Source organism: Rhizobium sp. PL01 (assembly GCF_033447125.1).
Lineage (GTDB): Bacteria > Pseudomonadota > Alphaproteobacteria > Rhizobiales > Rhizobiaceae > Pararhizobium.
This window is the reverse complement of sequence record NZ_JAWQUM010000002.1, coordinates 112,465-226,298: the sequence shown is the minus strand read 5'-3', so window position 1 is coordinate 226,298 and position 113,834 is coordinate 112,465. Positions and strand designations below refer to the sequence as shown.

The following is a 113,834-nucleotide window of genomic DNA, read 5'->3' as shown; positions in this document are numbered from 1 at the left end:
CCCGCCTTCGATCGCAATCGATCCATTGTCGAGCGCCACATTGGCCGAACCTCGCTCGAAACGGGCCGAACTGACATCGATATTCTTCTTTACTGCCTGGTTCAGGCTTTTGCCATCGGCACCCGTCGGCGTAGAGACGATCGATTGCAGTCTCGCCTCGTTGACCAGAGAGAACTTGCGGATATCGACATTTCCCCGCCAGGAACTGCCACCCCGATCGCGCAGTTTCAGATTGAGCAAGCCGCCGCGCATATTGCTGTAGATATTGGCAAATCGCGCCAGCGACCCGGCATCTCCACTGGTCAATTCCAGAACGTTGTCGGCACCGTTTTTCGTCAATTTGGCAACCACGGCCTGACCGCTATCGGTCACTGCCGACAGATCGATGTCGTCGATCTGCTTGCCTCTCGCCGCGTAGCTCAGATTGACGTTGGACATTGTTTCGGAATGGAAGCCGGTCACCTGTTGAAGGTTTGCATTGATAGCGATCCGCTTGCCATCGCCATTATCGTCACCTGACCCGCTGCGCAGACTTTCGATAACGGGGCGTAGATCAGCGGACGAGCCATTGACGCTGACGGCAAAGCCACTTTTCTGGCGCTTGACGTTGACACCATAATTATCGCCCTTGGAAAGTTGGACCGAGGAGAACTCTCCAGAATTCAAACCTGACTTGTCGAGCACAAGCGCACCCGTTGCACCGAAACCATCGCCCGTCAGCTTCAGATCATTAATATAAGCCATGCCGTCCGTCTGCTCGACGGAAAACGTCGCCTTGGCACCAATCCCTGATCCTTTCGACCAGCCGATCCAGGGAAGCGAAATTGAAGCACTGCCGAGATCCGCCGAAACCGCCTGTCGATTATTATCATCGATGTTGATATCCAGCGACACGGGGCCGCTGATAAAGGTCGCAATTCCCGGAGCGAACTTGGCAAGCATCGCGTCATTGAGCGTCCCGGAAATCTCGCGCTTTCTTTTGACCGGGCTGTCGGCACCAACAGGCTCGATGAGAGAAATGTCCATGGACCCGCCTTCGATGTTGGCCTTGGCGTCCAGGACTGCCTGTTGCGGGTCGATCCTGAGGCTGCCCCTTATGTCGGAAATCGCCTTTTCACCGATTGGTTTGTTGACGGTGACGCCATTAAGCAGCAACTCCGCCTGCCACTGCGGCGGCGGCGGTTTCTGGGCGGCTACGAGACCAAACCGCGCACCCACTTGCGCCGTTACGTCGCCGGTAAAATCTTCCGGCTTGAAAGTTGTCCGTTGCAGGGCAAGAAGGGGCCGGTAGCTGACAAGCTCTGCAATCGCGTCCGCCTGCCCACCGACATCGAGTTTCATTTCGGCAATCAACGGTTTTTCGTAGGTATTGGGGATAATAAGATGACCACCGTTCACCGTGGCTGAGCGCCCCGAGGGAAAATACGCCGTTCCGCGTTCGATCTCCACATCCATGCGCTCGCCCTTCAGCTTGAAAGCGCCGGCGGCATCGCGCAAGGGCGGAATATCACCAACCAAATTGACCCGGGCATCGGCAATGTTGAATGCGACGCTCAATTCCTCGGCATTCAGATCGATGGGGCCAACGGTGCGCGTGATGCGCCCCATTGGCAGGAACACTTCGATCTTGCCATCCGTGACCGTGCCGCCGAAAACGTTATTGATCACCCATCGCCGTGCCGTCTTGCCGATCCACCAGGGCCAGAGCTGTTTCACCGCAGCAGACTGTAGCTTGCTGCTTACAAGGGCGAAGCTGATCTGGGGCGAGGCTTCCCCGAAAGTCATAGACAACGAACCGGCAGCGGTGCCGAGCCTGCTCGCCACCGTCAGTTCGTCAAAAACCAGCTGGCGGCTTTCCGATAAATAGCGCCCCTGAGCCTTGGCGTCGAATATCAGCGGCGCCTCGGAAACATCGATCGGCGACGAACTGGCGGCTTGCGCCAGAAGGTCGATCGAAAAGCCCTTCTTTCCAGCCACCACAGCTGGGTCTAGATCCGCGATCACACCGGTAAACGGGAAAGTCGACCGGCCAACGCGCACGATCGACGGCAGGATCTCGATCCTGTCACGGGCAAAATCATAGCTGACATTGAGTTCGGAAGGTTTGAGCTCTGATGTGAAGCCGCCCGCATCGAAGATACCGTCGTTGGATCGGCCGCTCAACTGCAGCGTCGGTGGCGTGTTTTCAGCGGCCCGCGTTGCATTGATGGTCAGATCGGCGCTGCTCTTGATCCCGAATGCAAGTTCCGTTGCGGTGTCGTTACGATGCAGGAAGGCAGACAGCGGCAAGCCTAAGGCGGAACCGTTGAGCGTCGTGAGACGCCCGCTCTGACGGTCAGCGCGAAGATGAAGTTGCGAAGATTGTCCATCGATGGAAAAGGCGCCATCAATCTGCATAGAGCCGTCGGCAGCGCGCTTAAAATCCAGGGTTTCCACCACGACAGGTACGATGCGCTGGCGAGGACCGGCAATGGACAATTTCAGGTCTGCGATGCGCATCGTTTCCGTATTACTGCGGCCGATCAGCTGGGAGATACGGTCGATCTGGTCGAAAACGACTTCCAGTCCTCCGGCAACATCGGTGATGCGAATGGCTGCCAGATCGATCGGCTTGCCTTGGGGCAGCAGCGACGGATCAAGTGTCGCTCCCTCAGCCTCTATCCGTGAAACCGCGACCCGGCCGGTCATCAAGGCCAACGGGTGGAGTTCGATAAAGACAGAATTGGTGGTGACCAGGCGTTTGTCGGAGACGTTTTCAACCAGTGTTACGTCCTGCGCTTTGAGCGCCAACGCACCATTCGAGGTCATGCGCAAGACGGTGCTTCCGACCTCGGCATGGTATCCGTCGCCGATTGCAGCGTTCAGCGCCGTCTGCGCCCGCGCATTCAGCGGCTCGTCGAGAAACCCGCCTTCAATGGCAGCAAGGACGGTTGCACCGAAAAGAAGGAAAATCGCGGTGAGGACAATCGTCGTTGTGAACACAAGCCGTGCAATCCCGCGCTTGTTTGGCGCGTGAACGATACACGGATCATGAGCCTGCGCTGATGGCAGGGAATGCAGGACAACAATGTCTTCCTTGCGAAACGATACCTTTTCGCCGCGGATTTCATTCATCAGCGCCGGCGGCCTCCGAAAGTGTGAAAAGAATCATGCGGTATTGTTCAATCTGCTGCGATTCCATCTCTCGATATCAGACGGTCCTATGCCTATGATTCCGAACGCACGACGTACGTGGTTGATTTATCTCATGTTCTCGCCCGAAAACGCCAATGGCGCATTGAAGCGCCTTGGGAGTTCGCGTTCATTGCACAGTAGTTAAAGAACGGTCCCGGGGCAAACAATGTCTGCCACTCAACCCATCTTCCCTGTGCGCGAAACACCCCTTGGTTCTTCCGGCGCTGGACGGGCCGGGTTCCGATTGGATATGCCTCATGCGACAAACTTTTGCGGCACATGCCCCAGAATAAAGGAATAACCATGGCGAACCTGACCGAAGGCGCAATTGCACCGGACTTTACCCTGCCCCGTGACGGCGGCGGAACTGTCTCGCTGTCGGATTTCAAGGGACAATCTATCGTGCTGTTCTTCTACCCGAAGGATGACACCAGCAGCTGCACCACCGAATCCATTGCGTTTAGCGGGCTACTGACCGAGTTTTCTGCAGTTGGCACAGTGATCATCGGCATGTCGCCAGATTCGGTAAAGAAGCACGACAAGTTCGCCAAGAAGTACGATCTCTCGGTCATTCTCGCATCAGACGAGGATCTGGCGGTGCTGAACAGCTATGGCGTCTGGGTCGAAAAAAGCATGTACGGCCGGAAATATATGGGGGTCGAGCGGACAACGCTGCTTATCGGACCTGACGGCCTCATCCGGCGCATCTGGCCAAAGGTGAAGGTTGCCGGTCATGCCGAAGAGGTACTGGCGGCAGCGAAAAGTCTAGCGAACGGAAACGTGTGACGATGACAAGCCTTCCGGCGATACGCAGCCTTCGTGACGGGGCCGTCCGCGCAATCCGCGCTGCTGATCTCGACATCAAGACGCTGCTGACCCAGGAAACGGCACGCCGGTGGAGCGAACGGACCCTGTCGCTGCGCTCACCACTGGATATGGCCGTGCCTGACCGGCCCGGAAGGCCCGAGAAACCGGAGTTGATACCGCCGAGGCAGATGCCAAAACGGGCTTTGACCACCGATAGAGGCCGCATCGCCCTCCTTCACGCCATCGCCCATATCGAGCTCAATGCCGTCGATCTGGCGCTTGATATCGTCGCCCGATTTGCCACGGAACCCGTTCCGCATTCATTCTTCGACGGCTGGATGAAGGTGGCCTTCGAGGAGGCCAAGCACTTTCGCATGGTGCGTGATCGCCTGCGCCAGCTTGGTGCCGACTATGGCGACCTGCCGGCCCATGACGGGCTCTGGCAGGCAGCCCATGATACGCGCAACGACCTCACGGCGCGACTGGCAGTGGTACCGCTGATTCTCGAGGCGCGCGGCCTTGACGTAACGCCCGCCCTGCAGGCGAAGATGCGCGATGCCGGTGACCTGGAAAGCGCTGCAGTGCTCGACGTCATCTACGAGGATGAGAAGGGCCACGTGGCTGTCGGCGCCAAATGGTTCCGTTTCCTCTGCGCCCGGCAGAAGAAAGACCCGGCAGCGGCATTTCAGGCTCTGGTCAGGGCCAATTTTCGGGGACCGCTGAAAGCACCGTTCAACGACATCGCCCGCGCCGAAGCTGGCCTGACACCATCATTCTATCGATCGATGACGGCCTCGGTAAACACCTGAAAGGTCATCGCAAACCCCTCTCAGCAAGGCTTTATTAACCTTAACAGTATCTAATCAATCCCATCAAGACGGGCAGAATCGCACGCGTTGGGGGTGAGTTGGTGTCTACGGAAAACCAGGTTTTCGGCAAGCGCGCACAAAAGCACATCATCATTCTGGCAAGCGGCGATAAAGTTCGCCACATGACTGTCCAGCCCTGGATGGCAGCTCTTTCCGTCTGTTTCGTTTCTGTTTTTTCTATCGGCTATCTCGCCGCAACCTCCTATCTTGTGCTGCGCGATGACCTGATAGGCGGCACGATGGCCCGCCAGGCGCGTATGCAGTACGAATACGAAGACCGGATCGCAGCTTTGCGTGCGCAGGTCGACCGCGTCACCAGCCGTCAACTCCTCGATCAGCAAGTGGTGGAGGATAAGGTCGAGAAGTTACTGCAGCAGCAGATGGCACTGTCATCGCGCCATGGCCGTCTCGGAACATTGCTCGACCGCGCCGAAGAATCTGGAATCGCAGAAAAAGAAGTTCAGCCGTCCGAGACAACACCCTTGTCCTACGAAAAGCGCGCCGACGCCAGTGGTGGCCTCAAGGCCATCGAACGATTGATGGGCCTGGGCAATAAGGCACCTCAGCAGAAAATGGCGCTGGCCTATGCACCGCAATCCGCATCAGGCGGAAAGGAGGCCATGTCCGACCGGGCCGACCGGCTCTTTTCGAAGGTAACGTTGTCGCTCAAGGATATCGAGCAGGAACAGAAAACCCGCATCGATAGCCTGACCGCCGGCGCCTCGGAAGCCACCGATGCCATCATGACCATTCTTGCGCGCACCGGTGTGAAGGTCGCTGCCGACAAGGCTGTAGAAACAGCAACCGTTGCTGGAGACAGCGACGCGATTGGCGGCCCTTTTGTCGAGCCGGAAACGACAGAGGCCTTCGACAACTCCCTGATTGGGCTCGATACTGCGCTTGGCCGCCTCGAAAGCGTGCGCAGTCAGGCCAGAAAGCTGCCGTTCAACAATCCGTCCCCGGCCAGTGAGATTACCAGCAGCTTCGGCAATCGCCTCGATCCGTTCCTTGGCAGGTTGGCGCTGCATGCCGGGATCGATTTTCGCGCCCCGACCGGAACACGGATTCTGGCAACTGCACCGGGTACTGTAATCACCGCCGGCAAGACCGGCGGTTACGGCAATATGGTCGAGATCGACCATGGCAACGGGATCACCACCCGCTACGCTCACCTGTCGAGCGTTCTTGTCAATGTCGGTGACAGGATTACCACGGGCGAGGCCATTGCCCGTTCGGGGAGCACGGGGCGTTCGACAGGTCCTCACCTGCATTATGAAGTGCGGCTCAATGGTGAGGCCGTGGATCCGATGCGGTTTTTGACCGCAGGCATTAAGCTCAGCCACTACATCAATTGAACTTGATGGCCTTGGGCGTACTCTTGACGTAACGACAGGCATTTTTCTGCTATCCTGTTGTTGGCAGTCCATTATTGACTCTTTCGCCGTTCAAACCACCGGTTTTCTTGACTTTGTCTGCCTATGGGACTAAGAGCCCCAGCGACGGCAGTTAAAGTATGCGCCGATTGACCAGTGTTCGACCGAACCGGAACGGAAACAGATTTCCCTTTGACCACTTTTTCAGACCTTGGCCTGAGCCAAAAAGTTCTTACCGCAGTGACAGATGCGGGCTACACCATCCCCACACCGATCCAGGCAGGCGCAATTCCGCCGGCCTTGCAGCGGCGTGATATTCTGGGCATCGCCCAGACGGGCACGGGTAAGACGGCATCCTTCGTGCTGCCGATGCTGACGCTTCTGGAAAAGGGCCGCGCTCGCGCTCGTATGCCGCGCACGCTCATTCTTGAGCCGACGCGCGAACTGGCAGCTCAAGTCGCCGAGAATTTTGAAAAATACGGCAAGAACCACAAGCTCAATGTTGCACTGTTGATCGGCGGCGTGTCCTTCGATGAGCAGGACCGCAAGCTTGAGCGTGGCGCCGATGTGCTGATCTGCACGCCAGGCCGCCTGCTCGACCATTGCGAACGCGGCAAGCTTTTGATGACCGGCGTTGAAATCCTCGTCATCGACGAAGCAGACCGCATGCTCGACATGGGCTTCATCCCCGATATCGAGCGCATCGCCAAGCTGATCCCGTTCACCCGCCAGACACTGTTCTTCTCGGCCACCATGCCGCCGGAAATTCAGAAACTGGCAGACCGGTTTCTGCAGAACCCGGAGCGCGTCGAAGTGTCTACTCGCTCTTCCACGGCAACGACCGTGACGCAGCGATTGGTCGCGACACACAGCAAGGATTACGAAAAGCGCGCGGTGCTGCGCGATCTGATCCAGAAACAGGATGATCTGAAGAACGCGATCATCTTCTGCAATCGCAAGCTTGATGTTGCTGAACTCTACCGCTCGCTTTCGCGCCACGGTTTCTCGGTCGGCGCTCTGCATGGCGATATGGATCAGAGTTCGCGCACGAAAATGCTGGCGGGCTTCAAGGACAATGCCATCACGCTGCTGGTTGCCTCCGACGTCGCCGCCCGCGGTCTGGACATTCCGGATGTGAGCCATGTGTTCAATTTTGACGTGCCTATCCATGCGGAAGACTATGTCCACCGCATCGGCCGTACCGGCCGGGCCGGCCGCTCTGGCGCTGCCTTCACGCTGGTCTCCAAGCGCGATACCAAATTTACAGACGCTATCGAAAAGCTGATCGACAAGAAGATCGAATGGCTGAACGGCGACCTCTCCGCCCTGCCCGCTCCGATGGAAAGCCATGAGAGCAGCAAGCCCGATCGCGGCGGCCGTGACGGCAAGCGCGGTGGCCGGCGCAACGACCGGGATCGTGACCACGCTCCCCGCCCCGTCTCCAGTCACAAATCGGACATCAAATCAGACGATAGTCCGGCAGTCATAGCAGCCCCCCCCGAACCGGTAGTAGCAAAGGCAGAACCTGTGAGATCAGAACGCAAGGCAGAAACGAAACCGCAGAATGCCGGCCGTAACAGCAACCGTCCTGCTCCTCAGCCGAATCCTGCCAATGACGACAACCGCGATCGCCGCAATCGCTATCGCCGCGATCAGGACGACGGCCCGACGCCGGTCGGCTTCGGCGACGATATCCCGGCTTTCATGCTGATTGCCGGCAAGGCCTGAGCCTTCAAGCATCGCATGGCATATCCAGGCATAGATTTTCCCGGTGTGGGATCAGGGCTTGCCGTCTTTAATGACGGCAAGCTTTTGCTTTGCAAGCGTTTGAAAGCGCCGGAAGCCGGTCACTGGAGCATTGTCGGTGGCAAGGTCGAGCATATGGAACCGGCAGCCGACGCCGCCCGCCGTGAGGCGGAAGAAGAAAGCGGACTAAAAATCCATTCGGCCCAGTTTCTCTGCCTCAGCGAGCAACGGATCGAAGCCGACCGGCAGCACTGGATCTCGCTGATCTATGTCACCGACGATTTCTCCGGCGAACCGCAGTTGACGGAACCCGACAAACTCTCCGAAATCGGCTGGTATCCTCTCGATGATCTGCCGCAGCCACTGTCGCTGTTCGCCCAGGATGCGGTGCAGGCGTTGCGGGCGCTTGCTACTTCTTAGCCCTCAACGCGGCCTCATAGGCGAGGCGGACCCAGCGAGCCATCTCGTCTGGATCATCGAAGGCTTCTTCCGGGATGGACCAGTAGGGCATTTTCACCAGCTTTCCTTTGCCGTCGTAACTCCACTGTGAGCTGCCAGCCGCCTCGAACTCCCCGGCGCTCTCAGTGTCTGCCTTCAAAAGAATGTCTCCGCTCACCTCCAGCGCCAGAATCCGGCCCTCGAAATAGATACCCTTGCCGCCAAACATGCGTTTGACCGTCACCGGGCCAAGGGCCGAAAACATCTCCTCGATTGCCGCATTGTCCATTCTCATCAGCCTTTCAATATACCACCAGCAGCGATGATCGCTTCCGGTGTGTCGAGATCAAGATGCGCAGCCGGGCCGATATCGACATCGATCACCGGCAGCCCGCAGGTTTCGATGATATGCCGCGCACCGACATCGCCCTGCAACTGCCGGATCGCTTCGAATGTCGATCGCGGCAGGATGACCGGATTGCCGCGCTTCCCGGCCGACATGGCGCGGACGATCGTGAGGCCCTGCCCGGCCTTAAATGCGGAAATCAGCGCAGCAAGATCTTCAGCCGAAACCCACGGCATGTCCGCCAGCATGACCAGCAGCCCATCAAAATCATTGCCTGCGGCGTTCACCCCGGCAATCAATGACGAGGCCATGCCCATCGCATAATCGGTATTTTCAACGGTGATGACGTCAAGCCCAGCCAGTGCGGCACGAATTTCCGTCTGCCGGTGACCGGTAACTGCGAAAACGTGGCGGACGCCAGCTTGAAGTGCCGTCTGCGCACCGCGACGCACCAGCGGCACGCCCTCAAACTCCGCCAAAAGCTTGTGTTGCCCTGATTCCCCCATGCGGGAAGCCCGGCCGGCGGCAAGCAGCACGCCCGCGACGGCAACATCCTTGGGTTCGGAACCGGTCAGTGCACGCGGCAAGGGGCGCGTCGGTATCTCCATCAGCAGCCCACCGACACCGAGACCGGTAATATCATCCATCGTCGGCCATTCGTCGGCTAATATTCTGTTCAGGATCCAGTCGAAACCGTTCTCCTTCGGACTGCGGGCACAGCCGGGAGCACCGATCACCGGGATATCGCCAACCCGGCCGAGAACGAGCAGATTGCCGGGATCGACAGGCATGCCGACATGATCGACGGCACCGCCAGCAAGCCGTATCGCCGCAGGAATCACATCATCTGCGTCGGCTACGGCCGAAGCGCCAAACACGATAACCATTTCGTGCCGTTCTATTCCTTGTCGAATGGCGGCCGCCACAGCTTCAGCGGTATGCGGCACGCGTTGCTCCTGCACCAGGATGCTCGACGACAGCCGCAATCGCGCCTCAAGGTTTTGGCGCGTCTTGTCCATGACGCTGGGCTTCAGCGATGGCAGCATCGTTGCGATCAACTTGACGCGGCGTGCGGCGAACGGCTTGACGCTAAATGCATGCTCGCCCCGAAGAAGCACTGCAGCATCCTCGACAAACCGTCCTGAAACGGCAAGCGGGATAATCTTGATCGTCGCCACCATGTCGCCGGACCGCACCGGCACGTGATCGGCAAGACAGGCGAGCGTGATGGCCGGATCAATGCGGTTGAGCCGATCGACGATGGAGCGGTTCGCGCAGAAGAGGCCATCGACGGCAGAGTGAATATTGATCCGCCCGGTTGCCGCCTGCGAAAACGTCAGGTGGTCGCGCTCGATCGCTGCCGCTATCCGTGAGGCCGCCTCGTCCTCCATAAGATCGCCCGGCTCCAGGCGGGCGGCGATGATTTCGGAGAACCCCGCCGCCTGTAGCGCGGATATGTCGGCGGCGGAGACAACATGCCCTTTGGAAAGGCGTCCATTGGGCAGCTTGGCTGCATGAGCGAGAACCGCGCCTTGCGCATCGGCGACCGGAACCGGGCCAAACTTCATGCGGCAGGCCCTCGCCCAGCCGCCACATCTCGCGTCCGCAGCGTCTGGATGATTTCAGCAAGGATGGCGACAGCGATCTCTGCCGGATTGGACGCGCGGATATCAAGACCGATCGGCGCGCGGATACGGGCGATGCTCTTGTCGTCCACACCCAGCTTTGTCAGCCGCTCGACCCGGCGTGCATGGGTTTTGCGGCTTCCCAGCGCGCCGACATAGAAGCACCCGGATTCAAGCGCTTTTGCCAAGGGAAAATCATCGATCTTGGGATCGTGGCTGACCGCGATCAGCGCCGTATAGGCATCGAGTGGCGTATGCCGGAGCGCATCTTCCGGCCATTCGGCAAGGAGCTTTGTCTGTTTGAAACGTTCCGGCGTTGCAAAGGCGCTGCGTGGATCGATGATCGAAAGATCGAACCCGGCGATATCGGCCATGACGGCAAGCGCCTGTGAGATATGGACCGCGCCAATCGCGACAATCCGCGGTGGCGGCAAATAGACGTTGACGAACACAGCCTGTCCGTCGATCTCGACCATACCTGATTTTCCGGTGCGCAGTGCCGCCTCTATGGATGGCGCTACGGATGGATCATGCGCTTCGCCCTCCAGGAAAAGCCGGGCCTCTCCGGTGTCAAGCGGCGTGATCGTCACCGTTGCCAGCCGCGCGTCTCGCGCCGTGTTCAACTTGTGCAGATGCTCCAGCAACATCGCCTATCCCAGCCTTTCGACATAGATGCGGATACGGCCGCCGCACGACAAGCCAACCCGCCAGGCGGTCTCGTCGGCAACACCAAACTCGAGAACCCGTGCCGTACCGGACGTGATTACCTCGGCAGCCTCGACTATCACCGCCCCCTCGACGCAACCGCCCGAAACCGAGCCGTGAAAATTACCCTGAGAATCAATCACCAGATGGCTGCCGACCGGTCTCGGCGCCGAGCCCCAGGTTTCGATGACAGTCGCGATGGCAACGCCGCGTCCGCCGGCCTGCCACTCCTCGGCAACCGTCAGCGGATCGGGGTAAAGAGGTTGGCCCAGCATATGCTTCCTCCTGTTGCTCTATCGCCGGGATATGAAACGGCGTGGATCGGCATCGCGTGATGTTTTTCCGGAAAGAGCCTGCGCCAGATCGGACACCGCTTCAAGATTATGCACCGCGCGAAATTCGTCAACATGCGGCAGCATGGCACGAACGCCCCGCGCCCGCGCCTCGAAACCATCGAAACGCAGCAACGGGTTGAGCCAGATCAGACGGCGGCACGACCGGTGCAGCCGGTCCATCTCCGTTTCCAGTTCGCCGATATCGTCGCGCTCCAGCCCGTCGGTAATCAAAAGCACGATCGCGCCCTGCCCCAGCACCCGGCGCGACCAGAGACGATTGAATTCATGCAGGGTTTCGCCAATCCGCGTGCCGCCGGACCAGTCGCTGACGGCGCGGATGCAATCGTCCATCGCCACATCCGGGTCGCGGTTCTTCATTTGCCGGGTCACGTTGCTCAGCCGGGTGCCGAACAGGAACGTGTGAACCCGGCGGCGCTTTTCGGTCAGCACATGCAGGAAATGCAGGAAGATGCGGGTGTATTGGCTCATCGAGCCGGAAATGTCGGCAAGGACGACCAACGGCGGATGGATGGTCTTCTGTTCCCGAAACCGTGGAAGAATGAGATCACCGCCGGTTTTCATCGCATCGCGCATCGTCGCACGCGGATCGATGCGGCGCGGCCGGTGCGACGTGCGAAAGCGGCGCGTCTTGACTTCATCCATCGGCAGGACCAGTGCTGACAGAGCCTTTTTCGCCAGAGCAATCTCGGCTGCCGACATCTGGGCGAAATCCGCCCGGCGCAGCAATTCCGTACCGGACGCCGTAAACCGCGCATCGATCTCGATATCCGGTTCATCCCGCACCGGCCGTTGCGCATCGCGATCGGCAAACAGGGCATCGCTGATGCGGGCTTCGCCTGCGCGACGCGGAGCCTTCTCACGGGAATCGGGCGCCACCGGCGACATCATCGCGATCATCTTACCAATCAGGTCTCGCGACCTCCAGAACAGCCGGAACGCTTCGTCGAACAGCGCCTGATCTTCATGGCGCTTGACGAAAATCGATTGCAGCGTTGCATAGAATTCGTCGCGGGACCCGATGCCGATCAACGCAACGGCTTCGATCGCGTCGGCAACCGCCCCCGGACCTATTTTCAGCCCGGCTTTTCGCAAGGCACGGGCGAAGAAAACGATATTGTCGGAAAATCGCCCGTCGCCCTCAGGCAAGGGTGGTAAAATGGCGCCGTCATTCGTCCGGGCAGCCGCTACCATGGCATCACCCCGCCGCCAGAAGTTCGGCCTTGACGTCAGCGAGGATTTTGCGGCCGTCGCCACCATCGATCCGTGCGATGTCATCCTGGTATTTCAAGAGCGTACCGAGCGTATCGGAGATGGTTTCCGGATCGAGTGCCAGACGGTCAAGCTCGGTCAGCGCTGTCGCCCAGTCGATGGTTTCAGCAACACCCGGGTTTTTGAACAGATCAAGCGTTCGCAGTCTCTGAACATAACCGACGATTTCGCGGGACAGGCGCTCGTTGCAGCCCGGCACCTTTCGGCGGATAATCTCCAATTCTTGCGCAGCCTTTGGGTAGTCGACCCAGTGATAAAGGCAGCGGCGCTTCAATGCGTCATGGACTTCGCGGGTGCGATTGGTGGTGATGATGACGATGGGTGGCTCCTGCGCCCGGATTGTCCCGAGTTCCGGAATGGTCACCTGAAAATCAGACAGGACCTCAAGCAGAAAAGCCTCGAATGCCTCGTCGGTGCGGTCAAGTTCATCGATCAGGAACACCGGCGCCTTGCCGGCCTCGGCCGAGATGGCCTGCAGCACCGGGCGCCTGATCAGGTATTTCTCCGAAAAGATGTTGCTCTCGATTTTCTGGCGATCGGCTGTGCCAGCGGCTTCCGACAGCCTGATCTCCAGCATCTGCGCCGGATAGTTCCACTCGTAGACGGCCGAGGAAATATCGAGGCCTTCGTAACACTGAAGGCGGATCAGCGGCCGGTCGAGCGTCTTTGCCAGAACCTTGGCGATCTCCGTCTTGCCGACACCGGCCTCGCCCTCGAGAAACAGCGGACGCTTCATTCTGAGCGACAGGAACAGCACGGTCGAAAGTGCGGTTCCGGCGAGGTAATCGCCGGATTCCAGCATCTCCATGGTCTCGGCGATAGAGGCGGGCAATGCGCCATTCGCGTATGTCGTCATGTTTGCCCAGCTCCCTTGGGAGGAAATCTATAACGTGCGGTAGTCCCGGTCCAGATAGACGAGCGCCGGTTTCTGCTGACCGAGCGTGACGGCAACGACCTGGCCGAACAGGACGATATGCGTGGCGACCGTCTTGATATCGATCAGTCGGCAATCGAATGCTGCTACAGCCTCGTTCAGGATCGGCGCACCGGTCTTCAGCTCGCCCCAGGTGCCGTGAGAGAAACGCTCCGACGGATCGACATGATTCTTTCCGGAGAAGACATGAGCGAGGTCCAACTGCTCGGCACCGAGAAGATTGAGCGCGAAGCTGCCGCTTTCAGAAAAGATGTCGTTGCGCGGATTGGCGCCGTTGAGGCAGACGAGTAATGTCGCTGGATCGTCGGAGACCGAGCAGGCGGCCGTGATCGTCACGCCGCGCCGCACGCCCTCATGGGCCGCCGTGACGATATGCACATGCCCAGCCAGCCGGCTCATGGCATCACGGTAGGTCAGCGGGTCCAGTTGGGTCTTGTCCAACACGGCAGTCTCCAGATCGATGTAGGTTTTTAACACATAGAGATTGCGCCGAAATATGAAACCCATTGTCCGGTTTTTCTTCGTCATTTACGGCAATTGCCATCCCTCCGGCGCCTGTTCCGATCTTTTCCTTTGACCCCTGCGGCCACATCTTTAAAACATGGGCGTTCTCAACTGGATAAGCGCATGTTTCGTTCGATTTTTGCCAGCCTTGTTATTGCCGGATCGGTGCACGCCGCCCCCGCTTTGGCTGCGGGCCTGAAGATCGCCGTCGTCGCCCCGGCGGACGGGCCGTTTGCGCTGCTTGGACAACAGATGCTGGACGGTGCCCGCTTCCAGGCGGAGGATCGTGGCTCGGAAATCATCGCCATCCCGGAAACCTGCGAAGCGAAGGATGCCGAGAGCCTGACAAAGGCACTGCTCGCCAGTGGCGCCGAGGCAGCGATCGGCTTTCTGTGTACGGAAAGCCTGGAGGCGGCGTTGCCGGCATTGGCCGAGGCCGGTATTCCGGCGCTGACGCTGAGCGTGCGCTCCGATATCCTGATGGAAGACGCACTGAAAAAGAAATGGCCGTTCTTCCGGCTGGTACCAAGCGCCAAGGCCGAAGCGGCCAAGGTGACCGAAATCATTCTGTCGCGCTGGAAGAACGAGCCGTTGGGACTGATCGAGGACGGGACGATTCACGGGCGCGAACTGGTGGAAAGCGTGCGCGGCGCGCTGGCCAAAGTCGGCCTCACCCCAACCTTCTCCGATACCTATCGCCCCGCCCAGGAACAGCAGGTCAGCCTTGTCCGCCGACTTGCCAAGAGCGGCGCGACGCATGTGTTTACCGGTGGAGACCGCGCCGATACGGCCATCATCGCCCGCGACGCCGCGTCCGAACAGGTGGCGCTGACGCTGATGGGTGGTGAGGCGCTCGCTGCGGCAAACCTGCCGGTTCCTCTGGCAAATGGGGTTCTTGCCGTGTCTCTGCCCGATTATGCCACTCTGCCAGACGCCAAGGGTACGGTTGATGCCATGACGGCGGCAAAGCTGCTTCCCGAGGGCTATGTGCTTCCTGCATTTGCGGCTGTGACGCTGCTGGAGCAGGCGAAGGAGCAGGCAGGCAAGGATGGCGGCCCGGTGCTGGATGCACTTGCCAAGGGCCCTTACCAGACCGCTCTCGGCTCCCTTCGCTTCAACGCAAACCACGAGCTGGCAGAAAACCCCTATCGCCTGCTGGAATGGCAAAACAACCGGTTCATCACCGCTCCGGCAGTTTCTGGAAGCCCATGATGCGAACCGGGCCGCGCAATGCGATTACCGATGTCGGCGGCCTCAAGGTCGGCAATGCCGAGGATCATCGTCTGAAATCCGGCGTATCCGTCGTCGTCTGCGATCAACCGGCTATCGCCGCCGTCCAGGTTCTGGGTGGCGCCCCCGGTACGCGGGAGACCGATCTGCTGGAGCCGCACAACACGGTGCAGACAGTCGATGCCATCGTTCTGTCGGGCGGCTCGGCCTTTGGGCTCGATGCGGCCTCCGGCGCGCAGGCCGCCCTGCGCCAGATGGGTCGCGGCTTTCCCGTCGGCAACCTGCATATCCCGATCGTTCCAGGCGCCATCCTGTTCGACCTGATCAATGGTGGCGACAAGGACTGGGGAATTTATCCTCCTTATCGCGAGCTTGGATATGCAGCCGTGCAGGCAGCGGCCTTGGAGTTTTCGACCGGCAGCGCAGGAGCAGGAACGGGCGCTTTGACGGCCACGTTCAAGGGCGGGCTCGGCACGGCCTCGACCATCCTAGACAACGGCATTACCGTCGGCGCGCTGGTCGCCGTCAATGCACTCGGGTCCGCCACGATCGGCGACACACGGCATTTCTGGTCGACACCGTTCGAGGAAGATAGAGAATTCGGTGGCCTTGGGATGCCACATCCGTTTCCGAAAGACGCCCGCGATCTGCGGATCAAGTTCCGCGGCAATCAGAGCGAAACGAAAAATACCACGATCGCCGTCATCGCCACCGATGCGGTCCTGACCAAAGCTGAAGCAAAACGGCTGGCTATCGCAGCGCATGACGGTTTTTCCCGTGCACTCTGGCCATCGCACACGCCGCTTGACGGTGACCTGGTCTTTTCGCTGGCGACCGGAACGAGCGGCAAGACCATTTCGCTTGACGAATTCATCGAGCTTGGCGCTGCGGCGGCATCCACCATGGCCCGTGCAATCGCCCGTGGTGTGCATGATGCGACAGCTCAGGAAAACGATCTGCTTCCCATTTGGGCGAAGCAAATCTAGACTCTGCGCGATGGTGACGCGGCAAGATCTGTTGTTTGCCGCGAAAAGCGATGCTATTGCCCGCAAAACAGTTGGAGCCCCCTATCATGCCCCTGCCTATCCGCATCGCCCCCTCCATTCTCGCGGCTGACTACGCCAAACTCGGACAGGAAGTGCGCGACGTCGTTGCCGCCGGTGCCGACTGGATCCATCTCGACATCATGGACGGCCATTTCGTTCCGAATATCTCGTTTGGCCCCGACGTCATCAAATCGCTGCGGCCGCATACCGACGCCTATTTCGATTGCCATTTGATGATTGCACCGGCCGATCCCTATCTCGAAGCCTTTGCGAAAGCCGGCTGCGACAGCATCACCGTGCATGCGGAAGCAGGCCCTCATCTCGACCGTTCGGTTCAGGCGATCAGGGCGCTCGGCAAGAAAGCCGGTGTCTCGATCAATCCGGCAACGCCCGAGAGCGTTCTCGACTATCTGCTCGACAAGATCGATCTCGTTCTGGTGATGACGGTCAATCCGGGTTTCGGCGGCCAGAAGTTCATTCCGGCCATGGAAGAGAAGCTCCGCCGCATCAAGGCGATGATCGGCGACCGGCCGATCGACATTCAGGTCGATGGCGGCATCGCGCTGGATACGATCGCACTTCCGGCATCCGCCGGTGCCAATGTCTTCGTCGCCGGTTCGGCGATCTTCAGCGGCGGTCATGTCGATGCCTACCGCAAAACCATCGATACCTTGCGCAGCAACGCAGAAGGAGGCCGCGGATGAGATTGCCGGGCCGGATAGCGGCGACATTGCTTGCCTCGGCATTTTTTGCCGGCGCTGCCTGCGCTGGCGATTTCGCCTCGTTCCAACCGATCGGCTTTTCCGCGGATGGCAGCATCTTTGCCTTCGAGGAATACGGCGTTCAGGATGGCTCCGGATTTCCCTATTCGAACATCTTTTTCATAGATACCCGCAACGACACGTTTCTGGCCGGAACGCCGATCCGGCTGCGCATCGATGAAGAAAACACCAGCCTTGCCAAGGTGCGAGCGCAAACTGCCGCAAAAGCTGCTCCGTTTGTCGAAAAATTCGATCTTGGCGCCAATCCCGGCCTGATGGCCGCCTTCAATCCAGTGACGGAGGTCGATGGCGACGCCCATCGCCTGACCTACCGGCAATATGCCGTCCAACCGCCCGTCGGCGGCGATTTTACACTGTCGCTCGATGACATTCCCCTACCGCCGTCGGCACAATGCAAGGACGCCACGCCGCAATCGACCGGTTTTCGCCTCACCTTTCAGACAGAGGACGGCAAGGCATCCAACCGCGTCCTGCACGCCGACACGAAAATTCCAGACAGCCGAAAATGCCCCTTGGGTTATCGTATCGGCGGTGTGATGGTGTTCAATCCGCTGGAGGGCGAGCCGGTGCATGTCGCCCTCGTCCAGGTGCTGAGCCTCGGCTTCGAAGGCGCTGACGGCCGCTGGATCGCGGTTCCGGCTTCAATGACGCCATGAGTGCACCCAGGCACGGCGGAACGAACGAACAGCGAGGTCTGACGCAGAAAGTGGCACAGCGGCTCCGTGAGGCTGTGCCGGGGCTCTGGGAAACTCTGATTGGTGCGCCTTTGTGGGGTGTGATGATGGCCGTGTCGGCACTCGCAGCGCTCTATTTGCGCAACGGCGCCGAGACCTCGCACCTGTCCGGTATTCTTGTCCTGTTCTTCGCAGGTGGTCTGGTTTCCTGGCCATTCGCATTGCTGCTTGGCCGTTTCGGCGCCATCGGCAGGGGCCGGGAGACCCGCTTTGCGGCATTCTTCCTGTGTCTGACCGTCTGCACCATCGTTGCCACGGGTATTCTTTTTGCCCTCGATTACCGGATTTTCTATGCCCGCTGGCACGCACCCTTCGGCACCGGCACCTGGGTCTACCAATTCACGTTCACCTCTGCGAGCGCGATCTATCAGTTCATCGTCATGGGCATTCGTCTCTATTTGCCGCTCGGATTCGCCGCTCTCGCATTGACCAGCCTGTGGCTGGCCTACCGGATGCCTGAACAGCAACGTTGAGATTGCCGTCTATCTTTGCTAGAGGCTCAGCCAACTCCCATCGTGACGAAAGCTGAAAGCCCATGATCCCCCGTTACTCCCGGCCGGAAATGGTGGCCATCTGGTCGCCGGAAACCAAATTTCGCATCTGGTTCGAAATCGAAGCCTATGCCTGCGACGCGCTGGCTGAGCTCGGTGTCATCCCCAAGGACGCCGCCAGGACGATCTGGGAAAAAGGCGGCGCTGCCAATTTCGATGTCGCACGCATCGACGAGATCGAAGCCGTCACCAAGCATGACGTCATCGCCTTCCTGACGCATCTGGCCGAATTCATCGGTCCCGACAGCCGGTTCGTCCATCAGGGCATGACATCGTCCGATGTGCTCGACACAACGCTGAACATCCAGCTGGTGCGCGCGGCCGATCTGCTGTTGGCCGATCTCGACCGCGTGCTCACAGCCCTGAAGACCCGGGCCTTCGAACACAAGGATACGGTTCGCATCGGCCGCAGCCACGGCATCCATGCCGAGCCGACCACGATGGGCCTGACCTTTGCCCGCTTCTATGCCGAAATGAGCCGCAACCGCGCCCGTCTGGTCGCCGCCCGCGCAGAAATCGCCACCGGCGCAATCTCCGGCGCTGTCGGCACCTTTGCCAATATCGACCCGTACGTCGAGGAATATGTCTGCGAAAAGCTCGGCCTCGTCGCCGAACCGATCTCCACCCAGGTGATCCCGCGCGACCGTCATGCGATGTTCTTCGCAATACTCGGCGTCATCGGCTCTTCGATCGAAAACGTTGCCACCGAAATCCGTCACATGCAGCGCACTGAGGTTCTGGAAGCAGAAGAATTCTTCTCGCCGGGCCAGAAGGGCTCGTCGGCCATGCCGCACAAGCGCAACCCGGTCCTGACCGAAAACCTGACCGGCCTTGCACGTCTGGTGCGCATGTCGGTCGTTCCCGCGATGGAGAACGTTGCCCTCTGGCACGAGCGCGATATCAGCCATTCCAGCGTCGAGCGCACTATCGGCCCGGATACGACAATCACCCTCGACTTCGCCCTCAACCGTCTGGCAGGCGTCATCGAAAAGCTGGTGATCTACCCGGAAAACATGCTGAGGAACATGAACAAGTTCCGCGGCCTGGTGATGAGCCAGCGCGTGCTTCTGGCCCTCACCCAGGCTGGCGTATCGCGTGAGGACAGCTACCGTCTGGTACAGCGCAATGCCATGAAGGTTTGGGAAAAAGGTGCGGACTTCCTCGAGGAACTACTGGCTGACGCGGAAGTCCGTGCAGCCCTGCCGGAAGCGGAAATCCGCGAAAAGTTCGATCTTGGCTATCACACCAAGCATGTCGATACGATCTTCCGCCGCGTCTTCGGCTGATCGACCTCTGCAGAGAGCCAACGGCTCTCTGCATTTTTCCGGCTGAATTGTCCGATTTCGACCCAGTTCGTTCAATTGCAACTGAACTCCTCAAGCCTTTCGTCAGCCGTCTGTAGGAGACTACGAAGGAACGAAGGCGCAAGAATTGGGGGGAACATGCCGCACCAGCAGACAATCGAACGCAAAGCCACGCGCACGGCAACGAAATTCACCGGTGAGGTAACCTGCAAGGGTGGATCAAGCCGAGGGGTCGTCAAGGACCTGTCGCCAGCCGGGATTTGCTTTCAGCTCTATTTCGATATCGACGCCAAGACCGGCCAGGAAGTCTCGATCCAAAGCGACGAGTTCGGCCATTTGACCGGTATGGTCCAATGGTATCGCGGTGACAAGATCGGCATCCGCCTAGATGCGTCCTCCAACACATCGGCGCAGATTTCATCCTATTTCAAATATTTCCGCTAGGTCGCCCGTATCGAAGCAACAGACATGCCACCCTGCCGGCGGCATGTCTGTCAATCGCCGGGTAAAGCGGCGTTACTTGCCTTTCGTAACGACAACCATCTTGCGGTAGAGGTGCCATGTGGCATGTCCGAGGATCGGCATGATCACGGCGAGACCGACGAAAACCGGGATCGAGCCGATTACTAGACCGGCAGCGACGATCAGCCCCCAGACGGCAACCGGAACCGGATTGGCAAGCGTTGCACGCACCGATGTTTCGATCGCAGCAACAGCGCCGACATCCCGCTCAAGCAGCAGCGGAAACGACACGACCACCGTTGACAGCACGATCACCGCAAAGACGAAACCAACCGCATTGCCGACCAGGAACAGGGACCAGCCCTGTTCGGTGGCAAAAACCTGATGCGCCAATTGCGAAAGCGATGTCGCCGGCACGTCGCCGAACAGTTTCATGTAGAGAGCCTGCGCGACCACCAGCCAAACGACGAATAACACCACCAGCATGAAAGCCAGTCCGAGGATCGATGCCAGCGCCGGAGAACGGCGGACGGCAAAGACATGCCGCCATGACGTGTCCATGCCGATCTCCCGGCGTCTGCTGATCTCGTAGAGACCGATGGCCGCGACCGGGCCGAGCAGGGCAAAGCCGGACGCCAGGGGGTAGAGCAGCGGCAGCATGTTGACGCCCGAACTCCAGGTGGCCAGCACGACGCCGGCGATCGGATAGATCAGGCAGAGAAAGACATAGTGGGACGGCTTTGCGTTGAAATCCTGCCAACCGAGGCGCAGAGCATCGAAGACGTCGGCGACGCCGATCCTGCGAATGTCCGGATGTGCGAGCCCGGCGCCGGATCCTGCCATTACATGAAATGCTGTCATGACCAATTCTCCTCCTGGAACACGCGTCGTCACGTCATTCGAGAACAATCAGTATTTCAAGTTTCGAGGGGATTTTGGTATCCTTGACCGCGAATCCCATGTTCTCGATATCGGATACCTGCCGACAAGGGGCGTCGTGTTCAATCGCCCATGCAATCAGCATATACCAGATTTGCACGCCATACACTTGACTTCCGCTCTCCTCGACCTCAAATCGCCGTTATCATGAAAGCATCCGAAGCAGATATCCTGATCGTACCCGGCTACACCAATTCCGGACCGGACCATTGGCAAACCCGATGGCAGAACAAACTGGCCTCCGCGCGGCGCGTCGAGCAGGCCGAATGGGCAAAGCCCGTCCGGGAGGACTGGGTCAAACAGTTGATCGACGACGTCAATGCCGCAACAAAGCCTGTTGTCATCGTTGCGCACTCGCTCGGTGTTGCAACAGCGCTTCATGCGCTGCCGCATATCGAAAAGAAGATCGCCGGTGCCTTCCTCGTGGCACCACCGGAAGTGACCAATCAGAAAATCCGCCCGAAGCATCTGATGACGTTCGGTCCTTATCCGCGCGCGCCTCTGCCTTTCCCAAGCCTGGTCGTCGCAAGCCGCAACGATCCATTCGGAACCTATGAGCATGCCGAAGAGATGGCCAATGCCTGGGGCTCTCTGCTGGTGGACGCTGGTGAATCCGGACATATCAACAGCGAATCCGGTCACGGTCCCTGGCCGGAAGGCACGATGGTTTTTGCCCAGTTCCTCAACCGGCTCAAGCCTTGATACCTCTGCGTCGCATAAACTGCGCTTAACAACGCCCTCCTATTAATGGGACTTTTGTTTTAATAGGACTTTCATTGTCGTCGGTCATGATGCCCGAAAACCATTCGGGAACGACCGGCACGTGACAACCGCCAGCAAAAGCAGAAATCCGCGGCCAAAGCCGGCAGCGACCGGCGCGTTGCCGGACGCTGCGGCCGTTATGGATTGCGCGCCACTCGGGTATTGCTTGCTCGAGCAGGATGGCTGCATTCGCCAGGTCAATGCAGCATTCTCGAATGCTCTCTCGTTGTCGCCCGACGCGATCCTTGGCCATCTTATCCAGCACTTCGTGTATGGTGAGGACGCTGCTCTGCTGAGCGCCATGATGGCGGATATCGCAGCGGACGGAGCCCTGCCGAAGCAATGTGAGCTCCGTCTGGTACAACCGGACGGCTCAACCAGCTGGGTCATGGCCTCGCTTTCCCAAATGACCGGCCCTTCGCCGTGGACTATTCTGCAAACCCAGTCCATCGACCACCTTAAACAGTCCCTCACCACCCTGCAGAAGAGTGAAACCCGCTGGAAATACGCACTCGAAAGCGCGCACCAAGGGGTTTGGGATCACGACTTCAGCACGAACGAACTCTTTTACTCCATTCCCTGGAAAAATCTCCGTGGCATGGCGGCGGATGCGCCGGTTGACGGCTCCCTCGATATCTGGATCGAAAATGTCCACCCGGCGGACCGCGAGCATGTGCTTGAATGCATTCGCCGTCAGGATCAGGGCGAAGTCGAGTTCAATACATTCGAGTACCGCGAACGCCATGCTGACGGTCACTGGATCTGGATCGAAAGCCGCGGCGCCTCGATCGAGTGGACACCGGAGGGCAAGCCAAGCCGGATCATCGGCACCGACACCGATATTTCCGAACGCAAGAAAGCCGAGGCTCAGCTTGAAGAAATATCGCGACGGCTGAGACTGGCTCTCGACGTCTCGAAAGTCGGCGTTTTTGAAGCAAATCTCGATACCGGCAGCATCATACGCGACAAGCAGCTCCTGTCGATCTATGGGCTGGATCCGCAACTGCCGGGCATCTCAGCTTTCGAAGAGAGGTTGCACCCGCAAGATCGGGATGCAGCCCTCGCAAGGGTCGCAGCGGGCGTGGCCTCGACCGTTCCCTTCATGAATGCCTTTCGCATCATCCGGCCCGACGGGGAAATCCGCCACATCCGCTCCAGTTCCGTTACGTTCACCGACAATGAAGGTGCACACAAACTTATTGGCGCCAACTGGGATGTGACTGAGGACGTCACCTTGCGCGAAGATCTGGAAAGAGCCCGGCAATTGGCTGAGGCGCGCAATCTGGAACTTGAGGCGGCGCGGACACGGATCGAATACAATGCGCTGCACGACCATCTCACCGGCCTGCCGAACCGGCGCTTCCTGGACCAGCGCCTCGACGAATGGATTGCCCACGAAGTCGACTATTGTGCGATCCTTCATATCGATCTCGACCGGTTCAAGCAGATCAACGACACGCTCGGCCATCAGGCCGGGGATGCCATGCTGGTGCATACGGCAAACGTACTTTCCGCGATCATTGGAGAGCATGATTTCGTTGCCCGTATCGGCGGCGACGAGTTCCTGGTGTTGTGCGACGCCCGTCGGTCGCAGGATGATGTCATCTTGCTCACTGACCAGATTATCGAAGCCCTGCGTCAGCCAGTGGCCTATGATGGGCACCTGTGCCGGTTCGGCGCCAGCGTCGGCATCGCCTGGGCCGACGATGTTACCGCCGACGCCAAGCAGTCTTTGATGAACGCCGACATAGCCCTTTACCGAGCCAAGGGACTTGGCCGCAACCGCTATGAATTTTTCACCCAGCAACTGCAAACGCAGATCCATCATGCCAAGCACACCGCTGATGAAATCATCAAAGGGCTCGAAGACGGCGAATTCGTTCCCTTCTATCAACCGCAGTTTGACGCGCATACGCTCGATATCACCGGCGTCGAGACGCTGGCTCGCTGGAAGCACCCGCGGCACGGATTACTGGCGCCCGACTATTTTCTGAAGATTGCGGAAGATATCAACGCGCTGACGGCAATCGACCGGTGCATCGCCGAGCAGGCCTTGAGCGATTTTAGCCGTTGGGAAACGCATGGTCTTGGTATCCCGCGCATCTCCGTCAACGTCTCGTCACCACGGCTGCGAGAGCCTGGCCTGATCGACAGCCTGCGGCAGTTGAACATACCACGCGGAAAACTGTCATTCGAACTGCTGGAATCGATTTTCCTCGACGATCTCGACGAAGATTCCTCACAAATTCTCAATGATCTCAGCGCTCTCGGCATCGACATCGAAATCGACGACTTCGGAACAGGCCATGCCTCGATCATCGGCTTGATGAAGCTCAACCCCAGCCGCTTGAAAATCGATCGTGCTCTCATCCGGCCGATCACCGAATCTGGCGAGCAACGCAAGCTGGTCGGCTCGATCATCGACATCGGTCGCTCGTTGAGTATCAAGGTGGTGGCAGAAGGCGTCGAAACGCACCAGCATGCCGAAATCCTGCGCGATCTCGGCTGTGATACGCTACAGGGCTACGCGTTCGCGCGTCCGATGTCGTTCGTAGACCTCAGTCACTTCGTGACAGCGGCGAAATGGCGGGAGAAACCGGAGATGCATATGGCAGGCCCCGTATTGCCTTCCGCAAAACCGGGCAAGACTGTCCTGCTTGGCTAAGAGTGTTTGCAGTTCTGCGCAAAGTTCGCCATGAGCCATCTCGTTGTAAAACAAGTTGATTGCTTAAATCATGCGCAAGACAAGCGTGCGCTTAGCGATGGAAAATCAGGAAATTCGGTCCGTTTCTGACAGTAAAAATGAGATCTTCATATCGCTATTTTGCCTAATAAAGGCCTTACTTATGAAATCTCCTGCGCCTTGAAGTAAACACTCTTGAGTGCGTGGGATTCCCTTCCGCAAAAAGCCTTGCGGTCAATCTATCGGCTCACGTATCCGATTGAATCCTCCCTTCGCACTGTTGTCAAAGACTGGATCGCGATCTGATGAACTCAGCCATTCGAAAATTCATATTCCGTGATCTCCAGACGATCGAGGGCTATATCGATCCACCGGACGCGCTTGTCTTCCTTTCGCTTTTGCAAACCCAGACAGACGCAGACCTGGGCGGCGGCATCGCGGAAATTGGCGTATTTTATGGCCGCTCCTATTTTCTGCTGAGAAAAATCGCTGGAAACGACGAGAAGATATTGGCCATTGATCTTTTCGACATCAGCCAGACGACCAAAGACATGCCCTCTCAATACACCCGGTTTGTGGAAAACGGGCGCCGTCTCGGCATGCCCGTGAACGAAGACCTGATCATCAGAGGCGACAGCACCATGCTGGCACCGTCACAGTTGACCGCGAAGATCGGTAAAATCCGGTTTTTCAGCATAGATGGAGGGCACCGGCTTCAGCATGTCACCGCGGATAGCACACTGGCAATGGCGACCCTCGCGGATCATGGCGTCATCGCATTTGACGATACGTTCAATCCAGCCTGGCCGGAGGTCACCGTCGGTGTGGCCGATTTCCTGCGCACTAGCGGCGGCGCCTTTTCCGCGTTCTGCATGACCAAATACAAGACCTATGTCTGCCGCCGCGAATTCCACGAGTTCTACAGTGATCTGATCGCGAATTCAGCCGACCTCGCAGCTTTCGATCATGTGGAAACGGAATTTCTGGGCTCGAAGGTTGCCCGTCTTCACAATCCGATCAGCCGCCGGATGGTCTACGAACTGATGGTTCGATCAGGGATGGGCGCTTTTTCCGAGCGCGTTTATCGATAAACGAAACGCTAATAGCTGGACGGCCAATCGATATTGCAAAGACATCCGGAAACAGAAACAAAAAAGCCGCCCGTCAACGGGCGGCTCTCCGAAAGATTACAATATCTGATATCAGCCGTTCTGGATCTGTGTGACGGCATCAGACATAAGCTCGAGCATCTTCAAGCGAATCTCGTCATCTGTCAGGGTGATACCGGCTGCATCGAAGTCGGCGCGAAGCTTGCGGACGACGTCCTCGTGACCAGCCTCTTCGAAATCGGCAGCGACAACTTCCTTAGCGTACTCTGCCGGGTCGCTCTTGCCCAGAAGTCCCGCAGCCCAGAGACCGACGAGTTTGTTGCGGCGCGCTTCGGCCTTGAACTTCAGCTCTTCATCAAGAGCAAACTTCGATTCGAACGCCTTTTCGCGATCCTGCATATTGGTCATCTCCGATCTCCCAAAAAAACGTTTTGTGTTTAGCTTTTCGCCCATAAACCAAAAGGCTGCCAAAAGTGCAATGCGAAGTTTTCCGGCGTGGCGACTTTCGTGCTACCCTGGACCAAATTCAGGGGATCGGATCAGTCGCCGATTGTGAAATGGTTTCATTTCAGTTATGGACCGCCTTAGAAAATACCAAGTGCGCAGCCCAAGAGCGCTTTAAACATAGAGACATCATTCATGAACCGTCGCCGCCGTATCTACGAGGGCAAGGCCAAGATCCTTTACGAAGGTCCTGAGCCAGGCACTCTGATCCAGTTCTTCAAAGATGATGCTACAGCTTTCAACGCCAAGAAGCACGCGATCATCGACGGCAAGGGTGTGCTCAACAACCGGATTTCGGAATATATCTTTACGCATCTGAACCGTATCGGCATTCCCACGCATTTCATTCGCCGCCTCAACATGCGCGAACAGCTGATCAAGGAAGTGGAAATTATTCCGCTTGAGATCGTCGTGCGCAATGTTGCTGCCGGTTCGCTCTCCAAGCGCCTCGGCATCGAGGAAGGCGTGGTCCTGCCGCGCTCGATCATCGAATTCTACTATAAGGCCGATGCCCTCGACGACCCGATGGTCTCCGAAGAGCATATTACGGCATTTGGCTGGGCAAGCCCACAGGAACTCGATGACATCATGGCGCTCGCCATTCGCATCAACGACTTCCTCACCGGCCTGTTTCTCGGCGTCGGTATTCAGCTGGTCGATTTCAAGATCGAATGTGGCCGCCTGTTTGAAGGCGACATGATGCGCATCATTCTGGCCGATGAAATTTCGCCGGACAGCTGCCGTCTGTGGGACGTCGAGACCAAGGAAAAGATGGACAAGGACCGGTTCCGCCGCGACATGGGAGGCCTTGTCGAGGCTTACCAGGAAGTGGCCCGCCGTCTTGGCATCATGAACGAGAACGAAACACCTCGCGGCTCCGGCCCGGTATTGGTGAAATAAGCAGGAAAAGACGACAGTGATCAACGCACGCGTAACAGTGACGCTGAAGAACGGCGTTCTCGACCCCCAGGGCAAGGCAATCGAGGGCGCCCTTGGCGCTCTCGGCTTCGACGGCATTGGCCATGTCCGCCAGGGCAAGGTCTTCGATCTGCAGATCGACACAGCCGACAAGGCAAAGGCCGAAGCCGAAGTGAAGGCAATGTGCGAGAAACTTCTCGCCAACACGGTCATCGAGAATTACACTATCTCACTCGCCTGATGGTTGAATGAGGTGGCCAGATGGCCGAAGTCACGAATGAATTGATGTATGAACTGCTCAAGCGCATTCACACAGATGTTGGTTCGCTAAGAGAAGGCCAGCGTGACCTTCGGCACGATAATTTGTCCCTGCGTAGTCAGTTTCACACGATGCAGGGAGACATCAACAATCTACGCGGTTCGATCGCGCATATTGAAGATGGCCTCGACCGTATCGAAAACCGCCTCGAATTGCGCGAGCTTGCCGAGGCCCAATCCAGGTTTGAACCGCACCCATGAAATCCGCCGTCGTTCAGCTTCCAGGCCTTAACCGTGACCGCGACATGATCGCAGCGCTGACCAAGATTTCCGGCAAGGCACCGGTTACCATCTGGCAGACCGAAACGGACATCCCGGATGTCGATCTGATCGTCATCCCCGGTGGTTTCTCTTACGGTGATTACCTGCGCTGTGGCGCGATCGCGGCGCGCATGCCGGTGATGCAGGCGATCAAGGCCAAGGCAGAGGCCGGCGTCAAGGTGCTGGGCGTCTGCAACGGCTTCCAGATCCTGGTCGAAGCTGGCCTGTTGCCGGGCGCGCTGATGCGCAATGCCTCGCTGAAATTCGTCTGCAAGGAAATCAAGCTCGAAGTCGTCAACGCCAATACCGACTTCAGCCGCGCTTACGAACAGGGCCAGATCATTCGCTGCCCGGTTGCCCATCACGACGGCAATTATTTTGCCGATGCGGAAACACTCCAGAGCATCGAAGATAATGGCCAGGTGGTTTTCCGCTATGCCGCAGGCACCAATCCGAACGGATCGGTCAACGACATTGCCGGGATCGTCAATACCGCGGGCAACGTCCTTGGCATGATGCCGCACCCGGAAAACCTGATCGAAGCTGCACATGGCGGCTCGGACGGACGCGGTTTGTTCGCTTCAGCGCTCGATGTAATCGCTGCTTAACATTCGACCTGCTAGAAGGCACCCTAGAGACCGAATCATAAGGGGCTTTCATGCGCGCCGCAGCTTTCATCCGTTTCATGACCACTGCCGGCTCCGTTGCCCTTCTCGGACTTGTCGCCGGTTGCCAAACAAAAGCTCCTCCCGCGCCCACTCGCGATACGGCGGCATTACCCACCATGGAGCGGGTGGCCCTTGGCGCTAATGCCTGCTGGTTCAAATCCGGTGATGCCGCTTTCAAGGCCTACCGCCTCGCACCGGAGCTGAACTCCTTCTCCGGGCGCCCACGCATCCTGATCGTCAAGCGGAATTCACCCGAATCGCGGCCTCTCGCAGTGGTTCAGGCAGAAGGGCACCCTGCCCGCCTGCAGGCTTTCGGCCCGCTTTTCAGTGAGGCCGTGGGGTCAAGGATGACCACCGATATCAAGCGCTGGGCAAGTGGCGGCACGGGTTGCCGCTGAGGCGGCTGACCACGGTACCGCGCTGCGGACATGATCGGACGAAACTAGCCAAGACCGCAACGAATGGCTACGCTCGGGTCACCCGTGGCCAACAGGGCGCTGAGCTGGCCAAAGCCCATCGATCGCAGCGCCATTCAATCTGCTATAAGACGCCCCGACCAGCCTTGGCAGTGGCAGCAGGTTCACGCAGGCAGCGCTGCCCGTAAAAGCCCATCCTGTCCAATGAAAATGAGCGGTGGACTGATAGCGTATCGCTATTTCTCGCAGCTTTTCTTTCACGCGCTTTTGCATGACAATCAACTCAAGACTTCTCTCTTTGATTACGCGCAACCCAAGGACGTATTTTTGCGCGGCAAACCAGAGAATAGTACGCCGGCAGCTGTCACGAAGCCGCATTCATTTTCATGCTAGGCGCAGACCATCTGCCTAGCTCCTTTTCACCGAAGCGACCATCGACACCAAAGGCACACGCATGACCGTCGTCGTTTATCATAATAGTGCTTGCGGTACGTCCCGTTCGGTTCTCGCACTCATTCGCGAGGCAGGAATCGAACCCGCTATTATCGACTATATGGCAGCACCACCAAGCCACGAGGAGATGCTGGCCCTTCTGCTCGCGATGAACATGGCGCCACGCCAGTTGTTGCGGACAAAGGAACATCTGTACCTGTCGCTCAATCTGGATGACGAGAACAAGACGGACCGGCAGATCATCGACGCCATGCTGGCTCATCCCGAGTTGATGCAGAGGCCGATCGTTGTGACGGAACAAGGCGTAAAACTCTGTCGCCCGACAACGAAGGTCCTGGACCTCCTGTAGTCTGCGGCACATCCATCAGTTCCAGAACGGCTGCGCTGCCTCCCGGCGCGCTTCGGCAGGCGTAACACCGATATCGGCAAGCTGGTCATCCGTTAATTCGGAGAGGGCAATACGGCTCAGCCGCTTCTCTTCACGGCCGACAATCCAGACGACAATCCGAAAACAGACGGCCTTCAATCGTGAGACCGTGCCACGCGGTTGAATTGTACCTATCAGCGGGGAGCACGAGGCTCCGTTATTGGTGCAAATTGTACCCATTGTCATCATCCCATCGATTGCAACGGTTTCATTTCGGTATTGCATTGTCATAATTGACATGAAAACCGATGCAATGTAGAAATTGTCACCATGACAACATGGATGCCAGACCCAAGCCAAGGCCAAGGCCCGCTATATGCACGCATCGCTGATCAGATTGAGCAGGCGATTGCCGGCGGCATCTTGACGGTCGGTACGAAACTACCGCCGCAGCGCAACCTTGCCTTCGATATCGGTGTGACAATCGGGACAATCGGGCGGGCATATCATCTGGTGCGCGAACGAGGGCTTGTCAGTGGCGAAGTGGGGCGCGGGACCTACGTGCTCGACAATGCCGAATTGCGCCCCGCCGAGCAGCCTGATCCGATGAGCGCGGCCCTGGCCGGCACAAGACCGCTGAAAGCGCCGCCCGGAAAGCTCCGGTTCGATAGCACCGCCGCACCGGATATCGGCCAAGGCGCATCACTTGAAAAAGTGCTGATCGATATCAGCCGCGAACATCACTTCGATATTGCCAGCTACGCCCGCGATTTTCCGGCACATTGGTTCACGGCGGGAAGCCAGTGGCTCGCCAAGGGGAGTTTTCGGCCGCAGCCCGATCGCATCGTGCCGACGCTCGGTGCCCATGCCGGCGCCGTCGCGGTCATCGCCGCGGTCACGGCTCCGGGCGACAAAATCGCCTTCGAGAACATTACCTATTCCCAGATCAGCCGCAGCGCCGGGCTGATCGGACGCCGGACAATCCTCCTACGCACGGACGAGTACGGCCTCGATCCCGACGATTTCGAGCGCGTCTGTGCCCAGCAGCACCCGAAACTCGCCTTCCTCATGCCAACCGCGCAAAATCCGACAGTGGTTACATTGTCGCTGGAACGGCGCCAGGCGATCGCCGACATTGCCCGCCGCTATGGTGTATGGCTGCTGGAAGACGATCTTTATGGCGCCATGACCGGCGATATGTTGCCCCTTCTGGCGGAGTTGGCTCCGGAACGCACATTTCTTGTCGGCGGGCTGTCTAAATCGGTCGCTGCCGGCGTGCGCGGCGGCTGGGTCGCCTGCCCTCCGCATTTCAGCCAGCGTATTCGCATCGCCCACAAGATGGTCAGCGGCGGCATGCCGTTTCTGCTGGCCGAGCTCTGCGCCCGCCTGGTCTTGAGCGGAGAGGCCGCCATCTTGCGCTCCAGAAGCATCGATGAGATCCGGGCACGAGAGCAGATGGCGCGCGAAATCTTCGCTGGCATCGAGTTCAATTCGCACCCGCACGTACCGTTCCTCTGGCTAAAACTGTCCGAACCATGGTTCTCCGGCACCTTCAAGCACGCGGCCTTCGAGGAAGGCGTGCTGGTCGATGACGAGGACGAGTTCAAGGCCGGACGGACAGAAAGCGTCTATCACCGCGTCCGGATCGGCTTTTCCTCACCCGCCGACCGCAACGAAGTCCGGCGTGGTTTCCTGACACTCCGCCGCCTGCTGGACAGCGGCCGCACCGGCTATGACAGCTTCGCCTGAGCGAGCCCTCATATTATCGGCGAAAAGCACATGATCTCCTGTGCTTTTCCGGCATTTTCCTGTCGCATCCGCACGGAGCTTGAGCTAAAGAAACCCCGACGTGATCTCTTTGTTTTGACGCATCCCCCATCAGCAGACGGAGCCTTTGCCGTCCGGGATGCTCCAACGGACCGAATGGACCCTGATGACCATTTCCAATACCCGCCCCATCACCCCCGAGTTGATTGCCTCGCACGGCCTGAAGCCGGATGAGTATCAGCGCATTCTGGGCCTGATCGGCCGCGAGCCGACCTTTACGGAACTCGGCATCTTCTCGGCGATGTGGAACGAACACTGCTCCTACAAGTCCTCGAAGAAATGGCTGCGCACGCTCCCGACCACAGGTCCGCGCGTCATCCAGGGCCCGGGCGAAAATGCCGGCGTGGTCGATATCGATGATGGCGATTGCGTCGTCTTCAAGATGGAGAGCCACAACCACCCGTCCTACATCGAGCCGTATCAGGGCGCTGCAACCGGCGTTGGCGGCATCCTGCGCGACGTCTTCACCATGGGCGCCCGTCCGATTGCCGCGATGAACGCGCTGCGTTTCGGTTCACCGGATCATCCAAAAACCCGCCACCTCGTGTCTGGCGTCGTTGCCGGTGTCGGCGGTTACGGCAACTCCTTTGGCGTTCCGACTGTAGGCGGCGAAGTCGAGTTCGATGCCCGCTACAACGGTAACATCCTCGTCAACGCCTTTGCTGCTGGTCTGGCCAAGTCCGATGCCATCTTCCTGTCGGAAGCCAAGGGCGTCGGCTTGCCGGTTGTCTATCTCGGTGCCAAGACCGGCCGTGACGGCGTTGGCGGTGCGACCATGGCGTCGGCCGAGTTCGACGAGTCGATCGAGGAAAAGCGTCCGACCGTGCAGGTCGGCGACCCCTTCACTGAAAAATGCCTGCTCGAAGCCTGCCTTGAGCTGATGAAGACCGGTGCCGTCATCGCCATCCAGGACATGGGTGCCGCCGGCCTCACCTGCTCGGCCGTCGAAATGGGCGCCAAGGGCGGCCTCGGCATCGAACTGGAACTCGACAAGGTGCCGGTGCGCGAAGAGCGCATGACAGCCTATGAAATGATGCTGTCGGAAAGCCAGGAGCGCATGCTCATGGTGCTTGAGCCTGCCAAGGAAGAGGTCGCCAAGGCAATCTTCGTCAAGTGGGGTCTCGATTTCGCCATCGTTGGCAAGACCGCCGATGACCTGCGTTTCCGCGTCCTGCACCAGGGCGAGGAAGTCGCGAACCTGCCGATCAAGGAACTGGGCGACGAAGCACCGGAATATGACCGCCCGTGGACACCGGCCAAGATAGCAGCACCGCTCGCAGCCGGCGATATCCCACAGGCCGACGTCGCTGATGCAGTTTTGTCGCTGGTCGGCTCCGCCAACAATTCTTCGCGCCGCTGGGTTTACGAACAATACGACACGCTGATCCAGGGCAATTCGCTGCAGCTTCCCGGTGGTGATGCCGGTGTTGTGCGGGTCGAAGGCCATCCGACCAAGGCGCTCGCCTTCTCCTCCGATGTGACGCCGCGTTATGTCGAGGCGGACGCGTTCGAAGGCGGCAAGCAAGCCGTGGCCGAGTGCTGGCGCAACATTACGGCCACTGGCGCACTACCGCTGGCTGCGACCGACAATCTCAACTTCGGCAATCCGGAACGTCCGGAAATCATGAGCCAGCTTGTCCACGCCATCAAGGGCATCGGCGAAGCCTGCCGCGCGCTCGATTTCCCGATCGTCTCCGGCAACGTCTCGCTCTACAACGAGACCAACGGTCAGGGCATCCTGCCGACCCCGACCATCGGCGGCGTTGGCCTGCTGGGTGACTGGTCGCAGATGGCGCGCATCCGCTTTGCCGCCGAAGACGAAACGATCCTGCTCGTCGGCGCGCCGGAAGGTCTTGGAACGCATCTAGGCCAATCAGTTTACCTGCGTGACATCCATGGCCGCACCGACGGCCCTGCCCCGCATGTCGATCTCGCCCATGAGCGCAAGACCGGCGATTTCGTCCGTAACCTGATCACCGACGGCCTGACCACCGCAGTCCATGACTGCTCGTCCGGCGGACTGGCGCTCGCCGTTGCCGAAATGGCGATGGCATCGGGCATCGGCGCCAAGGTATCGGCCGTTGCCGGACGCGACCCGATCGAAGTCTTCTTCGGTGAAGACCAGGGACGCTACGTCGTGACCGTCAAGCCGGAACTCGCAGCCCTTGTTGCCGAGCGGGCAAAAACTGCCGGTGTCGCTGCCCCAGTCATCGGCAGTACCGGTGGTACGGAAGTTGTCCTGGGGGCAGCCAAGCCGCTTGCAATTCTGCAATTGCGCTCGGCACATGAATCATGGTTCCCTGCCTTCATGGACGGCGAAACTTTGATCGCCGCCGAGTAATTCAGGGAGTGCAGACCATGCCGATGGCACCTGGCGATATTGAAGACATGATCAAGTCGGGCATTCCCGGCGCAAAGGTGACAATCCGGGATCTGGCCGGCGACGGCGACCACTATGCAGCCGAAGTTGTCGCGGAAGCTTTCCGCGGCAAGAGCCGGGTGCAGCAGCATCAGATGGTTTACAATGCATTGAAGGGCAATATGGGTGGCGTTCTGCACGCCCTTGCCCTTCAGACATCCGCGCCGGAATAAGCCTGCAATGGCCAATCTGATGAAGGAACTGGTCAGCGGCGTCGTTGAAAGCGTGCTGAAGGAAATCCTGAAGAAGGCCGGTGGCTCGCCCGCGACGAAACGCCAGAAACGGCAGACGCGCTCGGCCACCACCGGCCGCTTCAAGAAGGCTCCGGCAACGAAGGCAAAGCCTGCTAAGAAGCAGGTCAGCCGGCGCAAGACGGCCGCCTCTCGTAGCAGCTCGCGATAGAACTGCGCAGCTTACTGTTGCAGTCGTGCAAGCCATCAATTTTTGTTGCATTCGGGTGATGAAAATCACCGGTACGCATGCTATCTAACAATAATCGACACCCCGGCCCTTGAAGCGGGATCAGGAAGGACTACGACATGAGCGGTATCAACGATTTCATCGCCAACGAAGTGAAGAGCAACGATGTCGTTGTTTTCATGAAGGGCACCCCGCAGTTCCCGCAGTGTGGGTTCTCCGGCCAAGTGGTTCAGATGCTGGATTATATCGGCGTCGACTACAAGGGCATCAACGTTCTCGCTGACGCTGACCTTCGCCAGGGCATCAAGGATTATTCCAACTGGCCGACCATTCCGCAGCTCTACATCAAGGGCGAATTCATCGGCGGTTGTGACATCGTGCGGGAAATGTTCCAGGCAGGCGAACTTCAGTCGCATTTCGAGGAACATGGCATCGCCGTCAAGGGCGCCGCTTAAGATCCAACGTCTGTTACCGTGGCACCGGAAAAAGGCGGGTCACCGCCTTTTTTGATTCTGCCCAGTCGCAATGACCGGCGAATATTGCGCAATCTTTATCGGCCGAAATCAATATTCACGCCTGTCACAAGCCAGTCGCGAATTTGGGAGTATGGACGCACAGGGCAGATTTCGCGCCTTGAACGAGGCCCCAGCCCTCTATCTTATTGATCGCCAGCACAGTGTTGCCGGTGCCCATCCAATTGCCGGATAGCCGGCTGACATTTTGAAAGCGCTTCGGAGCGGCGTTTTCGAACAGGTATTCGACTGCAGCTCCAGCTTTTTCATTCGCGTCCGTCCCGAACCGAAAACGTTTTGTTTTCACTCCTGGGCGCCCGGCGACCCGCCAGGAATATCCTTATGACAATCACGTCCGAAGCGCCGGGTATCCCGGCTTTGTCGAAACCGCAATTCGTTGCCCTGATGGCAATGCTGATGGCAATCAATGCGATTTCGATCGACATCATGCTGCCCGGCCTGCAGGAAATCGGTGCCAGCCTTGGCGTCGTCGATGAAAACACCCGACAATATGTCATCACCGCCTATCTGATCGGCATGGGCAGCGCGCAGCTGTTCTTCGGCCCGCTGTCGGACCGGTTCGGCCGCAAGCTGCCGCTGCTCGGCGGCCTTTCCATCTATGCGCTCTGTGCGCTTGCCATCGTTTTCGTTCCGTCGTTTAGCGGATTGCTGGCGTTGCGTTTCATGCAGGGCATCGGCGCGGCCGCCACGCGCGTCATCACGGTCTCGATCGTTCGCGACGTCTATGGCGGGCGGATGATGGCGGAAGTCATGTCGCTCGTGCTGATGGTCTTCATGATCGTGCCGGTCATTGCGCCGAGCATCGGTCAGCTGATCATGATCTTTGCCGAATGGCACATGATCTTCGTGGTCATCTGCCTGTTTGCGGTATCGGTGGGGACAGTGGTGATCCTGCGTCTTCCTGAAACACTGTCGGTCGAGCACCGCCGTCCATTCACGGCCACGGCAATCCTCGAAGGCTTCCGTATCGTTCTCACCAACCGCGTCTCGCTGTGCTATTCGCTGGCGGCGGCGTTTCTGTTCGGCTCCTTGTTCGGCTTCATCAATTCGGCACAGCAGATCCTTGTCGGCATCTACGGTCTCGGCCACTGGTTTCCGCTGGTGTTTGCTGCCTTTGCCAGCATGATGGCGGTCGCTTCGTTCACCAACTCGCGGCTGGTGAAGCGCTACGGCATGCGCCGGCTGTCGCACGGAGCCCTGATCGGTTTTGCTATCTGCAGCCTGATCTGGGCCGCAGCATCGATTTTCGGCACACTGCCCTTCTGGCTGTTCATCGTGCTCTATGGGGCTGCGATGTTCCAGTTCGGGTTGATAGGCTCGAATTTCAACGCCATGGCCATGGAACCGCTCGGCCACGTCGCCGGCACCGCGTCGTCGGTTCTGGGTTTTGCCCAGACGATCGGCGGCGCAACCATCGGCGCTCTGATCGGACAGGCCTTCAATGGTACAGTAACGCCACTCGCCATCGGCTTCCTGACCGTCTCCGTCATCGGCCTCGGCTTTGTTCTCATCGCCGAAAAAGGCAAGCTTTTTAGCCCACATAATCCCGCAGTTTAAACTCCCTGTCTCTCCCAAGACATTCATAGGTTCCTTCATGTCCGCCACTACCACTGAACACGTCGAAAATATCGGCTCTTCCCGAATAGGCCTCGGCTTCTTCGAATTCGTCATCACCATTGCCCTCATGACCGCAAGCGTGGCGATGGCGATCGACGTCATGCTACCGGCGCTGCCAAACATCGGTCAGTCGCTCGGCGTCCAGAATGCCAACGATACCCAGTGGGTCATCGGCGTGTTCATGTTCGGCTTTGGTTGCTCGCAGATCGTTTTCGGCAGCCTTTCAGACGCTTTCGGACGCCGCCGGGTGCTGCTCTGCGGTCTCGCTTTCTATGCCGTCTGCATGTTCGCCGCTGCCCTCTCCGGCAGCTTCGAGATGCTGCTCGTCATGCGCTTCATCCAGGGCATCGGTGCTGCTGCCGTGCGCATCACGACGATGGCGATCGTGCGCGACTGCTTCGGTGGCCGCGAGATGGCACGTGTGATGTCCTATGTGATGATCGTCTTCATGATCATCCCGATCGTCGCACCGTCCGTCGGCCAGGCGATCATCATCTATGCCGACTGGCACTGGATCTTCATCCTGCTCGGTATCGCCGGCACGGTCCTGTTTTTCTGGGCATTGGCCCGTATGCGCGAATCGCTGCCGGTAACGGAGCGCCTGCCGCTGTCGGTATCGGCTGTCATGTCCGGCTTCGGTACGGTGCTGACCAACCGCGTTACCTGCGGTTACATGATCGGCATGACGCTGTTCACCGCCGTCATCTGCGCCTATATCATGAGCGTTCAACAGATGTTCGGCGAAGTCTACGGTCTTGGCGACTGGCTGCCGCTTGCCTTTGCGGCAACGGCCGGCGGCATCGCCGTCGCCAACTTCGCCAACGGCTACTTCGTCCGCCGCTTCGGCATGCGCCGGATCTCGCATACCTCGATGATCCTGTTCACGCTGCTGTCGATTGTGGGCCTGCTGGTCGCCCTTGCCGGCACGCCGAGCTTCCTGTTCAGCTATGTGCTGTTCTCGATCCTGCTGATGTTCTTTGCCGTCATCGCCACCAATTTCACCGCCATCAGCCTCGAGCCGATGGGGCATCTCGCCGGTACGGCAACCGCCATCACCGGTTTCGTCTCGACAACCGGCGGCGCGCTGCTCGGCGGTCTCGTCGGCCAGATGTTCAATGGCACCGTGCAGCCGCTTTTCGCTGGCTTCGCCGTCTTTGGCGCGCTGACGATCGTGGCAACGATCTGGGCAGAGAAAGGAAAACTCTTCACCCATCCGGGCGACGACCACGCCACGCTAGAAGGTGCTGGCGGCCATATGTAAGCCGATAACCACAGGTGCAAACAAAAAGCCTCGCCGGGCAACCGGCGAGGCTTTTTTCTTGAGGCGGCGCCATGACCGCATTGGCGGTGTTAAACCCTCCGGCGCCGGATGCGATAAACGCTGGCTGGCGGCAGATTGAACGGCACCCAGCGCCGAAAGGATGCTTCAAGGCCAAGTGCGGCAAGGATTTGCACTGGGACGGGACAGCGCGGCCCGTAAGTAAACTGGAACAGGCAGGCATCCTCAGTCAAATGCCGGAAGACGGCGGCAAGAATGTCCTGAACAACCGGTTTCGGCATGGATAACAGTGGCAGGCCGCTGATCGCGGCTCCAATCGTGCCTGCCGCCGGCAGGCGCAAATGCCGCGCATCGTCCTCGACCAAGGTCGCCTTCGGAAACCGCTGGCGCAACAGCGTCGCGAATGCCGGGTTACGCTCCACCAGGAAAAGCCTTTCCTCATCAATGCCATCCTGCAGAAGCCTGCGGGTAAAGGTTCCAGTACCCGGTCCAAGCTCAAGGACACCACCAGGGGATGGCCCAACTTCGGCAGTCATGGCCGCGGCCAGTCTCTGGCTCGACGGTGCGATCGACGCGACCTCCAGCGGTTTTTGCAGCCACGAGCGGAAGAACAGCATCGTGTCCGATGCGGTATTGCTATTGGTCAAGGTGGGCTCCCATTTTCTGAACGGAAACCAGTATCGCTCAAGGCAGAGCCCGGCACATTAACCAGGGTTAAGCCGTCCGCTCAGACTCTGCCCGGACGCGCGTGGCGATGCGGCTAAGGCCTACCGGCGTGATACCGAGATAGCTCGCCAGATCCTTCTGCGGCACGCGCGCAATCAGGCCCGGCTCCTCGCGAACCAGCGAGCGATAATGCTCTTCACGATCAAGCGTCAGGAACTGGCGCTCGCGGCGTTCCTTGCGCTCACCAAAGATCATCAGCGCAGTCCGGATCATCCGCGACCATACGAGATCGCTATCTGCGAGGTCTCTGAGCACCACGAATGGAATTTTCTCCAGACGGCAGGTCTCAATCGCGATTGCCGAAAAGCTGGCGCACCCGGCCGGCGCAAGCGCAGAAAGGCTGGCGAAGAACTGCCCTTCGACAACGAACGATTTAATCCACTCCTCACCATCCGATCGCAGATAGGTGAATTTCAGGAGGCCGCTTTCGACAACATAGAGATAGGGATGCGGATCGTCCTGGTTGAAAACAATTTCACCCGGCTTCGCCAGACAAGGCTGTATCGAACCGGCCAAGCGCTCCACGTCTGCCAGCGGTTGACCGGCAATGCGCTCGAACAATGAAATCGCCGCTCGTCCCGGCATGTTAACCCCGGTTAATGCCATCACCTTCCCCCTGCTGCATGGTCAAAATTTCAAATAACGGGAATAGATAGCATGGCACGGTATGTCGTCACTGGGGCAAGTTCGGGTATCGGCCGGGAAATTGCTCTCCAACTGGCCCGTGGGGGACATGATGTCGTGGCTCTTGGCCGCGACATCATCCGACTTGACGAATTGATACTTCAGGGCATCGCGGTGCATGCCTTCGACCTCTGCGATCGGGCGGCCCTGGAAGCCTTTGCGATGGAAATGAAAGAGCAAGGCCCGATCGACGGATTGATCAATAATGCCGCCATCCAGCACAATGTCCGGTTCGACGACCCCGGCTATGGCATCGACCAGATCGCGGCCGAGGTCGAGGCCAATCTGGTTGCACCTCTGATCCTGTCGCGTTTATTGCTTCCAGATGTGCCCGGGCGAGCTTTTGTCATCGTCAATGTCGGCTCTGCCCTTGCCAGCTATCCCAAAAGAACATCTGCCATCTACAGCGCCACCAAGGCAGGCCTGCGGATGTTTTCCGATGCCATCAATGCACAATCTGCCGGCTCATCCGTGCGAGCCGTTGATATCGTTCTGCCGCTGGTCGATGCCCCGATGTCGGCGGGGCGTGGCCGCGGCAAGATCAGCGCGGCGGCAGCCGCTGCCGCCATCGTCGGTTCGCTTGCCTCCAGGCAAACACGTGTTCACGTCGGCAAAACGAAACTCTTGCGGTTGCTGCAGTTCATTGCGCCGCCCGTTGCCGCCGCAATTATCCGCAAGCTGTGAGCAGGAAATACCGAACTCTCCTGATTACCCGCATGGATTCGCGCGGTTCCATCCGCTGTCTAGACGGTAAACACTTCGCGGCGCAGCATCTCCCAGCAATCCTTGTCGGAAGCCAGAAGCAGGCCACCATCGACATGATGCGGTAGGTACGGCGAACCATCGAATCGCGCGGCATAGGCTCCTGATTCCTGCGCAATCAGCGTACCGGCAAGATGATCCCAGGGCATCAGCTTCTGGTACATCAGGAAGTGAAAGTGGCCGCCGGAAAAAGCGCGGTATTCGTGGGCTGCACAGCGATAGCTGGTGGCGATGCGGACCTTGGCCATGTTGCTCATGACGACACGGCGGTTTTCCGGGGAGTAGAAGCCGGTCGAAGCACAGCCGACAAGGCTTTCCAGCGGCACGGATGGAACCGTCGAAAGCTGCTCCTGCGAACCATCAGCCTTGCACAGCCAGGCGCCTGAGCCCTTTTCGGCAATCACCCAGTCATTGCCCAGCGGATCGTAGATAAGGCCCGCGACTGTTTCACCCTTGGAGACCACAGCGGCCATGACGCCAAACAACGGCAAACCCGCAGCATAGTTGAACGTGCCGTCGATCGGATCGACGACGATAGCGAGATCAACCCCTGCAAGCTTGCTGAGGAGCGCCGGATCGGCCGCAACCGATTCTTCGCCGATGAACAAAGCGTCCGGTGCAAGTTCCGCCATCCGCGCCTTTATCAGACGCTCCGCAGCCTCGTCCGCCTCGGTCACCAGGTCGATCGCCTCCGACTTCATCCGCACGTCGCCCGCGCCGAGATTACGAAATTTCGGCAGAATTTCCTTGAAGGCGGCTTCCTGCAGGATGTTGGCGATGGCAGCGATATCGATGGCAGATGTCATGCTTTGGGCTCCGCAAACAGGGATTGGAAATCAAACAGCTTCGGGTCGAGCAGATGTGACGGATTGACGTGGCCGAGCGCCCGCAGCATCGTGTCCTTGCGGCCCGGCATGCGGCGCTCGATATCTGACAGCATCGCCTTCATGGCATTGCGCTCAAGACCGTCCTGCGAACCACAGAGGTCGCACGGGATGATCGGGAATTCCATGGCTGCGGCGAATTTGGCAAGATCGTCTTCGGCGGCATAAGCCAGCGGCCGCAGCACCATCAGGTCGCCCTCGTCATTCAGGAGCTTCGCCGGCATCGTCGCCAGCCTACCGCCATGGAAGAAATTCATGAAGAAGGTTTCGAGGATGTCCTCGCGATGATGCCCAAGCACCAGCGCCTCACAGCCTTCCTCGCGAGCGATCCGGTAAAGATTGCCACGGCGCAGGCGCGAACAGAGTGCACAATAGGTGCCCCCCGCCGGGACCTTCTCCTTCACGATCGAATAGGTGTCGCGATACTCGATGCGGTGCTTGACGCCGAGCGACGAGAGATATTCCGGCAGGATGTGCTTGGGAAAGTTCGGTTGGCCCTGATCGAGATTGCAGGCGACGAGTTCCACCGGCAGCAGACCGCGCCATTGAAGGTCCATCAGAAGGGCCAGCAGACTATAGCTGTCCTTGCCACCGGACATGCCGACCAGCCAGCGCTTCTGCCCCTTCAGCATGCCGAAATCTTCGATCGCCTGGCGCACCTGCCGCAGCAAGCGCTTGCGCAGCTTGTTGAAGGATACGGAGGCCGGCATTTTTGCGAAGATCGGGTGCATCGCGTCATCGCCGGTGCGATCCGGACTGGACGAAAGATCTTCGGTGTTGGCGGCCGACGGCTGAATGGCAATATCCATGACAAAGTCCCGGATGAAAGGGCGCGCAGGCAAAAAACAGCGCGCGAAAACGATGCCCTGCACTTGCCCGTCTAAAGCAGCAAGATCAAGGAAAATGCGCCGGGTTTGCCGTGAAACTTCCGTAACGCCCCGCTCAGGCGCCGAATACGGACCATCCCGTGCGGTTGGCCAGCATTTCGAGCGCCAGCGAGCCCAGTAGCGAATTGCCGTTGTGATTGAGCCCCGGCGACCAGACGGCGACTGCAGCTTTGCCCGGCGCGACGCAAAGAATGCCGCCGCCGACGCCGCTCTTGCCCGGCAAGCCGACACGATACGCGAAATCACCTGAACCGTCGTAATGGCCGCAAGTGAGCATCAGCGCATTGATACGCCGCGCCCGCTGTTTTGAGACGACGGAATGTTTCGTCAGCGGATTTGTGCCGGACGCAGCCAGAAACAGCCCGGCCTTGGCCAGCTGGACACAGCTCATCGCCAGCGCACATTGATGGAAATAGACGCCGAGCACATGATCGACGGGGTGATCGAGCTTGCCGAAGGAACGCATGAAATTGGCGAGTGCAAAATTGCGGTAGCCGGTGGCTGCTTCCGACCGGGCGACTTCGGGATCGATGACGATATCGTCCTCATCGGCGAGATGCCGCACAAACCGCACGACTTCGCCGATCGCCTCCTTCGGCGTATGGCCGGCCAGCACCAGATCGGTAATCGCAATCGCACCGGCATTGATGAAGGGATTGCGCGGAATACCGTGCTCTTGCTCCAGCTGTACGATCGAATTGAAAGCGGAACCCGACGGTTCGCGGCCAACGCGCTTCCAGATATTTTCACCGTGTTTGCCGAGCGCCAGCGTCAGTGTGAAAACTTTGGAAATACTCTGAATGGAAAATGGCACCTGCGCATCGCCGGCCAGATGGACATCGCCATCAACGGTAACAATCGCCATGCCAAAACTCTTGGGATCGACGCGGGCGAGCTGTGGGATATAGTCAGCCACCTTGCCCTCGCCGAGCCGCGGCGCAAGCTCGCGGTGGATATCATCGACAATCGACTGCAGGTCCAACGGGCCGGGCATCAGTCATTCTCCGTAGAGTGCAGCGCAACAAAAAAGCCACTCATCTCTGAGTGGCTTTTCCGAAATTCGCAAGGCCGGAGCCTCAAGAAATTATCGCGAATAGAATTCGACGACGAGGTTCGGTTCCATGATGACCGGGTACGGAACGTCAGCCAGGGAAGGAATGCGTGCGAAGGTCGCAACCATCTTGTTGTGGTCGACTTCGATGTAGTCCGGAACGTCGCGTTCAGCGAGCGTAACGGCTTCGAGAACCGAAACGAGCTGCTTGGACTTTTCGCGAACTTCGATCACGTCGCCAGCCTTGCAGCGGTACGAACCGATGTTGACGCGAACGCCGTTGACCTTGACGTGGCCGTGGTTGACGAACTGACGGGCAGCAAAGACCGTCGGCACGAACTTGGCGCGGTACACGATCGCGTCGAGGCGCGATTCGAGCAGGCCGATCAGGTTCTCGGACGTGTCACCCTTGCGACGGTCAGCTTCGGCGAAGATCGCACGGAACTGCTTTTCGCGGATGTCGCCGTAGTAGCCCTTGAGCTTCTGCTTGGCGCGCAGCTGCACACCGAAGTCGGAAAGCTTGGACTTGCGGCGCTGACCGTGCTGGCCAGGACCGTATTCGCGGCGGTTTACCGGGGACTTAGGACGGCCCCAGATGTTCTCGCCCATACGGCGGTCGATTTTGTACTTGGACGATTCGCGCTTGCTCATCGCATTTCCTTTCAGAACGTTGCACCGGTTTGTTTCCAAACCGGATGAAGGAAACACACCCTCCTCTGAACTCGATTTTGCGAGCTCTGACAGGTTTCTCACATTAAGCTAACGGAGAAGCCACGGGACATGTCAAATAAAACACCGGGCATTTCGGCCCGGCGTTGTGGCGGCTTTAGTGGCTTCACCCGGCATTGTCAAACGAATTTGCGGTTTTTGGCCCAAGGTCACGGCTTATCGCTAGCGGCTCTTTTCTCCAGAGAGCCAAGCAGCTTGCGCAGCAGCACGGCCAGATCCCGCCGCTCCTTCTCACTCAAATCCGTCAGATACGCCATCTCGCTGGCCATATCGGCGCGAAATGCGGCCTCGGCAAGCCGTATCCCCTCTTCCGTCAGACCAACGACCATGCTGCGTCCGTCTGCCGCTGACCGCTCGCGCAGAATCAATCCTGACTTCTGCAGCCTATCCAGCCGATGTGTCAGCCCACCGGACGAGATCATCAGCGAGGTATAGAGTTCTGTCGGCGTCAGCCTGTAGGGCGGTCCTGACCGCCGTAGCGTCGATATGACGTCGAACTCGCCGCGATCAAGCCCGAAGGACGCAAATGTCGCTTCGATCGACGGGCGCACCAAATTGGCAAGCCGGTAGGCACGCCCGAGAATCGCCATCGGTTCCGTATCAAGGTCCGGCAATTCCTTATCCCACTGACCGCGTAGGCGGTCCACATGGTCAACGTTTTCCTTGTCTAGCGCCACGTCGCAGCTCCATCGCTACAAAAGTATCTTGACGAGAAGATAGTTTTGCTTATTATCTTCCCGTGAAGATATATCGACTTCGCACGCAATTCACCAGACCGCAAAACGGAGGCCAGCATGTTCCATGTCATTCCCCGCACTGAGCAAAATCAGCGGTCGAACAGAACCACGCTGTTCGAAGGAGCAGAGTACGACACCCCGATTTCCATTTTTCTGGTCGATAATGAACCCGGCCAGGGGCCGGCGCTGCATACACACCCCTATAGCGAGACATGGATCGTCAGATCAGGCCAAGCACAATTCACTGTCGGGGTTGAAACACTCGACGCAAAGGTCGGCGACATCATCGTGGTCACGGCCGAAACACCGCATCGCTTCGTCAATACCGGTCCGGAGAGGCTTGAACTCACCTGCATTCACGCCTCCGAGCGCATCATTCAGACCTGGGTTTGATATATTGGCTCAGGACGCGAGTGGCCTTTATTCAGCAGCGCTGCGGTTTCCGGCGTCATCGTAAACAGCATCGGCGGCACCCGGCGCCGTTTCGACCTGCAGATCGGGAAAAGCAACGATTCGCTTGCCGGAGTGATCACTGTGCACAACGATCAGGCCCTGCTCCTCGAAATAGCCGAGCAGACGGCGGGCGCGGCGGGCCGAATGCGTACCGTAGGCGCGCGCGATCATGGCGTCCGACGGGCATGGCAGGTTGCGAACGGCTGACTGCGCCACCAGCAGGAACACGCCCTGCAAATCATCCGTAACATTGCGCGACAGATTGAGCGCCGACGCCCAGATCTCGCTCGCAGCCGTCTCCGGATCGACACCGGAACGGCCAACCGCCATTTTCCGGCGGAAAGCACTCAGCGACAGTGGTGCACCAGGCACGCGGCGAATACGGCAGCGGACAAGAAAATCCTGAAACAGCTCGGCATCGGCGCGGAACGCCGCGTCTGGATGTTCGAGGATTTCCGCGAGCAGGCCATCAAGCAGCGCTTCGCGCTCCTGAACGGGCATTTCCGGCACCGGCGCTTTCGGCTCGGACAGCCCGATCGGCTCCGGCCGCGGCCGGGATAGTTCGGCAAGAATATCGGTCGCTGGGCGCGGCTGGGCGCTGGGACGGCGCATGAGCGGCCGGATCAGTTCTTCCGGGTCCGGTGTAAAAATCAGGTCTTCGACATCGGCGACCGCCTCCGGCAGCGGCGTCAACTTGGGGCTGGTCGAGCGGGCCGAGGTTTCAACATCGCCGATGGTCACCGGCAACGGACGGCGCGACAAAGCCGGGCCGAGTGCCACGAAGGAGCCGCGCTTCAGGTCGCGGAACATCTCGGCAGTACGGCGATCCATACCGAGTAGGTCGGCTGCGCGCGCCATGTCGATATCGAGGAAGGTGCGGCCCATCAGGAAGTTGGAGGCTTCGGCCGCGACGTTCTTGGCAAGTTTGGCCAGACGCTGCGTGGCGATGACACCGGCCAGCCCGCGTTTGCGGCCACGGCACATCAGGTTGGTCATGGCACCAAGCGAGATTTTTCGCGCTTCTTCCGAGACATCGCCGGCAACGGACGGCGCAAACATCTGCGCTTCATCGACAACCACCAGAACCGGATACCAGTAATCACGGTCGGCATCGAACATCGCATTGAGGAAAATGCCGGCGCTGCGCATCTGCTGCTCGACATCCAGTCCTTCCAGCGACAGCACGCAGGAGACGCGATGCTGGCGAATACGGCTGGCAATGCCGATCAGTTCGGCTTCCGTGCGCTCGCCTTCGATCACCACATGGCCGAATTTATCGGCAAGCGTAACGAAATCGCCTTCCGGATCGATGATGCACTGCTGCACCCATGGGGCGGACTGTTCCAGCAAACGGCGCAGCAGATGCGACTTTCCCGAGCCGGAATTACCCTGCACCAGAAGACGCGTCGCCAGAAGCTCCTCGATATCGAGCGGAACGGCTGCGCCGTCGGGCGCCGTCCCCATGTCGATGCCGACTTTCATATCCACCTCGTTCAAAATGCCATGCCGGATGCGCCGCCACGAACCCGCAAGCGTTGACCCCTACCACCAAACCGCCTGTTCCGCGCGCCAATCGCACCAAAACCCACAGCTAAGACGGCGGGATCTTCAGAAATAAAGCCTGTGCGTGACTGTGCTGTTTTCCAAAACCGGCGAAAAACCAAGGTGCTCGTAGAATTCATAGGCTTGTGGCGGGGCTCGGGTGTTCAAAAACCGGAAAAACCTATCCGCATCACGGGCAATGAACCGGATCAGCTGGCCGCCGACACCTGTGTTTCGATAGGCCGTTGCCACGTACAGATGACGGACTCGGCCAGCGGCGGCATTATTAGCAAACGGATCAATATTGCGGCCACAGATGCCGGTTAGCCGGCCGTTGTCGAAGGACCCAACCAAGATTTCTCCAGGGCGATCAAACCGGTTCAAGCCAGAGGTCCAGTTTTCCTGCAGACGATGCAGCATACGATGACCTTCAACCACGCTTTCTTGCAGCAAAAGCGCGAACCCATCCGTTTCTGGCGTGAGCGGTCTGATCTCCACCATCTCAGTTTGCTTGGGATACGGTCAGCCCGAACCCTTGCAGCAGCCGACGGGTGGTAAAATCCGGCTTGCCAGACGTGAAGATCGCCGGATCTACTCCGTTCAACGGCTCAAAACCATCCGGCAACGGCACAAGGCTGCGCGCTCGCCGGGCAATCGCTTCAGCCGGATCGAGCCAGTCGACCGGCCACGGCGCAAGACGGCGAAAGACATTGGCCATGAATGGATAATGCGTGCAGGCGAGCACGACAATATCCGTCTTCCTGCCGTCCTTCTCGACGAAACACTGCTCGATTTCGGAGAGCACCGCCGCATCGTCGATTTGCTCGCCACGGATATAGACTTCCGCCATCCGGGCAAGATTTTCCGAACCGACCAGCCGGACGTGACATTGTGTGGCAAAGGACTGGATGAGATCGCGGGTATAGGCGCGCTTGACGGTGCCTGGCGTCGCCAGCACCGAAACGAGGCCGGAGCGCGTCCGCTCTGCTGCCGGCTTGATCGCCGGAACGGTACCGACGAAGCGCATCTGCGGGAACGCTGCCCGCAGGTCGGCGCCGACCAGTGTGAAGGCCGTATTGCAGGCGATGATGCAGATTTCGGGATCGTGCTCGCTCAGCAATCTGGCAAACAACGAGATGACACGTTCCTTCAGCGCCCCCTCTTCCCAGCCGCCATAAGGAAAGCCGGCATCGTCGGCAACATAGATGAAGTGCCGCTCCGGCATCAGCACGCGCGCCTCGCGCAGGACAGTCAGCCCGCCGATGCCGCTGTCGAAAACGAGGATAGGCTTCAGCTCAGGTGTCGTCACCGGTGTCATCAACCTTGTTCGCGCGCGAATTTTCCGGTGCTCCGGCACCACGCGGCGCATCGCGGGTGAAACGGTCGAGAGATGAGATGACGCCGCGCACCAGCCGGATTTCGGATTCGGTAAAGCCGGGGCGGGTCAGGACAGCCCGCAAATTGTCCACCAATTTCGGCTTTTTGGCGACCGGCCGGAAGTATCCGCGCGCTTCCAGCGCCTCCTCGACATGATCGAACAAGCCCTGAAGCTGGTCCTTCGTCGAAGGGTTCTGCGGCAGCGCGTGAAAGGAGGTTTCCTCGCGCGATTCCATCGATGTCTTCAGCCATTCATAGGACATCAGGAGAACTGCCTGTGCCAGATTGAGCGAGGCAAAGGCCGGGTTGACCGGAAATGTGACGATCTCGTCGGCGAGCGCCACTTCCTCGTTAGTGAGGCCTGTGCGTTCCCGGCCGAACAGGATGCCGGTCGCCTCGCCCATGTTGAAGCGATTGCGTAGCGTCTCGGCAGCGATAAGCGGCGAACGCACCGGCTTGTAGCCATAACGGTCGCGCGCCGTCGTCGCATAAACGAAATTCAGATCGGCGATCGCTTCCGGCACTGTTTCGTAGAGCTTGGCGGCGTCGATGACATGATCGGCCCGGCTTGCGGCTGAGCGCGCCTTCTCGCTCGGCCAGCCGTCGCGCGGGGCGACCAGACGCAGTTCCGAAAGACCGAAATTGGCCATGGCGCGCGCCACCATGCCGATGTTCTCGCCAAGCTGCGGATGCACCAGAATGATCGCCGGTCCTTCGGTCAGAAGTACGCGCTCGCTGTTGGTTCCTGCCATTCCGGTGCTTTCGTCTCTGTTTTCAGGTCTTTGTTTCGCGCTTCCTTGCACAGATGCAGGGATTTTGAAAGCCGCAGCCCGCAACGGCCTATTGTGGATTGCTTGCGCCTTGGCTGGTGATCGCCTGCAACTCGCCTTTGAGTGAGCCTGAATCACCCGTGCGGACGATATCGTCGATAACCGGCTTGCCGCCTTCTTCGATGACCATGAAATGCAATTCGCTCGGTTTCCAGTCAGCTGCGCGCTCGCCGAAACAATGGGTATTGTCGAAGGTGACCTTCACATCGCTTTTACCATCCGCTTCCGGACCGGCGGTGACGGACAGATCCTTGATCGCACAACTGTCCTGGCCGCTGACGATGACATCATAGTCGAACGGCGAATCGCCCTCGTCATAGGCCGGAAACTTTGCCGCATCGTGATAGGCCTTGGCGAAATCCTGACTGTAGATCCGGCCAAGCCGTGCGTCGGAGAAGTAGTCCTCACCCGGCTGCGCTTCCTCCGCCCAGCCTTTGACGGCTTCCTGCATGATTTCGTTGACGGGTGCGGCGGGATCGGCCGCCTGCGCAGGCGAAAAGGCACAGCAGGCCAGAAGAGCAAATAGGAACCGTTTCATCCATCATCTCCTGATTTCAGATGCGCGACCGGCGCTCCAGCGCCAGAAATTGGGTCTGCTCATAATCAAATTCATCGCGACACGCGAGGCCGGAATGATGCGGCATACGGATCATCTTCAAGGGCCGTTCAATGTAGTAACCGGCTAATACCTTGCCGGAGATCGGCCGTGGCATCCTGACATTGTACGCAACCCGATGGAGGATACGATGGGCGGCAAGAAAATTCTAATGATCTGTGGCGACTTTACCGAGGACTACGAGACGATGGTGCCATTCCAGGCACTGCTTGCCGTCGGTCATACCGTTCACGCCGTCTGCCCAGGCAAGGCGGCCGGCCAGCAGATCGCCACGGCCATCCATGATTTCGAAGGCGACCAGACCTATTCGGAGAAACGCGGCCATAACTTTACCCTGAACGCGACTTTCGCCGACACCAAGGCCGAGACCTACGACGCGCTGGTCATTCCCGGCGGCCGTGCGCCTGAATATCTGCGTCTCGACGCAAACGTCATTGCTATGGTGCGTCACTTCTTCGACGCGGGAAAACCGGTGGCCGCAATCTGCCATGGCGCGCAGTTGCTGTCGGCAGCCGGCGTGCTCAAGGGCAGAACCTGCTCCGCCTACCCCGCCTGCCGCTTCGACGTCGAGCTTGCCGGTGGTCACTACGCGGACATTCCGGTCGATCAGGCTGTCACCGATGGCAATCTGGTCTCTGCCCCCGCCTGGCCTGCGCATCCCGCCTGGATCGGCCAGTTCCTGACGGTTCTCGGAACGGAGATCCGTCACAACGTGACGCTGACACGCTCCGCGGCCTGAGCGCGGACTTGCCAAACCGCACCGAAGCGTGAACACTTCAGGCCGGAGTTCTGGGAGGAATGGATGTGCAGGTTATTCATCGGCGCCGACCCGGCGCTCTGGCAAAGTGTGACCCGTTCGGTGCGGATCGACGGGGTGGCAACAAGCATCCGGCTTGAAAGCTTCTTCTGGTCCATCCTCGATGATATCGGCGACCGCGACGGCATGTCTGTCGGCCGCCTGATCGGGCGGCTCTATATCGAATCGCTCGGCGAAGGCCACGCACCGGAAAATTTCACATCTTTTCTACGGGTTTGCTGCGGCCGCTATCTGGCCTTGCAGCTCGATGGACTGGTGCCCACCGAGCGCCATACGCCAATTGCCGCGCTCGACGCGGAAAGCATCCTCGTTCGCGAGGAAAGAAGCTATGCCAAGCGCCGCGCCGCAGATTTTCCGCGCGCCGTCCGGGGCCATTGAAGGCAGGTTTTGCAATCGACAGGAAACGCACGCGGAATTGCGCGTGTATGCCTTTGCCTGTGGTGAACTGGATGCTATAGGGGCGCAAACCCGTTTCCAACCAACCCCATGCAGAGGTTTGCAACATGACAAAGATCAAGGTCGCCAATCCGGTCGTCGAGCTCGACGGCGATGAAATGACCCGCATCATCTGGCAGTTCATCAAGGAAAAGCTGATCCATCCTTATCTGGATATCGATCTGGAATATTACGACCTTGGCATGGAAAATCGCGATGCCACGAACGATCAGGTCACGATCGACAGCGCCAACGCCATCAAGAAGCACGGCGTCGGCGTCAAGTGCGCGACCATCACCCCGGACGAGCAGCGCGTCGAGGAATTCGGCCTGAAGAAAATGTGGAAGTCGCCGAACGGCACGATCCGCAACATTCTGGGCGGCGTCATCTTCCGCGAGCCGATCATCTGCAAGAACGTGCCGCGCCTGGTTCCCGGCTGGACAAAGCCGATCATCGTTGGCCGTCACGCCTTCGGTGACCAGTACCGCGCCACCGATTTCAAATTTCCGGGCAAGGGCAAGCTGACGATGAAGTTCGTTGGCGACGACGGCACGGAAATCGAACACGAAGTCTATGACGCACCGGCCGCCGGCGTTGCCATGGGCATGTACAATCTCGACGAATCGATCACCGATTTTGCCCGCGCATCGCTGAACTACGGCCTGCAGCGCGGCGTTCCGGTCTATCTGTCGACCAAGAACACCATCCTCAAGGTCTATGACGGCCGCTTCAAGGACATCTTCCAGGCTGTCTTCGAAGCCGAATTTGCCGACAAGTTCAAGGAAGCCAAGATCTGGTACGAACACCGCCTGATCGACGACATGGTCGCTTCGGCGCTCAAGTGGTCCGGCGGCTACGTCTGGGCCTGCAAGAACTATGATGGCGACGTCCAGTCCGACATCGTGGCCCAGGGCTTTGGCTCGCTCGGCCTGATGACCTCGGTTCTGATGACCCCGGATGGCCAGACGGTCGAAGCCGAAGCCGCCCACGGCACGGTGACGCGTCACTACCGCCAGCACCAGAAGGGCGAGGAAACCTCGACCAACTCGATCGCCTCGATCTTCGCCTGGACGCGTGGCCTTGCCCACCGCGCCAAGCTGGACGGTAACGCCGAGCTGACAAAATTCGCCGACACGCTGGAAAAGGTCTGCGTCGACACGGTCGAATCCGGCTTCATGACCAAGGACCTGGCGCTGCTCATCGGCCCGGATCAGCCTTGGCTTTCCACGACCGGTTTCCTCGACAAGATCGACGAGAACCTGCGCAAGGCAATGGCTGCTTAAACAAGCCACTGATATGAAAAGAGAAACCCGGCCATTGCGCCGGGTTTTTTATTGCCGCTATGGATGCGCTAGAGCCTCCGGCTGCGCTCTTTCTGCCCATTCACCGATCATCTCGACGATTTGGGTTGCAGGGATATCAAGCCCCGCCCCGCTCAGGCAGACACCGTGAAAACCAAGCCCACTATTGGCCGCGCGGGTGAACCGCACGGTTCTGGTGAATGGTAACGACTGCTCGGCCGAGGGCGACAGCATCAGTTCAATGATGGGTTGGCGCCGGTAGGTCACCATCCGTGCAGCCAGAATGTCCTGCCAGGCAATCGGCTCGGCAGAGACATCGCGAGCAAGTAGGCCCTCGCCCGAAAACTCGATCGCAGGACGCCTATCGAAAATTCTGATCAGGCCAACAACGGCGCAAAGTCCGAAGAACAGAATGCTGACGAGGCCGATAAACACCCCAAAGGCGCCTGCGCCCTGTTCGTCATAGCTGACCTTCATCATGAATGCGCCGAGCGCCACGAACGCCACAGCCCCCAGAAGCAGGAGGGCCATTTTTCGTCGTGATCGATGAACCACGATTGCAGTCGGCGTCACTGAACTCTCCGCAAAATCCATAACCAGAACGTCAATCTAGACTCGGAGGAGCCAATTACCATGCGCCGAAGGAGCTTTTTAGTTTGTATAGGGAGGCAATCGCATGACGGCCGTGTCCCCGGAGCACCCTTTGGCGGATTTTTATCGGAACTTTTTCAACCCCCAACCGTTCGCGAAGTGAACCCTTCCGCATGCTGCACTGCACGCACCCTCCTTCCAAAAGATTGTGACCGCAGGTTTATGAACAGTTCCTCCGAAAAAAATTCCAGCCACCTTCCCCGTATCGCCTTGGTATCGACGCATGGGTATGTCGCCGCAGAGCCACCGCTCGGTGCTGCCGACACCGGCGGCCAAGTCGTTTATGTCATTGAACTCGCCCGAAAACTGGCGCTTCTTGGCCATCAGGTCGATGTCTACACCCGGCGTTTCGAAGACCAGCCGGAGTTCGATGAAGTCGATGACCGCGTCCGCGTCATCCGCATCCCCTGCGGTGGCAACGAGTTCATTCCGAAGGAATATCTTCACAGGCACCTGATGGAGTGGTGCGAAAATGCTGCGCGCTTCATTCGCAAAAACAATTTTACCTACACGCTGATCAACAGCCACTATTGGGACGCAGGCATTGCCGGCCAGCGCCTCTCGGAAGCACTGGCCGTCCCCCATATCCATACGCCGCATTCGCTCGGCCTCTGGAAGAAACGCCAGATGGAGACGGACTACCCGGACAAGGCTGCCGAATTCGACAAGGAGTTCAATTTTTCCGAGCGCATCAAACACGAACTGATCATCTACCGTTCCTGCAGCATGGTGATTGCCACGACGCCGATCCAGGTTGAAATGCTCGTCAACGACTACAATCTGCCCCGCGACCGCGTGCACATGATCCCACCCGGCTATGACGATAACCGTTTCTTTCCGGTTTCCAGAGCGACACGCGAAATGGCGCGCCAGCGCTTCGGCTTCGAAGGCAAGGTCGTGATGGCCATGGGCCGTCTTGCCACCAACAAGGGCTATGACCTGCTGATCGACGGCTTTTCCGTGCTGGCCGAACGCGAACCGGAGGCAAGACTGTACCTGGCCGTTGGCGGCGAAAACATGGACCCGCAGGAGGAAGGCATTCTCAATGAGCTGAAACAGCGGGTCGCGTCACTCGGTCTGAACGACAAGGTGGTATTCTCCGGTTTCGTGGCCGACGACGATCTGCCCGATTTCTACCGCGCCGCCGATATTTTCGTGCTGTCGAGCCGCTATGAGCCCTTTGGGATGACGGCGATCGAAGCCATGGCAAGCGGCACGCCGACGGTCATTACCGTTCATGGTGGCCTGTTCCGCGCCGTCAGCTACGGCCGCCACGCGCTGTTTGCGGATCCGTTCGACAAATACGATCTCGGCATCACCATGATGAAGCCGTTGAAGCATGATCGGCTCTATGGCCGCCTGTCGCGCATGGGCGCGCACAAAGCGCGCAGCCTGTTCACCTGGACCGGTATCGCCCAGCAGCTGATCGGCGTGGTCGAGGGGCGGCCGATGCCTCAGGCGATGGATGACAACGAATGGGCAGAACCATGGACGGACGGAGATTGAGGCCCGTCCGGCTGTTCTGCAGCGATATAGACGGAACGCTCGCAGGAAACAGGGATGCGGAGGCGCGGTTTCGCGATGCGTGGCTCGGCCTCCCGTCGCGCAACCGGCCTTTGCTGGTTTTAAACAGCGGGCGGCTTCTCGAAGACCAGAAGACGTTTGTCGCCACCACGGCGCTGCCGAAGCCGGATATCTATATCGGCGGCGTCGGCACGATGCTCTATCACGAGAAGGAGCCGGCGAATGCCGCGCTCTATTCCCGCTCCATCGGTACAGGTTTCAACCGTGAACGGATTGCCGATGCGCTGTCGGGGGTTCCTAATATCACCATCCAGCCTGACATTTATCAGCACGCGCAAAAATCCAGCTGGTATCTGCACGACGCTGATGCGGTAACTCTGGTCAGCATCGAGGAAAGGCTGGCAAGCGCCGGGATTGCCGCCCGTCTGGTTTATTCCAGCAACCGCGATCTCGACATCCTGCCGGATGGCGTCGATAAGGGTGCGGCCCTCTCCTGGTTGTGCCGCCAGTTGGGATTGTCGCATGACGATGTCGTCGTGGCCGGTGATACCAACAATGATCGTAGCATGTTCGAATTGCCGGGCGTGCGCGGCATCATCGTCGGCAACGCGCTGTCCGAATTAAAGGCGATCGCCTCTGCCCACACGAATATTTATGCCGCCCGCGGCCCGATGGCGGATGGCGTGCTGGAAGGCTTGAACCATTGGGGCCTTTTCCAATGATTGAAACAGGCAATCGATGCCCATTTCATTAGCCGGATAATAAAAAAATAGTACCCGGCAATGCAATATCGCCGGGTATGGCTCAAAAACTACTTCAATGGCAGATAAATATCCGTCAAAAGCTCCGTTGGCGCAGCTTCACGCGGGTTGTTAACATACTCTTCGAACATCACGGTATCGCGGACTTCGCGGCCCGATTGAGGCAGCCATGCGCCATAGAGCCATTGATAGGCCTTGTGCATATCGGCATATGGCCCCTTGTGGCGAAGGACCGCATATTCGCCGCCATCGAGGTGTTTTCGCTCCAGGGGAGCTTCCGCGGGCACATTTTCGCCGTCTGTCATGCAGGCGAACGAACGAAGCTTGTCTTCCGGAACCAGATCAGGGTCATCCAGATAGAGACCGATCATCTTCATGCCCGGCCTGTAAAGCTGGCGCGCCTGCAGCGTGCCGCCCAGTGTCTCGAAAGCCCGGCCGATTTCCATATAGGAGCCGGTATGGCTAACCCCAACCAGCGCGCGCGGAGCCATCGTTTTCATCGCTACATCATACATTTCGCCAAATCCTTTGCCGTTTGTCGATTGAAAGACCGTATGGCTCCCCTCTCTCCGGTAACGGGCCGGCGGCATGCCGAACACCGATTTGAAAATCCGGGTGAAGGATTGGAGATTGGGATAGCCGGTCCGTCTTGCGATTTCCGTGACAGAAAGGGAGGTCCGCACCAGATCACCCGCCGCCCGGTGCAGCCTCAGCCGCTTGACGGTCGCCGCCAGCGTCTCGCCGTGCACGGCCCGGTAGACCCGGTGCCAGTGATGCGGCGAAAGGCAGGCAATATCGGAGAGCCGATCAAGATCGAGCTCCTCGTCCAGATGATCGTAAATATAGGCAGAGACGCGCCGCAGACGCTGCTCATATACCGCCCAGATGCTGTCTTCCCTCATGCCGATCCTCATACAAGCCGAACAACCAGACAGAACCACATCCGGATTTGACAAATCCTGCGGAGTTGGCGCGTTCGATATGAGCACGCAAAAAAGCGAGTGGCCAAAGAAAAACCGGGCCTTTCAGCCCGGTTTTCAAACATTAGCAATAAAATGGAAGCCGGATTATCCGGCGAGCGCTGCGCCGACCGCTTCGATCGCTTCCGCGGCTTTTGTACCATCGGGGCCGCCAGCCTGCGCCATGTCAGCACGGCCGCCACCGCCCTTGCCGCCAAGTGCTGCTGAGGCAATGCGAACGAGATCGACAGCGCTGAAGCGCGACGTCAGATCATCGGTCACCGCAACCACGGCGCTCGCCTTGCCATCTTCGGACACGCCGACGAAGGTGACGACGCCGGAGCCGAGGCTCGTCTTGCCGTCATCGGCCAGGCTCTTCAGATCCTTCGGCTCAACGCCGGTGACCACCTTGCCGAGGAATTTCACGCCGCCGATATCCTGAATCTGATCGGCAGAACCACCGGCATCACCACCACCGAGCGCCAGTTTTTTCTTGGCCTCGTTCAGTTCGCGCTCCAGCTTGCGGCGCTCATCCATCAGCGCCTCGACACGGGTCAGAACATCAGCTGGCTGAACCTTCAAGGTCGTTGCCAGCGTCTTGACCCGCTCGTCCTGCTCATTGAGATAGGCAAGCGCCGATACACCGGTCAGGGCTTCGAGGCGGCGAACGCCAGCACCGACAGCGCTTTCGCCGACGATGCGCACGAGGCCGATCTCGCCGGTGGCGCCAACATGGGTGCCGCCGCAGAGTTCGACGGAATAGGGGCGGTTGGCCTTGGAGCCATGGATACCCTGCCCCATCGACACGACGCGGACTTCATCACCGTATTTTTCGCCAAACAGCGCCATCGCACCCTCGGCAATCGCGTCATCGACGCTCATCAGCCGCGTGGTCACAGGGCTGTTCTGCACGATGATCTCATTGGCCATATCCTCGACGATCTTCAACTCTTCCGCCGACATCGGCTTTGGATGCGAGACGTCGAAACGCAGGCGTTCGGGTGCGACTAGCGACCCCTTCTGCGCCACATGGGTGCCGAGCACTTCGCGCAGAGCCTCGTGGAGAAGATGGGTTGCGGAGTGGTTGGCGCGCAGGCGCGAGCGGCGAGCGTGATCGACGTTCAGCGCGGCGGCATCACCCACCTTGAGCGTGCCGTCTTCAACGGTGCAGAAATGCACGAACAGGCCCTCGCCGCGCTTCTGCACGTCGGTCACCGACAGCTTGGCGTGATCGGTCGAGATGACACCGGTATCGCCCATCTGGCCGCCGGATTCGCCGTAGAATGGCGTCTGGTTGAGGACCAGCTGCACCGTGTCGCCCTTCGAGGCCGTTTCGATTGCCTTGCCATCACGCACGATCGCCTGAACGACACCCTCGGCCGTCTCGGTGTCGTAGCCAAGGAATTCGGTCGCGCCGAGCTTTTCCTTCAACTCGTACCAGATCGTTTCGGTTGCCTTGTCGCCGGAACCGGACCACGAGGCGCGGGCTTCCGCCTTCTGGCGTTGCATGGCAGCCGTGAAAGCGTCCGTATCGACGCCGATGCCACGGGCGCGCAAGGCGTCCTGCGTCAGATCGAGCGGAAAACCAAACGTATCGTAGAGCTTGAAGGCGGTGTCGCCGTTCAACTGATCGCCCTCGACGAGATCCGTCGTTGCGTCAGACAGCAATCCAAGACCGCGTTCCAGCGTCTTGCGGAAGCGGGTTTCTTCCAGCTTCAGCGTTTCCGAAATCAACGATTCCGCCCGGACGAGTTCGGGATAGGCGCGGCCCATCTGGCCGATGAGTGCTGGCAAAAGCCTCCACATCAACGGGTCTCGGGCACCAAGCAACTGGGCATGACGCATGGCGCGGCGCATGATGCGGCGCAGCACGTAGCCACGGCCTTCGTTCGAAGGTAGAACGCCATCAGCGATCAGGAAGGCGGACGCACGCAGATGGTCGGCGATGACGCGGTGGCTGGCACGGCGGTCGCCTTCAGCCTTGACGCCGGTCGCCTCTTCCGAGGCAGCGATCAGGGCACGGAACAGGTCGATGTCGTAATTATCATGCTTGCCCTGCAGCAACGCTGCAACGCGTTCGAGGCCCATGCCGGTATCGATCGACGGACGCGGCAGGTTGACCCGCTCTTCCTTCGTCACCTGCTCATACTGCATGAAGACGAGGTTCCAGATCTCGATGAAGCGGTCGCCATCCTCATCCTTCGAGCCGGGAGGGCCACCCCAGATATGATCGCCGTGATCGTAGAAGATTTCCGAGCACGGACCGCACGGGCCGGTATCGCCCATCGCCCAGAAATTATCGCTGGTCGGGATGCGGATGATCCGGTCGTCGCTGAGGCCGGCGATCTTCTTCCAGAGGTCAAAAGCCTCGTCGTCGGTGTGATAAACGGTCACCAGCAACCGCTTGGCATCAATGCCAAAATCCTTGGTGATCAGGTTCCAGGCAAGCTCGATCGCCTGCGCCTTGAAATAGTCGCCGAAGGAGAAATTGCCGAGCATCTCGAAGAAGGTATGATGGCGCGCGGTGTAACCGACATTGTCGAGGTCGTTGTGCTTGCCGCCGGCGCGCACGCATTTCTGCGCGCTCACAGCTGTCGAATAAGGGCGCTGCTCAAGACCGGTAAAGACGTTTTTGAATTGCACCATGCCGGCATTGGTGAACATCAGCGTCGGATCGTTGCGCGGAACCAGCGGGCTCGACGACACGACTTCATGGCCGTTCTTCTTGAAGTAGTCGAGGAACGTCGACCGGATTTCATTCACGCCGCTCATATTGCGCCCTTACCTCTTGCATCGGACCGTCCGCAGCCTGCTTGGCTGAACCGCGAACCGGAAAACTTTTGAAAATCAGGGATCACCGGACATCCGCCGATCCTCTCCCGCCCCACTGGAACACAGGCTTTTATCGTCCGGGCCAATCCCTGTCCAGACGGCAAAAGAAAACCGGCCGCTCCCTGAAGGAGCGGCCGGCTAACATGAGGTCGAAAATCAGGTGATCTTATGCCAGAGCGGCGTCGTCATCCTCGTCTCCAGCCTCCGGACCGCCGTTCTCAAGGAACTTTTCGGCAATCAGGCCGGCATTCTGGCGCAGCAACAGTTCGATTTCCTTGGCCGTATCGGGATTGTCGCGCAGAAACATCTTGGCATTCTCGCGGCCCTGACCGAGGCGCTGGCTGTTATAGGAGAACCATGCACCGGATTTCTCGACGATACCGGCCTTGACGCCGAGATCGACAAGCTCGCCGGTCTTGGAGACGCCTTCACCATACATGATGTCGAATTCGACCTGCTTGAAGGGAGGCGCCATCTTGTTCTTGACGACCTTGACCCGGGTCTGGTTGCCGACCACCTCTTCACGATCCTTGACAGCGCCGATACGGCGAATGTCCAGACGAACCGAGGCATAGAATTTCAGGGCGTTACCGCCCGTCGTGGTTTCCGGCGAGCCGAACATGACACCGATCTTCATGCGAATCTGGTTGATGAAGATGACCATGCAGTTCGACTTGGAAATCGAGGCCGTCAGTTTGCGCAGCGCCTGGCTCATCAAGCGCGCCTGAAGACCCGGCAGGCTGTCGCCCATTTCACCCTCAATTTCAGCACGCGGCACCAATGCTGCGACCGAATCGATGACGAGAACGTCGATCGCACCGGAGCGCACCAGCGTATCGGTAATTTCCAGCGCCTGTTCGCCGGTATCCGGCTGCGAGATCAAGAGGTTTTCGAGATCGACGCCGAGTTTGCGGGCATAGACCGGATCCAGCGCGTGTTCCGCATCGACGAAGGCGCAGATTCCGCCCTTCTTCTGGGCTTCTGCAATGGTCTGCAGCGCCAGCGTCGTCTTGCCCGAGCTTTCCGGTCCATAGATTTCGATGACACGCCCCTTGGGCAATCCACCGATACCGAGCGCGATATCCAGGCTCAGCGACCCAGTCGAAACGGTTTCAATTTCGACAATGCTGTCTTTTCCACCGAGCTTCATGATCGATCCCTTGCCGAACGAACGTTCGATCTGGGAGAGTGCCGCTTCAAGTGCCTTGCTTTTATCCACCGATTTGTCCTCTACAAGCCGCAAAGAGTTTTGTGCCATGTGATCCACCTTTAGGTTATGGAAGCTGTCGAGGCAATGAAGCTGCCGATGAAAGCTATGTACACTTTTTGTTCTCTTTCTGCAAGAGCCATCTATGGACTTGAATTGGCAACATAAATCGATGCGTGTTCTTTTCTTGTTCCATGAATTTCAGATTGGGTAGAAATGATTGAAACAAAAAGCGTATCAGCATCACAGCATAGCGAATCGCCAGGGATCGGCACACAGGAAAACGCATGACAGGCAGACAGATTTCCATCTTTGGCGGTGCGCATATCGACCGCCGGGCCCGAATCTTCGGCACCACCGTGCCGGGATCGAGCAATCCGGGCAGTTGGTTCGAAGAGGCCGGCGGCGGCGGTTTCAACGCGGCTCGCAATCTGGCGCGGCTCGGACTTGACGTTCGCATGATCAGCCCGCGCGGCGGCGATGCTGCCGGTGAAACGGTCGCTCAAGCCGCAAGTGAAGCCGGTGTTATCGATTGCCCCTTCATCTTCCTCGACCGCAAGACGCCAAGCTACACCGCCATTCTGGAAAACGACGGCAACCTGGTGATTGCGCTTGCCGACATGGAGCTTTACCGGCTGTTTTCCCCAAGGCGATTGCAGCAAAGGGCCATGCGGGAGATCGTCTCGTCCAGTGACCTGATCGTCATCGATGCGAACCTGCCTGAGGAGACGCTGGCCGGTCTGATTATCCGTGCGAACGCCGAATCAAAACCGATCGCCGCTATCGCCATTTCACCAGCAAAAGTCGCGCGTCTGGTAAAATGCCTGTCCGGGCTCGATTTCCTTTTCATGAACGAGGCGGAAGCGCGTGCGCTGACGGGCTGCGACAGCGCCGAGGCTGCGGAATGGCCTGTTCTGCTGCAGGCGGCCGGCCTTTCCGGTGGCGTCATTACGCGTGGCGGCAAGTCGGCGATTGCATTTCAGGACGGGCGAACGGTCATGGTGGCACCGCCGCAACTCGACGCGCTCTCCGACGTCACCGGCGCTGGCGATTCGCTTGCAGCCGGGTTTCTGTCGGCATTTGTGGAGGGTGAACCGATTGATGTATGTCTGCGCTCCGGCGTTGCCGCTGCCGGCATCACCGTACGTTCGCCGCTAGCCGTATCGGAAAAAATGTCGCGGGCGATGCTGGATGAAGCAATTCGACTTGTGCCGCCAGCCGAAATCCTGTCATGAACGCGCCTTAAAACGCCAAAAAGGATCCGCCATGACCAAGCCCTTCTCCCCCCTTCTGCCGATGGCATATTCCAGTGAAGTCGCGGCCGCCAAGGCCCGCGGCGCCGCAATCGTTGCCCTGGAATCAACGATCATCACCCATGGCATGCCCTTCCCCGGCAATCTCAACATGGCCCGCAGCGTCGAGGCGATCATCCGCGAGGAAGGCGCCGTACCGGCAACCATCGCCGTCATAGACGGTGTCTTGCATATCGGTCTGGAAGACGCACAGCTGGAGGCGCTGGCGCAGACGGAAGGTGCGATGAAACTGTCGCGTGCCGATCTCGCCTTTGCGATCGCCGAACGCCGCACCGGTGCCACGACAGTCGCTGCGACCATGATTGCCGCAGCCCGCGCCGGTATTCGCGTGTTTGCCACCGGCGGTATCGGCGGCGTGCATCGCAAGGCCGAAGAGAGCTTTGACATCTCCGCCGATCTCGACGAACTGGCACGCACCGGCGTCATCGTCGTGAGCGCCGGCGCAAAAGCTATTCTCGACATTCCCAAAACCCTGGAAGTTCTGGAAACGCGCGGCGTTCCGGTCGTCACCTATGACAGCGAAATCTTCCCGGCATTCTGGTCGCGCGATAGCGGCCTGAAGAGCCCGTTGATGCTCAACAGCCCGGCAGCCATTGCCAATTTCCAGAAGATGCGCGACCTGCTCGGCGTCGATGGCGGCATGCTGATCGCCAACCCGGTGCCGGAGGCCAGCGAAATCCCGCGCGACGAGATGGAAATCTATATCACCCGGGCGCTGGACAATGCCGAGCGCGACGAGATTTCGGGCAAGAAAGTCACGCCTTATCTGCTCGACAGCATTTTCGGCCTGACCGACGGCCGCAGCCTTGAGACCAATATCGCACTGGTCGAGAACAATGCCCGGCTCGCTGCCGAGATTGCCGTCGCCCTGCTCTGAATCAAGCAACCATTGGAAAAATCGGGGGCTGGCTGCCAGCCCCCGGAATGTCAGGCCTGCCGCGAACCCCGCGCAAGCCCATGTTCGATCAGCCGGTCGATGATGTCGGCATAGGCAATTCCGCTTACGGCCAAGGCCTTGGCATACATGCTGATATCGGTGAAACCGGGGATCGTGTTGACCTCGTTGACGACGGCGCTCATGTCGGGCCGCACGAAAAAGTCGATGCGGGCCATGCCGTCGCATCCGAGCGCCTTGAAAGCACCTTGCGCCATTGATCTCAGCTCTTGCGCAATGTCATCCGGCAATTGAGCCGGAATGCTGAGAATGGCGCCATCCGGGTCGGTATATTTGGCATCATAGCTGTAAAAGACGTGACCGCCGGCGGGCATGATTTCTCCCGGAACAGAGACGATGATCGTGCCGTCCGCCTGTTCAAGAATGCTGAACTCGATCTCCCGTCCCTGAATGAACTCCTCGACGAGGATTTTCTGATCGTGGCGGAAGCTCTCCACGAGCGCCGCTTGAAACTCGTCCGCCGTTCGGGCCTTGCTGACCCCAACCGACGAGCCCTGCCGGGCGGGCTTGACGAAAACCGTCGATCCCAACGCCGCAACGACTTCATCGAAAGACGGGGCATCGCCCTGATAGAAGGTCAGAGACCGTGCCACCGGCAATCCGGCTTCGTTCAGAAGGCGTTTTGCCACATCCTTGTCGATCGCCGTGGCCGACCCCAGAATTCCACATCCGGCAAACGGCACCATCGCAACCTCGGCAAGCCCCTGCACCGAGCCATCTTCGCCATGCGGCCCATGCAGAACCGGAAACACGACATCGACCGGCGGCAGCTCGCGGATATCTCCATCTTCCGGAATGATGAAAAGACGGCCCCGGCCGCCGGGCAGAAGGCAGACTTGTATATTCACGGCAGATAGCGAGTCGGGCAAGGCTTTATCGACGAGGTGATGGAGAAGCCATTTTCCCTGCCGGTCGATTAAAATGGGCACGACATCGTATTTTTCAGCATCGAGCGCCTTGAACACATTGCGCGCCGACAGAACGGACACATCGTGTTCGGCAGAACGGCCACCGAAGAGAACTGCAACTCTTAGCTTAGAATTCATTCGAGCGCTCACAAACCGAGGGATAGAGCGCTGCGCTTTGGCTGAAGGCGGTAAACCCTTTCAGATTGTAGCGCAGCGCATGACACCCTCAGTTGCAATCGCGAAACAGGCCTTTTTACGACGGCCAGCATTCGCCCGAAAATATCGCTGCAAGCGGTTAACCCCGCAGCTCTGCGCCGGTTAATGGCCACATTCAGAACCCGTGAGAATGGCGGATTCGCCTTCCTGGCGACGACCCAATCAGCTGTCGAGCATTTCCCGCACGGCAACAGCCAGTTGCTTCAGCGAGAACGGCTTCGGCAGGAAGCCGAATTTGGCGTCGGCCGGTAGGTTTCTGGCAAAGGCATCCTCGGCATAGCCGGAGACGAAGATGAATTTCAGGTCCGGATAGCTCTTGCGAATTTCCTTGAGCAGGGTCGGGCCATCCATTTCCGGCATGACGACGTCGGACACAACGATATCGACGGCGCCGTTCAGCTCTTCCATGACTTCAAGCGCTTCGACGCCGGAACCGGCCTCGTGCACCGTATAGCCACGGGTTTCCAGCATGCGCTTGCCGCCGCGGCGCACGGCCTCTTCGTCTTCCACAAGAAGAACCACCGCCGAATTTCCGGTCAGGTCCGTCGGTTCCGCCTTGACGGGAGCCTTTGCCGCGAGCGCGGCCGCAGCCTGCGCCTCGCCGGCTTCGCCCGGCAATGGTGCTTCTTCGATATAGCGCGGCAGCAGAATACGGAACGTCGTTCCCTTGCCAACTTCGGATATGGGATAGATGTAGCCGCCGGATTGCTTGATGATGCCGTAGACCATCGACAATCCAAGCCCGGTGCCCTTGCCGACTTCCTTGGTGGTGAAGAAAGGCTCGAAAATCTTGTCGAGGATTTCAGGCGGTATACCTGTCCCCTGATCGGCCACTTCCACCATAACATAATCGTCTTCCGGAAGCTCGCGCAGATTGAGCGCAGCAACTTCGGCAGACGGCAGGTTTCGGGTGCGCAGCGTGATGATGCCGCCATTGGGCATGGCATCGCGCGCGTTGACGGCCAGATTGAGCACGACCTGCTCGAACTGGCCGAGATCGGTGCGCACCGGCCAAAGATCGCGGCCGTAATCGACCTCAAGCTTGACGTTGGTTCCAGTCATCCGGTCGACCAGCATGCGCAGATCACCGACAACATCGGTCATAGACAGCACGGACGGCCGCATCGTCTGCTTGCGCGAGAAGGCGAGAAGCTGACGCACCAGCACCGCCGCACGGTTGGCGTTGCGCTTGATCTCCATCAGATCGGCAAAACTCGCATCCGCTGGCCTTGCAGACAAAAGCAGATGGTCGGAGGAAAGCAGGATCGCCGTCAGCACATTATTGAAGTCATGCGCGATACCGCCAGCCAGGGTGCCGACAGCATTCATCTTCTGCGTCTGCGCCATCTGGGTCTCGAGCGCCTTCTGCTCGGTGATCTCCACCGCATAGACAATCGCCGCCTCTTCCGGTGCCTGGTCGCTCTGGTCGATGACCGCGTTCACATAGAAGCGGAAATGCCGGGCTTCGTCGGTCGGATGAAGCGAATCGATCGGCGCGATGTCGCCCTGCCGGTCCTTGGCGGCGTCCAGCGCATCGCGCAGCCGCGTCTGGTCTGTACTGTGAACGAAGGCTTCCAGCAGTGCACCGTGCTCCATGTCATCCTGCGAGACGACGGCGGAGAACAGTTTGAGGAACGGCGCGTTGGTTCTCAAGATGCGGCCGTCGCCATCGACGGAGGCGATCGCCATCGGCGTATTGTTGAAGAAGCGGGTAAAGCGCATCGCGGCGATCGAAGCCGACTGATCGCTTTCGTCATCGTTGGAGCGGGCAAGAACGATCGTGCGGCTTTCACCAGGCGCACCGTCGCGAGCCGAGGAAACGCGGTGCACCATGCGCACGGCGAAGCTCTGGCCATTGGCCTTGCGCAGATCGAGATCGAGCGTCTTCGTCTTTTTCAGACCGGGCTCGGCCTGCACCGACTGGACCAGCGCCAGCCCCTCGCCTGCGACGAGATCAGCGATCGTCATCGATCCCGGCTGGAACTTGGTCAGATCCAGGCCAAGCCAATCGGCCAGCGTTGCGTTGACATAGAAAATCTCGCCCTTTTTGCCGGCCGAGAAGAAGCCGGCCGGCGCGTGATCGAGATAGTCGATCGCGTTCTGCAATTCCTTGAAAAAGCGCTCCTGATCGTCGCGCTCGGAGGTGATGTCGGAAATCTGCCAGATATAGAATGGGTTTCGGTCACCGTCTTCGAGCGGCAGGATGCGCGCTTTCAGACGAAACCAATGCGCGCCGGAGCCGGCCGAGCCACCGCTCGAGCGCAGCGGCTTCAGCAGACGGAACTCCTCATGCCCGGCCTTGCCCTCGTGCAGACCGTTGGTCAGCCGGTAGATTGCCTCCGTCGCTTCGCGGTTGCGTGAAAGGATCGTTTCGAGCGACTGGATTTCCGTCGCCTTGGTGGCGCCTGTCAGCGCGCCGTAGGCCGCATTGGCGTAGACAATCCGGCCCTTGCGGTCGGTCACCAGCGTGCCATCCTGATGACCGTCGAGGAATGCACGCGCCAGCTCGTCGGGACGCGATTGCGGCATCACCTCGATGAAGCCAATAACAGAGGACACCAGAAAAAAAATGCCGACCATGGCCAGCACGCCGAGAATGCCAAGAACGATCTGGTTTTCCAGTTGGTCCTTGAAAATGACGAAGGCGACGGCCGACGCGGTCAGCACGATGGCGAGCAGAATGATCCGCAAGACCGTTCCGGGCCGTGTTCCACGGTCTACAATCGGCATGTGATAGTCACCTGCCTGCCGCAATTTCGTCATAAGGCCCTCTTTTTAAACCGTGCCATGCGCGTCCGGAATGAACGTGCGGGTTCGGTCTCTATGCCCGGCTCAACGGGAGCCGTGGCGAATCTGCAAACCGCGCCGGCGGGCCGCGAAACACCAAGCAAGAATCATCTTTAACAGCCGCAGGGAAGAGCAGAAAGCATCTGTTTGAGCGCCATTGCTATGAATTCACAGAGAATGTCCCGCAGGGCCTCGCCGATGGTGGAAACAGCGCTAGATTGGCGCTAGGACAATCAGACTTGGACAATATCGATCACGGCTTGTATCAGCCTGAAAAAAGCCGTCAAATAGGCGCAGGATACGCGTTTGCGAAGGAGTACAGCATATGATCGAAGATATCGTTGGTAACAACGGTAGCCGTTTTATCATTGCGGCAGGTGCTGTGGCTCTCGGCTTGCTGTGCCTGGTGGCGGTACTCCGGTTCATGCGCAACAGGCCGTCCTCACCCTTCATCCGTGGCGGCAAGAACCGCCAGCCGCGGCTAGCCGTTCTGGATGCAGCCGCGATTGATACGCGCAGACGGCTGGTGCTGGTGCGGCGCGACGATGTCGAGCATCTGATCATGATCGGCGGACCGACGGATGTCGTCATTGAGAGCCGCATTGCATCGGCCACCCAGCCACAGCTGCAAACGGCGATTGCTCAGCCACCCGCTGATGCCGCTATTGCCGCACGCCCCGTGGTGGACCGTTCAATCGCGGAGCGCCCAATCCCGGAACGCCGTATTGCCCCCCAGGCCGACGTTAAACTGGCGCCGGTGTCGGCAATGGGCCAGGCTCTCTATGGTGAAAGTGCTGATATCTCCACGCCGCCAGCGCGGACTGCCCAGCCGGTGCAAACACGAGCCGATGCCGTAACACCGCGCCAAGCCCTCCCCGAACGAAACATTCCTGTTCAGGCTCAGGTTCGCCCGCAAACCGTCGCGTCCAGCACGCCACCGCCCGTATCGCTCGATACGGCCAGGTCGCCGGAAGATATTCTGGATGCTGCACGCTCGCGGGTGCTGGCAGCAAATCAATCCGTTACGGCAGAGCGGCCATTGCCCCAGGCAGTTCCCGTCGCTGCGGGAACGCAGACACAAACCATTCAAGGCCAGCCGGATGCTCAAGCTCGTAAAGACGAGAGCGCGCTTGAGTTCGAACGTATTCTGGATGCCCAGATCACCGGCGACCTCGGCAAGTTGAGCGCCAATCCCGTCCGCGTTGATAGCGAAGTGCGTGCGAACACCGCAGTGGCCACCCCGGCAATCCGCCAGGAGCCTCGCCTTGGTTCTGCGCAAGGCAGCCGCACAGAACCCTCACTGGAAGACGAAATGAACCGGATGCTGAACGAGATCACCGCAAACCGCAAGAACTGAGCCGCTTTGCAGCTATCAATCAGCATGATGCGTGCGGCATGAACACAATATCTACAAAAGCAAAAACGGCGCGATCATCTCGCGCCGTTTTTATGTTCATGACTGAAAAGAAAGATTACTCGTCGCGGTAGACTTTTTCCCGACGCTCGTGGCGCTCCTGTGCCTCGATCGACAGGGTGGCGATCGGCCTTGCGTCCAGACGCTTCAGCCCGATCGGTTCACCGGTTTCTTCACAGTATCCATATGTGCCCTCGTCAATTCTCTGAAGGGCCGCATCGATCTTCGAGATCAGTTTGCGCTGCCGGTCGCGTGCCCGAAGCTCAATGGCCCGGTCGGTTTCCGACGATGCTCTGTCTGCTAGATCTGGATGGTTAGCACTTTCTTCGGCGAGGTGCCCGAGCGTTTCGCGCGCCTCACGAAGGATGTCGTTTTTCCAGGCGTTCAGCTTTGCTCTAAAATATGAACGCTGGTTGGTATTCATGAATTCCTCGGTCTCAGACAAGACGAAGGAACTAAGATCGATCTTCTCACTCAACGCGATTCTCCTGAAGAACATCTCATGTGCGGCGGTGTATAGACCCATGCACGCGCCGTTTCAAGTCTTTGAAAAACAGCCCACCGTTTTTTAAGCCTTGCTTACTTGAGAGGCTAACAGGCTAATATTTCATCAAAATTACAGATTTTGGTTTTTTCTTCAAATTGTCTTGCTGCCGATAGCCAGCATTCATCAGCAAAGCTGCGGGTGAACGGCAACAATGGTTCGGGGATATCTTTTTCCCGAGCCCTCCGCAGCACAAGAAATAGGCAGATCTTTTTTCTTCATCTTTTACGCCAGAGTCTCCGGACGTTTCCCCCTCACCTCACCGCTCTGAAACGAGCAGGCAATCCTGGGCGTATCCTTTGAAAACAGATCGCCACCGCTTGATCTTTCTGTGATCCCGGCGGACAAAGCGCATACGGAACCGAACAATCGACGCCGCCGCCCGGATCGAAATCGTGCGGCAATGCCATCTCCAGGATATGCCCATGCCCACTGCGTCTGCTCCGGTTTTTCGTCTTTACCTTCTCCGCCATGCAAAGGCCGCCTGGACACTCCCGGGCCAGAAGGATTTCGACAGGGCGCTGGACGACACGGGCTTTGCCGATGCCGAGATCGTCGCAGATATGGCTGCAGACCAGGGGTTGCGGCCAGACCTCATTCTCTGCTCCACCGCTGTGCGCTGCCGGCAGACAGCGGATGCACTGCTCCGGACAATGTCGGAAGATCTGGATATCCGCTATATCGATGAACTCTATGCGGGCGGTGCCAGCGTCTATCGCGACATCATCAGCAGCCAGGATTTGGCCGTAGCGGCACTCATGGTGGTTGGACACAATCCGGTGATCGAGGAGATCCTCCGGCAGGTGCTCAGCGAAGACGCTGCGCTCAAGGCCGTCCCAGCCGGCTATCCTCCCGGATCGCTTGCCGTCATCGATTTCGATACACGCCCCTCGGATGGCGTCTTGCCGCTTGGGACATTGACCGCATGGCTCGATCCGGACAACCGCAGCCGGTGAGCACGGATCACCGACAGTTTGCTGCAACCTTTATTCGGCCGCCCCGGCGCACTATATCGCAAACGACATAGATGGCCGTGAAGCCATATCCCACGCATATTCGAGGCCAACACTTGCCAGCATTCATGACCCGCTTCACCGATGACGCACGGCTTGCGCTCGACACATTGACCGACCGCGCATCGGGTTTCGTCAACCCGACCTTGCGGCTTGGCGTTACGGGCCTTTCCCGTGCAGGTAAAACCGTGTTCATCTCGTCGCTGGTTCACAATCTCCTGAACGGTGGCCGACTGCCCGTCTTTGAGGCCGTTCGGTCCGGGCGAGTATCGAAAATCCGGCTGGAGCCGCAACCGGATGATGCGGTCCCGCGCTTCCAATACGAAGATCATATCGCAGCGCTTGTGCGCGACCGTCTGTGGCCGGATTCGACACGGGCCATCTCGCAATTGCGCATCACGCTCGACTACGAAAGCGCCAGTGGCTGGAACCGGATGTTTTCGCCCGGCAGACTGTCGATCGACATCGTCGACTATCCGGGTGAATGGCTGCTCGACCTGCCGCTGCTCAATCAGGACTTCCGCACCTTCAGCGAACGGACAACGGACCGCGCAAAAACCGGTATTCGCGCAGAACTGTCGGCCGACTGGTTGTCGCTGGCCTCGTCGCTGGATGTGACTGCGCCCGCCAGTGAGTCAAACGCCAGGGCACTTGCAGAGGTCTTCACCGGCTACCTCCGAGCCTGCAAGTCCGACGAGCGCTCCCTGTCGACGTTGCCGCCCGGCCGGTTCCTCATGCCCGGCGATCTCGAGGGATCACCGGCACTGACCTTCGCGCCGCTGCCGGCCCTGCCCGAAGGCCGTGCACCAAAAGGCTCGCTCTGGGCAATGATGGAACGGCGCTACGAGGCGTACAAGACCCATGTGGTCAAACCGTTCTTCCGAGAACACTTTGCCAGGCTCGACCGACAGATCGTGTTGATAGACGCTCTGCAGGCGATCAACCGCGGGCCGGAATCACTGCTGGATCTGGAGAGCGCGCTGGCCGACGTGCTGGCGAGCTTCCAGCCCGGAACCAATTCCTTCCTGTCGTCCTTTCTCACCAAGCGGATCGACAAGGTGCTGATCGCTGCCACCAAGGCGGACCATCTGCACCACGAGAGCCATGACCGGCTTGAGCGGATTACCGAGCGCCTTGTCCGGCGCGCCGTCGAGCGCATTGGCATGAGTGGCGCTGGCCTTGAGGTCATGGCCATCGCTTCGGTCAGAGCGACCCGCGAGGCGACCGTCGAGCACGACGGCCACACGCTGCCGGTCATCGTCGGAACACCAATTGCAGGCGAGACGATCAACGGCGAGACCTTTGACGGCGAACGAAAAACAGCCATATTTACCGGTGACTTACCGAAGAATCCGGATTCACTTTTTCAAGATCTTGAAACAAAACCGGAAGAAAGCCTTGTGCCCGACCTGAGCTTCGTTCGTTTCCGGCCACCACCGATCGAGGAGACCGGCGGCGGACTGAAACTCTCCGTCCCGCATATCCGGCTCGACCGGGCCATGCAGTTCCTGTTCGGAGACCGTCTCGCATGAGCGACACGCCCAAGACCCCGCAGCGGAAACCCGCCGTGTTCACGATCGATAATGATCCAACTACGCCTGCCGAAAGACCGGCCCCGGCAAAACGTTCACCGGCCAGTTTCGGCGACAACATCGTCATGACCGCCGATGCCGATGATCCGTTTGCGGCAACCACGAGCGCCCTGCCCGACGTGCCTGAAGCCGGGCCACGCAAACGGCGCTTCTCGTTCGCCAAGCTTGCCGCCGGCGCCCTCAGCGTTCTGGTGTCCCTAGCAGTGGGCTTGTGGATCGACAGTCTCGTGCGCGATCTCTTCACGCGGGCAGACTGGCTTGGCTATCTCGCCATCGCTGCCGTCGCGATCGGCCTGGTCGCCTTCCTGGTCATCATCATCAGGGAACTCTCCGGGCTGATGCGGCTGAATGCCGTACAGGCCCTGAAACAGGAGGCGGTCGATGCCAGCCTGTCACCAACGGCAAAGCCGGCACGGCAGGTGATGGCACATCTCGTCCATCTGCTGGCAGCCAAGCCACAGACGGCGCGTGGACGCCTGCGGTTGAAGGAAACTGAAACGGAGATCATCGACGGCCCCCATCTGTTGGACCTGACCGAGCGAGAGCTGCTGACGCCGCTTGATCGCGAAGCTAGGGGCCTCATCCTCAACGCATCCAAACGCGTCTCGATCGTCACCGCCGTCAGCCCGCGCGCGCTCGTTGATCTCGGCTACGTGATTTACGAATCGGCGCGCTTGATCCGGGCAATGGCTGACCTTTATGGCGGCCGGCCGGGAACATTGGGGCTGTTGCGGCTGATGCGCGATGTCATTGCGCATCTGGCGGTCACAGGATCGATTGCAGCTGGCGACAGCCTCATACAACAGGTGCTCGGCCATGGCCTTGCCTCGAAACTGTCGGCGAGGCTGGGCGAAGGCGTCATCAACGGTCTGATGACCGCGCGCATCGGTATCGCCGCGATGGATCTCTGCCGGCCGATGCCGTTCCGGGCGCTGAAGCGCCCCGGTATCGGCGATTTCATCGGTGACCTGACGCCCGGATCATCCAAGGCAAGCACGCCGGAGGGCGACGGCTAAATGCCGCCATACCAGTCGTAGCCGAGATCCTCCCAAAAACCGCCCTTGCCGCTGCCGAACGGCGCCAGCGATGAAACGAGCTCGATGCCCTTGATGTATTTTGCCATCTTGTAGCCGAGCTGCCGTTCGACCCGGACCCTGAGTGGGGCGCCGTTGGCAATCGCCAGCGGCTTGTCGTTATTGCCATAGGCGAGGATCGTCTGCGGATGACGCGCATCGATCAGGTCGATCGATTCGTAATAGGGCACAGCCCCCTGCAGCCCGAGGTTCATGGTATCGTAACAGTGGAAGACAACGTAGCGCGCTTCCGACTTCACCTGAGCTTCGTCGAGAATTTGGCGGAGCGGCACGCCGGTCCATTTGGAGATGCAGCTCCAGCCCTCGACGCAGTCATGGCGGGTGATCTGCGTGCGTGAAGGCATGTTGCGCAACTCGTCCAGACTGAAGCTCACCGGCTTTTCAACCAGCCCGCCCACTGCCAGCCGGTAGCCGGAAAACGCCGTGTCCTTCAGCGCAAGATAGTCGGCATCGGTCGGATCGGTGGAGCCATTCGGCCGCTGGCCCTGGCGGACTTCGCTTGCCGCAAACTCCGGTGCCAGCGTGTCGGCGCCGATCAGAGCGCGGTGAGCGCGGTAGGTCAGCCCGTTTGCCGAAGCCAGAAATTGGCGTACCGGGCTCTCTCCCGACAGGAAACTGTCGAATGCGTCGCAGCCCGAAAGCGGAATGGCGGAGGCTGCAACGCCAGCGATAGTCAGGAATTTTCGGCGGTTGATGATAAATCGGGTCATGCCGAATGCTCCTCGTTCTTTTTCCCATCTGTCCGATACCAGCCGGTGATGATCGACCGCATTTCGTTCAACGGCCCTGCGGCAAGAACCATGAAGATATGGATGACGAAAAAGGCCACCAGTGCCGCCATACAGAGGAAGTGGATGGTCCGCGCCGTCTGCCGGCCGCCGAAAATATCAAGCAGCCAAGGCCAGGCCGAATTCATACCCGGCGACATGGTCAGACCGGTCGCGATGATCAGGGGAAAGATGACGAGCAGCACGCCGGCATAGGCCAGTTTCTGCAGACCGTTGTAACGGCCGTCATGATGGAACCGGAAGCGCAGGTGGTCGGCGAGACTGCGCGGCAAAGCCCTGATATCGGCCATCGAGGGAAGAATATCGCGCTTGAGATGCCCGCTGATCAGGCTGCTGGCGAACCAGACAAGAAAAGCGGCAACGAAGAACCAGGCAAAGAAGAAATGCACGACGCGCCCTGCCGACAGATCCTGATAGGACGGCAACGTCGCCCATGCCGGAAAGCCGCGATAGGACGGATCATCCGTTGGCCCGCTCATTCCAAAGACACCGGTTGTATCGAAACTGCGGCCGAGAACCGTAGTATGACCGCTGACCGTGCCGTCGGCTGCCTGCATCGCGCGCATAGAGAGCACACTGTTTTCGAACTCGAAGCCGGATTGTTTGCCGATATAGAGCTCCGGATGTGCGTTGAAGATTTGCAGCCCGCTCAAAAGCAGGAAGAACAGCGCAATCGCCCATGTCCAATGGGTGATGCGCGTTGCGATGCGGTGCCGGTAGATAACGCGGCTGTCGGTCTTGCTTGATTCTGAGTGCGACTCGATTTCGTCCATTATGGTCATCTCGTGCCTCCCTTATATGCGTAACTACGTAACAAATGGCACGGCAGTTTCAAAAGCACATCCAGTCACCGGCTCACACGTGATGGTGAAGCAGCCGTGAAAACGCTTGTTTTCCAAGGGTTTCAGCAACCAGAAAAATCGCTGGTGAAACATTTCGTGAGTGCTCTTCATCATCGCTCAACACGCCAGGGAAACGCTCCATTAACCATTTAAGTGCAAATGTAGCCTCACATTCCTGACATCGACCATCAAGGATCGTTCATGTTCTCGCGCCCTTCTTTGATCGCTCGCGGCGTTGCCGCAGCCTCACTCGCAGCCCTGACCTGCGCCGCCTCCCCGGCCTTTTCGGGCGATGATAAGGCGTTCTTTGAGCAGGTCGCCGGCCAATGGAAAGGCCCGGGCGAAATTGTCGCCGGCAAGTACAAGGGCACGAAATTCACATGCGACCTGACAGGAGAGCCGTCAGAAGGCGCAGCCGCAGGCATTAAGCTCGACGGTACCTGCCGTGTCGGCGTTTTCAAGCAACCGATGTCGGCTTTGATCACGCAAAAGGGCAAAACTTACACCGGCAAGTTCCTGGACGGCGCCAACGGCAAGGGACTCGATATCGTGTCGGGGAACGTTGCCAGGGACAAGGTCGTGGTCGGCATCAATCGCAAGAAGCTGAACGGCGCCATGATCGCCCGCCTGCAGGATCCGTCTACGCTGAACATCACCATCTCGGTCAAGGTCGAAGACACGATGGTTCCGGTGATCGGCGTCAGCCTCAGCCGTCAGGTCGACAACATGGCTGTCGGCTCGATCGAATAAACTTCCCACAGGATACTTAGAGAGCCGGCTTGTCCGGCTCTTTTGCGTTCAGGATGAAGGCGTTACAGAAATATTCCGCCACCAGTGGCTGCACGTATCGGCAATCTCTATGCCCGTCACATCGGCGTCCTTCAGCCAATCCGCAACGGTGCGGCCGGCAATAGCAAGGTCTGGCGCGAAATCCGCCAGCGGTTTCAGGACAAAACCGCGTTCGGTCATGCGCGGATGCGGTATTTCCAGCGTCTGCGACTGCTGGGCGCGATTATCATAGGTCAGCACATCGATATCGATCGTGCGCGGACCCCAGCGCTCCACCCGCTCGCGTTTCATCTGGAGTTCGATCGACAGGCAGGCGTCGAGCAAGTCGTCCGGAGACAGCGTGGTCCTCACCGCAGCACAGGCATTGAAGAACCAGGCCTGATCGATCTTACCCCACGGCGGCGTGCGGTAAAGTTTTGAAACGTCAGTCACCGCACAATCCGCCCGCGCATCCAGAAGGACGAGCGCGCGCGCCATCAATGCTACCGGATCGCCGATATTGCCGCCGAGGCCAAGTGTCGCCAGATGCCCGTCCATGTCAGGCAAAATGCTCGACCGTCACTTCGACATAATCGAGCACTCCGGGAACCGGTGCATTGGGTTTGCGGATCGATATTTTCGCCCGGCGGATCTGCGGGAAAACCGAACAGAGCGTGGTTGCCACCTCCAGCGCCAGCGCTTCGATCAGATAACGCCGGCGGCCGGTAATGATCTTCTCAATTTCGGTGAAGGCAATGCCGTAATGCACCGTATCATTGATCGAATCATCGACCAGAGCCGTACCCTGGGTGACATCCAGCTCCGCATCGACAAAGAACCGCTGCCCCAGGAATTCCTCCTCGTCGTGAACGCCGTGGCGCGCGAAGAACGCACAGTTCTTCAGGGTGATCGTGTAGATCGCAGTCATGGTCGATTTTCCTTCCCAGGCCGTCCCGGCATATTTCTTTTTGAGGCCAGCATAGCATCCGCCACCAGAAGCGCATCCCTGTTGATTGCGACATCATGTACCCGGAAAACCGCCGCACCCGCCATTCTGAGCAACGCAGTGGTCGCCGCAGTGGCAGCGTCCCTTTCCTGCGCCTCGCGGCCGGTGATGGCCCCAAGAAAGCGTTTTCGTGAAGTACCGGCCAAAAGCGGCAACCCGAACCCGGACAATTCGTCAAACCGGGCCATCAACGCAATATTCTCATCGGTATCCTTGGCAAAGCCGAAGCCCGGATCAAGGACTATCCGCTGACGCTCGACACCAGCCGCAGCGGCAATCTCCAGGGACCGTTCGAGGAATTGATATTGATCGTCCACCACATCGGCGTGTTTTTCACGGTCGCGGCCGGTGTGCATGATGCACAGCCCTGCCCCGGTCGCAGCCGCAACATTGGCCAGATCGGGCTCGCGCTGCAGTCCATGCACGTCGTTGATGATGTGGGCACCCGCCGCGATCGCGAGGCTTGCAGTCCCGGCGCGGTAGGTATCCACAGAAATGATCGCATCGGTGCGGCTGGCAAGCGCCGAGATGACCGGCAGCACACGATCCTGCTCCTCGGCCGCCGTCACCACAGCAGCACCCGGGCGGGTCGATTCACCGCCAATGTCGAGGATTTCCGCGCCGTTTTCGATACAATGCAACGCCTGCGACACCGCCGCTTCGGTGTCGATGTAGCTACCGCCATCGGAAAACGAATCCGGCGTGACGTTGATGATCGCCATCAACCGTCCCTTGGGTCCGAGCGTCAATGTTCGGCCATGTGCTAACGCCCATTCGAAGGCCAGGAAAGGATCGATCATGATGGTTTCATTTCCTTTCTTGCATCTGGCAAGTCACTTGGCGAGCGCTGGACGGCATGCGGGAAGCACACACATTCGGTGGCCACAAATATCGCAAATGCATTGGCTTTTCCGGTTTGCCGGAGGCTGTTGCCCATTTGCTGTTGCGCTCCGGCTGGCTATGCCCCAAGCTCTAGGGAAGTTCAACTGCCGAGACCTGTAAACATATGCCGACTGGCCGCATTTCATTCGCCGCGCTTCTGATAGCAAGCATCCTGGCGAGCCCTTTTTCGACAGCCTATGCCGAAACCGTCGTGAATAAGAGCATCACGTATTTCTCGATCGGCGGCCGGACGGCGGAAGAGCTGGACAAGGCACTGTCGGAAAACGGGCCACTGATGAAAAGCAGCGGCTCGCGCCATCCCGGCGCCACCAAGATCAAGTTCGGCGGTACGGTGACATATGTGAAACACGGCAACCGCTGTGCCGTCGGCAGCGCCAAGGTCACACTCAGCACCCGGCTGATCCTGCCGCGCTGGAAAAACCGCGGCAAGGCGAACCGCGACCTCGCCCTCGTCTGGGATACGCTGTCGAGCGACATCAAGCGCCACGAGGAGCGTCACGCCGAAATTGCGCGCAACCATGCACGCAAGCTGGAAAAGGACTTCCTGTCGCTGAAACCCGAGGCCGATTGCGAGCGTATGCAGGCCCGCGTCGCCCGGCTGAGCGAAACGGCCATCCAGGATCATGATCGCGATCAGGCCCGTTTCGACAGGATGGAAGCCGCCAATTTCGACCGCCGGATGGTCCGGCTGCTGCAGTACCGGCTAGACACGCTGACCAAGAAGTAACCACGGCGCTGCTGCGGAATCAAAGCCCAAACAGTCCAGCGGTGAATCACGTGGCTTGCCTGAAGCTTGCGCGTCAACAGTATCTCATTGGTGATTTCTAGCGATACAACAAGGCCGCAAGATAAGGTACAGTGCAAGCATAGAGTGAAGAACAGGACAACAAACCGGCTTCACTCCCGTCCGGATTACTGCGCGCGCGCCGGTGTCAGCTGCGCCAAACCGGAAGTATTGTTTCGTGCTTGACTGTCTCGTCCCCGATCGATGTTCGACCGGCCAGAGCCACCCTGCAGATTGTGTTCTCCTGGCGTATCCTGATGCAGCAGATGTTCCCTCCCTCATCTGCATGCGATGCGCCCTCCTGGCCCCGCTCGTCGATCGCGACAGGCGGGGCTTTTTTTGGCGATCACAATGGAGTTACCCCTGAACTCAGGCCTGCCTCTCAGGAACATGAACGACCAGCCCGTCAAGGCCGTCGCTCATCTTGATCTGACAGGACAGGCGCGAGGTTGGTTTCACGTCATAAGCGAAATCCAGCATATCCTCTTCCATCGCTTCCGGTGCGCCCACCCTCGCTGACCATTCTTCATCCACATAGACATGACAGGTGGCACAGGCACAGGCGCCGCCGCATTCGGCCTCGACGCCAGGCACCGAATTGCGCACGGCGTTTTCCATGACGGTGGAACCTGCTTGAACTTCAAGATCGTGGCGCGTGCCGTCAAAGGCAATGATACTCAGTTTTGGCATTGTTTCTTCCGGATGCTTGGCATTGTTTCGGCTTACCGCAAGAACAGACACGCCGCCCCGAAACAGAGGCGGCGGCGGAACGCGGCGAATTCATCCGATTTCTTCCAACAAATCCCATCGCCAGTCAACTCGGCCAGTCAACTCGGCCAGTCAATTCGCATGGGTTTTGGCAGGGGCCGGCATTACCATGCCCCTTTGCCGCTCAGGTGTTTTCACCGGAATAGGCCGGTGAAAATTACCGGCATAGTTTCAGGATAAACAGTTCGGCCTCAAGCACGGCCGCGCCAAGTGCTGCAAGATTGGCAGCGTCCAGCGGCGCCGCTTCAACCGCAGCCGCCGTCTCGGCCACGCTGAAAGCGCCAACGGCAAGAGCAGCACCGCGCAGCCTGTGGGCTGTCGCCAACCGGGCGTCGGCGCTCTCGGATGAAAGCTCCTTCATCAATTGCCGGGTCTGGCGCGCAAACATTTGCAGCACTTCGATTTCGAGAAGCTTGTCACCCATGGTCTGCGCCGCCAGATGCACGAGATCGATGGGCCTCGACGCGGAAGGGCAAGCGCCCCCGAAATTGTCGGGTGCTTCGAATGCGATCTTGAGAGCCGCCATGTGCCAATGTCCTTGTTGTGTTTTTTTCTGACGCACCGGCTCGCAACCGGTCGTCCCGTTTTTACCCGGTTCGCGCTGCCATGACGCACCCGGATTGCCCGGATTTGTCTGGAAGTGCCTGACCCGTCTACTTATTATTTGGCTTCAAGATGGCGCGAACCGTATGATCCAGTACCCTTGAAAGCCGCTATTTCCATCGTCTCTGGGGCTGATTAAGCCGGAGCGGCGCTGCTATCTGATTAAAACACGGCACAATGAGGGCAGCTTTCGCTTGGCATGGTTAACGGCCATTAAACCGCCCGATTACAAGGGTTTTTGGCCAAAACACATCCAATTCTCATTAAGAACTTGTTAGGATTTTAACGAATGCCGGAGGGGCTTAATTGTAAGAAACCGGTGAATGTGTCACTACGGTACGTTGAGGGATATGTTTACGTCTTCGGGTGTAAACGGTCCTGACGGAAAACTGTATTGAATGAAGCACCTACGGGTCTCAATGCGTTATCCGTCGGTGCGTGGTTGAAATGGGTGCATGTCAGGGTTCTGCGTAAATGTAATGCGCGTATCCTCATGTCACCGTCCGAGTTTCGGAGGTGTTCCCAATGCAGGCGGTGTTGCGGCGGATCCTTCCGAAAGGACAGTTTGGTAACGAGGCGTATCCGCATGGCGACAAATAAAAGCAATGAGTCGATCGACGACAAGGCATTTCAGGCGTTGGAAGACGCTCTGAAAATCGATTTTGACGAGCTTAAGTCTGCCCTCAACGACAAGACGTCCCTGGATCACCCGGAGGAAAAAATGTCTGAAGCGGCCAAACAGGCTCCCGTGCCCAACCAGGCGAAGAACCAGAAGGCACAGCAGGAACAGGCCGCCAAGGCCGCCCGCGCCGCTGAAACCCAAAGAAGTCTGTCTCCAGAGCCCGCCCCAAAGGCCCCCTCGTTTGCCCCGGCAAACGACGATGGCCGCAAGACGCCTGCCGCCATCCTGCGATCGCTGGATGTGCGCTCCAGCCGTTCGGCAATGCGCATTGCCGCAGCCGTTTCGGCTCTGTGGGTCATCGGCGGCCTCGGTGTCGCCAATCTGCTCTATGGGCCTGAGATTTGGCAAATCCGCTCGCTGGCCGACCTGTCGGCCATGCCGGGCGCCATTGGCGTGGCGATCTTCATCATCCTGCCGGTGATGTTGTTCTTCTCCTTTGCCATCATGATTTCACGCGCGCAGGAATTGCGCAGCGCCGCCCGCTCCATGGCCGAAGTCGCCTTGCGTCTTGCCGAGCCGGAAACCGCCGCCTCCGAGCGCATCATGACGGTCGGCCAGGCCGTTCGCCGCGAAGTGTCGGCGATGAACGAAGGTATCGAGCGGACGATCGCGCGTGCCACCGAACTCGAAACGCTGGTTCATTCCGAAGTCAACGCGCTTGAGCGCAGCTATAGCGACAACGAACTGCGTGTGCGCACTCTGGTTCAGGAACTGGGTCTCGAGCGCGAATCCATCGTTGGCCATGCCGAACGCATCCGTTCGTCAATCTCTGGCGCCCATACCCAGCTCAAGGACGAGCTGGCGATTGCCGGCGACGATATTTCCAACCGCATCGCCACATCCGGCGAAGCATTTGCCTCGATGATCGAGACCCGCGCCGCTGCCCTGATGGAGCGCTCCAACAGCGCCACCCAGACGATCGGCGCCATGCTGTCGACCCGTACCGACGCCTTGGTCTCGGGCCTGACGACCGCCGGCGTTTCGCTCAGCAACGAATTCGATACCCGCCTGGACAATCTGAGCCAGACGCTGGCCAAGCGCGGCCAGCAGTTGCTCGGCCAGTTCGAGACCCGCGCTTCCTCTCTCGATGCCAATACCGAAAAGCTGAACGCAGCACTCAACGAACGCGCCCGCCAGCTCAACGAGACGCTGATTGCCCGCACGCGCGATCTCAACGAGAGCCTGAACATTGGCCAGCAGGCCATCACAGGCGGCCTCGACGACATCCTCAACACGCTGAATGCGACGCTCGACGAAAAGGGCGCGAACTTCCGCCAGAGCCTGAAGTCCAGTGCCGATGACATGATCATGGACATCGATCTGCGCACCGGCTTCTTCGACGAAAAGCTGCAGACGACCGTCGGCCATTTGGCAACGGCCTTTGATAGCCGCTTCCACGAATTTGCCTCGGCCTTCGACAGGCGCGCCGGTATGCTCGATTCCAAGCTGATGGAAAGTCTCGCCCGCATCAACCAGTCGGTGACCGGCGGCGCAGACTCCATTGGCGGTATCCTGGACGGCGGTATCGAGCGCTTCGAGTCTGCGCTGTCGGACCAGTCGCTGACATTGGCGACGACGCTCGGCACCACGCAGGACTTTATCGAGCAGACCATCACCGACAAGACAGCCGAACTCAGCGAAGCCATCGGCAACGCCCATGTCCGTATCGACGGCGTTTTGACGGAACGCTCCAGCACCCTGATGGGCGCGCTGACAGCGGCACAGGACCAGCTCGAAACCGGCTTTGGCCAACGCGCAATTTCGCTCGAGGCAGCCCTCACCGAAAGCCAGCAGCGGCTTGCCGACACGCTCGATGCCCGCACCAGCGCCATTGCCGCAAGCAACCAGCAGCTTGCGCAAAACCTGGATACGCACACAACCGGCTTTATCGACGGTCTGCAGGCGATCCACGGCCGTATCGAGGAAACCCTCACCAACCGCGCCGACGAGATCACCACGTCGATCGCAGCCAGTCAGCTGCGCCTCGACAACACGCTGTCGGAACGCACCGTCGAACTCTCCGGCCTGCTGGCAGCAAGCTCGGAATCCATCGACAGCGCCTTTGAAGGCACGGCGGAACGGATCGATACCATCCTGTCGCAGCGCACCGGCGCACTCGCCAACGTGCTGTCCTCATCGACGGCAGCGATCGACGGTGCATTTGATGGCACTGCAGAGCGCATCGACACCATCCTGTCGCAGCGTACCAGCGCCCTTGCCAGTGTTCTGTCCACATCGACGGCCGCAATCGACGGTGCATTCGACGGTACCGCAGAGCGGCTCGACACCATCTTGTCGCAACGCACAGGAGCGCTCGCAAACGTTCTGTCTACATCGACTGCAGCGATCGATGGTGCATTCGATGGCACAGCAGAGCGGCTCGACACCATCCTGTCGCAGCGTACAGACGCGCTCGCAAACGTTCTAAATGCATCGACGACCGCGATCGACGGCGCATTCGATGGCACCGCAGAGCGGCTCGACACCATTCTGTCACACCGCACTGGCGCGCTTGCAAACGTACTGACCTCCTCGGCTGGAGCAATCGAACAGGCCATCGGCGGTACCACCGAGCGCCTGGATAGCGTCATGACCGAACGCAGTCGTGCGCTCGGCGACACACTCACGGCCCAGACCGCGACGCTCGACACACTTCTCTCCGAACGTTCCGCCGAAATCTCGGGCACGATGGTTGCGCGCGCCAACGAAATGACGGAGACGCTGAGCAGCCGCACCGAAGAAATTGCCGACAGCCTGTCCTACCGCGCCAGCGCGATTGCCGAAACCATGGCCGACCGGGTTGGCGACATCGAACAGCAGCTTTCCGGCCGCGTCGCCGCGATCGCCGACAATCTCTCAGGGCGCGTCAGCGATATCGCCGGTACGATGACCAGCACCTCGGCGGAGATTGCCAGTGCCCTTTCCGGTCACGCATCCGATCTGGCCCTAGCCATGACTGGCCGGGCCTCCGATATCGAGCAGACATTGTCCGGCCGTGCCGATCAGCTGGCGACCTCGCTTGCATCCACGCATGACCAGATCCGGGCAACGCTCGACGATCGGATCAACGCGATCAATGTCGCTGTGGCTCACGGAACCGACCAGTTGTCCGACGTTCTGGCCGAACAGTCGATGTCGATTGCCACGACGCTTGCCACCAGCGCCAGCATGTTGGAAATGTCACTGGACGAACGCCAGGCGGAACTCGGAAGCACCATCGACAAGAGCGCGCTCGCTCTTGAGCAGCGCATGCTTGCCAGCACCAGCCACGTCGCCACCCAGCTTGGCGAAACTGCCGATCAGATCAGCCGCGCAGCCGACACTCTGACACACCGGATGGACACATCGCTGTCCAACATCAACAGCAGCGTCGACGAGACCGGCGCGCGCATCGAAAGCAGCCTTGGGGTTCTGGAAGGCCGCATCCGCGAAAGCGTTGGCGGCGTCAGCGAATTCGTTGACAATGCCGGCCAGCGGATTGCCGATACCCTGTCTGCCAAGGTGTCCGAACTGGACGAAGTCAGCGACCGCGCAGCCGCGCGCATTGCCAGCAGCCTTAATGGCCGCACCGACGAAATCGACCGGATCGGCAGCGTTGCCGCAGCACGGATTGCCGAAACACTATCGACCCATACGGCTGAATTCGATCAGATCAGCACGGCCGCTGCCGCCATGATTACCGACAGCCTGGCTGGCCGGACGGAAGAGATCGACCGCGTCGGCAATGAAGCTGCCGCACGCATCGCGTCGACCCTGTCGGGCCACACGGCAGAACTCGACCGCGTCAGCACCTTAGCCGCCGACCGGATTGCCGTTAGCCTGGCTGGCCGCACCGACGAGATCGACCGGATCAGTGGCGAAGCCGCAAACCGGATCACCGAGACGCTCACCACCCACACCGCCGAACTCGACCGCGTCACCGCCGCTGCCGCCACTCGGATCGAGGCCAGTATCGAAGGCGGCACAGGCCGGATTGAAGAACGCCTCGGCACGATGGACCGCGCCCTTTCGATCGGCCTCGACAATGTCAGCCGGACCATCGAGGGCAAGGCCGCCGGCCTCGTCACCAACCTGCGCGGTGCTGTCGGCGAAGCAGCCCAGGGCATTGATGCGGAAGCACTGCGCTCTGCCGAACTGCTGGCCAAGGCCGGCGATGATTTCGCCCAAGCGATGGCTGCACGCCAGGCCGACTTCCAGTCGGCCGTGGAACAGACGGCAGCGACTGCAGCCATGCGCAGCGCAGAACTGGCCCGTTCCGTCGGCGAAGCATCCGATGGCGCAGCCGCCCGGATTGCGCAGACACAGTCGCGTGTTGCCGAACAGGCATCGTCGCTCAGCCAGAGCCTCACCGAGGTCGAGAAGGCCCTGGAGGCCCGTGGCAACACGATCCGCACGACCCTCGACGACAGCACGCGCGAACTCAACTCGATGCTGGCCGGCCGCTCGGCCGAACTGTCACGCATCATCGACGAGCAGGCTCGCCCGATCATCGATCAGTATGCCGCAACCGGTAAGGAAGCTGCCGACCGCATCAGCGAAGTCGCCCGCGAAAGCGCCGACCGCCTGCGCGCCGAGAATGCCAACCTGCTCGACAGCCTGAGCGCACGTACCGGCGAAACGCTGAACGCGATTTCGAGCCGTGCCGAAGAAACGGCCAAGGCCATGAAGATGGTCGAGAACCGTCTGCAGTCGACGGCCATGGGCCTCATCGACCAATTGTCGGCAAGCAACAGCTCGATCGCCGGCGTCATCGAACAGGCCAGCGCCAATCTCGGCGCCATGGACGAGCAGCTGGAATCGACAACTGCACGGTTCTCCGAATCCGCCACGCGTGCCTCCGACATGCTGTCCACCTCGACCCGCCTTCTCGAAGGCAAGGTCGACAAGTTGGCCGACATCTCCGGCTCGACCCTGTCGCAGATCGGCGGCATCGTCGGACGCTTCGAAGACCATTCCAAGGTTCTCGGCCAGGCCTCCGATCTCCTCGCCGCCGCCCAGTCCAATCTGGTCAGTACGCTCGAAGAGCGCCAGGACGCCCTGCGCACACTCTCCATCGGTCTCGTCAGCCGCTCGGAAGAGATTGAAAAGACCATGCATGCGCTCGAAGGCTTCGTTGACGGCGCCTTCCAGCGAGCAGAAGACCGTTCGGCTCAGGTCGCAGGCAATCTGCGCTCCGGTATCCAGGCGTCGTTCAGCGATGTCGGCCGTATTCTGAGCGAAGCGGAACAGCGCGCGGCATCGGCGGCCGAGGCTATGCGCAATGCCGTCGTCAAGGCCGGCGACGAAGCCAGCATGTCGGTTGAATCGGTATTCGTGCGGGCAGAGGAACGCTCCAACGAGATCGCCAGTAACCTGCGTGCCGGTGTCCAGTCATCCTTCGCCAATGTCAGCAAGACCCTGTCGGAAGCCGAAGCCCGCGCCGCATCGGCCAGCGAAGCCATGCGCGCCGCTGTCACCAAGGCCGGTGAGGACGCCAGCCTCTCCGTCGAGGGTGCCTTCGTTCGCGCCGAGGAACGCTCGAAGGAAGTTGCTTCACGCCTGCGTGGCAGCGTTGGCGCCTCGCTTTCGGACATCGATCGCCTGATGACCGAAACCAGCAAGAAATCCGATGGTGCCGCCGAACATATGGGCTCGGCCATCCGCCAGGCCGTCGAAGACGCTGTCAGCCGCTTCAGCGGTGCCACCGACGAAATCCGGCGCTCAGCCCACGAGATCCGCAAGGAACTCGACATGACCCGCGAGGAACTGAAGCGCGGTGCCTTCGACCTGCCGGAAGAAGCCAAGGAAAACGCCTCGGTGATGCGCCGTGCGGTCGCCGAGCAGATCAAGGCGCTGCAGGAGCTGTCCGACATCATCGGCAAGTCTTCCGGCCAGCTCGAGATCGCCCAGCCGATCACCCGCCAGCAGACCGCAGCACAGCAAGCTGTGCAGCAGGCCGTGGCACCCGCCCCGGTCCGCGCTGTCACACAGCAGCAGCCAGCCGTCGAGCAACGCCGCCCTGAGCCAGCCCTTCGCGGTAGCCTCGGCATCGAGCAGCCGCGTCCCATCGCCCAGCAGCCAGCCGTCCAGCAGCCAGTTGCCCGCCAGCCGGAACCACAGGCAGCAACCCGCCAGCGGACCGAAGAAGGCAGCGGCTGGATGCGCGACCTGTTGCGTGGCGCATCGCGCGATGAAGAGCCAGCTGCAGTCGCAGCACCGGTTCAACAGCGTCCCGCCGAAGCACAGCCCGCTGCAGCAACCCGCTCCGGCGATACGCGTAACCCGCGCCACGTGATGGAATCGCTGAACTCCCTGTCGGTCGATATCGCCCGCGCCATCGACCATGATGCCTCGGTAGACCTCTGGCGCCGTTACCAGCGCGGCGAGCGCGACGTGTTCACACGCCGCCTTTACACGCTGAAGGGCCAGCAGACCTTTGACGAGATCAAACGCAAGTACGATCGCGAACCGGAATTCCGCACCGCAGTCGATCGCTACATCGCCGACTTTGAAAAGCTGCTCGGCGACGTCGCCCGCAACGATCGCGACAAGGTAATGACCCAGACCTACCTGACGTCGGATACCGGCAAGGTCTATACGATGCTCGCGCACGCGGCTGGACGGTTCAGCTGAAAGAGTTGACCATTATCTGAGATATCAGGGCCCTGGAGGAAACTCCGGGGCCTTCTTTTTAGCGACCATTGGGGATCATCGAATTTCACGGCACACGAATGAGGCGATTTAAACCAATAAACAAATCATCGACCGGCGATGACGGAACGAGCGTCCTTCGTCCATACCTTTGTCCTGGCCATCTATCCGACGAGAAGAAATCTGCGGTGTTGAACGGGATCGACGGGCGTTCGCGTCAATATTCATCTCTGTTGTGACTGCGCGGATCATCAACCAGCTTCTCGCGGTAGATATCCCCTTGCCGCGCCTTCGCACGCCAAGGACGGGCCTTTTGAAGCGCGATTTCGTAGGCAGGGTCGCTCCGATCCAGTGAAGCCACAGCCAGATCAGGCTTGGGCTTCTGGGCACATTGCACCATCCACTCGCCATCCGGGCCGATGATGCCGGAGGGACCTTTGCCGGCTTTCTGTGCCGGGGTCGCCGCACCGATCCAGAGGCAGTTCAGTTCAGCGTGGGCGCGCAACGCGATCTGAAAATAGGAGGGCAATCCATAGGATGAGAAAATCACGCCATCGACGCCCATCCGCTCATAATCGCTGAACACCTCGGGAAATTGCGATTCGATGCAGATTGCACATCCAAGACGGAAACCATCCACCTCCACGATAATGGGTGCAGTTCCCGGCGTGTACCAGCCGTCCAGTTCGCTATTGGACAGAAATCTCTTGTCATAGCGGCTCAACAAGGATCCGGAATCGGAGAGGATATAGAGGCAGTTGTGCGGTGAATGGCCGGCCGGGAGACGGTGTGCTCCACCGACCGCGGCGAAAATGCGAAGGTCGCCGCAAAGGACTGCAATGGCGCGAAGCTCGGCCTCTTGTGCTGCCCAATCAAAATGCGGCCATTCGGCCGGGCTATCCATCTGGAATTTCGAATAACCAGAGAGAGCACCTTCGCAAAAGCCGACGAGCCTTGCCCCTTGCGCCGCCGCCTTGGCGATCATGGCGCGTATAGCTGCCCCGTTGGTGGAAATATCGGTCGAGATAACAGTCTGCGCCATCGCCAGCTTCATCAGCACCTCCCCGTGTCCGAATCAAATCATCTCGCCGATGAGCAGTACTGACAATGAGCAGGTACAAAAAAGGCGGCCACATGGGCCGCCTCTTGTCGTCTGAAAGATTGAGAAGTTCTCAATGTTCCTTGTTGGCGTAAACGGACTTCTTCGTCAGGTAGATCAGGCCGGTGAAGATCAGCAGGAAGATCATGACCATGAAGCCGGTGCGCTTGCGCGCTTCCAGATGCGGCTCGGCAGCCCACATCAGGAACGCAGAGATATCGTGCGAATACTGCTCGACCGTCTGCGGCGAACCATCGTCATAGGTAACCTGATCGTCGGAGATCGGCTTGGCCATGGCGAGCGCCGCAGCATTGGCGAAGTACGGGTTGTAGTGCGTACCTTCCGAGATCTCGACGCCTTTCGGCGGCTCCTGGTAGCCGGTCAGCAGCGCGTGGATATAATCCGGGCCACCTTCCTGATACTGGGTGAACATGTCGAAGATGAACGTCGGGAAGCCCCGCTCGATACCGCGCGCCTTGGCGATCAGCGAGAAGTCCGGCGGTGCCGCACCATTGTTGGCGGCAGCAGCAGCCTCGGCATTCGGGAACGGCGACGGGAAATGATCCGAAGGCACGGCCTTGCGGGTGTACATTTCGCCTTCGGCGTTCGGGCCGTCCTGAACTTCGTAGTTGGCCGCAAAGGTCTTCACCTGCGCCGGTGAGTAGCCGAGGCCTTCCAGCGTGCGGAAGGACACAAGGTTCATCGAGTGGCAGGCGGAACAGACTTCGGTGTAGACCTTCAGGCCGCGCTGCAGCTGACCCTTGTCATAGTGGCCGAACGGTCCGGCAAAAGACCATTTTTCCTGTGCCGGCTTGTGGATCGGGAAGTGGGGCGTACCGCCGCCATGCTCTTCCTCAGCGGCAGCACCGGCAGGCTTGGCTTCGCCAGTCTCAGCGGCGAAAACGATGCCTGCACCAAGTGCAGCGACGACTGCGAGCGAAAGAATGCCTGTAACAAGCTTTTTCATTGTTTTGGGTTCCTTGATCTTCGCAGACATCACGCAGCAACCGGCTTTTTCGCAGCCCGTTTTTCCAGAACCGCCTCGGTAATGGAATTCGGGATACGCTTCGGCGTCTCGACCAGACCGAGGATCGGCATGATGACGAGGAAGAAACCGAAGTAATAGAGCGTGCCGAGCTGGGAATAGCCGACGTAGTTACCCTTCAGGTCGCCGGAGAAAATCAGTCCCAGCAAACCGGTGCCTTCGGCAGGGCGCGAGCCCAGCCAGCCGAGCAGGATGGCGTTGACCACGAAGAGCCAGAAGAACAGCTTGTACCAGGGACGATAGACAGCCGAGCGAACCTTCGACGTATCGAGCCAGGGCAGGAAGAACAGCACGATGATCGCACCGAACATCACCAGAACGCCGCCGAGCTTGGAGTCGATCGGGCCGACATTGAAGGTGATGGCACGCAGCATCGCGTAGAACGGCAGGTAGTACCATTCAGGAACGATATGAGCCGGTGTCTTCAGAGCATTGGCCGGAATGTAGTTGTCGGGATGGCCGAGGAAGTTCGGCATGTAGAAGACGAACCATGCGTAGAACAGCAGGAAGACCGATACGCCGAGCGCGTCCTTGAGGGTCGCGTAAGGTGTGAAAGGAACGGTATCCGTCTTGGTCTTGACTTCGACGCCCGTCGGGTTGGTCTGGCCAACAACATGCAGCGCCCAGATATGCAGGACAACAACGCCGGCGATCATGAAGGGCAGCAGGTAATGCAGCGCAAAGAATCGGTTGAGCGTCGGATTATCGACGGCAAAACCACCGAGCAGGAACTGCTGGATCCACTCGCCAACCACGGGGAAGGCGGTAAAGAAGCCAGTGATAACCGTGGCGCCCCAGAAGGACATCTGACCCCAGGGCAGAACATAGCCCATGAAGCCGGCAGCCATCATCAGAAGGTATATGACAACGCCGAGGATCCAGAGGATTTCGCGCGGTGCCTTGTACGAGCCGTAGTAGAGACCGCGGCCGATATGCAGGTAGACGGCGATGAAGAAGAACGACGCGCCGTTGGAATGCATGTAACGCAGCAGCCAGCCCTGGTTGACGTCACGCATGATCTTTTCGACGGAATTGAAGGCCACCGTCGTTTCGGCGGCATAATGCATGGCCAGAACGACGCCGGTCAGGATCTGGATGATCAGCATGACCGAAAGCATGGCGCCGAATGTGTAGGCGTAGTTTAGATTGCGCGGAACCGGATAGGAAACGAAGCTGTCATGCACGAGCCGCGGCAGCGGCAGGCGCGAATCCACCCATTTCTCGATACCGGACGTCGGCGTATAGGTTGAATGATCACCACTCATAATCAGTATTCCCCTCAACCGATCTTGATGACTGTGTCGGTAGCGAACGCAAAAGTCGGTACGGCGAGGTTCTGTGGTGCCGGGCCCTTACGAATACGGCCAGCCGTATCGTAGTGAGAGCCGTGGCACGGACAGAACCAGCCGCCAAAATCGCCAGCCTGGCCGAGCGGAACGCAACCGAGGTGCGTGCAGGAGCCAATCATGACGATCCAGTTTTCTTTTTCCTTGCCGGCGGAGCGATCAACGTCTGTCGCAGTCGCATCGGCAGGAAGGTTGGCGTTACGCGCAACCGGGTCTTTCAGGTCGGCCAGCGCAACAGCGTTGGCTTCCTCGACTTCCTTGTCGGTACGGTTGCGGATGAACACCGGCTTGCCGCGCCATTTCACTGTCAGGGACATGCCCGGCTGCAGGCTCGCAACATCGACTTCGATCGAAGCCAGCGCCAGCGTTGAAGCGTCCGGCCGCATCTGGTCGATGAACGGCCATGCCACGGCAGCTGCCCCGACTGCGCCTGCCATCCCGGTCGTCAAATACAGGAAATCGCGGCGAGTGGGCTCGCCCGAGGTTTCGCTTGATATCTCGTGTTCGCTCACGGCTAAACCATCCTCTCACGCAATGTTTTGCGGAAACCGCACTGTCCCCGGCGTCGATCCGCGCCCCGTGCTGACACTTGAGCGAAAGAACAGCGCCAAATCAATAAGCCTCTATGCACGATTCGAAGAAAACTTTCGCCTTCCCGCATCACACATTAAAACCGGGCGAACCCCACGCGTCTCACAAACGGCAGATTCCCCGGCATTCCGGCGCGTTCTATGCTTGATCGTTGGGGATGTCTAGCCTTGAGCACAAGAGGTGAGCCACATTGTCGCGGGAAAACCGAAGTCAATGTTCGCAAACCGAATTTCGCCGTCCGGCATCGTTAAAACGGAGCTTTTCCGCGCCGGTCACAGGCTGCTTGCTGCACTATTCGGCCGCAGCCTCTCGCGCGAGAAAACCGCCGGACTGGCGCAGCCAGAGATCGGCATAGAGACCACCGGCTGATATCAGCTGGTCATGGGTTCCATCTTCGACAATACGTCCCTGATCCATGACGATCAGACGGTCAAGCGCTGCGATGGTGGAGAGCCGATGGGCGATGGCAAGCACCGTCTTTCCATGCATCAGTCTGTCGAGATTGGACTGGATGGCGGCCTCAACTTCCGAATCAAGTGCCGAGGTCGCCTCGTCGAGCACGAGGATCGGGGCATCCTTCAGCATCACCCGCGCGATCGCCACCCGCTGGCGTTGTCCGCCCGACAATTTAACGCCGCGTTCGCCCACATGGGCGTCAAATCCCTTGCGGCCCCGCTGGTCCTGCAGGTTCTCGATGAAATCCAGCGCCTCGGCCTTTTCAGCCGCCTCACGCAGGCCGTCTTCATCCGCATCCGGCCGGCCAAACAGGATGTTGTCGCGGATCGACCTGTGCAGCAGCGATGTATCCTGGCTGACGACACCGATCTGCATGCGCAGCGATTCCTGGCGGACCGTCGAAATATCCTGCCCGTCGATCAGAATGCGGCCGGATTCCAGATCGTAAAAGCGCAGCAGCAGATTGACGAGCGTCGTCTTGCCCGCCCCGGACCGGCCGACGATGCCGATTTTCTCACCCGGCTTGACGATCAGAGACAGATTATCGATGACGCCCTGCCCCTTGCCATAATGGAAGTGGATATTTTCAAAGCGGATCGCCGGGCTGTTGACGACGAGGCTAGGCGCATTCGGCTGGTCGACCAGCTGCACCGGCTGCGAGATCATCTCGGCGGCATTCTGGATCGTACCGATATTGCGCATGATGCCGTTGAATTGCACCATCATCCGGCTGAGCAGAAAATTCAGCCGCAGGATCAACGCCATCGTAAACGCAACCGCACCGGAGCTGATCGCCCCCGAAAGCCAGAGATTGACGCTGAGCCCTGCCATGGTGACGATCATGATCCCCGACAGAAACGCCATCGACGCACGCACGCCGGTGATGAACCGGGTGAAGCGGATGATGCTGTCCTGGAAGATATCGAAACCCTGCCGCATATAGCGGTCGTTTTCCTCATCGCGGGCAAACAGCTTGAGTGTCTGCATATTGCTGTAGGCATCGACCATGCGGCCGCTCAGCATCGACGAGGCTTCCGCCGTTTCCCTTGAATGCTTGCGTATCCGCGGGACGAAATAGCGCGCCAGGAAGGCAAAGCCGATCAGCCAGAGAAGAACGACGACGGCCAGAGACAGATCGAGCTGGCCGACCAGCACCAGCGTCGAGACCGAATAGATGCCGACGAACCAGACACTTTCCATCAGCGACGTGACGACATCGCCAACCGCCTGCCCGCCCGACCAGACCTTGGTGACGATGCGGCCAGAAAAGTCATTTTGGAAGAAGGACAGCGATTGCCGCGAGACGTGCAGATAGGATTGCCAGCGGACCAGATTGTAAAAGCCCGGCGTGATCACCTGCTGATCGACCAGCGACATCACCAGCGACACGATGAAGCGGACGATGCCGATCAAAACGAGCATGCCGAACAGTTCGGCGCCGTGGGCCGCCAAAAGCCCACTCCAGCCATCGCTTGGCTTGATGGTGGCAAGAATATCGACAACGCGGCCGACGAACCAGAACAACGTCGCCTCGATCGCCGCCGTCAAGCCACCGAGAACGAGCATGGCGATGAACGGCGCCTTGGCCTGCCTGATGTAAAACCAGACGTATGGGACGAGCCGTTCAGGCGGCTGCAGCCCGTCGCCAACAGCGAAAGGCTGTATCCAGTTTTCGAAATAGGCAAACATGGCGCGCAAGAACATATGTCCGATATAGGCGGATTCGCGCTCGGGACAATCGGCAATCGCCCGCGAATGCCGATGATTTCGATTACAATTCCGTCATGTTTCCACGTGAGGACTTCAGGTTCGGTTGGTCAGTTGTCGGCGTGCTCGGTGGAAGGATAGAGGCAAAATTCGACTTCGTAACCGAATGCTGAAACCAGCGCCATGGTCGAGGGTTTGAGGCCAAGGCTCAAGTCCGTCGTCGTCGCACTGTCAAAATAGACAGCGATGCGAACACCATGGCCATGCCCGAGAGCCCGCAACGCGGAAAGCTGAGCCGCATAGGCATCGACATGGACCGCTAAGAAGCTGCTCGCATCCGGCTTGTCGGCGATCAGCTGTGGCGGCTCGGCCAGAAAGCCGCCATTCTTTCCATAGCGGTATTGCCAGTCCGGATTGGCTGCGGTGAAGACATCGAAAGCCTGCGTGCGCTCACCCTTGATCAGGATGTCGAATTCAAAACCGATATCGCTCACGTCGATCATCCCGGGAGATAGCATACAAGGCTGAGAGGCGGCCTATTCGGCCGCCTCCTCCTTCTGGTTTGTACCGTTGGCATCATCGGCAATGAAGCCACCGGACTGTCTCGACCAGAGGTCAGAATACAGGCCGCTGCGGCTGATCAGCTCGGCATGGCTGCCGGTCTCGATGATCTTGCCTGCTTCGAGAATGACCAGACGGTCCATCTCCGTCAGCGTCGACAGGCGGTGGGCGATCGCGATCACCGTCTTGCCCGTCATCAGGGCAAACAGGTTTTCCTGGATCGCGGCTTCCACTTCCGAATCAAGTGCCGAGGTTGCCTCGTCGAGGATCAGGATCGGTGCGTCCTTCAGGAAGACGCGGGCAATCGCTATCCGCTGGCGCTGGCCACCGGAAAGCTTGACGCCCCGCTCGCCAACCTGCGCATCGAGCCCCCTGCGGCCCTGGTTATCCTCGAGCATCTCGATGAAGTCCCAGGCATTGGCCCGCTTGGCGGCTGCGATGATGTCGGCATCGTCGGCTTCCGGGTGACCATAGGCGATGTTGTCGCGGATCGAGCGGTGCAACAGGGAGGTATCCTGCGTCACCACACCGATCTGTGCGCGCAGGCTGTTCTGCGTTGCCGCAGAAATGTCCTGCCCGTCGATCCGGATCGTGCCCGATTCGAGATCGTAGAACCGCAACAGCACGTTCATCAGCGTCGTCTTGCCAGCACCGGAACGTCCGACCAGACCGATCTTTTCACCCGGCTTGATGTCGAGCGAAAGGTTTTCGATCACACCCTTGTTCTTGCCGTAGTGGAAGCCGATATTTTCGAACGCGATGGCACCCTGCGGCGCTTTCAGCACCGTGGCATCGTCATTGTCAACGATGTCATGCGCCTTGGTCATCATGCTCATGCCGTCATAGACCGTGCCGATGTTTTCAAACAGCGCCGAGACTTCCCACATGATCCACTGCGACATGCCGTTGACGCGCATGGCGAGCGCTACCGCGATGGCGATCGAGCCGACGGACATGCCGCTGGTCATCCAGAAATAGATGCCAAGCGCTGAGATCGCGAACAGCGCGATGCAGTTGTTGGTGTAGACGAGCACATGGAACAGCGTCACCTTGCGCATCTGCCGATGCACGGTCTGCAGGAACGCATCCATGCTTTCCTTGGCATAGACCTCTTCCCGGCCGGCGTGCGAGAACAGCTTCACCGTGGCGATATTGGTGTAACTGTCGACCACACGCCCCGTCATCATCGAGCGAGCATCCGCCTGATCCTTGGAGATCTTGCGCAGACGCGGCACGAAATAGGTGACGATGCAGACATAGATGATGATCCAGACAACCAGCGGTGCCAAAAGCCGCCAGTCGGCGGCTGCGACCACCACGAGCATCGAGATGAAATAGGCAACGACATAGACGAAGACATCGAGGATCTTCATCACTGTTTCGCGCACGGCAAGCGAGGTCTGCATCACCTTGGTGGCAACACGGCCGGCAAACTCGTTGGCGAAGAAGGTCATGCCCTGACGCAGCAGATAACGATGCATCTGCCAGCGCGCGATCATCGGATAATTGCCGAGAAGCACCTGGTGCATGATGATCGAATCGATCGCGACGACCGTCGGCAGGCCGATCAGGATGAGCGCGCCCATCCAGAACAGCTTCGTACCTTCGCTTTGCAGGAACGTGTCCTGCTTGGCAGACGACAGCCAGTCGACGACATTGCCGAGGAACTGGAATAGCGCCACCTCGCCGACGGCGATCAGCATGGTGCAGACCGACATGGTCAACAGCCAGGGGGCCGCCGGCTTGGTATAGTGCCAGCAAAACGCAAACAGCCCTTCCGGCGGAACCTTGGGTTCCTCGACAGGATAGGGATTGAGGCGGGATTCAAACCAGCCGAACATAATAAGCTCCTTCAGGAAACCAGTGAAGGAAGGCGGGAGATCCCGCATTCATCGATCAGACATTAAAAACCGGAAAACAGCTCAATCTTGCACACGAGACGTGTTCGTCCGGAAAGCGGGCGGTCGTGCGCAATGGTACTGTAAAAAGAAAAGCGCGAAACCGGTCAGCCCAAGCGGACTGGAGGCACAGCCTGGAGGCTGGTGGTCATTCGAATATCCATGTAAGCCTCCTGTGGTTCGCGTTGCAGATGTTGCAGACATAGATTGATTTGCGCCAATACGCCAGATTGCTGCTGGCGTTTTTTTCATCATTTTTGTCTCAACGAGGATTCTGTTGCCATTACGGCACAGATTGATTACGGGCATTGATGGACCCCATAAGACTTGTTGATATGTCGCACCATTCGCTCCGCATCGCCCTCTACCAGCCCGATATTCCCGGCAATACCGGGACGATCCTTCGTCTTGCCGCGTGCCTGGGCCTTGCCGTCGATATCATCGAGCCCGCCGGGTTCGACCTCTCGGACAAGAACCTCAAACGCGCCGGTATGGATTACATCGCTTCGGTGACACTCACCCGCCACGTCAACTGGGAGCGTTTTGAGGAGGCCCGGCTTGAACAAGGGCGCAGATTGGTCCTCGCCTCTACCAAGGCCGCCGAACCCTACACGCGTTTTTCCTTCCAGCCGAACGACACCCTGCTGTTCGGCCGTGAAAGCGCCGGTGTCCCGGACCACGTCCATGACAAGGCGGACGGGCGCATCATCGTCCCGATGGTCGAGGGGCAACGGTCGTTGAACGTTGCCATGTCGGTGGCGATGATCGCCGGCGAGGCGATCCGGCAAGTTAACGGCTAAAGCCTGGCGCAAGACCTCATGCGGCAACCCCGCCATAGGCGTTTTCGGCCCGGGCAGTCTTCAGCGCCCTCGCCCACCATTTCAACCGCCGCAGCATCACGATCAGGCCAGCCTTGGCTTCGACCGCCTTGAACGGATTTCCGGCGGCATCGAACTGCGCCCAGACATTGGAAAAACTGACGGTGTCGCGGATCGTCACCGTGTGCAATTCGGCAAACACCTGCCGCAATTGCTCGACGGCCCGTAGTCCGCCCGACACGCCACCATAAGAGATGAAACCGACAGGCTTTGCATGCCATGGCTCGTAGCAGCTGTCGATCAGCTCCTTGAGGGCAGCCGGATAACCGTGATTGTACTCCGGCGTGACGACGATAAAGGCGTCGGCCTCGGCAATCCGTTCCTCCAGCAATCCCGCGTTTAACGCACAATCCCCGGCCGATCCCTTGAACTCGAGCGGATCGATGAGACTAACCCGGAAACCGCTTTCGGCCCATAACTCCGTCAAGACCCAGTTGACGACCGTGTCACAGAAGCGCCCTTGCCGCGCACTGCCATAGACGACGGCGATGGTCATTTTCTCGTTCATGTCTGCGAAAGCTCCGTTGTCGATACGATGGAGCTCATGGTATAGAACCTCAACTAAAGTTGAGGTCAATAGACATGCCGGAAAAAAATCGAACCGATCTCCCGCGCCGCGAACTGACTGTCGGCGAGGTCGCCGCGCGCAGCGGCGTCGCGGTGTCGACACTGCATTTCTATGAGACAAAAGGCCTGATCAAGAGCATGCGCAGCCGAGGCAATCAGCGCCGTTATCCCCGCAGCGTGTTGCGGCGAATCGCCGTCATCAAGATCGCCCAACGCACGGGAATTCCGCTCGCCGACATCCAAAGGGAGCTTTCAGCCCTTCCAAACGACAGGCAATTGCTGGCGAGCGACTGGGCGCACCTGTCGGAACACTGGAAGGCCGATCTGAACGAGCGCATCGCCAAGCTCACGGCTTTGCGCGACCAGTTGACCTCCTGCATCGGTTGCGGCTGCCTCTCCATGCGGGACTGTCCGCTGCGCAATCCATGCGACGCGCTATCGGAAAAGGGTGCTGGCGCCTATCTGATCGAGCATGCTGGCGAGGAGCAGGACTAACCAGTCAGCCGTTACGGCAGCTTGACAGATTGAAACGTCAATCAGCGCTCGGCAGACGCCGCATGGTGAATTCGATCTGGTCGCCGTCAAGTTGGCGCCAGCTCTCCACTTCGGTCCAGTAGGCGGCTTTCGGCCAGGCCTCGAACCATTCCTGCGCCTTCTGGCGGGCATCGGTGCGGTCGAGCCGGAAGGTCTCGCGCACGAACAATCCGTCATTGCGTTGCGGATTGCCATTTCGGTGCCGGGCGATCTGACGTTTCAGGCCGTCAAGCGGTGGTCCTGCCGGAAGTCTTGCCATGTGCTCACCTTTCGCCAGTGGAGCCTCTCATGATCAAGATAGGGAGATATTCCTGCTTTTGCGAGTCGGAATCTCCGAATGGGAGTCTGCGGCAGACTGACCTGTCGATGCCTGCGCCGTTGCAGCTGTGGCAAAAATATGAACTGTCGGCCAATATGCGAATCGGCGCGCTTTTGGGCGCTCGAGGCCCCGCCAAACAGGATTACTTTCATGGAACGACCCAACCTGCCGCAGGGATTGCCCGCGGATATCGAAGACAAGAAGGCAAAAGCCACCGCCTGGTTTCAATCCCTTCGCGATAACATTTGCGCAGCGTTCGAGACCATCGAGGACGAACTGGCAGGCCCGCTATCCGACCGCGAACCGGGGCGTTTCGTTGGCAAGGACTGGTTGCGCGACAAGGGAGCTGGCGGTGGCGGGCGCATGTCGATGATGGAGGGCCGCGTCTTCGAAAAGGTCGGCGTTCACACATCGACAGTCTACGGCGAATTCTCGCCGGAATTCCGCAGCCAGATCCCCGGCGCCGAAGAAGACCCAACATTCTGGGCCTCCGGCATCTCGCTGATCGCACACCCGGTCAATCCGAACGTTCCGGCTGTTCATATGAACACCCGCATGGTCGTCACCACCAGCCACTGGTTCGGCGGCGGTGCCGACTTGACCCCCGTTCTGGACAGCCGCCGGCTCCAGACCGATCCGGATACGATGCTGTTTCACAAGGGCATGGAGATCGCCTGCAAGCGGCACCCGGTTGCCGACCATGCCCGCTTCAAGCAATGGTGCGACGACTATTTCTTTCTGAAGCACCGCAACGAACCGCGTGGCACAGGCGGCATCTTCTACGACTGGCTGCATTCTGAGGCGGAAAAGGGCGGCTGGGAGGCCGACTTCGCCTTTACCCAGGACGTCGGCAAGGCTTTTAGCCTGATCTATCCGAAGATCGTCCGCGCCAATTTCAACAAGGCTTGGAGCGAGGAAGACCGCGACGAACAGCTGGTGCGCCGTGGCCGCTATGTCGAATTCAACCTGCTCTACGATCGCGGCACGATCTTTGGATTGAAAACCGGCGGAAACGTCGATTCGATCCTCTCGTCGCTGCCACCCGTTGTCCGCTGGCCCTGAAACCAGATTGCACGAACGAAAAATCCGGCCGCGTAAACGGCCGGATTTTTGTTGTCTGCAGAGTCCCTGTCAGTCGCAGATCTGGACGCGGCGGATGTGCAGATTGCCCCAGCGGTCCCAGCGCTTCACCTTCTTGGTGTAGCAGGACGGCTCGTAATATCCGCCGCCGTAGTAGTCGCCGCCATAATAGCCAGTGTTGTAGAACCCGATGGAAAACCCGCCGTGGCGATGGCCGTGATGGCCATGTCCACCGGCCTGTGACGGTGCGGCAAACGAGACGGCGGCAATGACTGCGACGGCGCCGGAAATGATAAACTTTCGCATGATACTGTCTCCTCTGTTGGTTCCTGATGAGTTCGTCTCATCCAGTGACCCAACAATCTCACGCGCCCCTTATCTTCGCTGTTTCGAATGGAACAAGGCTGAACAAAAGCCCCGCAGGCGCGTTATCGGCGAACAACCGGATCGGAGAACTGAGCCATGGTTTTCAAAGAGCGCACATTTTACGGCAAGCCCCCCGAAGAGCTTTTCGAGGGATATCAGGCCGACCTGGAAACGCGGGTCGCCAACTGCCTGGCCACGGTAGACGGGCTTGATGCATCGGATATTTCGGTGGTCTCGAAGGGAAACACGATCATCTTGAGCGGCACGGTCGCGACCATTGAGGAAGCGGAGCGGGCAGAGGAAGCCGCAAACACTGTCGAAGGTGTTGCGGAAATCGTCAACCGGATCGCGGTTTCCTGATCAGATCGCTGCCTGGTCAGATGGCCTTGAGTGTCCAACGAACGATCTCGCCTGCAACCTGGGCAAACGCGCCATCAAGGCCTTCGACGAATGCTGCTGCGCCGGTGCCGCGCACGGGCACGCTGGCGCGGAAAGCTCTCTGGGCGCCAACAGTGCCGTTGCGGTCGTTGAGAATCTTGGCAAAGATCTCGACTACGGCGGTGTCCGCTCCTTCGGTCGATATTTCGAACGAGCGGATTTCGGTGATCACCTGATAGTCAATGGCCAGTCCCTCGCCCGGCTTGCCGACGCCGCCGATCTTACCGGTGTTTTCGAAAGCCTGGACAAGCTTTGCCTGAACCATCTTCGGCAGGCGGTCGCTCCATTGCGATTTTGCGAGATACTGGATCTCCGAACCGGACAGCCGGATAACAACCTGATCGCTATCGAGCGCTTTCAGCGCAGTCGGCTCGGGAATGAGGATCTGCTTGCTGGTCGATGACGGGCCTTCAATGGCCGGCGATGACGACAGGCTATAGGTATCGTTGTTCGCCTTGCTTGCGCAGGCCGACAGTGCAGCAGCGAGAATGAGAGTTGTAGAGGCCCGGATCAAACCTGCCTTTCGACCATACAGAACGCCCGGAAACTTCATTTCTAACACTATCCCTCGTCAATCAGCAGCAACTTAGAGGCAAGCTCAGTCAAGACAAGCCAAAAAGCCACCATCCAGGCGCATACGCAGTAAAAAACCGGCAATGCTTGCAGCTGTGCCACGCCCTAAAGGCAGCAGGGACGGTATAGGCGATTCGATACGCCCGCTGGCGAAAATTACCTGAGCCGGCTGCGGATCGAATCAACGGCGCGTGCGTCCGTCATACTGCTTCACGGTTTCGCCGCCGAAAAGCAGCCGCTGCGGATCCTTGTCGAAGGTCGAAATCGTCGTGTCGAGCGTGTTGACCGTCCGGCGGGTATCGCTAACCAGAGCTTCAATATCGCGCAGGCCCGAACCGGAGAAGCGCTTGAGGTTTTCGGCGATCGGGCCGATCTGCGCATTCAGGTTATCGGCAACCTTTCGGAAGGATTCCATCGTGGCACGAGCATCCGCCGATAACGACGGTGCATCTGCGTCACCGAGGAACCCGTCGAGCTTGACCAGAATGCCATCGACGCGGCTGGAGGCGGCATTCAGCTTGTTGGCCATCTGTGTAACATCGGTGATCGTCTGGTCGATATCGTTCTGCCGGCCTTTGATCCGCTCGGCAAATTCCGCGACCGAAGCGACTGCCTTGCGGGCATCGGCGCTTGCAGCGGAAACGTCGTTGACGACGCCGGACACCTTCTGCGTATCGATCGAGGCAATCAGCGTATCGACACGATCCAGCGACGCGGTGGCCTTTTCCCCAAACCGTTCATAGGTCTCGGCCGTCTTCTTGAACGAGGCAATGGTGTCGGCGACGCCGGTGGACGCGGCACTCAGATCATTGCTCATCTTCTCGACATTGCTGACGATCTGGTCGATCTTCTTCGGATCGACCGATTTCACCAGAATATCTGCCGCAGACAGGGTCGAATCAAGCTTGCCGGCCGCAGCCGTAATCGAGGTCGACAGCGCACTCACGCTCTTCAGGAACTGATCGATCCCTTCGGAATTGTCTGCCAGCGACTTGGTGAAACGATCGGCATTGGAAATCGTATTGGTCAACGGTCCGCGCACGTCCTTGACGAAACCCTGGATGTCGCCGATCGCATTGTTCGCCCGGTCAAGGATCTTGTCGGCGGTCGCCAGCAGGCTGGTGACGCTGGATTGATCGGCGGTCAGCTGCGCGGATGTCCCGGTATCGAGCGCCTTGCGCAGGATGTTTTCCTCTCCCTTGTTGCCGCCGCTGAGTTCGATATAGGCAGCACCGGTCAGGCCCTGGATCTCCAGCGTCGCCGTCGTTGATTTCAGCACCGGCGCGTCCGCGGACACCTCGGTCACGGCAACAGAGTAACGCGGATCGTTGGAATTGATGGCAAGGTTACGAACCGAACCAACGGGAATACCGTTGAAACGCACCGGCGAACCGACGCTCAGGCCGTTGGCCGATCCGGGGATGCTGATAACCAGCTCCGCCATCTCGCCGCTTCGCCCATATTGGGACATCCAGTAGACAAAGCCGAAGGCCGCAAAAATGACCGCGACGGTGAAAAATCCGACGATGGCGTAATTGGCTTTTGTTTCCATTGCTACCGGTACCCTTGGGGGACGCCGCCAATGCGGCTCCTTGCTTCAATTAATCAGTCGGTTTCCATCAATCACGCGTGCAACGTCTTAATCATGCAGTGTTGTCAGGAAGCCTTCTTGTCGTCCTCGCGCACGATTGACCGCGCACGCTTGCCCTGGAAGTAGGACGTCACCCACTCGTCGTCGCAGGCCAGCATGTCCTCGATCGTGCCTTCGACGAGAACCTTTTTCTTGCCGAGCACTGCAATCCGGTCGCAGACCGAAAACAGGCTGTCGAGGTCGTGAGTCACCATATACACGGTCAACCCAAGGGTGTCGCGCAGTTTGGCGATCAGGTTATCGAACTCGGCCGCCCCGATCGGGTCGAGCCCGGAGGTCGGTTCGTCGAGAAAAACGAGGTCCGGATCGAGCGCCAGAGCCCGTGCCAGAGCAGCGCGCTTGATCATGCCGCCGGAAAGTTCGGAGGGGAACTTGTCGGCCGCTTCCGGCGCCAGCCCGACCATATCGATCTTCAGCCGCGCCAGCTCATCCATCAGTTCCTGCGGCAGATTGAGATATTCCCGCATCGGCACCTGGATGTTTTCCTTGACCGTCAATGCAGAAAACAGCGCGCCATGCTGGAACAGAACCCCAAGGCGCATATCGAGCGCCATGCGCTCCTCTTCGCTCACCGCATCATATTCAACGCCGAGAATCTCGATCGAGCCCGACCGGCGCGGCAAAAGGCGCAGGACGGTCCGCATCAGCACAGATTTCCCCGTGCCGGATGCCCCGACGAAACCGAGAATTTCGCCGCGGTAGATATCGAGATTCAGCTTGTCGAGAACGATGTTCGAGCCGAACCCGACGGTCAGATCCTTCACCGACAGGATGACCTCCGTGCCGTTTTCGCCGGCCTCCGCGCCCGCTGTCATATTGTCTTTCGGATCCACCGGCAAAACCTCATCCATCAGAAATTGATCGCCGCGTAGAAGATCGCAAACAGGCCATCGACAAGAATGACCACGAAGATCGACTTCACCACCGACTGCGTCACATGCTTGCCGAGCGATTCGGCACTGCCGCCGACTTTCAAGCCTTCTACGGCAGCAACGACACCGATAATCAGAGCCATGAACGGCGCCTTTATCATGCCGGCGAGCACCGAGGAAAAGTCCACCGCTTCCTGAAGCCGGGCCAGGAACGTGGCAAAGGTGATGCCGGAATAGCTCCAGGTAACGACCGCAGCCCCTGTGAGGGCGGCAAAATTCGCCAGGATCGTCAGCAGCGGCAACGCGATGGTGAGCGCGACAAGCCTTGGAAACACCAGAACGCCGATCGGGCTCAGCCCCATCACCTTCAGCGCGTCGATTTCCTCGCGCATCTTCATCGAGCCAATCTCGGCCGTGATCGCACTGCCGGAACGGCCGGCGATCATGATGGCGGTGAGCAACACACCGATTTCGCGCAGCTGCAAGATGCCGACCAGATCGACGACGAAGAGTTCGGCGCCGAAATAACGCAGCTGGAACGCACCCTGCTGGGCAATGATCGCGCCGATGAGAAACGACATCAAAAGGATGATCGGCACCGCCTGAACACCCATACGATCGATCTGACTGACGATTGCCGCCGGCGATACGCCGCTATGGCGGCCAAGCTTCAATTGCGCGCCGCGCACGGCCGAACCGAGAATGAACATCGCCGCGACGGTATCTTCCCAGGCCGAGACCACCGAATTGCCGACAGGGGTAAAAATGCGATTGAAAAATGAGCCGCGTTTATTCTGTTCGACGGCTGGCTCCGGCAGTGTCTCCGGCAGGGCATTCATGAGCTCGAGATAACGCGGCTTGTCGCTCGTCAGCTTGGCATCGCCGATCTGGGTCATGAAACGGCGAATGACCCAGGCGCCAGCCGTATCCATGGCGGTGACGTCGCTCAGATTGACCTCGGCCGTTTCGCCGCCCTTGGCAGCGAATGCATCCAGCTTCGGCGTGGCCAGATGAATGGAGACGCTTCGCCAATCGCCACTAAAACGATAAGCCCGGGCGTTGCCACCGTCAGCTTGTTCAAGCTGCACGTCGGTCTCGGTTTTCACTTCTGAACGCGTCACGTCTGTTGGGTCTTCCGGAGATGGCTGCATTTGATAAAACGTCAGCGACTCATAGCCGCTTGAGCCCGGTCTGTCACCGATTGAAACGTTTCCGTGCCAAACGGTTGCCAGCTGAGATATGGAAGCCACAGGAGAAAGCCATGACCCGCCAGATGAAAACCGCTGTCGAACACTTCCCGATCGCCGGCAGTTTTACCATTTCGCGCGGCAGCAAGACCACGGCCTCCGTAGTCACCTGCCACATCTCGGACGGCGCTTTTGCTGGCAGGGGCGAATGTGTGCCCTATGCGCGCTATGGCGAAACCATCGACAGCGTACTCTTAGAGATCGAAACGAGCAGGCCACGGATCGAGGCTGGCATTGATCGCGAAGAACTACGGCAGACGATGAAGGCCGGGGCGGCGCGCAATGCCGTCGATTGCGCGCTCTGGGATCTTGATGCGAAGAAGGCCGGTGCACGCGCTTTTACGCTGGCTGGCCTTGCGGAGCCCGGTCCGCTCACAACAGCCTACACAATTTCGCTCGGAGAGCCGGAAGCCATGGCCGCGCAGACGGCGCAATATACGCACCGGGCGCTTCTGAAGGTCAAAGTCGGAACCGATGACGATGCCTCGCGCATTCGCGCCGTTCGGGCCGCAGCCCCCAATAGCGCCATCATTCTGGATGCCAATGAGGGCTGGTCGGAAACCAATCTTGCCTACCATTTTAACGTCTGCGCAGAATCGGGTGTCGCACTCATCGAACAGCCCCTTCCCGCAGGACATGACGCCCTGCTCGCCTCCGTTCATCGCCCTGTCCCGGTCTGCGCCGATGAAAGCGTCCACAAGACCGAAGACCTGCCAAAGCTCGCGGGCCTTTACGATGCGGTCAACATCAAGCTCGACAAGACCGGCGGCCTGACCGAGGCCCTGCGCATGCGCGATGCGGCGCGGGCGTTGAACCTCAAGATCATGGTCGGCTGCATGGTCGGCACATCGCTCGGCATGGCACCGGCGGTGCTTCTGGCGCAAGGCGCCGATTTCGTTGATCTCGATGGCCCGCTGCTTTTGGCCCGCGATCGCGATCCCGGCCTGCGCTACGAGGATTCGCTGGTCTTCCCGCCTCTTCCCGCCCTCTGGGGCTGAAGGTACCAGGCGGCAAAGGCGGAACAGCAGCCGACGAAGGCAACAACCGACATCGAATAGAAGCCGTGAACACCAAACCAGGTGTAGAAATAGCCGGATGTGAAGGTGAAGATCGCCGAGAACACGCCGGTATAGAAGAAATACAGCCCCTGCGCCGAGGATTCCTGCTCTTCGGGAACGCGCTGTACCAGAATGTTCTGCATGCCCGTATGCATGATTGCGTAGGTGAAGGCGTGGAAACATTGTAGCGCGAAATAGCCCCAGAAGCCGAGATCCATCGGAAAGATGATCCAGCGCACCACAGCAAGCACGCAGCCTGAAAAGATCATCGTCCACAGGCTGAACCGCCGGATGATCATCCTGGCGCAGAAGAACATCGCCACCTCGGCCGCCACACCGGCACTCCATAGAAGGCCGATTTCCGTGCCTGAAAAGCCGATATGCTGCCAATAGATCGCCGAGAAGGCGAACAGCATCGCATGACTGCCGTTCACCAAAGTCACACCGATCAACAGCAACTGCAGATCGAGTTTGCGCAACGCCTTTGGCGGCGGTTCCGTCAGCGTCGTCAAGGTCGACGGCCGGCGCGGCTTGCCGACGCGCGGCGCGATGAAGGTCAGAGCAATCATCAGCAGAAAGCCGCCCGCCATAGCTGGCAGAACCATCGAGCCACCATAGAGCCCGACCATCACGCCACCCAGCATCGTCGCACCGATGAAGGCGACGGAACCCCAGACGCGCATGGTGGCATAATCGTAGCCCCAGCGCCGCACGCCAGTCAGCGCGATCGCTTCGACGATCGGCACATAGGGTGCATAGACACCGCCCTGAATGGCATAGATGACCAGTACGAACCAGAAACTATGGGATACGAACAATGCCAGCGCCGTCAGCAATGACAGCACGGCTGACCAGATCAGGACTTCCGCCCGCTCGCCGATTCTGTCAGCCAGAAGCCCGACCAGCGGCGCCGTGATGACGCGCACGAACATCGGCAAGGCGAGGATGATGCCGATTTCGAAATCGCTCAGCGACAAGGTGCTTAGCCAGACCGGAAAATACGGCATGGCGAAACCATTGACGACGAGAGGCGCACAAAAGAGCAAGGCGATGCGCGGCACGAAATAGCGCGGCGCTTCCTCGCGAAAGGGAGGCGGAGACGAGGGAATCATGGAAGGACCTGACAGTTACGTCCATGATTTATCACGCAGTGCAAGAACAGCGCCAGCCGCTAGTTTTCCCTACAGTCTGGATCGCTGCAGTTTTATGCCGCCTGTTGCGAAAGAGCCCGCGCCATCATCACTTCGACCTCGGTCGTGTCTTCACGAACCGCAGGCACGTTGCTCAACTCCCGCCAAGTGATCAATTCCATGGTTCCGTCATGATGCTCGGCAATGGCCGTGCAGCTTTCCACCCAGTCGCCGGTATTGATGTAACGAATACCGCCGATGTCTTCCATGACCGCGTGATGGATATGACCGCAGATGACACCATCGGCTTTTTCCCGCCGCGCCTCATCGGCAACCACCCGCTGGAATTCGCCGATGAAGTTGACCGCGTGCTTGACCTGCTGCTTCGCCCAGGCAGAGAACGACCAGTATGGCATGCCGAGACGGCGGCGGATGGCCGCCAGCCCGATATTGATGACGATCGCCATGTCGTAGGCCCAGTCGCCGAGATAGGCGAGCAGGCGGGCATTGCGAACCACGACGTCGAATTCGTCGCCATGCAGCACCAGATATTTGCGGCCGTCGGCCGCCTCGTGCATGTGTCGCTGGGCGACCTCGATGCCGCCGAAATGCACGCCAGGGAAATCGCGCATGAATTCGTCGTGATTGCCCGGAATATAGATGATACGGGTGCCCTTGCGCGCCTTGCGCAACAGCTTCTGGACGACGTCGTTGCAGGATTGCGGCCAGTACCAGCTGCGCTTCAGCCGCCATCCGTCGATGATATCGCCGACCAGGATGATTGTCTCCGCATCCGTCACGCGCAGGAAGTCGAGGAGATAATCGGTCTTTGCAGCCTTCGATCCCAGATGAACGTCGGAAATGAACAGGGTCCTGAAACGCCGGGTTTCTTGCTCTTTCTCGGTCATTCTGCCTCGCAACGGTCTGTTGGCCTCTTTCTAGGGCTTTCCAAAACAGACTCTTGTTTCAGGAGAATGACAGCCTGTGGAAGCAGCCCTTGTGCCGGAGAAACACCTGTTCCTGAAAACCGTTGATAAACGCCCGTTTCGAAACTGTACGGAGCCGCCGTTTCATGCAAAAAGAGCCGCGACGAATAGGTAAGGATTAAGAATATGAGCACCGGCGACAAAGCCAAGACCCCAGCGGTTCCAGCAAGCGGCGACCTTGACGAACAGGCACTGTTCTTCCACCGTTATCCCCGCCCCGGCAAGCTCGAGATCCAGCCGACCAAGCCGCTCGGCAACCAGCGTGACCTGGCGCTCGCCTATTCGCCTGGCGTTGCCGCCCCCTGCCTTGCCATCCGCGACGATCCTTCGACCGCTGCCGACTATACGGCGCGCGCCAACCTGGTCGCGGTCGTCTCGAACGGCACAGCGGTTCTCGGTCTTGGCAATATCGGCCCGCTCGCCTCCAAGCCGGTGATGGAAGGCAAGGCCGTCCTGTTCAAGAAATTCGCCGGTATCGACGTTTTCGACATCGAAATCGACGCGCCCGAAATCGACCAGATGGTCAATGTCATCTCGGCTTTGGAGCCGACATTCGGCGGCATCAACCTGGAAGACATCAAGGCGCCGGAATGTTTCGAAGTCGAACGCCGGTTGCGCGAAAAGATGGATATTCCGGTTTTCCATGACGACCAGCACGGAACCGCGATCATCGTTGCCGCTGCCATCCTCAACGGCCTCGAACTGGCCGGCAAGGACATTGCCAAGGCCAAGATCGTCACGTCCGGCGCCGGTGCCGCAGCGCTTGCCTGCCTCAATCTTCTGGTGACGCTCGGCGCCCAGCGCGAAAACATCTGGGTCCACGATCTCGAAGGCCTCGTCTATGTCGGCCGCGAAGTGCTGATGGACGAATGGAAGTCAATCTATGCGCAGGACAGTGCCAACCGCGTTCTGGCCGACAGCATTGCCGGCGCCGACGTCTTCCTCGGCCTTTCGGCCGCAGGCGTTCTGAAGCCGGAACTGCTGGTCCAGATGGCGGAAAAGCCGCTGATCATGGCTCTTGCCAACCCCAATCCCGAAATCATGCCGGAACTGGCCCGCGCGGCCCGCCCGGACGCGATGATCTGCACCGGCCGGTCTGATTTCCCCAACCAGGTCAACAACGTCCTGTGTTTCCCCTATATTTTCCGTGGCGCGCTCGATTGCGGTGCCCGGACGATCAATGAGGAAATGAAGATGGCAGCGGTGCGCGCCATCGCCGCTCTTGCCCGCGAGGAGCCGTCCGATGTCGCCGCCCGCGCCTATTCCGGCGAAACGCCGGTCTTCGGCCCGGACTACCTGATCCCCTCGCCGTTCGATCAGCGCCTGATCCTGCGCATCGCGCCGGCCGTTGCCAAGGCCGCCGCCGACAGCGGCGTCGCCAACCGGCCGATCACCGATTTCGACGCCTATCTCGACCAGCTCAACCGCTTCGTCTTCCGCTCGGGCTTCATCATGAAGCCGATCTTCGCTGCAGCCAAGAATGCCCAGAAGAACCGGGTCATCTTCGCCGAAGGTGAGGATGAGCGCGTGCTGCGCGCCGCCCAGGTCCTGCTCGAAGACGGCACGGCCCGCCCGATCCTGATCGGCCGCCCCCACATCATCGAGACGCGGCTAAAACGCTACGGCCTGCGTATCCGTCCTGACGTTGATTTTGAAGTGGTCAATCCGGAAGGCGATCCGCGGTTCCGTGACTATGTCGACGATTACTTTGCATTGGTCGGCCGCCTCGGCGTCATTCCGGAAGCAGCCCGCACCATCGTCCGTACCAACCAGACCGTGATCGGCGCGCTCGCCGTTCGACGTGGCGAAGCCGATGCGCTGATCTGCGGCGTCGAAGGCCGCTACAGTGCCCATCTTCGCGCCGTGTCGCAGATCATCGGCAAGCGTGAAGGCGTTTTGGATTTCTCTGCGCTCAGCCTGCTGATCTCCCAGCGTGGCGCCACCTTCCTCACCGACACCTACGTGACCTTTGATCCGACGGCAGAGGAAATCGCCCAGAAAACGGTGATGGCGGCCCAGGAAATTCGCCGCTTCGGAATCACGCCGCGCGCCGCGCTCGTATCCCATTCGAACTTCGGCTCGCGGGATTCGGAAAGCGCCTTCAAGATGCGTAAGGCGATGCAGATCGTTCGCGAACTGGCGCCAGATCTTGAAGCGGACGGCGAGATGCATGGGGATTCAGCGATTTCCGAAAGCCTGCGCAGGCGCGTCATGCCCAATAGCACGCTCACCGGTGAAGCCAACCTGCTGGTCTTCCCAAACCTCGATGCCGCCAACATCACACTCGGCGTGGTCAAGACCATGACAGACAGTCTGCATGTTGGACCGATTCTCTTGGGAACGGCCCTGCCGGCGCATATCCTGTCGCCATCAGTGACCTCGCGCGGCGTGGTCAACATGGCCGCACTCGCGGTCGTGGAAGCCTCCTACCCCGCCTAGTGAAAACTGGATTGAGCCGGCTCAAAACCCGGCTCAATCGAAGTGAAGAAAAACAAAGAATAACAACTTATAGTTTAGTTTTTCGACGAAACATTATTAACCGAAGATTGTACTAGACAAAGACTGAAACCGTTATCATGCTGAAACCTACCAAATAACAGGGTATTTCAGCATGGCTGACCAACAGGCATTCTTTGACCTGCTGGACATCATGGAAACCGAGAAACTCGTTGAGCCAAAACGGTTTTTCGACCTGATGCGCAGCACTTTCAGCATTGCAAATCTGCTTTATCTCGACGTCGACGTCCCGACGGCGGGTTTTTTTATCCACAGGCTGCACCACACTTTCAGCGCGCGCAGCCTCACAACCTATGTCGATAAGCGCTACCAGCGCATCGACCCCATCCTGCGCATGACCTTGGGCAGTGTCAGGCCAGTGGATTGGGCAACAGCCCGTAAGCTTCACCCTGATAGCGAGCCACTTTTTTCCGCAGCGACACAGCTGGGCCTTGGCCTTGAGGGCGTGACACTGCCACTTGCCACACACACGCGGCGGCTCGCCTTTCTGGCAATCCAGTCCGATATACCCGCCGATGAATGGCCGGCCTACCGGCGCTGCCACCTACGCGACTTTCAACTGCTGGCAAATCTATTCCACGCATCGCTGCTGGAAAGCGACAGCAGGATCGAGCTTACGGAACAGTGCGCCAAAGCGCTGACCCACCGGGAAACCGAAGTGCTCGGTTGGGCGGCGGCCGGCAAGAGCTATTGGGAAATCGGCACCATCCTGGGTATCTCCGAGCGAACCGTGCGCTTCTTCATGACCAATACCCGGCGCAAGCTCAATGTTGTCTCCAACACCCAAGCCGTCGCCCAAGCCGTCCGGCGCGATCTCATCCCGACGTTTTGATGTCATTCCGGCAAGGCGCCGGCTCAGCCTCAGGCACCACATCATCTGTCCCTTTTTCCCTGACGGGAGGTCCTTGCGGACCTCCCGTCAGGAGAAACATATCCGCGTGCATTAGAAACCTGTCACTACCGACAGTTATGCCGGATGGCGATCCCTGACAGCATTTGCTCCTCGAATACGAACACAGGAGCAAACAATGATCAGGATTTTCAACCGCAACACCGGCAAGCAGCATCCGGGCGATCTCGATGCCATGTACAAGCTGCGCAAGCGCGTCTTTCATGATTTGTTGAAATGGGACGTCTCAGTTCGCGGCGATTGGGAGATCGACGACTATGACGACGCCAATCCACTTTATGTACTGTCTTATTCCGATGAGACCGGCCGCCTGCGCGGTTCGCTGCGGCTTTTGCCGACACTTGGACCAAACATGCTGGATGATACGTTCCCGATCCTGCTTGGCGACAATCCGCAGGTGCGCAGCGCCTCGGTCTGGGAATCCAGCCGTTTCTGCATCGATCCTACTATCTCGCAGGATCGCGGCTCAAACCAGGTGACGCTGGCCGCGGCGGAGCTGATGTGCGGCGTTGGCGAACTCGGGCTGTCATCCGGCCTCAGTCACATCGTCACCGTCACCGATGTCTTCCTGGAGCGCATGTTCCGGCGCATGGGCTGCCCCGGCGAGCGGATCGGCGAACCGCAGCGGATTGGATCGGTCTACGCCGTTGCCGTTGCCTGGGAGGTCACACCCGATCTTCTGGAACGAATGAAAAGCGTCGCAGAAATCGGTGGATCGGTGCTGGAGCGGCCGATGTCGCTGGAAATGGCCCGGGCGGCTTAAACGACCGGCCCCGGGAGAGCCGCCGATTGTGGCTCTCCCGCCTCGCCCAGCATGTTTCTCCCACCTGCCGTTAACGCTGGTTTGCGGACTGCGTTGCAGCACCGTCGAATGACGCTATGATGGGAGGAAAGTCAGAGTGCGCGGGATGTTCCTTCGCACCCGGCGCGGTGCCGGTATGCTCAGGCGAGAGAAACACGTGATCTTCCGTTCGATATCCTTTGCGGCGCTGATAGCCCCGCTTCTTCTGGTCATGACGGCCACAGCCGACGCCTCATCGGTGTGCGAACGGCTGAGTGCTGACCTTGCCAGCTTGCCGAAGATCGTCGCCTCCAATGCCAATCTGCGCGACTATACCGGCGCGATCTCCCGCCAGAACCTGGACCTGCGGCAGGCGCGCAGCGATCTCAGACGGATGGGATGCAGTTCAGGCAGCGTCATCATTGTCGGAGGCGAGAACGAAGAAGCCTGCCATAGCCTCGGTGCCGAAATATCGCAGATGGAGATGGATCTCGAAACGCTGAAGGCGCGCCGTCAATCCATGTTGGATGGCAGCAACAGCGACATCAGCCGGCGGCGCGTTCACGCCGCGCTGGCTGCCAATCGCTGCTTTGAGGAACAGGATGAAGTCCTCAACGCCGCCGTGGAAGAACCGGAAACCCACCGGAATATCCTAAACGACCTGCCGCCGATCAACGAAGGCTATGACGACTGGCGCGGCAGCAACGCCGACTTCACCACACCGGATGATGGTTTTGGGCCGAGCGCCGACTATCCCGGTAGCCTGCGGACACTCTGTGTCCGCACCTGTGACGGGGCGTTCTTTCCGATCTCGTCGAATTCATCGCCGGCCGATTTCCAGCGCGATGCCGAAACCTGTCAGAGGCGCTGCCCCGGAACAGAGACGGCGCTCTATTATCACGCGCTCGTAACCGAAGAAACAAATCAGATGGTTTCCGCCGCCACCGGCGAGCCCTATGCCGACCTGCCGTCGGCTTTCGCCTACAAAACCCGCGATCTCAGCCGGCCCGGCCAATGCGGCTGCTCTCCAGCCAGCCGGACAGCCACGCAACAAAGCACGCCGGACGACGGCAAGGGTGTCATCGACCTTCGCACCAGCAAGAAGGCTGACCCGATTGAGGCAAAGAGCACAATTGCCGACCGGCCCTACAATCCGCAGGACACCAAGGTCCGCGTCGTCGGCCCAAGCTTCCTGCCCTCGCAGGAAACCTCGATCGATCTCAGGCATCCTGCCGGTCCGGGATATCAGCAGCAGCAAACCAACTGATCAATCGCCTGCTGATCGATTGCTTGGCCTGACGCCCCAGGTATCCTCAAACACCAGCTCCTCAAGCGGCAAGCGCTGACGCCAGCCTTTGACGGCAAGCTCCGGCTCGGCATACAGCGCATCGACATAACCAAGGCACAGCCAGGCGATGATCTCGATATGATCGGGAATGCCGAGCACGTCCTTGATATCGCGATCATGGAAAATGCTGACCCAGCCGACACCCACCCCCTCGGCGCGTGCGGCCAGCCACAGGTTCTGCACCGCACAGACAGTGGAAAACGCATCCATGCGCGGATTGTGCGTCCGGCCAAGAACCACTTTTCCGGCCCGCGTCGGATCGCAGGTAACACAGATGCTCACCGGCGCCTTGCGGATGCCTTCGAGCTTCAACGACCGGTATTGATCCCGCGCCGCGCCTTCGAACATCAGCGCCGCTTCCTCGTTCGCGCGCTGAAAGGCCTCGAAGACACGAGCGCGCTTTTCCTCGTCCCGGACAACGATGAAATTCCACGGCTGCATGAAGCCAACGGACGGTGCACTATGAGCGGCGGCAAGAAGCCGCCCGAGCACGTCATCGGGCAACGGTGTCGGTAGAAATTGATCGCGCACGTCGCGGCGGGTTTCGATGGCCCGGTAGACGGCAGCGCGCTCGTCTGTTGAAAATGCGTCCGCCTTCACAAGGCGGTCTTGCGGTTCAGTTTGCATCGTTTGATCCCCAACAATGCGAAACCTCCCGCCGTCCGCGCGGGGTTGGTCTATCTCGTCAGGCCGGTCTTCTGACTGCGGATCATCCGGCTTTGCCGCCTTCCCAGATCGGTTTAAGATCCAGTGGCAGAATTCTGAAATAATTCAGAGATTCACAAACACAAAGCCGTCCCCGTTACAGCGCTGGGCACGTCCCGGATTTTCACCGGATTCCCGATTCTCCCGCCTGCGCGGGCACCTGAACGGACCGATATGGCCATAGCGGGCCGCCGATTGCAAGGCGGCCCGCCTGTTGTCCTCACATGGCAGCGACCGGATGCGGAGAACCGTCATAGGCACCCCAGATCGACTGATCGAAGCAGATCACCGAGCCGGTCATCAGTCCGGACTCACCAGACGACAGATAGGCGCAGGCACGTGCCACTTCGGCCGGATCGACCAGACGGCCAAACGGCTGGCTGGCGGCAGCCTTTTCCAGCCAGTCGCTTGCCGCACCATGAAATTCGCGCTGGATGCGATCTTCGCCTTCCGACGCCATCCAACCGATGTTCAAACCGTTGACGCGAATGCGGTTGCGCAGGACGGCATAGGCCGTGTTCTTGGTGAGCGTTTCCAGGGCGCCTTTGGAAGCGCAATAGGCCGCAATGAAGGGCTGCCCCGCCTTGGCCGACATCGACCCGATATTGACGATGGTTCCCTCGATCTTCTCCCGGCGCATCACGTTGATCGCCTCCTGCATCAGGAAGAACGGCGCCCGCACATTGACCGCAAACATCCGGTCAAACAGTTCAGGACTGGTATCGAGGATTGTGCCGCGATCGGTAATCGCCGCCGCATTCACCAGCGCATCCACCCGGCCGAATGCGCTGTCGCAGGCGGAAACCACCTTGCGCGCATCCTCGACTTGTTCAAGATCGGCCTGCACGTAGACGACCTTGGTACCCGTCGCCTTGCCGATCTCGGCGGCCTTGGCCTCGCCCTTGGCGGCGTTGCGGCCACAGATGACGATGCCTGCCGCACCGCGCTCGGCAAACAGCGTGGCGATCGTTGCGCCCAGCCCTTGGGTGCCGCCGGTGACGATCGCGATCTTGCCGTCCAGACGGCCATAGTCATTGCTCATTGCATTTCCTCCGGTTTCAATGTCGCTGATGTCAAAAAACTCCCGCCCGGAATTCGGGCAGGAGTTCGAATTGGGTGATTGTAACGCGTTAGCTGAGTTTCTTCTCCGACTGTGCCGCAAGAGCTGCGGTAAACGCGGCCTCCTCCCAACCACCAGACAGTGCCTCGTGCATCAACTGCGCCTGCGTCTTCGGAGCAAGCCCGCCGACGGGTGGGTCCCTGTCGAGATTGGTCGGGAACGAATAGCCCTCGGCACAGGATGCGATCGCGCAGCCCGCTTCCGCATGGGACAACCGGCCATCCGCAAGCATTGCCTTCAACGCCGGATAGAGCACGGCACTCATGCGCTGCCGATTGACGGTCTCCATTGCCCGGCCAAAAGCCGAGGAAACCTGCAAAAGGTTGGCTACGCGCTTGATACCCTCGGAGCGATTGGTTCCGGCTGCGTGAAAGAGTGCCGGGTTAAAGAACACCAGATCCCCCTTCGACAGGGGCAATTGAATATGATGGCGATCAAAATAATCGCGAAATTCCTGGCGTTTCAGCGCCAGATAGCCCGGAACATAGGTCTGGCTGTAGGGCAGGAACAGGGTCGGTCCGCTTTCTAGCGGCATGTCGCAATGGGCAACCGCCCCTTGCAACGTCAGGACCGGTGACAACCGGTGGACATGCGCTGGAAACTGCTCGATCGCGGACGACGTCTGAAAGCCGAGATGGTAGTCCCGGTGCGCCGATTGTGCCGCTCCGCCCGGATTGACCCGATTGACCTGCGCGGTCATCTGGTAGCTCGGCCCGAGCCAGGCTTCGCTGACCAGCGCGATCAGCGCGTTGCCATAATAGGCAGCAAAATTCTCAGGGTCGCGCAGGCAGTGCTTTTCCAGCGAATTCCAGATGCGGTCGTTGGCGCCAGCCTTGGCAAAATGGTCGCCGCCGCCGGTATTGGTCCGGTGCTGTTCGTTGATGATATCGTCGAAAATCCCGCTCGCCGTGTCGATGACGGCCGTATC

The 113,834-nt window shown here is 59.3% G+C and carries 111 protein-coding genes and 1 riboswitch (2 of these 112 only partly in view); of the genes, 54 read left to right on the top strand and 57 right to left on the bottom strand.

Annotated elements, in window-relative coordinates; all coding sequences use genetic code 11:
* Positions 1-3,114, bottom strand: partial view of a DUF3971 domain-containing protein gene (locus tag R6X40_RS05470; RefSeq protein ID WP_318411685.1) — the 5' portion only. 279 nt of this gene lie to the left of the window's left edge; 3,114 of the gene's 3,393 nt are visible here — the first part of the coding sequence; it begins with the start codon at positions 3,112-3,114; its stop codon lies off the left edge, out of view.
* 363 nt (positions 3,115-3,477) lie between these two features.
* On the opposite strand from R6X40_RS05470, the gene R6X40_RS05465 reads away from it, so the two are divergent.
* The 5 genes from R6X40_RS05465 to R6X40_RS05445 all read left to right on the top strand — a co-directional run bounded on the left by R6X40_RS05465 (position 3,478) and on the right by R6X40_RS05445 (position 8,389).
* The gene (locus R6X40_RS05465; RefSeq protein WP_318411683.1) at positions 3,478-3,960 is read left to right on the top strand and encodes a peroxiredoxin; all 483 of its coding nucleotides are present in this window, start codon (positions 3,478-3,480) and stop codon (positions 3,958-3,960) included.
* A 2-nt stretch (positions 3,961-3,962) separates the two neighbouring features.
* Complete coding sequence (locus R6X40_RS05460) at positions 3,963-4,790, top strand: ferritin-like domain-containing protein (RefSeq protein WP_318411681.1); 828 nt, start codon at positions 3,963-3,965, stop codon at positions 4,788-4,790.
* Positions 4,791-4,888: 98 nt separating this feature from the next.
* The gene (locus R6X40_RS05455) at positions 4,889-6,205 is read left to right on the top strand and encodes a M23 family metallopeptidase (protein ID WP_318411679.1); all 1,317 of its coding nucleotides are present in this window, start codon (positions 4,889-4,891) and stop codon (positions 6,203-6,205) included.
* 210 nt (positions 6,206-6,415) lie between these two features.
* The gene (locus R6X40_RS05450) at positions 6,416-7,951 is read left to right on the top strand and encodes a DEAD/DEAH box helicase (RefSeq protein ID WP_318411678.1); all 1,536 of its coding nucleotides are present in this window, start codon (positions 6,416-6,418) and stop codon (positions 7,949-7,951) included.
* 15 nt (positions 7,952-7,966) lie between these two features.
* On the top strand, positions 7,967-8,389 hold the full coding sequence (locus R6X40_RS05445; protein WP_318411676.1) for an NUDIX domain-containing protein: 423 nt from the start codon (positions 7,967-7,969) through the stop codon (positions 8,387-8,389).
* Here the strand turns inward: R6X40_RS05445 and R6X40_RS05440 are convergent.
* Genes R6X40_RS05440 through R6X40_RS05410 form a run of 7 tightly spaced genes read right to left on the bottom strand, consistent with a single transcriptional unit; the run spans position 8,379 to position 14,149 of the window.
* Complete coding sequence (locus R6X40_RS05440; RefSeq protein ID WP_113550070.1) at positions 8,379-8,696, bottom strand: TfoX/Sxy family protein; 318 nt, start codon at positions 8,694-8,696, stop codon at positions 8,379-8,381. The two genes, R6X40_RS05445 and R6X40_RS05440, sit on opposite strands and share 11 nt — an antisense overlap.
* 5 nt (positions 8,697-8,701) lie before the next feature.
* Entirely contained in the window at positions 8,702-10,321 is a 1,620-nt protein-coding gene (locus R6X40_RS05435; protein ID WP_318411674.1) for a molybdopterin-binding/glycosyltransferase family 2 protein, read from the bottom strand.
* Positions 10,318-11,025 carry an XdhC family protein gene (locus tag R6X40_RS05430; RefSeq protein WP_318411673.1) on the bottom strand — a complete coding sequence of 236 codons (708 nt, stop codon included), beginning with the start codon at positions 11,023-11,025 and terminating at the stop codon, positions 10,318-10,320. Before R6X40_RS05430 ends, R6X40_RS05435 begins: the two co-directional genes overlap by 4 nt.
* A 3-nt stretch (positions 11,026-11,028) precedes the next feature.
* Positions 11,029-11,358, bottom strand: a complete 330-nt coding sequence (locus R6X40_RS05425) for an XdhC family protein (protein WP_318411671.1) — start codon at positions 11,356-11,358, stop codon at positions 11,029-11,031.
* A gap of 18 nt (positions 11,359-11,376) precedes the next feature.
* Positions 11,377-12,630: a VWA domain-containing protein gene (locus R6X40_RS05420; protein ID WP_318412363.1), complete on the bottom strand. Its 1,254-nt coding sequence runs from the start codon at positions 12,628-12,630 to the stop codon at positions 11,377-11,379.
* A gap of 4 nt (positions 12,631-12,634) precedes the next feature.
* On the bottom strand, positions 12,635-13,564 hold the full coding sequence (locus R6X40_RS05415; RefSeq protein WP_318411670.1) for a MoxR family ATPase: 930 nt from the start codon (positions 13,562-13,564) through the stop codon (positions 12,635-12,637).
* Positions 13,565-13,591: 27 nt separating this feature from the next.
* On the bottom strand, positions 13,592-14,149 hold the full coding sequence (locus R6X40_RS05410; RefSeq protein WP_412178331.1) for a flavin reductase: 558 nt from the start codon (positions 14,147-14,149) through the stop codon (positions 13,592-13,594).
* A gap of 120 nt (positions 14,150-14,269) precedes the next feature.
* On the opposite strand from R6X40_RS05410, the gene R6X40_RS05405 reads away from it, so the two are divergent.
* The 7 genes from R6X40_RS05405 (at position 14,270) to R6X40_RS05375 (ending at position 20,237) form a co-directional block, all read left to right on the top strand.
* Positions 14,270-15,358: a branched-chain amino acid ABC transporter substrate-binding protein gene (locus tag R6X40_RS05405; protein WP_318411669.1), complete on the top strand. Its 1,089-nt coding sequence runs from the start codon at positions 14,270-14,272 to the stop codon at positions 15,356-15,358.
* Positions 15,355-16,362, top strand: coding sequence for a P1 family peptidase (locus tag R6X40_RS05400; RefSeq protein ID WP_318411667.1), 1,008 nt, complete (start codon positions 15,355-15,357; stop codon positions 16,360-16,362). Before R6X40_RS05405 ends, R6X40_RS05400 begins: the two co-directional genes overlap by 4 nt.
* Positions 16,363-16,448: 86 nt before the next feature.
* On the top strand, positions 16,449-17,126 hold the full coding sequence (rpe, locus tag R6X40_RS05395; protein WP_318411666.1) for a ribulose-phosphate 3-epimerase: 678 nt from the start codon (positions 16,449-16,451) through the stop codon (positions 17,124-17,126).
* Positions 17,123-17,860, top strand: coding sequence for a DUF2259 domain-containing protein (locus tag R6X40_RS05390; protein WP_318411664.1), 738 nt, complete (start codon positions 17,123-17,125; stop codon positions 17,858-17,860). The genes rpe and R6X40_RS05390 overlap by 4 nt, the downstream gene beginning before the upstream one ends.
* A complete protein-coding gene (locus R6X40_RS05385) occupies positions 17,857-18,411 on the top strand; it encodes a hypothetical protein (protein ID WP_318411663.1) in 555 nt (184 codons plus the stop codon). Before R6X40_RS05390 ends, R6X40_RS05385 begins: the two co-directional genes overlap by 4 nt.
* A 62-nt stretch (positions 18,412-18,473) precedes the next feature.
* Positions 18,474-19,775, top strand: a complete 1,302-nt coding sequence (purB, locus tag R6X40_RS05380; RefSeq protein WP_318411662.1) for an adenylosuccinate lyase — start codon at positions 18,474-18,476, stop codon at positions 19,773-19,775.
* Positions 19,776-19,931: 156 nt separating this feature from the next.
* Positions 19,932-20,237 (top strand): PilZ domain-containing protein, encoded by a 306-nt coding sequence (locus tag R6X40_RS05375; protein ID WP_318411661.1) that lies wholly within the window; start codon positions 19,932-19,934, stop codon positions 20,235-20,237.
* Between the two features lie 72 nt (positions 20,238-20,309).
* Here the strand turns inward: R6X40_RS05375 and R6X40_RS05370 are convergent, their stop codons facing one another.
* Positions 20,310-21,116, bottom strand: coding sequence for a DUF2189 domain-containing protein (locus tag R6X40_RS05370; protein WP_318411660.1), 807 nt, complete (start codon positions 21,114-21,116; stop codon positions 20,310-20,312).
* Between the two features lie 225 nt (positions 21,117-21,341).
* Here R6X40_RS05370 and R6X40_RS05365 point away from each other — a divergent pair, with 225 nt between their 5' ends.
* The 3 genes from R6X40_RS05365 to R6X40_RS05355 all read left to right on the top strand — a co-directional run bounded on the left by R6X40_RS05365 (position 21,342) and on the right by R6X40_RS05355 (position 25,730).
* Entirely contained in the window at positions 21,342-21,896 is a 555-nt protein-coding gene (locus R6X40_RS05365) for an alpha/beta hydrolase (protein WP_318411659.1), read from the top strand.
* A gap of 121 nt (positions 21,897-22,017) precedes the next feature.
* Positions 22,018-24,621: an EAL domain-containing protein gene (locus R6X40_RS05360; protein WP_318411658.1), complete on the top strand. Its 2,604-nt coding sequence runs from the start codon at positions 22,018-22,020 to the stop codon at positions 24,619-24,621.
* Positions 24,622-24,944: 323 nt separating this feature from the next.
* Entirely contained in the window at positions 24,945-25,730 is a 786-nt protein-coding gene (locus R6X40_RS05355; protein WP_318411656.1) for a class I SAM-dependent methyltransferase, read from the top strand.
* Between the two features lie 111 nt (positions 25,731-25,841).
* Here R6X40_RS05355 and R6X40_RS05350 read toward each other — a convergent pair whose 3' ends face one another.
* Positions 25,842-26,156, bottom strand: coding sequence for a DUF1476 domain-containing protein (locus R6X40_RS05350; RefSeq protein ID WP_318411654.1), 315 nt, complete (start codon positions 26,154-26,156; stop codon positions 25,842-25,844).
* Between the two features lie 231 nt (positions 26,157-26,387).
* Here R6X40_RS05350 and purC point away from each other — a divergent pair, with 231 nt between their 5' ends.
* The 7 genes from purC (at position 26,388) to arsC (ending at position 29,635) form a co-directional block, all read left to right on the top strand.
* A complete protein-coding gene (gene purC / locus R6X40_RS05345) occupies positions 26,388-27,152 on the top strand; it encodes a phosphoribosylaminoimidazolesuccinocarboxamide synthase (protein WP_318411652.1) in 765 nt (254 codons plus the stop codon).
* 16 nt (positions 27,153-27,168) lie between these two features.
* Entirely contained in the window at positions 27,169-27,411 is a 243-nt protein-coding gene (gene purS / locus R6X40_RS05340; RefSeq protein WP_113244741.1) for a phosphoribosylformylglycinamidine synthase subunit PurS, read from the top strand.
* A gap of 20 nt (positions 27,412-27,431) precedes the next feature.
* Complete coding sequence (locus tag R6X40_RS05335) at positions 27,432-27,689, top strand: hypothetical protein (RefSeq protein ID WP_318411649.1); 258 nt, start codon at positions 27,432-27,434, stop codon at positions 27,687-27,689.
* A complete protein-coding gene (gene purQ / locus R6X40_RS05330; RefSeq protein ID WP_318411648.1) occupies positions 27,686-28,357 on the top strand; it encodes a phosphoribosylformylglycinamidine synthase subunit PurQ in 672 nt (223 codons plus the stop codon). Before R6X40_RS05335 ends, purQ begins: the two co-directional genes overlap by 4 nt.
* Before the next feature lie 77 nt (positions 28,358-28,434).
* On the top strand, positions 28,435-28,815 hold the full coding sequence (locus tag R6X40_RS05325; RefSeq protein ID WP_412178343.1) for a hypothetical protein: 381 nt from the start codon (positions 28,435-28,437) through the stop codon (positions 28,813-28,815).
* 63 nt (positions 28,816-28,878) lie between these two features.
* On the top strand, positions 28,879-29,226 hold the full coding sequence (locus R6X40_RS05320; protein ID WP_318411645.1) for a hypothetical protein: 348 nt from the start codon (positions 28,879-28,881) through the stop codon (positions 29,224-29,226).
* A 61-nt stretch (positions 29,227-29,287) separates the two neighbouring features.
* A complete protein-coding gene (arsC, locus tag R6X40_RS05315) occupies positions 29,288-29,635 on the top strand; it encodes an arsenate reductase (glutaredoxin) (RefSeq protein WP_318411643.1) in 348 nt (115 codons plus the stop codon).
* Between the two features lie 15 nt (positions 29,636-29,650).
* Here the strand turns inward: arsC and R6X40_RS05310 are convergent, their stop codons facing one another.
* Positions 29,651-29,953: a DUF1127 domain-containing protein gene (locus R6X40_RS05310; RefSeq protein ID WP_318411641.1), complete on the bottom strand. Its 303-nt coding sequence runs from the start codon at positions 29,951-29,953 to the stop codon at positions 29,651-29,653.
* Between the two features lie 30 nt (positions 29,954-29,983).
* Here R6X40_RS05310 and R6X40_RS05305 point away from each other — a divergent pair, with 30 nt between their 5' ends.
* From R6X40_RS05305 to grxD, 5 genes are all read left to right on the top strand, one after another.
* Positions 29,984-31,402, top strand: coding sequence for a PLP-dependent aminotransferase family protein (locus R6X40_RS05305; protein ID WP_318411639.1), 1,419 nt, complete (start codon positions 29,984-29,986; stop codon positions 31,400-31,402).
* A 184-nt stretch (positions 31,403-31,586) separates the two neighbouring features.
* Entirely contained in the window at positions 31,587-33,821 is a 2,235-nt protein-coding gene (gene purL, locus R6X40_RS05300) for a phosphoribosylformylglycinamidine synthase subunit PurL (protein WP_318411637.1), read from the top strand.
* 17 nt (positions 33,822-33,838) lie between these two features.
* Positions 33,839-34,072, top strand: coding sequence for a BolA/IbaG family iron-sulfur metabolism protein (locus tag R6X40_RS05295; RefSeq protein WP_037095612.1), 234 nt, complete (start codon positions 33,839-33,841; stop codon positions 34,070-34,072).
* Between the two features lie 7 nt (positions 34,073-34,079).
* Positions 34,080-34,301 (top strand): hypothetical protein, encoded by a 222-nt coding sequence (locus tag R6X40_RS05290; protein WP_318411630.1) that lies wholly within the window; start codon positions 34,080-34,082, stop codon positions 34,299-34,301.
* Positions 34,302-34,438: 137 nt separating this feature from the next.
* Positions 34,439-34,774 (top strand): Grx4 family monothiol glutaredoxin, encoded by a 336-nt coding sequence (gene grxD, locus R6X40_RS05285; RefSeq protein WP_318411628.1) that lies wholly within the window; start codon positions 34,439-34,441, stop codon positions 34,772-34,774.
* A gap of 124 nt (positions 34,775-34,898) precedes the next feature.
* On the opposite strand, the gene R6X40_RS05280 is transcribed toward grxD, so the two are convergent.
* Positions 34,899-35,138: a hypothetical protein gene (locus R6X40_RS05280; protein WP_318411626.1), complete on the bottom strand. Its 240-nt coding sequence runs from the start codon at positions 35,136-35,138 to the stop codon at positions 34,899-34,901.
* Positions 35,139-35,173: 35 nt separating this feature from the next.
* Between R6X40_RS05280 and R6X40_RS05275 the strand changes: the two genes are divergently transcribed.
* Both R6X40_RS05275 and R6X40_RS05270 read left to right on the top strand, forming a co-directional pair.
* Positions 35,174-36,409, top strand: a complete 1,236-nt coding sequence (locus R6X40_RS05275; RefSeq protein ID WP_318411624.1) for a multidrug effflux MFS transporter — start codon at positions 35,174-35,176, stop codon at positions 36,407-36,409.
* 37 nt (positions 36,410-36,446) lie between these two features.
* The gene (locus R6X40_RS05270; protein ID WP_318411622.1) at positions 36,447-37,730 is read left to right on the top strand and encodes a multidrug effflux MFS transporter; all 1,284 of its coding nucleotides are present in this window, start codon (positions 36,447-36,449) and stop codon (positions 37,728-37,730) included.
* A gap of 89 nt (positions 37,731-37,819) precedes the next feature.
* On the opposite strand, the gene R6X40_RS05265 is transcribed toward R6X40_RS05270, so the two are convergent.
* A complete protein-coding gene (locus R6X40_RS05265; RefSeq protein ID WP_318411621.1) occupies positions 37,820-38,395 on the bottom strand; it encodes a class I SAM-dependent methyltransferase in 576 nt (191 codons plus the stop codon).
* 67 nt (positions 38,396-38,462) lie between these two features.
* Positions 38,463-39,080 carry a Crp/Fnr family transcriptional regulator gene (locus R6X40_RS05260; RefSeq protein WP_318411619.1) on the bottom strand — a complete coding sequence of 206 codons (618 nt, stop codon included), beginning with the start codon at positions 39,078-39,080 and terminating at the stop codon, positions 38,463-38,465.
* A 51-nt stretch (positions 39,081-39,131) separates the two neighbouring features.
* Between R6X40_RS05260 and R6X40_RS05255 the strand changes: the two genes are divergently transcribed.
* Positions 39,132-39,842, top strand: coding sequence for an SDR family NAD(P)-dependent oxidoreductase (locus R6X40_RS05255; protein ID WP_318411617.1), 711 nt, complete (start codon positions 39,132-39,134; stop codon positions 39,840-39,842).
* Positions 39,843-39,901: 59 nt separating this feature from the next.
* Here the strand turns inward: R6X40_RS05255 and R6X40_RS05250 are convergent, their stop codons facing one another.
* From R6X40_RS05250 to R6X40_RS05230, 5 genes are all read right to left on the bottom strand, one after another.
* Complete coding sequence (locus R6X40_RS05250) at positions 39,902-40,726, bottom strand: inositol monophosphatase family protein (protein WP_318411615.1); 825 nt, start codon at positions 40,724-40,726, stop codon at positions 39,902-39,904.
* On the bottom strand, positions 40,723-41,535 hold the full coding sequence (gene ttcA / locus R6X40_RS05245) for a tRNA 2-thiocytidine(32) synthetase TtcA (RefSeq protein ID WP_318412359.1): 813 nt from the start codon (positions 41,533-41,535) through the stop codon (positions 40,723-40,725). The genes R6X40_RS05250 and ttcA overlap by 4 nt, the downstream gene beginning before the upstream one ends.
* Positions 41,536-41,746: 211 nt before the next feature.
* The gene (locus R6X40_RS05240; protein WP_318411613.1) at positions 41,747-42,685 is read right to left on the bottom strand and encodes a glutaminase; all 939 of its coding nucleotides are present in this window, start codon (positions 42,683-42,685) and stop codon (positions 41,747-41,749) included.
* Between the two features lie 90 nt (positions 42,686-42,775).
* Positions 42,776-43,393, bottom strand: a complete 618-nt coding sequence (gene rpsD / locus R6X40_RS05235; RefSeq protein WP_318411612.1) for a 30S ribosomal protein S4 — start codon at positions 43,391-43,393, stop codon at positions 42,776-42,778.
* A 227-nt stretch (positions 43,394-43,620) separates the two neighbouring features.
* Complete coding sequence (locus R6X40_RS05230; protein ID WP_318411610.1) at positions 43,621-44,148, bottom strand: MarR family transcriptional regulator; 528 nt, start codon at positions 44,146-44,148, stop codon at positions 43,621-43,623.
* Between the two features lie 117 nt (positions 44,149-44,265).
* Here R6X40_RS05230 and R6X40_RS05225 point away from each other — a divergent pair, with 117 nt between their 5' ends.
* Positions 44,266-44,601 (top strand): cupin domain-containing protein, encoded by a 336-nt coding sequence (locus tag R6X40_RS05225; RefSeq protein WP_318411608.1) that lies wholly within the window; start codon positions 44,266-44,268, stop codon positions 44,599-44,601.
* Between the two features lie 27 nt (positions 44,602-44,628).
* Here the strand turns inward: R6X40_RS05225 and R6X40_RS05220 are convergent, their stop codons facing one another.
* The 5 genes from R6X40_RS05220 to R6X40_RS05200 form a co-directional block, all read right to left on the bottom strand.
* Complete coding sequence (locus R6X40_RS05220) at positions 44,629-46,143, bottom strand: ATP-binding protein (protein ID WP_318411606.1); 1,515 nt, start codon at positions 46,141-46,143, stop codon at positions 44,629-44,631.
* 126 nt (positions 46,144-46,269) lie between these two features.
* Positions 46,270-46,704: a GNAT family N-acetyltransferase gene (locus R6X40_RS05215; protein ID WP_318411605.1), complete on the bottom strand. Its 435-nt coding sequence runs from the start codon at positions 46,702-46,704 to the stop codon at positions 46,270-46,272.
* A 1-nt stretch (position 46,705) separates the two neighbouring features.
* On the bottom strand, positions 46,706-47,512 hold the full coding sequence (murI, locus tag R6X40_RS05210; protein WP_318412358.1) for a glutamate racemase: 807 nt from the start codon (positions 47,510-47,512) through the stop codon (positions 46,706-46,708).
* Positions 47,499-48,332 (bottom strand): RNA methyltransferase, encoded by an 834-nt coding sequence (locus tag R6X40_RS05205; RefSeq protein WP_318411603.1) that lies wholly within the window; start codon positions 48,330-48,332, stop codon positions 47,499-47,501. The genes murI and R6X40_RS05205 overlap by 14 nt, the downstream gene beginning before the upstream one ends.
* 88 nt (positions 48,333-48,420) lie before the next feature.
* Complete coding sequence (locus R6X40_RS05200) at positions 48,421-48,948, bottom strand: hypothetical protein (RefSeq protein ID WP_318411601.1); 528 nt, start codon at positions 48,946-48,948, stop codon at positions 48,421-48,423.
* Positions 48,949-49,156: 208 nt separating this feature from the next.
* Here R6X40_RS05200 and R6X40_RS05195 point away from each other — a divergent pair, with 208 nt between their 5' ends.
* The 3 genes from R6X40_RS05195 (at position 49,157) to R6X40_RS05185 (ending at position 51,561) form a co-directional block, all read left to right on the top strand.
* Positions 49,157-49,765: a DJ-1/PfpI family protein gene (locus R6X40_RS05195; RefSeq protein WP_318411600.1), complete on the top strand. Its 609-nt coding sequence runs from the start codon at positions 49,157-49,159 to the stop codon at positions 49,763-49,765.
* A 63-nt stretch (positions 49,766-49,828) separates the two neighbouring features.
* Positions 49,829-50,221 carry a ribbon-helix-helix domain-containing protein gene (locus R6X40_RS05190; protein ID WP_318411598.1) on the top strand — a complete coding sequence of 131 codons (393 nt, stop codon included), beginning with the start codon at positions 49,829-49,831 and terminating at the stop codon, positions 50,219-50,221.
* A gap of 125 nt (positions 50,222-50,346) precedes the next feature.
* A complete protein-coding gene (locus tag R6X40_RS05185; RefSeq protein WP_318411597.1) occupies positions 50,347-51,561 on the top strand; it encodes an NADP-dependent isocitrate dehydrogenase in 1,215 nt (404 codons plus the stop codon).
* A gap of 57 nt (positions 51,562-51,618) precedes the next feature.
* Here R6X40_RS05185 and R6X40_RS05180 read toward each other — a convergent pair whose 3' ends face one another.
* Complete coding sequence (locus R6X40_RS05180; RefSeq protein WP_318411596.1) at positions 51,619-52,152, bottom strand: STM3941 family protein; 534 nt, start codon at positions 52,150-52,152, stop codon at positions 51,619-51,621.
* A gap of 240 nt (positions 52,153-52,392) precedes the next feature.
* Between R6X40_RS05180 and R6X40_RS05175 the strand changes: the two genes are divergently transcribed.
* Both R6X40_RS05175 and R6X40_RS05170 read left to right on the top strand, forming a co-directional pair.
* Entirely contained in the window at positions 52,393-53,736 is a 1,344-nt protein-coding gene (locus R6X40_RS05175; RefSeq protein WP_318411595.1) for a glycosyltransferase family 1 protein, read from the top strand.
* Complete coding sequence (locus R6X40_RS05170) at positions 53,706-54,476, top strand: HAD-IIB family hydrolase (protein WP_318411594.1); 771 nt, start codon at positions 53,706-53,708, stop codon at positions 54,474-54,476. The genes R6X40_RS05175 and R6X40_RS05170 overlap by 31 nt, the downstream gene beginning before the upstream one ends.
* An 89-nt stretch (positions 54,477-54,565) precedes the next feature.
* Here the strand turns inward: R6X40_RS05170 and R6X40_RS05165 are convergent, their stop codons facing one another.
* From R6X40_RS05165 to recA, 3 genes are all read right to left on the bottom strand, one after another.
* On the bottom strand, positions 54,566-55,417 hold the full coding sequence (locus tag R6X40_RS05165) for an AraC family transcriptional regulator (protein ID WP_318411593.1): 852 nt from the start codon (positions 55,415-55,417) through the stop codon (positions 54,566-54,568).
* A 165-nt stretch (positions 55,418-55,582) separates the two neighbouring features.
* Complete coding sequence (gene alaS / locus R6X40_RS05160) at positions 55,583-58,246, bottom strand: alanine--tRNA ligase (protein WP_318411592.1); 2,664 nt, start codon at positions 58,244-58,246, stop codon at positions 55,583-55,585.
* A gap of 226 nt (positions 58,247-58,472) precedes the next feature.
* Positions 58,473-59,564 carry a recombinase RecA gene (gene recA, locus R6X40_RS05155; protein ID WP_318411590.1) on the bottom strand — a complete coding sequence of 364 codons (1,092 nt, stop codon included), beginning with the start codon at positions 59,562-59,564 and terminating at the stop codon, positions 58,473-58,475.
* A gap of 236 nt (positions 59,565-59,800) precedes the next feature.
* Between recA and R6X40_RS05150 the strand changes: the two genes are divergently transcribed.
* Positions 59,801-60,748 (top strand): carbohydrate kinase family protein, encoded by a 948-nt coding sequence (locus R6X40_RS05150; RefSeq protein ID WP_318411588.1) that lies wholly within the window; start codon positions 59,801-59,803, stop codon positions 60,746-60,748.
* A 31-nt stretch (positions 60,749-60,779) separates the two neighbouring features.
* A complete protein-coding gene (locus R6X40_RS05145) occupies positions 60,780-61,703 on the top strand; it encodes a pseudouridine-5'-phosphate glycosidase (protein ID WP_318411586.1) in 924 nt (307 codons plus the stop codon).
* A gap of 50 nt (positions 61,704-61,753) precedes the next feature.
* On the opposite strand, the gene R6X40_RS05140 is transcribed toward R6X40_RS05145, so the two are convergent.
* Both R6X40_RS05140 and cckA read right to left on the bottom strand, forming a co-directional pair.
* On the bottom strand, positions 61,754-62,827 hold the full coding sequence (locus R6X40_RS05140; RefSeq protein WP_318411585.1) for a D-alanine--D-alanine ligase family protein: 1,074 nt from the start codon (positions 62,825-62,827) through the stop codon (positions 61,754-61,756).
* A gap of 240 nt (positions 62,828-63,067) precedes the next feature.
* Complete coding sequence (gene cckA, locus R6X40_RS05135) at positions 63,068-65,668, bottom strand: cell cycle histidine kinase CckA (RefSeq protein WP_318411584.1); 2,601 nt, start codon at positions 65,666-65,668, stop codon at positions 63,068-63,070.
* A gap of 349 nt (positions 65,669-66,017) precedes the next feature.
* On the opposite strand from cckA, the gene R6X40_RS05130 reads away from it, so the two are divergent.
* Positions 66,018-67,049, top strand: coding sequence for a flagellar biosynthetic protein FliO (locus tag R6X40_RS05130; protein ID WP_318411582.1), 1,032 nt, complete (start codon positions 66,018-66,020; stop codon positions 67,047-67,049).
* 115 nt (positions 67,050-67,164) lie between these two features.
* Here the strand turns inward: R6X40_RS05130 and dksA are convergent, their stop codons facing one another.
* Complete coding sequence (gene dksA / locus R6X40_RS05125) at positions 67,165-67,584, bottom strand: RNA polymerase-binding protein DksA (RefSeq protein ID WP_318412356.1); 420 nt, start codon at positions 67,582-67,584, stop codon at positions 67,165-67,167.
* A gap of 491 nt (positions 67,585-68,075) precedes the next feature.
* Between dksA and R6X40_RS05120 the strand changes: the two genes are divergently transcribed.
* From R6X40_RS05120 to R6X40_RS05110, 3 genes are all read left to right on the top strand, one after another.
* Positions 68,076-68,606 carry a histidine phosphatase family protein gene (locus R6X40_RS05120; protein ID WP_318411580.1) on the top strand — a complete coding sequence of 177 codons (531 nt, stop codon included), beginning with the start codon at positions 68,076-68,078 and terminating at the stop codon, positions 68,604-68,606.
* Positions 68,607-68,731: 125 nt separating this feature from the next.
* A complete protein-coding gene (locus R6X40_RS05115; RefSeq protein ID WP_412178330.1) occupies positions 68,732-70,195 on the top strand; it encodes a YcjX family protein in 1,464 nt (487 codons plus the stop codon).
* Entirely contained in the window at positions 70,192-71,271 is a 1,080-nt protein-coding gene (locus tag R6X40_RS05110) for a TIGR01620 family protein (protein ID WP_318411577.1), read from the top strand. Before R6X40_RS05115 ends, R6X40_RS05110 begins: the two co-directional genes overlap by 4 nt.
* Here R6X40_RS05110 and R6X40_RS05105 read toward each other — a convergent pair.
* Positions 71,268-72,059, bottom strand: a complete 792-nt coding sequence (locus tag R6X40_RS05105; protein WP_318411575.1) for a molybdopterin-binding protein — start codon at positions 72,057-72,059, stop codon at positions 71,268-71,270. The two genes, R6X40_RS05110 and R6X40_RS05105, sit on opposite strands and share 4 nt — an antisense overlap.
* A complete protein-coding gene (locus R6X40_RS05100) occupies positions 72,056-72,919 on the bottom strand; it encodes a cytochrome b/b6 domain-containing protein (RefSeq protein WP_318411573.1) in 864 nt (287 codons plus the stop codon). The genes R6X40_RS05105 and R6X40_RS05100 overlap by 4 nt, the downstream gene beginning before the upstream one ends.
* A gap of 261 nt (positions 72,920-73,180) precedes the next feature.
* On the opposite strand from R6X40_RS05100, the gene R6X40_RS05095 reads away from it, so the two are divergent.
* On the top strand, positions 73,181-73,729 hold the full coding sequence (locus R6X40_RS05095) for a hypothetical protein (RefSeq protein ID WP_318411571.1): 549 nt from the start codon (positions 73,181-73,183) through the stop codon (positions 73,727-73,729).
* Between the two features lie 48 nt (positions 73,730-73,777).
* Here R6X40_RS05095 and folK read toward each other — a convergent pair whose 3' ends face one another.
* Genes folK through folP form a run of 3 tightly spaced genes read right to left on the bottom strand, consistent with a single transcriptional unit; the run spans position 73,778 to position 75,553 of the window.
* Positions 73,778-74,305 carry a 2-amino-4-hydroxy-6-hydroxymethyldihydropteridine diphosphokinase gene (gene folK / locus R6X40_RS05090; protein ID WP_318411569.1) on the bottom strand — a complete coding sequence of 176 codons (528 nt, stop codon included), beginning with the start codon at positions 74,303-74,305 and terminating at the stop codon, positions 73,778-73,780.
* A 1-nt stretch (position 74,306) separates the two neighbouring features.
* A complete protein-coding gene (gene folB, locus R6X40_RS05085) occupies positions 74,307-74,675 on the bottom strand; it encodes a dihydroneopterin aldolase (protein ID WP_318411567.1) in 369 nt (122 codons plus the stop codon).
* Positions 74,672-75,553, bottom strand: a complete 882-nt coding sequence (gene folP / locus R6X40_RS05080; RefSeq protein ID WP_318411566.1) for a dihydropteroate synthase — start codon at positions 75,551-75,553, stop codon at positions 74,672-74,674. The genes folB and folP overlap by 4 nt, the downstream gene beginning before the upstream one ends.
* 206 nt (positions 75,554-75,759) lie before the next feature.
* Between folP and R6X40_RS05075 the strand changes: the two genes are divergently transcribed.
* A complete protein-coding gene (locus R6X40_RS05075) occupies positions 75,760-76,383 on the top strand; it encodes a DUF922 domain-containing Zn-dependent protease (RefSeq protein WP_318411564.1) in 624 nt (207 codons plus the stop codon).
* A 426-nt stretch (positions 76,384-76,809) separates the two neighbouring features.
* On the opposite strand, the gene R6X40_RS05070 is transcribed toward R6X40_RS05075, so the two are convergent.
* A complete protein-coding gene (locus tag R6X40_RS05070; RefSeq protein WP_318411562.1) occupies positions 76,810-77,130 on the bottom strand; it encodes a 2Fe-2S iron-sulfur cluster-binding protein in 321 nt (106 codons plus the stop codon).
* 235 nt (positions 77,131-77,365) lie between these two features.
* A complete protein-coding gene (locus tag R6X40_RS05065) occupies positions 77,366-77,734 on the bottom strand; it encodes an Hpt domain-containing protein (RefSeq protein ID WP_318411561.1) in 369 nt (122 codons plus the stop codon).
* 663 nt (positions 77,735-78,397) lie between these two features.
* On the opposite strand from R6X40_RS05065, the gene R6X40_RS05060 reads away from it, so the two are divergent.
* Positions 78,398-85,105, top strand: coding sequence for a kinesin (locus R6X40_RS05060; RefSeq protein WP_318411559.1), 6,708 nt, complete (start codon positions 78,398-78,400; stop codon positions 85,103-85,105).
* Between the two features lie 235 nt (positions 85,106-85,340).
* On the opposite strand, the gene R6X40_RS05055 is transcribed toward R6X40_RS05060, so the two are convergent.
* The 7 genes from R6X40_RS05055 to R6X40_RS05025 all read right to left on the bottom strand — a co-directional run bounded on the left by R6X40_RS05055 (position 85,341) and on the right by R6X40_RS05025 (position 93,769).
* The gene (locus tag R6X40_RS05055; RefSeq protein ID WP_318411557.1) at positions 85,341-86,177 is read right to left on the bottom strand and encodes a carbon-nitrogen hydrolase family protein; all 837 of its coding nucleotides are present in this window, start codon (positions 86,175-86,177) and stop codon (positions 85,341-85,343) included.
* Between the two features lie 118 nt (positions 86,178-86,295).
* A complete protein-coding gene (locus tag R6X40_RS05050; protein WP_318411555.1) occupies positions 86,296-87,189 on the bottom strand; it encodes a cytochrome c1 in 894 nt (297 codons plus the stop codon).
* 29 nt (positions 87,190-87,218) lie between these two features.
* Entirely contained in the window at positions 87,219-88,532 is a 1,314-nt protein-coding gene (locus R6X40_RS05045; RefSeq protein ID WP_318411554.1) for a cytochrome b, read from the bottom strand.
* 14 nt (positions 88,533-88,546) lie between these two features.
* Positions 88,547-89,125 carry a ubiquinol-cytochrome c reductase iron-sulfur subunit gene (gene petA / locus R6X40_RS05040; RefSeq protein WP_318411553.1) on the bottom strand — a complete coding sequence of 193 codons (579 nt, stop codon included), beginning with the start codon at positions 89,123-89,125 and terminating at the stop codon, positions 88,547-88,549.
* 370 nt (positions 89,126-89,495) lie between these two features.
* Positions 89,496-91,364 carry an ABC transporter ATP-binding protein gene (locus R6X40_RS05035; protein WP_412178329.1) on the bottom strand — a complete coding sequence of 623 codons (1,869 nt, stop codon included), beginning with the start codon at positions 91,362-91,364 and terminating at the stop codon, positions 89,496-89,498.
* A 113-nt stretch (positions 91,365-91,477) separates the two neighbouring features.
* Positions 91,478-91,861: a hypothetical protein gene (locus R6X40_RS05030; protein ID WP_318411552.1), complete on the bottom strand. Its 384-nt coding sequence runs from the start codon at positions 91,859-91,861 to the stop codon at positions 91,478-91,480.
* Positions 91,862-91,903: 42 nt separating this feature from the next.
* Complete coding sequence (locus tag R6X40_RS05025; protein ID WP_318411550.1) at positions 91,904-93,769, bottom strand: ABC transporter ATP-binding protein; 1,866 nt, start codon at positions 93,767-93,769, stop codon at positions 91,904-91,906.
* Between the two features lie 392 nt (positions 93,770-94,161).
* Between R6X40_RS05025 and R6X40_RS05020 the strand changes: the two genes are divergently transcribed.
* Positions 94,162-94,626 carry a tRNA (cytidine(34)-2'-O)-methyltransferase gene (locus tag R6X40_RS05020; RefSeq protein ID WP_412178328.1) on the top strand — a complete coding sequence of 155 codons (465 nt, stop codon included), beginning with the start codon at positions 94,162-94,164 and terminating at the stop codon, positions 94,624-94,626.
* 16 nt (positions 94,627-94,642) lie between these two features.
* On the opposite strand, the gene R6X40_RS05015 is transcribed toward R6X40_RS05020, so the two are convergent.
* Positions 94,643-95,212, bottom strand: a complete 570-nt coding sequence (locus R6X40_RS05015; RefSeq protein WP_318411547.1) for an NAD(P)H-dependent oxidoreductase — start codon at positions 95,210-95,212, stop codon at positions 94,643-94,645.
* A 74-nt stretch (positions 95,213-95,286) separates the two neighbouring features.
* Here R6X40_RS05015 and soxR point away from each other — a divergent pair, with 74 nt between their 5' ends.
* Positions 95,287-95,766, top strand: a complete 480-nt coding sequence (gene soxR / locus R6X40_RS05010; RefSeq protein WP_318411545.1) for a redox-sensitive transcriptional activator SoxR — start codon at positions 95,287-95,289, stop codon at positions 95,764-95,766.
* 37 nt (positions 95,767-95,803) lie between these two features.
* Here soxR and R6X40_RS05005 read toward each other — a convergent pair whose 3' ends face one another.
* Complete coding sequence (locus R6X40_RS05005; protein WP_318411544.1) at positions 95,804-96,064, bottom strand: hypothetical protein; 261 nt, start codon at positions 96,062-96,064, stop codon at positions 95,804-95,806.
* 210 nt (positions 96,065-96,274) lie between these two features.
* Here R6X40_RS05005 and hemF point away from each other — a divergent pair, with 210 nt between their 5' ends.
* Positions 96,275-97,186 carry an oxygen-dependent coproporphyrinogen oxidase gene (hemF, locus tag R6X40_RS05000; RefSeq protein ID WP_318411542.1) on the top strand — a complete coding sequence of 304 codons (912 nt, stop codon included), beginning with the start codon at positions 96,275-96,277 and terminating at the stop codon, positions 97,184-97,186.
* Between the two features lie 69 nt (positions 97,187-97,255).
* On the opposite strand, the gene R6X40_RS04995 is transcribed toward hemF, so the two are convergent.
* The gene (locus tag R6X40_RS04995; protein WP_318411541.1) at positions 97,256-97,510 is read right to left on the bottom strand and encodes a sulfur globule protein precursor; all 255 of its coding nucleotides are present in this window, start codon (positions 97,508-97,510) and stop codon (positions 97,256-97,258) included.
* A 156-nt stretch (positions 97,511-97,666) separates the two neighbouring features.
* On the opposite strand from R6X40_RS04995, the gene R6X40_RS04990 reads away from it, so the two are divergent.
* Positions 97,667-97,930 (top strand): BON domain-containing protein, encoded by a 264-nt coding sequence (locus R6X40_RS04990; RefSeq protein WP_318411540.1) that lies wholly within the window; start codon positions 97,667-97,669, stop codon positions 97,928-97,930.
* 16 nt (positions 97,931-97,946) lie between these two features.
* On the opposite strand, the gene R6X40_RS04985 is transcribed toward R6X40_RS04990, so the two are convergent.
* The 4 genes from R6X40_RS04985 to R6X40_RS04970 form a co-directional block, all read right to left on the bottom strand.
* Positions 97,947-98,561 (bottom strand): ABC-type transport auxiliary lipoprotein family protein, encoded by a 615-nt coding sequence (locus R6X40_RS04985; RefSeq protein ID WP_318411538.1) that lies wholly within the window; start codon positions 98,559-98,561, stop codon positions 97,947-97,949.
* A gap of 201 nt (positions 98,562-98,762) precedes the next feature.
* On the bottom strand, positions 98,763-100,133 hold the full coding sequence (locus R6X40_RS04980) for an MlaD family protein (RefSeq protein ID WP_318411537.1): 1,371 nt from the start codon (positions 100,131-100,133) through the stop codon (positions 98,763-98,765).
* A gap of 104 nt (positions 100,134-100,237) precedes the next feature.
* Positions 100,238-101,047, bottom strand: coding sequence for an ABC transporter ATP-binding protein (locus tag R6X40_RS04975; protein ID WP_318412353.1), 810 nt, complete (start codon positions 101,045-101,047; stop codon positions 100,238-100,240).
* Positions 101,048-101,082: 35 nt separating this feature from the next.
* Positions 101,083-102,225 carry an ABC transporter permease gene (locus tag R6X40_RS04970; protein ID WP_318411535.1) on the bottom strand — a complete coding sequence of 381 codons (1,143 nt, stop codon included), beginning with the start codon at positions 102,223-102,225 and terminating at the stop codon, positions 101,083-101,085.
* Between the two features lie 140 nt (positions 102,226-102,365).
* Between R6X40_RS04970 and dgcA the strand changes: the two genes are divergently transcribed.
* On the top strand, positions 102,366-103,349 hold the full coding sequence (gene dgcA / locus R6X40_RS04965; protein ID WP_318411533.1) for an N-acetyl-D-Glu racemase DgcA: 984 nt from the start codon (positions 102,366-102,368) through the stop codon (positions 103,347-103,349).
* On the opposite strand, the gene R6X40_RS04960 is transcribed toward dgcA, so the two are convergent.
* Both R6X40_RS04960 and R6X40_RS04955 read right to left on the bottom strand, forming a co-directional pair.
* Positions 103,301-104,521 carry an MFS transporter gene (locus tag R6X40_RS04960; protein ID WP_318411531.1) on the bottom strand — a complete coding sequence of 407 codons (1,221 nt, stop codon included), beginning with the start codon at positions 104,519-104,521 and terminating at the stop codon, positions 103,301-103,303. The two genes, dgcA and R6X40_RS04960, sit on opposite strands and share 49 nt — an antisense overlap.
* Before the next feature lie 92 nt (positions 104,522-104,613).
* A complete protein-coding gene (locus R6X40_RS04955; RefSeq protein ID WP_318411529.1) occupies positions 104,614-105,447 on the bottom strand; it encodes a UDP-2,3-diacylglucosamine diphosphatase in 834 nt (277 codons plus the stop codon).
* 204 nt (positions 105,448-105,651) lie between these two features.
* Between R6X40_RS04955 and R6X40_RS04950 the strand changes: the two genes are divergently transcribed.
* The 4 genes from R6X40_RS04950 to R6X40_RS04935 all read left to right on the top strand — a co-directional run bounded on the left by R6X40_RS04950 (position 105,652) and on the right by R6X40_RS04935 (position 111,000).
* Positions 105,652-107,964 (top strand): NADP-dependent malic enzyme, encoded by a 2,313-nt coding sequence (locus R6X40_RS04950; RefSeq protein ID WP_318411527.1) that lies wholly within the window; start codon positions 105,652-105,654, stop codon positions 107,962-107,964.
* A 172-nt stretch (positions 107,965-108,136) separates the two neighbouring features.
* Positions 108,137-108,874, top strand: coding sequence for a helix-turn-helix transcriptional regulator (locus R6X40_RS04945; RefSeq protein WP_318411525.1), 738 nt, complete (start codon positions 108,137-108,139; stop codon positions 108,872-108,874).
* A gap of 196 nt (positions 108,875-109,070) precedes the next feature.
* Positions 109,071-109,715, top strand: a complete 645-nt coding sequence (locus R6X40_RS04940) for an acyl-homoserine-lactone synthase (RefSeq protein ID WP_318411524.1) — start codon at positions 109,071-109,073, stop codon at positions 109,713-109,715.
* A 175-nt stretch (positions 109,716-109,890) separates the two neighbouring features.
* A complete protein-coding gene (locus R6X40_RS04935; RefSeq protein ID WP_318412351.1) occupies positions 109,891-111,000 on the top strand; it encodes a DUF2865 domain-containing protein in 1,110 nt (369 codons plus the stop codon).
* Here the strand turns inward: R6X40_RS04935 and bluB are convergent, their stop codons facing one another.
* The 3 genes from bluB to R6X40_RS04920 all read right to left on the bottom strand — a co-directional run.
* Positions 111,001-111,708: a 5,6-dimethylbenzimidazole synthase gene (gene bluB, locus R6X40_RS04930; protein WP_318411522.1), complete on the bottom strand. Its 708-nt coding sequence runs from the start codon at positions 111,706-111,708 to the stop codon at positions 111,001-111,003.
* Positions 111,709-111,751: 43 nt separating this feature from the next.
* Positions 111,752-111,965: riboswitch (cobalamin riboswitch) on the bottom strand.
* Between the two features lie 41 nt (positions 111,966-112,006).
* Entirely contained in the window at positions 112,007-112,828 is an 822-nt protein-coding gene (locus tag R6X40_RS04925; RefSeq protein ID WP_318411520.1) for an SDR family oxidoreductase, read from the bottom strand.
* Between the two features lie 88 nt (positions 112,829-112,916).
* On the bottom strand, positions 112,917-113,834 hold the 3' portion of the coding sequence (locus R6X40_RS04920) for a phytanoyl-CoA dioxygenase family protein (RefSeq protein ID WP_318411518.1). Its footprint extends 276 nt past the window's final position; the window shows 918 of its 1,194 coding nt (coding positions 277-1,194); its start codon lies off the right edge, out of view; its stop codon occupies positions 112,917-112,919.

Excerpts from the sequence above, each read along its gene's own strand:
- R6X40_RS05275 (WP_318411624.1), top strand. The coding sequence starts at position 35,174 with ATGACAATCACGTCCGAAGCGCCGGGTATCCCGGCTTTGTCGAAACCG.
- R6X40_RS05095 (WP_318411571.1), top strand. The coding sequence starts at position 73,181 with ATGTTCTCGCGCCCTTCTTTGATCGCTCGCGGCGTTGCCGCAGCCTCA.
- R6X40_RS04955 (WP_318411529.1), bottom strand. The coding sequence starts at position 105,447 with ATGACCGAGAAAGAGCAAGAAACCCGGCGTTTCAGGACCCTGTTCATT.
- R6X40_RS04945 (WP_318411525.1), top strand. The coding sequence starts at position 108,137 with ATGGCTGACCAACAGGCATTCTTTGACCTGCTGGACATCATGGAAACC.
- purL (WP_318411637.1), top strand. The coding sequence starts at position 31,587 with ATGACCATTTCCAATACCCGCCCCATCACCCCCGAGTTGATTGCCTCG.
- R6X40_RS05170 (WP_318411594.1), top strand. The coding sequence starts at position 53,706 with ATGGGCAGAACCATGGACGGACGGAGATTGAGGCCCGTCCGGCTGTTC.
- purC (WP_318411652.1), top strand. The coding sequence starts at position 26,388 with ATGAACCGTCGCCGCCGTATCTACGAGGGCAAGGCCAAGATCCTTTAC.
- rpsD (WP_318411612.1), bottom strand. The coding sequence starts at position 43,393 with ATGAGCAAGCGCGAATCGTCCAAGTACAAAATCGACCGCCGTATGGGC.
- R6X40_RS04935 (WP_318412351.1), top strand. The coding sequence starts at position 109,891 with ATGCTCAGGCGAGAGAAACACGTGATCTTCCGTTCGATATCCTTTGCG.
- rpe (WP_318411666.1), top strand. The coding sequence starts at position 16,449 with ATGCCCCTGCCTATCCGCATCGCCCCCTCCATTCTCGCGGCTGACTAC.
- R6X40_RS05050 (WP_318411555.1), bottom strand. The coding sequence starts at position 87,189 with ATGAAAAAGCTTGTTACAGGCATTCTTTCGCTCGCAGTCGTCGCTGCA.
- R6X40_RS05115 (WP_412178330.1), top strand. The coding sequence starts at position 68,732 with ATGACCCGCTTCACCGATGACGCACGGCTTGCGCTCGACACATTGACC.
- R6X40_RS05100 (WP_318411573.1), bottom strand. The coding sequence starts at position 72,919 with ATGACCATAATGGACGAAATCGAGTCGCACTCAGAATCAAGCAAGACC.
- R6X40_RS05305 (WP_318411639.1), top strand. The coding sequence starts at position 29,984 with ATGACAACATGGATGCCAGACCCAAGCCAAGGCCAAGGCCCGCTATAT.
- R6X40_RS05005 (WP_318411544.1), bottom strand. The coding sequence starts at position 96,064 with ATGGCAAGACTTCCGGCAGGACCACCGCTTGACGGCCTGAAACGTCAG.
- R6X40_RS05220 (WP_318411606.1), bottom strand. The coding sequence starts at position 46,143 with ATGAAAGTCGGCATCGACATGGGGACGGCGCCCGACGGCGCAGCCGTT.
- grxD (WP_318411628.1), top strand. The coding sequence starts at position 34,439 with ATGAGCGGTATCAACGATTTCATCGCCAACGAAGTGAAGAGCAACGAT.
- R6X40_RS05425 (WP_318411671.1), bottom strand. The coding sequence starts at position 11,358 with ATGCTGGGCCAACCTCTTTACCCCGATCCGCTGACGGTTGCCGAGGAG.
- R6X40_RS05440 (WP_113550070.1), bottom strand. The coding sequence starts at position 8,696 with ATGGACAATGCGGCAATCGAGGAGATGTTTTCGGCCCTTGGCCCGGTG.
- R6X40_RS05035 (WP_412178329.1), bottom strand. The coding sequence starts at position 91,364 with ATGTTCTTGCGCGCCATGTTTGCCTATTTCGAAAACTGGATACAGCCT.
- R6X40_RS04995 (WP_318411541.1), bottom strand. The coding sequence starts at position 97,510 with ATGCGAAAGTTTATCATTTCCGGCGCCGTCGCAGTCATTGCCGCCGTC.
- R6X40_RS05355 (WP_318411656.1), top strand. The coding sequence starts at position 24,945 with ATGAACTCAGCCATTCGAAAATTCATATTCCGTGATCTCCAGACGATC.
- folK (WP_318411569.1), bottom strand. The coding sequence starts at position 74,305 with ATGGACGGGCATCTGGCGACACTTGGCCTCGGCGGCAATATCGGCGAT.
- R6X40_RS05185 (WP_318411597.1), top strand. The coding sequence starts at position 50,347 with ATGACAAAGATCAAGGTCGCCAATCCGGTCGTCGAGCTCGACGGCGAT.
- folB (WP_318411567.1), bottom strand. The coding sequence starts at position 74,675 with ATGACTGCGATCTACACGATCACCCTGAAGAACTGTGCGTTCTTCGCG.
- R6X40_RS05065 (WP_318411561.1), bottom strand. The coding sequence starts at position 77,734 with ATGGCGGCTCTCAAGATCGCATTCGAAGCACCCGACAATTTCGGGGGC.
- R6X40_RS05295 (WP_037095612.1), top strand. The coding sequence starts at position 33,839 with ATGCCGATGGCACCTGGCGATATTGAAGACATGATCAAGTCGGGCATT.
- R6X40_RS04960 (WP_318411531.1), bottom strand. The coding sequence starts at position 104,521 with ATGATTCCCTCGTCTCCGCCTCCCTTTCGCGAGGAAGCGCCGCGCTAT.
- R6X40_RS05420 (WP_318412363.1), bottom strand. The coding sequence starts at position 12,630 with ATGGTAGCGGCTGCCCGGACGAATGACGGCGCCATTTTACCACCCTTG.
- R6X40_RS05145 (WP_318411586.1), top strand. The coding sequence starts at position 60,780 with ATGACCAAGCCCTTCTCCCCCCTTCTGCCGATGGCATATTCCAGTGAA.
- R6X40_RS05255 (WP_318411617.1), top strand. The coding sequence starts at position 39,132 with ATGGCACGGTATGTCGTCACTGGGGCAAGTTCGGGTATCGGCCGGGAA.
- R6X40_RS05260 (WP_318411619.1), bottom strand. The coding sequence starts at position 39,080 with ATGGCATTAACCGGGGTTAACATGCCGGGACGAGCGGCGATTTCATTG.
- folP (WP_318411566.1), bottom strand. The coding sequence starts at position 75,553 with ATGATCGATCCTTTCCTGGCCTTCGAATGGGCGTTAGCACATGGCCGA.
- R6X40_RS05370 (WP_318411660.1), bottom strand. The coding sequence starts at position 21,116 with ATGACAGCATTTCATGTAATGGCAGGATCCGGCGCCGGGCTCGCACAT.
- R6X40_RS05325 (WP_412178343.1), top strand. The coding sequence starts at position 28,435 with ATGACCACTGCCGGCTCCGTTGCCCTTCTCGGACTTGTCGCCGGTTGC.
- R6X40_RS05045 (WP_318411554.1), bottom strand. The coding sequence starts at position 88,532 with ATGAGTGGTGATCATTCAACCTATACGCCGACGTCCGGTATCGAGAAA.
- R6X40_RS04940 (WP_318411524.1), top strand. The coding sequence starts at position 109,071 with ATGATCAGGATTTTCAACCGCAACACCGGCAAGCAGCATCCGGGCGAT.
- R6X40_RS05070 (WP_318411562.1), bottom strand. The coding sequence starts at position 77,130 with ATGCCAAAACTGAGTATCATTGCCTTTGACGGCACGCGCCACGATCTT.
- cckA (WP_318411584.1), bottom strand. The coding sequence starts at position 65,668 with ATGACGAAATTGCGGCAGGCAGGTGACTATCACATGCCGATTGTAGAC.
- R6X40_RS05075 (WP_318411564.1), top strand. The coding sequence starts at position 75,760 with ATGCCGACTGGCCGCATTTCATTCGCCGCGCTTCTGATAGCAAGCATC.
- R6X40_RS05120 (WP_318411580.1), top strand. The coding sequence starts at position 68,076 with ATGCCCACTGCGTCTGCTCCGGTTTTTCGTCTTTACCTTCTCCGCCAT.
- R6X40_RS05015 (WP_318411547.1), bottom strand. The coding sequence starts at position 95,212 with ATGAACGAGAAAATGACCATCGCCGTCGTCTATGGCAGTGCGCGGCAA.
- hemF (WP_318411542.1), top strand. The coding sequence starts at position 96,275 with ATGGAACGACCCAACCTGCCGCAGGGATTGCCCGCGGATATCGAAGAC.
- R6X40_RS05200 (WP_318411601.1), bottom strand. The coding sequence starts at position 48,948 with ATGAAACGGTTCCTATTTGCTCTTCTGGCCTGCTGTGCCTTTTCGCCT.
- R6X40_RS05055 (WP_318411557.1), bottom strand. The coding sequence starts at position 86,177 with ATGAAGCTGGCGATGGCGCAGACTGTTATCTCGACCGATATTTCCACC.
- R6X40_RS05430 (WP_318411673.1), bottom strand. The coding sequence starts at position 11,025 with ATGTTGCTGGAGCATCTGCACAAGTTGAACACGGCGCGAGACGCGCGG.
- R6X40_RS04925 (WP_318411520.1), bottom strand. The coding sequence starts at position 112,828 with ATGAGCAATGACTATGGCCGTCTGGACGGCAAGATCGCGATCGTCACC.
- R6X40_RS04985 (WP_318411538.1), bottom strand. The coding sequence starts at position 98,561 with ATGAAGTTTCCGGGCGTTCTGTATGGTCGAAAGGCAGGTTTGATCCGG.
- R6X40_RS05250 (WP_318411615.1), bottom strand. The coding sequence starts at position 40,726 with ATGACATCTGCCATCGATATCGCTGCCATCGCCAACATCCTGCAGGAA.
- recA (WP_318411590.1), bottom strand. The coding sequence starts at position 59,564 with ATGGCACAAAACTCTTTGCGGCTTGTAGAGGACAAATCGGTGGATAAA.
- R6X40_RS05205 (WP_318411603.1), bottom strand. The coding sequence starts at position 48,332 with ATGGCAGGAACCAACAGCGAGCGCGTACTTCTGACCGAAGGACCGGCG.
- R6X40_RS05060 (WP_318411559.1), top strand. The coding sequence starts at position 78,398 with ATGGCGACAAATAAAAGCAATGAGTCGATCGACGACAAGGCATTTCAG.
- R6X40_RS05215 (WP_318411605.1), bottom strand. The coding sequence starts at position 46,704 with ATGGTGGAGATCAGACCGCTCACGCCAGAAACGGATGGGTTCGCGCTT.
- R6X40_RS05150 (WP_318411588.1), top strand. The coding sequence starts at position 59,801 with ATGACAGGCAGACAGATTTCCATCTTTGGCGGTGCGCATATCGACCGC.
- arsC (WP_318411643.1), top strand. The coding sequence starts at position 29,288 with ATGACCGTCGTCGTTTATCATAATAGTGCTTGCGGTACGTCCCGTTCG.
- R6X40_RS05460 (WP_318411681.1), top strand. The coding sequence starts at position 3,963 with ATGACAAGCCTTCCGGCGATACGCAGCCTTCGTGACGGGGCCGTCCGC.
- purQ (WP_318411648.1), top strand. The coding sequence starts at position 27,686 with ATGAAATCCGCCGTCGTTCAGCTTCCAGGCCTTAACCGTGACCGCGAC.
- R6X40_RS05165 (WP_318411593.1), bottom strand. The coding sequence starts at position 55,417 with ATGAGGGAAGACAGCATCTGGGCGGTATATGAGCAGCGTCTGCGGCGC.
- R6X40_RS05025 (WP_318411550.1), bottom strand. The coding sequence starts at position 93,769 with ATGTTCGGCTGGTTTGAATCCCGCCTCAATCCCTATCCTGTCGAGGAA.
- R6X40_RS05385 (WP_318411663.1), top strand. The coding sequence starts at position 17,857 with ATGAGTGCACCCAGGCACGGCGGAACGAACGAACAGCGAGGTCTGACG.
- R6X40_RS05400 (WP_318411667.1), top strand. The coding sequence starts at position 15,355 with ATGATGCGAACCGGGCCGCGCAATGCGATTACCGATGTCGGCGGCCTC.
- R6X40_RS05365 (WP_318411659.1), top strand. The coding sequence starts at position 21,342 with ATGAAAGCATCCGAAGCAGATATCCTGATCGTACCCGGCTACACCAAT.
- R6X40_RS05335 (WP_318411649.1), top strand. The coding sequence starts at position 27,432 with ATGGCCGAAGTCACGAATGAATTGATGTATGAACTGCTCAAGCGCATT.
- R6X40_RS05310 (WP_318411641.1), bottom strand. The coding sequence starts at position 29,953 with ATGTCAATTATGACAATGCAATACCGAAATGAAACCGTTGCAATCGAT.
- R6X40_RS04950 (WP_318411527.1), top strand. The coding sequence starts at position 105,652 with ATGAGCACCGGCGACAAAGCCAAGACCCCAGCGGTTCCAGCAAGCGGC.
- R6X40_RS05190 (WP_318411598.1), top strand. The coding sequence starts at position 49,829 with ATGTGCAGGTTATTCATCGGCGCCGACCCGGCGCTCTGGCAAAGTGTG.
- R6X40_RS05465 (WP_318411683.1), top strand. The coding sequence starts at position 3,478 with ATGGCGAACCTGACCGAAGGCGCAATTGCACCGGACTTTACCCTGCCC.
- R6X40_RS05445 (WP_318411676.1), top strand. The coding sequence starts at position 7,967 with ATGGCATATCCAGGCATAGATTTTCCCGGTGTGGGATCAGGGCTTGCC.
- R6X40_RS05105 (WP_318411575.1), bottom strand. The coding sequence starts at position 72,059 with ATGACCCGATTTATCATCAACCGCCGAAAATTCCTGACTATCGCTGGC.
- R6X40_RS05175 (WP_318411595.1), top strand. The coding sequence starts at position 52,393 with ATGAACAGTTCCTCCGAAAAAAATTCCAGCCACCTTCCCCGTATCGCC.
- alaS (WP_318411592.1), bottom strand. The coding sequence starts at position 58,246 with ATGAGCGGCGTGAATGAAATCCGGTCGACGTTCCTCGACTACTTCAAG.
- ttcA (WP_318412359.1), bottom strand. The coding sequence starts at position 41,535 with ATGCACCCGATCTTCGCAAAAATGCCGGCCTCCGTATCCTTCAACAAG.
- R6X40_RS05320 (WP_318411645.1), top strand. The coding sequence starts at position 28,879 with ATGGCTACGCTCGGGTCACCCGTGGCCAACAGGGCGCTGAGCTGGCCA.
- purB (WP_318411662.1), top strand. The coding sequence starts at position 18,474 with ATGATCCCCCGTTACTCCCGGCCGGAAATGGTGGCCATCTGGTCGCCG.
- R6X40_RS05240 (WP_318411613.1), bottom strand. The coding sequence starts at position 42,685 with ATGCCCGGCCCGTTGGACCTGCAGTCGATTGTCGATGATATCCACCGC.
- R6X40_RS05020 (WP_412178328.1), top strand. The coding sequence starts at position 94,162 with ATGTCGCACCATTCGCTCCGCATCGCCCTCTACCAGCCCGATATTCCC.
- R6X40_RS05270 (WP_318411622.1), top strand. The coding sequence starts at position 36,447 with ATGTCCGCCACTACCACTGAACACGTCGAAAATATCGGCTCTTCCCGA.
- R6X40_RS05140 (WP_318411585.1), bottom strand. The coding sequence starts at position 62,827 with ATGAATTCTAAGCTAAGAGTTGCAGTTCTCTTCGGTGGCCGTTCTGCC.
- R6X40_RS05110 (WP_318411577.1), top strand. The coding sequence starts at position 70,192 with ATGAGCGACACGCCCAAGACCCCGCAGCGGAAACCCGCCGTGTTCACG.
- R6X40_RS04990 (WP_318411540.1), top strand. The coding sequence starts at position 97,667 with ATGGTTTTCAAAGAGCGCACATTTTACGGCAAGCCCCCCGAAGAGCTT.
- dgcA (WP_318411533.1), top strand. The coding sequence starts at position 102,366 with ATGACCCGCCAGATGAAAACCGCTGTCGAACACTTCCCGATCGCCGGC.
- R6X40_RS05415 (WP_318411670.1), bottom strand. The coding sequence starts at position 13,564 with ATGACGACATACGCGAATGGCGCATTGCCCGCCTCTATCGCCGAGACC.
- R6X40_RS05195 (WP_318411600.1), top strand. The coding sequence starts at position 49,157 with ATGGGCGGCAAGAAAATTCTAATGATCTGTGGCGACTTTACCGAGGAC.
- soxR (WP_318411545.1), top strand. The coding sequence starts at position 95,287 with ATGCCGGAAAAAAATCGAACCGATCTCCCGCGCCGCGAACTGACTGTC.
- R6X40_RS05410 (WP_412178331.1), bottom strand. The coding sequence starts at position 14,149 with ATGGGTTTCATATTTCGGCGCAATCTCTATGTGTTAAAAACCTACATC.
- R6X40_RS05405 (WP_318411669.1), top strand. The coding sequence starts at position 14,270 with ATGTTTCGTTCGATTTTTGCCAGCCTTGTTATTGCCGGATCGGTGCAC.
- R6X40_RS05375 (WP_318411661.1), top strand. The coding sequence starts at position 19,932 with ATGCCGCACCAGCAGACAATCGAACGCAAAGCCACGCGCACGGCAACG.
- R6X40_RS05350 (WP_318411654.1), bottom strand. The coding sequence starts at position 26,156 with ATGACCAATATGCAGGATCGCGAAAAGGCGTTCGAATCGAAGTTTGCT.
- R6X40_RS05435 (WP_318411674.1), bottom strand. The coding sequence starts at position 10,321 with ATGAAGTTTGGCCCGGTTCCGGTCGCCGATGCGCAAGGCGCGGTTCTC.
- bluB (WP_318411522.1), bottom strand. The coding sequence starts at position 111,708 with ATGCAAACTGAACCGCAAGACCGCCTTGTGAAGGCGGACGCATTTTCA.
- R6X40_RS05290 (WP_318411630.1), top strand. The coding sequence starts at position 34,080 with ATGGCCAATCTGATGAAGGAACTGGTCAGCGGCGTCGTTGAAAGCGTG.
- R6X40_RS05130 (WP_318411582.1), top strand. The coding sequence starts at position 66,018 with ATGATCGAAGATATCGTTGGTAACAACGGTAGCCGTTTTATCATTGCG.
- R6X40_RS05225 (WP_318411608.1), top strand. The coding sequence starts at position 44,266 with ATGTTCCATGTCATTCCCCGCACTGAGCAAAATCAGCGGTCGAACAGA.
- R6X40_RS05390 (WP_318411664.1), top strand. The coding sequence starts at position 17,123 with ATGAGATTGCCGGGCCGGATAGCGGCGACATTGCTTGCCTCGGCATTT.
- R6X40_RS04975 (WP_318412353.1), bottom strand. The coding sequence starts at position 101,047 with ATGACAGCGGGCGCGGAGGCCGGCGAAAACGGCACGGAGGTCATCCTG.
- R6X40_RS04980 (WP_318411537.1), bottom strand. The coding sequence starts at position 100,133 with ATGGAAACAAAAGCCAATTACGCCATCGTCGGATTTTTCACCGTCGCG.